At 73.0% G+C, this 112,909-nt stretch carries 108 protein-coding genes and 1 tRNA gene (2 of these 109 running past the window's edge); 51 read left to right on the forward strand and 58 right to left on the reverse strand.

Annotated features, from left to right (window positions below; all coding sequences use genetic code 11):
- The 3 genes from GXB85_RS00545 to GXB85_RS00555 form a co-directional block, all read right to left on the reverse strand.
- Window positions 1-373 carry the beginning of a class II aldolase/adducin family protein gene (locus tag GXB85_RS00545; RefSeq protein WP_237727850.1) on the reverse strand. Its footprint begins 488 nt before the window's first position, so 373 of the gene's 861 nt are visible here — the first part of the coding sequence; it begins with the start codon at window positions 371-373; its stop codon lies beyond the left edge, outside the window.
- 293 nt (window positions 374-666) lie between these two features.
- A complete protein-coding gene (locus GXB85_RS00550) occupies window positions 667-1,785 on the reverse strand; it encodes a sensor histidine kinase (RefSeq protein WP_370523920.1) in 1,119 nt (372 codons plus the stop codon).
- A gap of 2 nt (window positions 1,786-1,787) precedes the next feature.
- Complete coding sequence (locus GXB85_RS00555; RefSeq protein ID WP_370523921.1) at window positions 1,788-2,516, reverse strand: response regulator; 729 nt, start codon at window positions 2,514-2,516, stop codon at window positions 1,788-1,790.
- A gap of 126 nt (window positions 2,517-2,642) precedes the next feature.
- On the opposite strand from GXB85_RS00555, the gene GXB85_RS00560 reads away from it, so the two are divergent.
- The 4 genes from GXB85_RS00560 (at window position 2,643) to GXB85_RS00575 (ending at window position 5,306) form a co-directional block, all read left to right on the forward strand.
- Window positions 2,643-2,939, forward strand: a complete 297-nt coding sequence (locus GXB85_RS00560; protein WP_161915705.1) for a glutaredoxin family protein — start codon at window positions 2,643-2,645, stop codon at window positions 2,937-2,939.
- On the forward strand, window positions 2,939-3,940 hold the full coding sequence (locus tag GXB85_RS00565; protein ID WP_161915706.1) for a cytochrome c biogenesis CcdA family protein: 1,002 nt from the start codon (window positions 2,939-2,941) through the stop codon (window positions 3,938-3,940). The genes GXB85_RS00560 and GXB85_RS00565 overlap by 1 nt, the downstream gene beginning before the upstream one ends.
- On the forward strand, window positions 3,937-4,563 hold the full coding sequence (locus GXB85_RS00570; RefSeq protein WP_161915707.1) for a peroxiredoxin: 627 nt from the start codon (window positions 3,937-3,939) through the stop codon (window positions 4,561-4,563). Before GXB85_RS00565 ends, GXB85_RS00570 begins: the two co-directional genes overlap by 4 nt.
- A gap of 101 nt (window positions 4,564-4,664) precedes the next feature.
- The gene (locus GXB85_RS00575) at window positions 4,665-5,306 is read left to right on the forward strand and encodes a DUF305 domain-containing protein (protein ID WP_161915708.1); all 642 of its coding nucleotides are present in this window, start codon (window positions 4,665-4,667) and stop codon (window positions 5,304-5,306) included.
- Here GXB85_RS00575 and GXB85_RS00580 read toward each other — a convergent pair.
- Entirely contained in the window at window positions 5,272-7,374 is a 2,103-nt protein-coding gene (locus GXB85_RS00580; RefSeq protein ID WP_161915709.1) for a copper-translocating P-type ATPase, read from the reverse strand. The genes GXB85_RS00575 and GXB85_RS00580 overlap by 35 nt on opposite strands.
- A 172-nt stretch (window positions 7,375-7,546) precedes the next feature.
- On the opposite strand from GXB85_RS00580, the gene GXB85_RS00585 reads away from it, so the two are divergent.
- Window positions 7,547-8,179, forward strand: a complete 633-nt coding sequence (locus GXB85_RS00585; RefSeq protein WP_202627397.1) for a DUF305 domain-containing protein — start codon at window positions 7,547-7,549, stop codon at window positions 8,177-8,179.
- 97 nt (window positions 8,180-8,276) lie between these two features.
- Window positions 8,277-9,308, forward strand: coding sequence for a L,D-transpeptidase family protein (locus GXB85_RS00590; RefSeq protein ID WP_161915710.1), 1,032 nt, complete (start codon window positions 8,277-8,279; stop codon window positions 9,306-9,308).
- Between the two features lie 99 nt (window positions 9,309-9,407).
- On the opposite strand, the gene GXB85_RS00595 is transcribed toward GXB85_RS00590, so the two are convergent.
- From GXB85_RS00595 to GXB85_RS00635, 9 genes are all read right to left on the reverse strand, one after another.
- Complete coding sequence (locus GXB85_RS00595) at window positions 9,408-10,364, reverse strand: endo alpha-1,4 polygalactosaminidase (RefSeq protein ID WP_161915711.1); 957 nt, start codon at window positions 10,362-10,364, stop codon at window positions 9,408-9,410.
- Complete coding sequence (locus tag GXB85_RS00600) at window positions 10,361-11,482, reverse strand: Xaa-Pro peptidase family protein (protein ID WP_161915712.1); 1,122 nt, start codon at window positions 11,480-11,482, stop codon at window positions 10,361-10,363. Before GXB85_RS00600 ends, GXB85_RS00595 begins: the two co-directional genes overlap by 4 nt.
- Before the next feature lie 29 nt (window positions 11,483-11,511).
- Window positions 11,512-13,017, reverse strand: a complete 1,506-nt coding sequence (locus GXB85_RS00605) for a peptide MFS transporter (RefSeq protein WP_161915713.1) — start codon at window positions 13,015-13,017, stop codon at window positions 11,512-11,514.
- A 61-nt stretch (window positions 13,018-13,078) separates the two neighbouring features.
- Window positions 13,079-14,095, reverse strand: coding sequence for a glycosyltransferase family 2 protein (locus tag GXB85_RS00610; protein ID WP_161915714.1), 1,017 nt, complete (start codon window positions 14,093-14,095; stop codon window positions 13,079-13,081).
- Window positions 14,092-14,715: a hypothetical protein gene (locus tag GXB85_RS00615; protein WP_161915715.1), complete on the reverse strand. Its 624-nt coding sequence runs from the start codon at window positions 14,713-14,715 to the stop codon at window positions 14,092-14,094. The genes GXB85_RS00610 and GXB85_RS00615 overlap by 4 nt, the downstream gene beginning before the upstream one ends.
- 25 nt (window positions 14,716-14,740) lie before the next feature.
- Entirely contained in the window at window positions 14,741-17,140 is a 2,400-nt protein-coding gene (locus GXB85_RS00620; protein WP_161915716.1) for a glycoside hydrolase family 3 C-terminal domain-containing protein, read from the reverse strand.
- Between the two features lie 123 nt (window positions 17,141-17,263).
- On the reverse strand, window positions 17,264-20,218 hold the full coding sequence (locus GXB85_RS00625) for a glycoside hydrolase family 3 C-terminal domain-containing protein (protein ID WP_161915717.1): 2,955 nt from the start codon (window positions 20,216-20,218) through the stop codon (window positions 17,264-17,266).
- A gap of 124 nt (window positions 20,219-20,342) precedes the next feature.
- Window positions 20,343-20,747, reverse strand: coding sequence for a hypothetical protein (locus tag GXB85_RS00630; RefSeq protein WP_161915718.1), 405 nt, complete (start codon window positions 20,745-20,747; stop codon window positions 20,343-20,345).
- Between the two features lie 136 nt (window positions 20,748-20,883).
- Window positions 20,884-23,292, reverse strand: coding sequence for a glycoside hydrolase family 3 N-terminal domain-containing protein (locus GXB85_RS00635; protein WP_161915719.1), 2,409 nt, complete (start codon window positions 23,290-23,292; stop codon window positions 20,884-20,886).
- Between the two features lie 362 nt (window positions 23,293-23,654).
- Between GXB85_RS00635 and glf the strand changes: the two genes are divergently transcribed.
- The gene (gene glf, locus GXB85_RS00640; protein ID WP_161915720.1) at window positions 23,655-24,815 is read left to right on the forward strand and encodes a UDP-galactopyranose mutase; all 1,161 of its coding nucleotides are present in this window, start codon (window positions 23,655-23,657) and stop codon (window positions 24,813-24,815) included.
- A gap of 4 nt (window positions 24,816-24,819) precedes the next feature.
- Here the strand turns inward: glf and GXB85_RS00645 are convergent, their stop codons facing one another.
- The 6 genes from GXB85_RS00645 to GXB85_RS00670 form a co-directional block, all read right to left on the reverse strand.
- On the reverse strand, window positions 24,820-26,217 hold the full coding sequence (locus GXB85_RS00645; protein ID WP_161915721.1) for an ATP-binding protein: 1,398 nt from the start codon (window positions 26,215-26,217) through the stop codon (window positions 24,820-24,822).
- Window positions 26,218-26,225: 8 nt separating this feature from the next.
- Window positions 26,226-26,945: a LytTR family DNA-binding domain-containing protein gene (locus GXB85_RS18700; protein WP_161915722.1), complete on the reverse strand. Its 720-nt coding sequence runs from the start codon at window positions 26,943-26,945 to the stop codon at window positions 26,226-26,228.
- 92 nt (window positions 26,946-27,037) lie between these two features.
- A complete protein-coding gene (locus GXB85_RS00655) occupies window positions 27,038-27,751 on the reverse strand; it encodes an HAD family phosphatase (protein WP_161915723.1) in 714 nt (237 codons plus the stop codon).
- On the reverse strand, window positions 27,742-28,233 hold the full coding sequence (locus tag GXB85_RS00660) for a glucose PTS transporter subunit IIA (RefSeq protein WP_161915724.1): 492 nt from the start codon (window positions 28,231-28,233) through the stop codon (window positions 27,742-27,744). Before GXB85_RS00660 ends, GXB85_RS00655 begins: the two co-directional genes overlap by 10 nt.
- 26 nt (window positions 28,234-28,259) lie before the next feature.
- Entirely contained in the window at window positions 28,260-28,499 is a 240-nt protein-coding gene (locus GXB85_RS00665; RefSeq protein WP_161915725.1) for a glucose PTS transporter subunit EIIB, read from the reverse strand.
- Window positions 28,496-29,272: a GntR family transcriptional regulator gene (locus tag GXB85_RS00670; protein ID WP_370523922.1), complete on the reverse strand. Its 777-nt coding sequence runs from the start codon at window positions 29,270-29,272 to the stop codon at window positions 28,496-28,498. The genes GXB85_RS00665 and GXB85_RS00670 overlap by 4 nt, the downstream gene beginning before the upstream one ends.
- Before the next feature lie 202 nt (window positions 29,273-29,474).
- Between GXB85_RS00670 and GXB85_RS00675 the strand changes: the two genes are divergently transcribed.
- Complete coding sequence (locus GXB85_RS00675) at window positions 29,475-30,836, forward strand: PTS transporter subunit EIIC (RefSeq protein WP_161915726.1); 1,362 nt, start codon at window positions 29,475-29,477, stop codon at window positions 30,834-30,836.
- Between the two features lie 18 nt (window positions 30,837-30,854).
- On the opposite strand, the gene GXB85_RS00680 is transcribed toward GXB85_RS00675, so the two are convergent.
- Window positions 30,855-31,118, reverse strand: a complete 264-nt coding sequence (locus GXB85_RS00680; protein WP_161915727.1) for an HPr family phosphocarrier protein — start codon at window positions 31,116-31,118, stop codon at window positions 30,855-30,857.
- A gap of 273 nt (window positions 31,119-31,391) precedes the next feature.
- Here GXB85_RS00680 and GXB85_RS00685 point away from each other — a divergent pair, with 273 nt between their 5' ends.
- On the forward strand, window positions 31,392-31,790 hold the full coding sequence (locus tag GXB85_RS00685) for a helix-turn-helix domain-containing protein (RefSeq protein WP_161915728.1): 399 nt from the start codon (window positions 31,392-31,394) through the stop codon (window positions 31,788-31,790).
- Here GXB85_RS00685 and GXB85_RS00690 read toward each other — a convergent pair.
- Both GXB85_RS00690 and GXB85_RS00695 read right to left on the reverse strand, forming a co-directional pair.
- Complete coding sequence (locus tag GXB85_RS00690) at window positions 31,771-32,376, reverse strand: ClpP family protease (protein ID WP_161915729.1); 606 nt, start codon at window positions 32,374-32,376, stop codon at window positions 31,771-31,773. The genes GXB85_RS00685 and GXB85_RS00690 overlap by 20 nt on opposite strands.
- Window positions 32,376-32,999 carry a ClpP family protease gene (locus GXB85_RS00695; protein WP_161915730.1) on the reverse strand — a complete coding sequence of 208 codons (624 nt, stop codon included), beginning with the start codon at window positions 32,997-32,999 and terminating at the stop codon, window positions 32,376-32,378. The genes GXB85_RS00690 and GXB85_RS00695 overlap by 1 nt, the downstream gene beginning before the upstream one ends.
- A 139-nt stretch (window positions 33,000-33,138) precedes the next feature.
- On the opposite strand from GXB85_RS00695, the gene GXB85_RS00700 reads away from it, so the two are divergent.
- Complete coding sequence (locus GXB85_RS00700) at window positions 33,139-34,146, forward strand: epimerase (RefSeq protein WP_161915731.1); 1,008 nt, start codon at window positions 33,139-33,141, stop codon at window positions 34,144-34,146.
- On the opposite strand, the gene GXB85_RS00705 is transcribed toward GXB85_RS00700, so the two are convergent.
- Window positions 34,139-34,531 carry a hypothetical protein gene (locus GXB85_RS00705; RefSeq protein ID WP_161915732.1) on the reverse strand — a complete coding sequence of 131 codons (393 nt, stop codon included), beginning with the start codon at window positions 34,529-34,531 and terminating at the stop codon, window positions 34,139-34,141. The two genes, GXB85_RS00700 and GXB85_RS00705, sit on opposite strands and share 8 nt — an antisense overlap.
- 336 nt (window positions 34,532-34,867) lie before the next feature.
- On the opposite strand from GXB85_RS00705, the gene GXB85_RS00710 reads away from it, so the two are divergent.
- Window positions 34,868-36,136: a tyrosine-type recombinase/integrase gene (locus tag GXB85_RS00710; protein WP_202627398.1), complete on the forward strand. Its 1,269-nt coding sequence runs from the start codon at window positions 34,868-34,870 to the stop codon at window positions 36,134-36,136.
- Between the two features lie 235 nt (window positions 36,137-36,371).
- Here GXB85_RS00710 and cydC read toward each other — a convergent pair whose 3' ends face one another.
- From cydC to GXB85_RS00725, 3 genes are read right to left on the reverse strand one after another with little or no spacing between them, the layout of a single operon-like run.
- On the reverse strand, window positions 36,372-39,665 hold the full coding sequence (gene cydC, locus GXB85_RS00715; RefSeq protein ID WP_161915733.1) for a thiol reductant ABC exporter subunit CydC: 3,294 nt from the start codon (window positions 39,663-39,665) through the stop codon (window positions 36,372-36,374).
- A gap of 35 nt (window positions 39,666-39,700) precedes the next feature.
- On the reverse strand, window positions 39,701-40,699 hold the full coding sequence (gene cydB, locus GXB85_RS00720; RefSeq protein WP_043601935.1) for a cytochrome d ubiquinol oxidase subunit II: 999 nt from the start codon (window positions 40,697-40,699) through the stop codon (window positions 39,701-39,703).
- 8 nt (window positions 40,700-40,707) lie between these two features.
- On the reverse strand, window positions 40,708-42,207 hold the full coding sequence (locus GXB85_RS00725) for a cytochrome ubiquinol oxidase subunit I (protein ID WP_043601936.1): 1,500 nt from the start codon (window positions 42,205-42,207) through the stop codon (window positions 40,708-40,710).
- Window positions 42,208-42,321: 114 nt separating this feature from the next.
- Here GXB85_RS00725 and GXB85_RS00730 point away from each other — a divergent pair, with 114 nt between their 5' ends.
- Both GXB85_RS00730 and GXB85_RS00735 read left to right on the forward strand, forming a co-directional pair.
- Window positions 42,322-42,684: a BlaI/MecI/CopY family transcriptional regulator gene (locus GXB85_RS00730; RefSeq protein WP_043601938.1), complete on the forward strand. Its 363-nt coding sequence runs from the start codon at window positions 42,322-42,324 to the stop codon at window positions 42,682-42,684.
- Between the two features lie 39 nt (window positions 42,685-42,723).
- Complete coding sequence (locus tag GXB85_RS00735; protein ID WP_043601941.1) at window positions 42,724-43,632, forward strand: M56 family metallopeptidase; 909 nt, start codon at window positions 42,724-42,726, stop codon at window positions 43,630-43,632.
- Window positions 43,633-43,785: 153 nt separating this feature from the next.
- Here the strand turns inward: GXB85_RS00735 and GXB85_RS00740 are convergent, their stop codons facing one another.
- Window positions 43,786-43,983, reverse strand: coding sequence for a hypothetical protein (locus tag GXB85_RS00740; protein WP_161784004.1), 198 nt, complete (start codon window positions 43,981-43,983; stop codon window positions 43,786-43,788).
- A 492-nt stretch (window positions 43,984-44,475) separates the two neighbouring features.
- Between GXB85_RS00740 and fliL the strand changes: the two genes are divergently transcribed.
- Window positions 44,476-44,979, forward strand: coding sequence for a flagellar basal body-associated protein FliL (fliL, locus tag GXB85_RS00745; RefSeq protein ID WP_052425742.1), 504 nt, complete (start codon window positions 44,476-44,478; stop codon window positions 44,977-44,979).
- Here fliL and GXB85_RS00750 read toward each other — a convergent pair.
- Complete coding sequence (locus GXB85_RS00750) at window positions 44,957-45,448, reverse strand: hypothetical protein (RefSeq protein ID WP_152605504.1); 492 nt, start codon at window positions 45,446-45,448, stop codon at window positions 44,957-44,959. The two genes, fliL and GXB85_RS00750, sit on opposite strands and share 23 nt — an antisense overlap.
- A 351-nt stretch (window positions 45,449-45,799) precedes the next feature.
- On the opposite strand from GXB85_RS00750, the gene GXB85_RS00755 reads away from it, so the two are divergent.
- Together GXB85_RS00755 and GXB85_RS00760 are read left to right on the forward strand one after the other, a co-directional pair.
- A complete protein-coding gene (locus tag GXB85_RS00755; RefSeq protein WP_052425743.1) occupies window positions 45,800-46,474 on the forward strand; it encodes a copper resistance CopC family protein in 675 nt (224 codons plus the stop codon).
- A gap of 95 nt (window positions 46,475-46,569) precedes the next feature.
- Window positions 46,570-48,579 carry a cytochrome c oxidase assembly protein gene (locus GXB85_RS00760; RefSeq protein WP_229734666.1) on the forward strand — a complete coding sequence of 670 codons (2,010 nt, stop codon included), beginning with the start codon at window positions 46,570-46,572 and terminating at the stop codon, window positions 48,577-48,579.
- A gap of 4 nt (window positions 48,580-48,583) precedes the next feature.
- Here GXB85_RS00760 and GXB85_RS00765 read toward each other — a convergent pair whose 3' ends face one another.
- Together GXB85_RS00765 and GXB85_RS00770 are read right to left on the reverse strand one after the other, a co-directional pair.
- Window positions 48,584-49,498 carry a cation diffusion facilitator family transporter gene (locus GXB85_RS00765; protein WP_161915734.1) on the reverse strand — a complete coding sequence of 305 codons (915 nt, stop codon included), beginning with the start codon at window positions 49,496-49,498 and terminating at the stop codon, window positions 48,584-48,586.
- A complete protein-coding gene (locus GXB85_RS00770; RefSeq protein WP_161915735.1) occupies window positions 49,498-49,875 on the reverse strand; it encodes a helix-turn-helix transcriptional regulator in 378 nt (125 codons plus the stop codon). The genes GXB85_RS00765 and GXB85_RS00770 overlap by 1 nt, the downstream gene beginning before the upstream one ends.
- A 141-nt stretch (window positions 49,876-50,016) precedes the next feature.
- Between GXB85_RS00770 and GXB85_RS00775 the strand changes: the two genes are divergently transcribed.
- The gene (locus tag GXB85_RS00775; protein WP_161915736.1) at window positions 50,017-51,009 is read left to right on the forward strand and encodes a cytochrome c oxidase assembly protein; all 993 of its coding nucleotides are present in this window, start codon (window positions 50,017-50,019) and stop codon (window positions 51,007-51,009) included.
- A gap of 10 nt (window positions 51,010-51,019) precedes the next feature.
- Here GXB85_RS00775 and lnt read toward each other — a convergent pair whose 3' ends face one another.
- From lnt to GXB85_RS00830, 11 genes are all read right to left on the reverse strand, one after another.
- Window positions 51,020-52,810 (reverse strand): apolipoprotein N-acyltransferase, encoded by a 1,791-nt coding sequence (gene lnt / locus GXB85_RS00780; protein ID WP_161915737.1) that lies wholly within the window; start codon window positions 52,808-52,810, stop codon window positions 51,020-51,022.
- Window positions 52,811-53,025: 215 nt separating this feature from the next.
- A complete protein-coding gene (gene ccsB, locus GXB85_RS00785; RefSeq protein ID WP_161915738.1) occupies window positions 53,026-54,012 on the reverse strand; it encodes a c-type cytochrome biogenesis protein CcsB in 987 nt (328 codons plus the stop codon).
- A gap of 2 nt (window positions 54,013-54,014) precedes the next feature.
- The gene (locus GXB85_RS00790) at window positions 54,015-55,520 is read right to left on the reverse strand and encodes a cytochrome c biogenesis protein ResB (RefSeq protein ID WP_237727851.1); all 1,506 of its coding nucleotides are present in this window, start codon (window positions 55,518-55,520) and stop codon (window positions 54,015-54,017) included.
- A 203-nt stretch (window positions 55,521-55,723) separates the two neighbouring features.
- Entirely contained in the window at window positions 55,724-56,407 is a 684-nt protein-coding gene (locus tag GXB85_RS00795; RefSeq protein WP_161915739.1) for a DUF305 domain-containing protein, read from the reverse strand.
- The gene (locus GXB85_RS00800) at window positions 56,407-57,045 is read right to left on the reverse strand and encodes a DUF3105 domain-containing protein (RefSeq protein WP_161915740.1); all 639 of its coding nucleotides are present in this window, start codon (window positions 57,043-57,045) and stop codon (window positions 56,407-56,409) included. Before GXB85_RS00800 ends, GXB85_RS00795 begins: the two co-directional genes overlap by 1 nt.
- A 30-nt stretch (window positions 57,046-57,075) precedes the next feature.
- Window positions 57,076-57,822: a cytochrome c biogenesis protein CcdA gene (locus tag GXB85_RS00805; protein WP_161915741.1), complete on the reverse strand. Its 747-nt coding sequence runs from the start codon at window positions 57,820-57,822 to the stop codon at window positions 57,076-57,078.
- Complete coding sequence (locus GXB85_RS00810) at window positions 57,819-58,370, reverse strand: TlpA disulfide reductase family protein (protein ID WP_013882298.1); 552 nt, start codon at window positions 58,368-58,370, stop codon at window positions 57,819-57,821. Before GXB85_RS00810 ends, GXB85_RS00805 begins: the two co-directional genes overlap by 4 nt.
- A 118-nt stretch (window positions 58,371-58,488) precedes the next feature.
- Window positions 58,489-58,890: a helix-turn-helix transcriptional regulator gene (locus tag GXB85_RS00815; protein ID WP_161915742.1), complete on the reverse strand. Its 402-nt coding sequence runs from the start codon at window positions 58,888-58,890 to the stop codon at window positions 58,489-58,491.
- 86 nt (window positions 58,891-58,976) lie between these two features.
- The gene (locus GXB85_RS00820) at window positions 58,977-59,459 is read right to left on the reverse strand and encodes a signal peptidase II (protein WP_161915743.1); all 483 of its coding nucleotides are present in this window, start codon (window positions 59,457-59,459) and stop codon (window positions 58,977-58,979) included.
- A gap of 44 nt (window positions 59,460-59,503) precedes the next feature.
- On the reverse strand, window positions 59,504-61,471 hold the full coding sequence (locus GXB85_RS00825; protein ID WP_161915744.1) for a cation-translocating P-type ATPase: 1,968 nt from the start codon (window positions 61,469-61,471) through the stop codon (window positions 59,504-59,506).
- Window positions 61,468-61,857 carry a helix-turn-helix transcriptional regulator gene (locus GXB85_RS00830; RefSeq protein ID WP_188484734.1) on the reverse strand — a complete coding sequence of 130 codons (390 nt, stop codon included), beginning with the start codon at window positions 61,855-61,857 and terminating at the stop codon, window positions 61,468-61,470. Before GXB85_RS00830 ends, GXB85_RS00825 begins: the two co-directional genes overlap by 4 nt.
- A gap of 127 nt (window positions 61,858-61,984) precedes the next feature.
- Between GXB85_RS00830 and GXB85_RS00835 the strand changes: the two genes are divergently transcribed.
- Window positions 61,985-62,578, forward strand: a complete 594-nt coding sequence (locus GXB85_RS00835; RefSeq protein WP_043601971.1) for a cadmium resistance transporter — start codon at window positions 61,985-61,987, stop codon at window positions 62,576-62,578.
- Window positions 62,579-62,691: 113 nt separating this feature from the next.
- Here GXB85_RS00835 and GXB85_RS00840 read toward each other — a convergent pair whose 3' ends face one another.
- The gene (locus GXB85_RS00840) at window positions 62,692-63,081 is read right to left on the reverse strand and encodes a heavy metal-responsive transcriptional regulator (RefSeq protein ID WP_043601974.1); all 390 of its coding nucleotides are present in this window, start codon (window positions 63,079-63,081) and stop codon (window positions 62,692-62,694) included.
- Between the two features lie 99 nt (window positions 63,082-63,180).
- On the opposite strand from GXB85_RS00840, the gene merA reads away from it, so the two are divergent.
- The 5 genes from merA to GXB85_RS00865 all read left to right on the forward strand — a co-directional run bounded on the left by merA (window position 63,181) and on the right by GXB85_RS00865 (window position 67,454).
- Window positions 63,181-64,569, forward strand: coding sequence for a mercury(II) reductase (merA, locus tag GXB85_RS00845; RefSeq protein ID WP_161915745.1), 1,389 nt, complete (start codon window positions 63,181-63,183; stop codon window positions 64,567-64,569).
- Window positions 64,570-65,061: 492 nt separating this feature from the next.
- Window positions 65,062-65,631 carry a CueP family metal-binding protein gene (locus GXB85_RS00850; protein WP_225753206.1) on the forward strand — a complete coding sequence of 190 codons (570 nt, stop codon included), beginning with the start codon at window positions 65,062-65,064 and terminating at the stop codon, window positions 65,629-65,631.
- A gap of 449 nt (window positions 65,632-66,080) precedes the next feature.
- Window positions 66,081-66,644, forward strand: a complete 564-nt coding sequence (locus GXB85_RS00855; RefSeq protein WP_188484735.1) for a hypothetical protein — start codon at window positions 66,081-66,083, stop codon at window positions 66,642-66,644.
- Entirely contained in the window at window positions 66,620-66,976 is a 357-nt protein-coding gene (locus tag GXB85_RS00860) for a DsbA family protein (RefSeq protein WP_161784005.1), read from the forward strand. Before GXB85_RS00855 ends, GXB85_RS00860 begins: the two co-directional genes overlap by 25 nt.
- Window positions 66,969-67,454 (forward strand): vitamin K epoxide reductase family protein, encoded by a 486-nt coding sequence (locus GXB85_RS00865; RefSeq protein ID WP_152605505.1) that lies wholly within the window; start codon window positions 66,969-66,971, stop codon window positions 67,452-67,454. Before GXB85_RS00860 ends, GXB85_RS00865 begins: the two co-directional genes overlap by 8 nt.
- 212 nt (window positions 67,455-67,666) lie before the next feature.
- Here GXB85_RS00865 and GXB85_RS00870 read toward each other — a convergent pair whose 3' ends face one another.
- Window positions 67,667-68,944 (reverse strand): Nramp family divalent metal transporter, encoded by a 1,278-nt coding sequence (locus tag GXB85_RS00870; RefSeq protein ID WP_081978400.1) that lies wholly within the window; start codon window positions 68,942-68,944, stop codon window positions 67,667-67,669.
- Window positions 68,945-69,343: 399 nt separating this feature from the next.
- Here GXB85_RS00870 and GXB85_RS00875 point away from each other — a divergent pair, with 399 nt between their 5' ends.
- Genes GXB85_RS00875 through GXB85_RS00890 form a run of 4 tightly spaced genes read left to right on the forward strand, consistent with a single transcriptional unit; the run spans window position 69,344 to window position 72,600 of the window.
- Window positions 69,344-70,321: a metalloregulator ArsR/SmtB family transcription factor gene (locus GXB85_RS00875; protein ID WP_043602112.1), complete on the forward strand. Its 978-nt coding sequence runs from the start codon at window positions 69,344-69,346 to the stop codon at window positions 70,319-70,321.
- 29 nt (window positions 70,322-70,350) lie between these two features.
- Entirely contained in the window at window positions 70,351-70,779 is a 429-nt protein-coding gene (locus GXB85_RS00880) for an arsenate reductase ArsC (RefSeq protein ID WP_043601978.1), read from the forward strand.
- Between the two features lies 1 nt (window position 70,780).
- Window positions 70,781-72,193, forward strand: coding sequence for an FAD-dependent oxidoreductase (locus tag GXB85_RS00885; RefSeq protein ID WP_043601980.1), 1,413 nt, complete (start codon window positions 70,781-70,783; stop codon window positions 72,191-72,193).
- Window positions 72,190-72,600 carry a low molecular weight phosphatase family protein gene (locus tag GXB85_RS00890; RefSeq protein ID WP_043601982.1) on the forward strand — a complete coding sequence of 137 codons (411 nt, stop codon included), beginning with the start codon at window positions 72,190-72,192 and terminating at the stop codon, window positions 72,598-72,600. The genes GXB85_RS00885 and GXB85_RS00890 overlap by 4 nt, the downstream gene beginning before the upstream one ends.
- A gap of 29 nt (window positions 72,601-72,629) precedes the next feature.
- On the opposite strand, the gene GXB85_RS00895 is transcribed toward GXB85_RS00890, so the two are convergent.
- On the reverse strand, window positions 72,630-72,983 hold the full coding sequence (locus tag GXB85_RS00895) for a helix-turn-helix transcriptional regulator (RefSeq protein ID WP_081978401.1): 354 nt from the start codon (window positions 72,981-72,983) through the stop codon (window positions 72,630-72,632).
- Between the two features lie 80 nt (window positions 72,984-73,063).
- Between GXB85_RS00895 and arsD the strand changes: the two genes are divergently transcribed.
- From arsD to GXB85_RS00930, 8 genes are all read left to right on the forward strand, one after another.
- Window positions 73,064-73,450, forward strand: a complete 387-nt coding sequence (gene arsD / locus GXB85_RS00900) for an arsenite efflux transporter metallochaperone ArsD (protein ID WP_043601984.1) — start codon at window positions 73,064-73,066, stop codon at window positions 73,448-73,450.
- Window position 73,451: 1 nt separating this feature from the next.
- Window positions 73,452-75,239 (forward strand): arsenical pump-driving ATPase, encoded by a 1,788-nt coding sequence (arsA, locus tag GXB85_RS00905; protein WP_370523923.1) that lies wholly within the window; start codon window positions 73,452-73,454, stop codon window positions 75,237-75,239.
- A gap of 70 nt (window positions 75,240-75,309) precedes the next feature.
- Window positions 75,310-76,779: an arsenic transporter gene (locus GXB85_RS00910; protein WP_161915746.1), complete on the forward strand. Its 1,470-nt coding sequence runs from the start codon at window positions 75,310-75,312 to the stop codon at window positions 76,777-76,779.
- A 52-nt stretch (window positions 76,780-76,831) separates the two neighbouring features.
- Window positions 76,832-77,602 carry a MerR family transcriptional regulator gene (locus GXB85_RS00915; RefSeq protein ID WP_161915747.1) on the forward strand — a complete coding sequence of 257 codons (771 nt, stop codon included), beginning with the start codon at window positions 76,832-76,834 and terminating at the stop codon, window positions 77,600-77,602.
- 71 nt (window positions 77,603-77,673) lie between these two features.
- Entirely contained in the window at window positions 77,674-77,985 is a 312-nt protein-coding gene (locus GXB85_RS00920) for a hypothetical protein (RefSeq protein WP_161915748.1), read from the forward strand.
- A 48-nt stretch (window positions 77,986-78,033) separates the two neighbouring features.
- The gene (locus GXB85_RS18490; protein ID WP_255465655.1) at window positions 78,034-78,168 is read left to right on the forward strand and encodes a hypothetical protein; all 135 of its coding nucleotides are present in this window, start codon (window positions 78,034-78,036) and stop codon (window positions 78,166-78,168) included.
- Window positions 78,169-78,218: 50 nt separating this feature from the next.
- Window positions 78,219-78,395 carry a rhodanese-like domain-containing protein gene (locus GXB85_RS18705; RefSeq protein WP_370523943.1) on the forward strand — a complete coding sequence of 59 codons (177 nt, stop codon included), beginning with the start codon at window positions 78,219-78,221 and terminating at the stop codon, window positions 78,393-78,395.
- A complete protein-coding gene (locus tag GXB85_RS00930; protein ID WP_161915749.1) occupies window positions 78,392-78,724 on the forward strand; it encodes a YnfA family protein in 333 nt (110 codons plus the stop codon). Before GXB85_RS18705 ends, GXB85_RS00930 begins: the two co-directional genes overlap by 4 nt.
- Window positions 78,725-78,802: 78 nt before the next feature.
- On the opposite strand, the gene GXB85_RS00935 is transcribed toward GXB85_RS00930, so the two are convergent.
- Complete coding sequence (locus GXB85_RS00935) at window positions 78,803-79,066, reverse strand: excisionase family DNA-binding protein (protein ID WP_161915750.1); 264 nt, start codon at window positions 79,064-79,066, stop codon at window positions 78,803-78,805.
- 210 nt (window positions 79,067-79,276) lie between these two features.
- On the opposite strand from GXB85_RS00935, the gene GXB85_RS00940 reads away from it, so the two are divergent.
- Genes GXB85_RS00940 through GXB85_RS00955 form a run of 4 tightly spaced genes read left to right on the forward strand, consistent with a single transcriptional unit; the run spans window position 79,277 to window position 82,489 of the window.
- Window positions 79,277-80,146, forward strand: coding sequence for a hypothetical protein (locus tag GXB85_RS00940; RefSeq protein WP_161915751.1), 870 nt, complete (start codon window positions 79,277-79,279; stop codon window positions 80,144-80,146).
- Window positions 80,147-80,195: 49 nt separating this feature from the next.
- Window positions 80,196-80,660, forward strand: coding sequence for a hypothetical protein (locus GXB85_RS00945; protein ID WP_161915752.1), 465 nt, complete (start codon window positions 80,196-80,198; stop codon window positions 80,658-80,660).
- A gap of 45 nt (window positions 80,661-80,705) precedes the next feature.
- Window positions 80,706-81,128, forward strand: coding sequence for a hypothetical protein (locus GXB85_RS00950; protein ID WP_161915753.1), 423 nt, complete (start codon window positions 80,706-80,708; stop codon window positions 81,126-81,128).
- Window positions 81,125-82,489 (forward strand): hypothetical protein, encoded by a 1,365-nt coding sequence (locus GXB85_RS00955; protein WP_161915754.1) that lies wholly within the window; start codon window positions 81,125-81,127, stop codon window positions 82,487-82,489. Before GXB85_RS00950 ends, GXB85_RS00955 begins: the two co-directional genes overlap by 4 nt.
- Before the next feature lie 59 nt (window positions 82,490-82,548).
- On the opposite strand, the gene GXB85_RS00960 is transcribed toward GXB85_RS00955, so the two are convergent.
- Window positions 82,549-83,535 carry an aldo/keto reductase gene (locus GXB85_RS00960; protein ID WP_161915755.1) on the reverse strand — a complete coding sequence of 329 codons (987 nt, stop codon included), beginning with the start codon at window positions 83,533-83,535 and terminating at the stop codon, window positions 82,549-82,551.
- Window positions 83,535-84,380: an aldo/keto reductase gene (locus GXB85_RS00965; protein WP_161915756.1), complete on the reverse strand. Its 846-nt coding sequence runs from the start codon at window positions 84,378-84,380 to the stop codon at window positions 83,535-83,537. Before GXB85_RS00965 ends, GXB85_RS00960 begins: the two co-directional genes overlap by 1 nt.
- Before the next feature lie 143 nt (window positions 84,381-84,523).
- Between GXB85_RS00965 and GXB85_RS00970 the strand changes: the two genes are divergently transcribed.
- Together GXB85_RS00970 and GXB85_RS00975 are read left to right on the forward strand one after the other, a co-directional pair.
- On the forward strand, window positions 84,524-85,408 hold the full coding sequence (locus GXB85_RS00970) for a helix-turn-helix domain-containing protein (RefSeq protein WP_161915757.1): 885 nt from the start codon (window positions 84,524-84,526) through the stop codon (window positions 85,406-85,408).
- Window positions 85,405-86,094 (forward strand): flavodoxin, encoded by a 690-nt coding sequence (locus GXB85_RS00975; protein ID WP_370523924.1) that lies wholly within the window; start codon window positions 85,405-85,407, stop codon window positions 86,092-86,094. The genes GXB85_RS00970 and GXB85_RS00975 overlap by 4 nt, the downstream gene beginning before the upstream one ends.
- A gap of 289 nt (window positions 86,095-86,383) precedes the next feature.
- Here GXB85_RS00975 and GXB85_RS00980 read toward each other — a convergent pair.
- Window positions 86,384-86,457 (reverse strand) — tRNA-Met (locus tag GXB85_RS00980).
- 212 nt (window positions 86,458-86,669) lie between these two features.
- Window positions 86,670-89,684, reverse strand: coding sequence for a UPF0182 family protein (locus tag GXB85_RS00985; RefSeq protein ID WP_161915758.1), 3,015 nt, complete (start codon window positions 89,682-89,684; stop codon window positions 86,670-86,672).
- Between the two features lie 146 nt (window positions 89,685-89,830).
- On the opposite strand from GXB85_RS00985, the gene GXB85_RS00990 reads away from it, so the two are divergent.
- Window positions 89,831-90,403, forward strand: a complete 573-nt coding sequence (locus GXB85_RS00990) for a PPA1309 family protein (protein WP_161915759.1) — start codon at window positions 89,831-89,833, stop codon at window positions 90,401-90,403.
- A 34-nt stretch (window positions 90,404-90,437) separates the two neighbouring features.
- On the opposite strand, the gene GXB85_RS18710 is transcribed toward GXB85_RS00990, so the two are convergent.
- Window positions 90,438-91,616 carry a PDZ domain-containing protein gene (locus GXB85_RS18710; protein ID WP_370523925.1) on the reverse strand — a complete coding sequence of 393 codons (1,179 nt, stop codon included), beginning with the start codon at window positions 91,614-91,616 and terminating at the stop codon, window positions 90,438-90,440.
- Between the two features lie 111 nt (window positions 91,617-91,727).
- On the opposite strand from GXB85_RS18710, the gene GXB85_RS01000 reads away from it, so the two are divergent.
- On the forward strand, window positions 91,728-93,185 hold the full coding sequence (locus GXB85_RS01000; protein WP_161915760.1) for a zinc-dependent metalloprotease: 1,458 nt from the start codon (window positions 91,728-91,730) through the stop codon (window positions 93,183-93,185).
- Window positions 93,186-93,195: 10 nt separating this feature from the next.
- Here GXB85_RS01000 and GXB85_RS01005 read toward each other — a convergent pair whose 3' ends face one another.
- Window positions 93,196-93,855, reverse strand: a complete 660-nt coding sequence (locus GXB85_RS01005) for a M48 family metallopeptidase (protein WP_370523926.1) — start codon at window positions 93,853-93,855, stop codon at window positions 93,196-93,198.
- A 231-nt stretch (window positions 93,856-94,086) separates the two neighbouring features.
- Between GXB85_RS01005 and GXB85_RS17755 the strand changes: the two genes are divergently transcribed.
- Together GXB85_RS17755 and GXB85_RS01010 are read left to right on the forward strand one after the other, a co-directional pair.
- Window positions 94,087-94,242 carry a DUF5679 domain-containing protein gene (locus tag GXB85_RS17755; protein ID WP_202627402.1) on the forward strand — a complete coding sequence of 52 codons (156 nt, stop codon included), beginning with the start codon at window positions 94,087-94,089 and terminating at the stop codon, window positions 94,240-94,242.
- A 149-nt stretch (window positions 94,243-94,391) separates the two neighbouring features.
- Window positions 94,392-95,507 carry a ThiF family adenylyltransferase gene (locus tag GXB85_RS01010; RefSeq protein ID WP_161915761.1) on the forward strand — a complete coding sequence of 372 codons (1,116 nt, stop codon included), beginning with the start codon at window positions 94,392-94,394 and terminating at the stop codon, window positions 95,505-95,507.
- 92 nt (window positions 95,508-95,599) lie between these two features.
- Here GXB85_RS01010 and GXB85_RS01015 read toward each other — a convergent pair whose 3' ends face one another.
- Both GXB85_RS01015 and GXB85_RS01020 read right to left on the reverse strand, forming a co-directional pair.
- Window positions 95,600-95,953 (reverse strand): WhiB family transcriptional regulator, encoded by a 354-nt coding sequence (locus tag GXB85_RS01015; protein ID WP_161915762.1) that lies wholly within the window; start codon window positions 95,951-95,953, stop codon window positions 95,600-95,602.
- Between the two features lie 522 nt (window positions 95,954-96,475).
- Entirely contained in the window at window positions 96,476-98,443 is a 1,968-nt protein-coding gene (locus GXB85_RS01020) for an ATP-dependent helicase (protein WP_161915763.1), read from the reverse strand.
- Between the two features lie 155 nt (window positions 98,444-98,598).
- On the opposite strand from GXB85_RS01020, the gene GXB85_RS01025 reads away from it, so the two are divergent.
- Window positions 98,599-98,862 carry a mycoredoxin gene (locus tag GXB85_RS01025; protein ID WP_161915764.1) on the forward strand — a complete coding sequence of 88 codons (264 nt, stop codon included), beginning with the start codon at window positions 98,599-98,601 and terminating at the stop codon, window positions 98,860-98,862.
- A 6-nt stretch (window positions 98,863-98,868) separates the two neighbouring features.
- On the opposite strand, the gene nudC is transcribed toward GXB85_RS01025, so the two are convergent.
- Window positions 98,869-99,798, reverse strand: a complete 930-nt coding sequence (gene nudC / locus GXB85_RS01030; RefSeq protein WP_370523927.1) for an NAD(+) diphosphatase — start codon at window positions 99,796-99,798, stop codon at window positions 98,869-98,871.
- Window positions 99,799-99,940: 142 nt separating this feature from the next.
- Between nudC and GXB85_RS01035 the strand changes: the two genes are divergently transcribed.
- Window positions 99,941-101,137, forward strand: a complete 1,197-nt coding sequence (locus tag GXB85_RS01035; protein WP_161915766.1) for a phosphotransferase — start codon at window positions 99,941-99,943, stop codon at window positions 101,135-101,137.
- On the opposite strand, the gene GXB85_RS01040 is transcribed toward GXB85_RS01035, so the two are convergent.
- Genes GXB85_RS01040 through GXB85_RS01050 form a run of 3 tightly spaced genes read right to left on the reverse strand, consistent with a single transcriptional unit; the run spans window position 101,127 to window position 108,817 of the window.
- The gene (locus GXB85_RS01040; protein WP_161915767.1) at window positions 101,127-104,498 is read right to left on the reverse strand and encodes an ATP-dependent DNA helicase; all 3,372 of its coding nucleotides are present in this window, start codon (window positions 104,496-104,498) and stop codon (window positions 101,127-101,129) included. The two genes, GXB85_RS01035 and GXB85_RS01040, sit on opposite strands and share 11 nt — an antisense overlap.
- Window positions 104,495-107,764 (reverse strand): ATP-dependent helicase, encoded by a 3,270-nt coding sequence (locus GXB85_RS01045; protein WP_370523928.1) that lies wholly within the window; start codon window positions 107,762-107,764, stop codon window positions 104,495-104,497. The genes GXB85_RS01040 and GXB85_RS01045 overlap by 4 nt, the downstream gene beginning before the upstream one ends.
- A gap of 60 nt (window positions 107,765-107,824) precedes the next feature.
- Window positions 107,825-108,817 (reverse strand): DUF3152 domain-containing protein, encoded by a 993-nt coding sequence (locus GXB85_RS01050; protein WP_370523929.1) that lies wholly within the window; start codon window positions 108,815-108,817, stop codon window positions 107,825-107,827.
- 70 nt (window positions 108,818-108,887) lie between these two features.
- Between GXB85_RS01050 and GXB85_RS01055 the strand changes: the two genes are divergently transcribed.
- Window positions 108,888-109,541 (forward strand): TetR/AcrR family transcriptional regulator, encoded by a 654-nt coding sequence (locus GXB85_RS01055; protein ID WP_370523930.1) that lies wholly within the window; start codon window positions 108,888-108,890, stop codon window positions 109,539-109,541.
- Between the two features lie 97 nt (window positions 109,542-109,638).
- The gene (locus GXB85_RS01060) at window positions 109,639-109,869 is read left to right on the forward strand and encodes a DUF3107 domain-containing protein (protein ID WP_202627404.1); all 231 of its coding nucleotides are present in this window, start codon (window positions 109,639-109,641) and stop codon (window positions 109,867-109,869) included.
- Window positions 109,870-109,913: 44 nt separating this feature from the next.
- Here GXB85_RS01060 and GXB85_RS01065 read toward each other — a convergent pair whose 3' ends face one another.
- A complete protein-coding gene (locus tag GXB85_RS01065) occupies window positions 109,914-110,642 on the reverse strand; it encodes a ferritin-like fold-containing protein (RefSeq protein ID WP_161915769.1) in 729 nt (242 codons plus the stop codon).
- Between the two features lie 223 nt (window positions 110,643-110,865).
- Between GXB85_RS01065 and GXB85_RS01070 the strand changes: the two genes are divergently transcribed.
- A complete protein-coding gene (locus GXB85_RS01070; RefSeq protein WP_161915770.1) occupies window positions 110,866-112,632 on the forward strand; it encodes a DEAD/DEAH box helicase in 1,767 nt (588 codons plus the stop codon).
- A 40-nt stretch (window positions 112,633-112,672) separates the two neighbouring features.
- A protein-coding gene (locus GXB85_RS01075) for a hypothetical protein (protein WP_161915771.1) crosses the window boundary here: on the forward strand, window positions 112,673-112,909 show its start. It continues 381 nt past the right edge of the window; 237 of the gene's 618 nt are visible here — the first part of the coding sequence; it begins with the start codon at window positions 112,673-112,675; its stop codon lies off the right edge, out of view.

The following is a 112,909-nucleotide window of genomic DNA, read 5'->3' on the forward strand; positions in this document are numbered from 1 at the left end:
ACTGGCGCCGCGGCGAGGTGAACACCGTCGCCGTCAGCCCTCCCTCGTGCACCCGGACGCCGGCGACGGCGGCCTCGGGGTCCTCGTGGATCTGCCGCAGCCGCCGGCCCGAGCCGGTGACCAGCAGCGTGCGCCCCGCGAGGGCCGGGGCCGGGAGGGGCAGGTCGATCTCCGCCTGCTGCGGGAAGCGCCGTCGCAGCTCGAGGTTCCAGCCCACGTACACGGAGATGTTGCCCGCCCCGGCCTCGGACGCGTCGATCTCGCTGATGCGGTGGCCGCCCGCGCCCATCGAGCGCAGCAGCTCGTCCAGCTCGGGGTAGGGCTCGGCGACGGGCATGAGTGCTCTCCAGGTGGACTCGGTGAATCGTTTCATACCAGTGTGCCCCGAAGTCGCCGGGCGACGGTGGGCCCAACGTCCTCGGCGCACGTCACCCGCCCTCGCGCGCTTCATCGAGCCTTCATCCGACGCTGATCGTCCCCGTGGTGCGCCCCCGGCACCTTGGGAGCGGTCGCGCCGGGCGACCGGAGGGGAGGACGGTCGACGTGAGCTGGCTCAGCATCGCCGGAGGAGGCCTCATGACGCTCGTGCTGCTCGTCCTCACGACCGCCGTGTGGGTGGTCACGCGCCTGTTCCCGGCCGCACCGGCCGACGACTGCGCCCCGCCGTCAGGCACCGGGCAGCACGACGACGAACGTCGCACCGCTCCCTCGGCCGTCGCTCTCGGCCGTGATCGCGCCGCCGTGGGCCTCGACGAGGGCCCTGCTGATCGCGAGCCCGATGCCTGAGCCGCCGTGCGCCCGGTCCCGAGCCGAGTCGGCGCGGTAGAACCGCTCGAACACGTGCGGCAGGTGCTCCGGACCGATGCCCTCGCCCGTGTCCGCGACCGAGAGTCGCACGTTCCCGTCGGGGTCACGGGTCGTGGCGACCACGACGACCCCACCCCGCGGGGTGTGCCGCAGCGCGTTGTCGACCAGGTTGTCGAGCACCTGGGCGAGGCTTGTGCGGTCGACCCGGATCAGCGCGCCGTCGGCGAGGACCTCGGTGCGGAGCCGGACGCCCGCGGCCTCGGCCCGCTCCTGCGCCGCCGCGCAGGCGGTGCGACACAGCTCGCCTGCATCGACCGGCTCGAGATCCAGCACGAGGTCGCCCGCCTCCGCGCGGGTCACGGCCGCGAGGTCCTGCGCGAGCCTGGTCAGGCGCGTGGCCTGGTCCCGGAGCACCGCGACGGTGGCCGGATCGAGCGGGCGCACCCCGTCCTCGACGGCCTCGAGGTACCCCGCGAGGGTCGCGACCGGCGTGCGGAGCTCGTGCGCCACGTCGGCGAGGAGGCGGCCGCGCAGGCGCTCGGCGTCCTGGAGCCGTGCCGCCATCGTGTTGAACGAGGCCGCGAGCGCGTCGAACTCCTCACCCAGTCCCGTGCGCGGCACGCGCGCCTCGTACCGCCCCGCGCCGACGCCACCTGCCGCGGCTGCGACGGCACGCAGCGACCGCGCGATGCGCCGGGTCAGCACCACGCTCACCACGGACGACGCGACCGCGGCAGCGCCGAGGGCCAGCGCGAGCACCACGGCCCCCGCGTCCCTGAACGCGCGCTCGGCGTGCAGGACGGCGGCGTCCGTGTCCGCGGCGCCAGCGGCCACCATGTGGTCGTGGAAGACGCCCGGTCCCACGGCCGCCGCCACGAGTGCCGCCGTCGCGACGGCGGTCAGCAGCACGACGACGATCGCGGCGAGCAACCGGGACGCGAGCCCGCTCCCCCGGGCGGACGGGCGACGGCGCGCCACGCTCACCGACCCGTGCCGATCCGGTACCCGACTCCGCGCACGGTCCGCACGAAGCGCTGGGCCTCGGCGGTGTCGCCGAGCTTCTGGCGCACGTGGAGCACGTGCACGTCCACCAGGTGCTCGTCGCCGACCCAGTTCGGCCCCCACACCGTGTCGATCAGCGCGCGCCGGGTGAAGACCCGCGACGGCGTGGCGGCGAGCGTCGCGAGCACGTCGAACTCCGTGCGCGTGAGCGGTACCGGCTCACCGTCGAGGTGGACCTCACGACCGTCGACGTCGATGTGCAGCGGCCCGACCGCGAGCGGCGGGGTGCCGGCGGGCGAGGCAGCCGGGAGCGCCGGCCGACGCGGACGCCTCAGCATGACCTGGACGCGCGCCACGAGCTCACGGGGGCTGAACGGCTTGGTCACGTAGTCGTCGGCCCCCACGGACAGACCGATGAGGGTGTCGACCTCCTCGGCCCGGGCCGTCAGCATCAGCACGTAGCAGTCGGAGAACGTACGCAGCCGTCGGCAGATCTCGACACCGTCCGTGCCGGGCAGCCCCAGGTCCAGCACGACGACGTCGGGATCCACCTCGCGCAGCAGGTCGACCGCCTCGGCGCCGTCATGGCACAGCCGTACCTCGAAGCCGTCGCGTTCGAGGTAGCCGGCCACGAGGCGCGCGAGGGCCTCCTCGTCGTCGACGACGACGGCACGACGGACGGGACGGACGGAGGAGGGCGCGGTCACGCACCCATCTTGCGTGCTCGGGAACGGCAGGGCTGCGAACTTCATCGAACCTTGATCGCGGGACCAGCGGGGCTTCACGCGCCGCACCGCAGGCTGTCGGTACCTCTCCGACCCTCAGGAGCACCCGTGGTCACCTCGTCCCGCCCGCCGGCACGCATCACCGTCGTCCGCACGCCGGACTGCCACCTGTGCCACGACGCCGCCGAGGCCCTCGCACGCCTCGCCTCCGAGCACCCGCTCGAGATCCTCACCCTCGAGGCCGACTCACCCGAGGGGCGTGCGCTCGTGGCCGAGCACCGGCCCGCCATGTCGCCCCTCGTGCTGCTGGAGGGCCGGTACTTCTCCGCGGGTCGCCTCCCCCGCCGCAAGCTCACCCGTGCGCTCGGCCGCGACGCGGCAGCGGCCTCGGCACGGACCGCGTGATGGGTAGCGAGCTCCTCACCACCGGAAGCATCGTCGCCGCGTTCCTCGCAGGCGGCGTCGCGCTCTTCGCGCCGTGCTGCATCGTCTTCCTCGCGCCCTCGTACCTCGCGGGGGCTGTCAAGAACGCGCGGTGGCGCCTGCTTCCGTTGACGTTCGTCTTCACCGCGGGGCTCGCGCTCGTCCTCGTGCCGATCACCCTCGGGATGAGCCTGCTCGCCGGCGCGATCGCCCGCTACCACGCGCCGCTCTACTGGGCGGGCGGCGTGCTCATGGTGGTGCTGGCGGGCCTCGCGCTCTCGGGACGCATGTGGTCGCTGCCGAGCTTCCTGCGCGCCCCGGACACGACGCGCGGGGACTCCGCGTCGTTCTTCGCGCTCGGGGTGTTCTCGGGCGTCGCGTCCTCGTGCTGCGCCCCGGTGCTCGCCGGCGTGATGACGCTCTCGGTCCTCTCGGGCAGCGCCCTCGGCGGCCTCGCTCTCGGCCTCGCCTACGTGTTCGGCATGGTCTTCCCGCTCTTCGTGATGGCGCTCGTGTGGGATCGCGCCCGGCTCGGCGAGCGCGCGCCCCTGCGCGCACGGACGGTGCGGATGCGCCTGGCCGGCCGCGAGCTCGTGACGACGAACGTCAACGTCGCGGTCGCGGCAGGCTTCGTGGTGATGGCGGGCTTCGTCATGGCACTCGCCGGCAGCGACGACATGACGGGCGGCTCGGCCGCTCAGGACGCCGCGTCGCGCACGCTCACGACGGCGTTCCTCGGCCTCCAGGACCTGCTGGCGCCGGTCCCGGAGCCGGTCCAGGGGGCCGCACTGCTCGTGCTGGCCGGCCTCTTCGTCACGGCCACGCTCACCGACCGACGTCGCCCGGCCGGACGGGCGACGCGCCCGGCACCCGCCGCCGCGCGCGATGCGCTCCCGGGTCCGGCCCCGGCTGCCGAGAAGGACGCATCGACCGCTCCGCCGTGCCACGGCCCCGCACCCACCACCCTCGAGGAGACGAGATGACCTCCGGATCAGCGACCCGACGACGCGCCGCTCAGCAGACGGTCGCGCCTGCGGCACACGGCACAGGGCGGGAGCCCGCCCGCCGTCGGCAGCGTCTGAGCCTCGGCGCCTGGGCGGCGGGTCTTCTCGTCGTCGGCGCCCTCGTGACCGCCGCCCTGCTCGGGTCCCGCCCCACGGCCACCGAGGCGGAGCGCGTGGCACCCGACTTCACCCTCCCCGCCTCCGACGGGACGTCGGTGTCGCTCGCCGAGCACCGGGGCGAGCCCGTGATCCTCTACTTCAACGAGGGCGCCGGCTGCGACTCGTGCCTGCTGCAGATGCGCGCGATCGAGGAGGACGCGGCGTTCGCCGCGTCCGGACTCACGGTGCTGCCCATCGTCATGAACTCGGCCGAGCAGATCAACGCCGATCGCGAGCGGCTCGGCGTGAGCGCGCCGTTCCTCCTCGACGACGGGACGGTCTCGGAGGCCTACGGGACCCTCGGGACCGGCATGCACGCGGGCCTGCCCGGGCACGGGTTCGTCCTCGTCGACGCCGACGGCACGCAGCTCTGGCAGGGGGACTACCCGTCGATGTGGCTGGCGCCGGAGGACCTGCTCGAGGAGGTCACCGCGCGTCTGTGACCGCGCGCCTGTGACCGCGCGCCTGTGACCGCATGCCCGTGACGACCCGGCCCCGACAGTCCCGCACCACGCACCCGCTTGACCACCTCTGGAGGACGACCATGACGCACGCCCTGCGCCGACGCCTGGCCACGACCGCGACCGCCGCGGCCCTCGTCACCCTGCTGACCGCCTGTGCCGGCGTCGCGGACCCGGCCGCGCCGGACCCTGCGGCGTCGCAGTCCGGCGAGGGCCCTGCCGGCGTGGCGGAGGAGGACGGGCAGGACGTCACCCCCGCGCAGGCCGACGTCGTGTTCGCCCAGATGATGATCGTGCACCACGAGGGAGCGCTCGAGATGGCGGACCTCATGGTCGAGCGGGCCGCGACCGAACCCGTGCGCGAGCTCGCAGGGCGCATCGCCGCCGCCCAGCAGCCCGAGATCGACCTCATGAGCGGATGGCTCGAGGCATGGGGTGAGGACCACCCGGCGGGGATGGACCACCACGGCATGGATCACACCGGGATGGACATGGAGGGCATGGACCAGGCGCGGGCCATGGACGATCTCGCCGGGCTCGAGGGCGTCGAGCTCGACCGTCGCTTCCTGGAGCTCATGGTCGCCCACCACCGCGGCGCGGTCGAGATGGCCGAGGCACAGCTCGTCGACGGCCAGGACGCGGACGCCCGCGCCCTCGCTCGCACGATCATCGACGACCAGACCCGCGAGATCACCGAGATGGAGAATCTGCTGCGCGACCTGTGACCGTGCCCGGGTCCAGGTCGACGCGTCGCAGCAGCTGGGCGTTGAGCGCGACCACGACGGTGGACGCCGACATCATGACGGCGCCGACGGCCGGCGACAGCACGAACCCGGCCCAGGCGAGCACCCCGGCCGCGAGCGGGACGGCGATGAGGTTGTACCCCGCTGCCCACACGAGGTTCTGCCACATCTTCCGGTAGGACGCCTTCGACAGGACGATGACCGAGACCACCCCGCGTGGGTCGTCCGAGGCGAGGACCACCCCCGCCGACTCGATCGCGACGTCCGTCCCCGCGCCGATCGCGATGCCCACGTCGGCGCGCGTGAGGGCAGGGGCGTCGTTGACGCCGTCGCCGGCCATCGCGACGCGACGGCCTCGCTCGCGGAGCTCGACGACCTTCGCGTCCTTGTCGGCGGGAAGCACCTCGGCGAACACCTCGTCGATGCCGAGCTCGTGTGCCACGGCCTGGGCGACGTGCTGCGCGTCGCCGGTCACCATCGCCACGCGGACGCCGTGGGCGTGCAGGGCGTCGACGGCGGCCCGCGACTCCGGGCGGACGGCGTCGGCGACCGCGAGCACCCCCACCACGGCCCCGTCGCGCACCACGTGGAGCACGCTCGCCGCGTTCTGCTGACCGTGGGTGACGGCCTCGCCCAGCTCGGACGGGACCTCGAGGCCGAGCTCGGCCAGGAGTGCCGGACCGCCCACGTGCACCTCACGGCCGCCGACGACCGCTCGCACGCCCCGCCCCGGGAGGGAACGGAAGTCCGTCGCCGCGGGCGTGTCCCCCGCGTGCGCCGCGACGACCGCACGGGCCACGGGATGCTCGCTGTCGGCCTCCACCGCCGCGGCCAGCGCGAGCAGCTCGTCGTCGTCGAGTCCCGCGACGGCGGCCCGGCCCACGAGGGTCAGACGACCACTCGTCAGGGTCCCGGTCTTGTCGAAGAGGACGGTGTCGACCGTGCGCATGCGCTCGAGCGCCAGTCGGCTCTTCACCAGCACGCCTGCGCGGGCCGCGCGCTCGGTCGAGATCGCGATGACCAACGGGATCGCGAGGCCGAGGGCGTGCGGGCAGGCGATGACCAGCACGGTGACGGTGCGCTCGACGGCGTCCGGCATGTCTCCGAGCGCGGCCCACACGCCGAAGGTGAGGACCCCGGCGACCAGCGCGAACCAGAAGAGGAAGGCTGCGGCCCTGTCGGCGAGCGCCTGCGCACGCGAGCCCGACGCCTGCGCGTCCGCGACGAGCTTCTGGATCCCCGCGAGCGCCGTGTCCGAGCCGACGGCCGTGACGCGTACCCGCAGCGTCGAGTCGGTCGCGACGGTCCCACCCACCACGCGGTCCCCCGCCGCGCGGCGGAGGGGCCGGGACTCGCCCGAGATCATCGACTCGTCGACGTGTGCCGAGCCGTCGACGACGACGCCGTCCGCGGGGACGCGACCGCCCGCGCGCACCAGGACGACGTCGTCGGCCCGGAGCGCGTCGAGCGGCACCTGCTCGGAACCCTCGTCGGTGAGCCTCTCGGCCGTGTCGGGCAGGAGGGCCGCGAGCGCGTCGAGGGCCCCCGAGGCCGCGCCGAGCGCGCGCATCTCGAGCCAGTGGCCCAGCAGCATGATCACGACGAGGAGCGCGAGCTCCCACCAGAAGTCGAGCGTGGCGGTCAGGCCGAGGGTGGTCGCCCACGAGGCCGCGAAGGCCACCGTGATCGCGAGCGCGACCAGCAGCATCATCCCGGGCTTGCGTGCCCGCGCCTCCTGGACCGCTCCCGTCAGGAACGGTCGACCGCCGTAGGCGTACACGACGGAGCCGAGGACGGGCGGCACCCAGCTCGCGCCCGGGAACCTCGGGACGGTGTACCCGAGGAGGTCGGCGAACATCGGGCTGAGCGCGACCACGGGCACCGCGAGCACGAGGCTCACCCAGAAGAGACGCCGGAACACCTCTGCGTGTCCGTCGTGGCCACGGTGTCCGTCGTGCCCACCGTGGCCGTGGCTGCCGGAGTGCTCCTCGTGCGTCTGGCCGCCGCCACGCTCGTGGCCCTGCGAGACGTGTGCCCTGTGGTGTCCCATGATCTCCTCCTCGTACCCCCTGGGGGTATCCAGCAGAACACGGGCGTCTGGAGTGGTGTTCCCGTCGGCCACGGCTTCATCGGATCTTCATGGATCACCGGGGCTCCTCGAGATGCGCGTCATGCCCCCCCCTTCCTAGCGTCGAAGGATCACCGACGAGGAGGCCTCCACCATGTCCGGGACCACGCACGACCACGACGAGAGCCCCGCTCGGGCCGACCGCAGCGACCAGCAGCACGGCGACGGGCAGGGCCGCGGCCACGGCGGCTCGGGCGGCATGTACCTGCGCTTCGCAGCGATGATCGGCACCGGCATGGTCGTCATGTACTGGGTGATGTTCGTGGGGTCGTGGGAGCTGGGCCACGTCCGGTTCAGCGAGAGCCGCGTGTTCATGGCGCTCACCATGGGCGGCGCGATGGGACTCGTGATGCTCGCCTGGATGCTCAACATGTACAAGAACGCCAAGGCGAACGTCGCCGTGCTCACCGCGAGCGTGCTGCTGCTCGCGGGCGGGATCGCGCTGGACCGCAGCCAGGTGACGGTGGACGACACGTCCTACATGCGAGCGATGATCCCGCACCACTCCCTCGCGATCACACGCTCCGAGCGCGCGGGCCTGCAGGACGTGCGCGTGTGCGAGCTCGCGGTCGAGATCAGCGAGGCGCAGCGCCGCGAGATCGACGAGATGGACTGGCTCATCGAGGACATCGAGCGCAACGGCGTCGCGGCCACCGCGGCCGAGGCCGCCGAGCGCGAGGTCCCGCAGTTCGAGGGCACCGCGGCACGCAGCTGCCCAGGCGACTGACGCCGCCGGCCGACACCCCCGTCCTCCCATCCCAACCATCTGGTGCCCTCGGACGTCCTGGATGATGAGGGGACGAACGCACGCGCGAGGGGTGGGCATGCCGCAGGGAACGAGGACGCACGCGAGGGACGGTCGCGGTCCGGGCGGGTGGCGCCGCGAGGCGTGGCGCAGGTGGCGCCCGGCCACCGCCCTGGCGCTCGGCTGCGCCCTCGCGCTCACGGCTTGTGCGGGCGCGGCGCCTGTGCGTCAGCCCGACGAGCTCCCGGCGGCCGTGGACGACGACGTCGTGTCGCCCGGCGCGGATGGGCCCGGAACAGCACAATCCCCGAGCGCGCCCGACCCCACCCCCGGGCCGACGACGACGCCTGGGGCGACCCGGACACCGAGCCCCACCGAGGACCCCGCCACCGAACCGACCGAGCCTGGATCTCCTGAGCCTGAACCGACCGAGCCCGCACCGACCGCGCCCGCACCGCAGGAGCCGTCCCCCACCGCGCCCGACGCGACGCCCGAGGAGCCCGCCGAGCCCGAGCCGCTCGTCTACGGCGACGAGGGCCCCGAGGTGCTCGCGCTCCAGGAACGGCTCACCGAGCTGGGGTACTTCCTGCCCGCGGCCGACGGCGACTTCGGCCCCGCGACCCAGCAGGCGGTGTGGGCCCTGCAGAAGGCGGCGGGCCTGACGCGCGACGGGCTCGTCGGACCGAACACGCTCGCGGCGCTCGAGGCGGGCACGCGGCCCACGCCCCGCACGACGTCGGGCCGGGTGATCGAGGTCGACCTCGCACGCCAGCTGCTGCTCGCCGTCGACGACGGCGTGGTGACGCGCGTGGTCAACGCGTCCTCGGGCAACGGCGAGACCTACACGGCGCTCGGCCGGCGGCAGCGCGCCGTCACACCCACGGGCGACTGGACGATCGTGCGCGAGGTCGACGGCGTGCGTGAGTCCTCGCTCGAGCTCGGCTCGATGTACCGGCCCAAGTACTTCCACAAGGGCTGGGCCGTCCACGGCTCACCGTCGATCCCGCCGTGGCCGGCCTCGCACGGCTGCGTGCGGGTGTCGAACGCCGCGATGAACTGGATCTGGGACGTCTGGGGCGTACCGAAGGGCACGCGCGTCCTCGTCTACTAGCGCCCGCACCGCCCACGCGCCGCACCTGACCGAGCCGCTCGCGGCGTCGCACGGACGACCCGACGAGCGCCGGCGTCGCGACCTCCTCGCCCGGTCGCGTCACCCCTGCGCGCAGGCCGCGTACACGTGGCCCGGAGCGGCCGACGGCACGAGGTCCACGTCACGCAGGATCATCAGCGGGGCGCGGTCACCACGTGCGCACGCGTCGGCGAACGTGAGCCCGGCCTCGGCGAGCGCCTCGGGGTACTCGACCTGGAGCACGTGGTCGCCGTACACGTCGGTGTACGCCGCGCACTCGTCCCAGGCGGCGCACTCCTCGGTCACGGCGAAGTCGAAGCCGAGCTCGTCGTGCGCGATCGCCGAGGCCTCGGCAGCGTTCTTCTGCCCGATCGCCAGCCCCACGCCGTGCGCGAGGTCGACGTACGCCGCGGCGAGCGCGTGCGCCCCGGCCTCGTCCACGCCGTCGAACCTCGTCCAGGTGTCGAGGTTGTCGACCTCGACCGCGTCGAAGCCCGCGTCGGCGCAGCCGGTGAGCACGGGCCCGAGCACCTCGAGGATCCCCGCGCGCTGCCCGGGCGTGGACGGGTCGAGCACGTACTCGTCGGGCCATGCGGGGTCCCGCACGGGCTCACCCTCGGCATCGCGCAGCAGCAGCTCGGGACGCGCGAGCCACAGCTCGTCGTCGCCCGGCTGCGTCTGGAAGCCGTTGACGTAGCAGACGTCGTACGCACCCTCGAGCGGCGAGGCGGTCGCGTCCCGGACGACGACGTCGGGCCGTACCGCCGCGCCGTCGATCTCGACCTCGTCGTACGCGCCCCCGAGCTGGTAGTCGAAGGTCCCCACCACGGGCGGCAGGACGACGGGCTGCGCGGTCGCCGGCGGCTCGGCTGTCTCGGACGGCGCAGCTGTCCCGGACGGCCCGGTTGTCCCGGACGGCCCGGCCGGGCGTGCCACCCCTGCGGACGCCCGGTCCGCCGTCGGGGCGGTCGGCGCGCAGGCGACCGCGAGGAGGCCGACGGCGACCGCGAGCGCCGTCGCGCGCAGCGCGGGCCTCACGCCTCGACCACGACCAGCTCGTGCGTGGTGAGGTTGAGCGGCTCCACGCCGTCCTGCGTGCACACCACGATGTCCTCGATCCGGGCGCCGTGCCGGCCCGGGTGGTAGATGCCGGGCTCGACCGAGAACGCCATGCCGGGCTCGAGCAGGCGCTCGTTGCCCGCCACCACGTACGGGTGCTCGTGGGTCTCGAGGCCGATGCCGTGACCCGTGCGGTGGATGAACCGCTCGCCGAGGCCCGCCGCCGCGATCACCTCGCGCGCCGCGGCGTCCACCGAGGCGCACGTGACGCCCGGGCGCACGGCCTCGACGGCGCGGGCCTGCGCGCGCTGCAGCACCTCGTAGGACGCGAGGACGTCGTCGGCGGGCTCCCCCACCACGTACGTGCGGGTCGAGTCGGAGCAGTAGCCGGCCGCAGTGGTGCCGCCGATGTCCACCACCACGGGGTCGCCCGCCTCGATCACGCGGTCCGAGAGCTCGTGGTGCGGGCTCGCGCCGTTGGGGCCCGAGCCGACGATGACGAAGTCGACGCTCGCGTGCCCCTCGGCCGTGATCGCCGCGGCGATGTCGGCCCCCACCTCGCGCTCGGTCCGGCCGGCGCGCAGCCAGCCCGGCACCTGCGCGTGCACGCGGTCGATGGCCCGCGCGGCCTCGCGCAGCGCGTCGACCTCGGCCGGCGCCTTGCGCATGCGCAGCTCGCCCAGCACCTCCCCCGCCAGGCGCTGCGTCGCGTCCGGCAGCGCGACGCGCAGGGCGAGCACCTTCTCGGCCCACATGTGGTCGTCCAGCCCGACGGCGCGGGCACCGGGCACCAAGGACGCGACGAGGGCGTACGGGTCGTCGGTCTCGTCCCACCCCACCACCTCGATGCCGAGCGCACCCACGGGGGACGCCGTCGCGGCCGCGACCTCGAGCCGCGGTGCGACCAGCACGGGATCGGCGCCGGACCGCACGACGAGGCATGTGAGCCGCTCGAGCGGGAGCGCGCGGTAGCCGGTCAGGTGGTGCAGGTCTGGTCCGGGCGTCACGAGCAGGGCGTCGATGCCCGCCCGCGCCGCGGTGCTCGCTGCCGTCGCGAGCCGCTCGGTCAGCAGCTCGGCCGCCCACGGGTCACGCATGCCGGTCTCCCCTCGTCGGTGGCCGCTGGTCAGCGCACCCCTCGCATCATCCTCGTGATGCGCGGCGCGAGCGCCAGCAGCACCACGCCGATGCCGATCGTGACGGCACCGAGCGTGCCGAAGTACGCCGCCTCGTTCTCCTCGCTGTAGAAGCCCGCGAGGGTGCCCGACAGCGCGGTGCCGAGCGCGAGGGACAGGTAGAACAGCGCGACCATGAGCACGGGGTACGCGCGCGGCGCGAGCTTGGTCGTCAAGGACAGTCCCACGGGTGAGAGCAGCAGCTCGCCCAGGGTCGCGACCAGCAGGATCAGCGCGGCCCACAGCACGGGCACGGCCTGCACGCCCACCATCGGCAGGAACACGAGGAACGCGCTGCCCATGAGCGTGATGCCCAGCCCGAACTTCACGGGGGTCGTGGGCTGACGGTCGCCGAGCCGCGTCCACAGGGCCGCGAACACGGGTGCGAGCAGGATGATGAAGAACGGGTTGAACGACTGGACCCACGGGATCGGCATCGTCCAGTCCCCGATCAGGGGGAGCCCCTCGAGGCGTCGGTCCAGGCGCGTGTCCGAGTAGATCGTGATCACCGTGAACTGCTGCTGGAACAGCGCCCAGAACGCCGTCGAGCCGATGAACATGGGGATGAACGACAGCACGCGCGAACGCTCGTCCGCGTCCACGCGCCTGCTCGTGAGGAGCACCGCGAATAGCCCGATCGCAGCCACCGCGGTGGCCGCGACCACGACGTCGGCGAGGTTGCCCGCGTCGAGCAGCCCGGTGACCACGAGCACCGCGAGCACGACGACGGCGCCCGCCGCGAGCGCCGCGTAGCGGCCGTACTGCTCGCGCGGGAGCGGGTCCGGCACGCGGTGCACGTCGTCGGGCAGGTTCTTGCGGCCCAGCGCGTACTGCGTGAGGCCGATCGCCATGCCGATCGCGGCGAGGCCGAAGCCCAGGTGGAAGCCGTAGCGCTGCTGCGCGAGGCCCGTGAGCAGCGGGCCTACGAGGCCACCGATGTTGATCCCCATGTAGAAGATCGAGAACCCCGCGTCGCGACGCGGGTCGCGGGCCGGGTACAGCGAGCCCACGAGGTTGGTGATCGTCGCCTTGAGCCCGCCCGAACCCACCGCGATGAGCACGAGCCCGACGGCGAGCCCCGCGGCTCCGGGCAGCAGCGCGAGGCTGATGTGGCCGAGCATGATGAGCACCGCGCTGCCGAGCATCGTGCGCTCGGAGCCGAACAACCTGTCGGCCACCCAGCCGCCGAGCACCGAGAACAGGTACACCGAGCCGCCGTAGGCGCCGACGATGCCCGCGGCCACGCCCTGGTCCATGCCGAGGCCGCCGTCGGCGACCTCGAAGTACATGTAGAGCAGGACGATGCCCTGCATGCCGTAGAACGAGAAGCGTTCCCAGAGCTCGACGCTGAAGAGGTTGGCGAGCCCACGGGGCTGCCCCAGGAACGTGGGGCCGCGCCCGTCGTCGGACGGTGCGGGGGCTGCGGCGCCGGTGCGTGCGGGTTCATCCGTGGCCATCCGGCCATGGTTCACCCGCGTCGGTCGACCGACCACTCGACCCGGGTGCGGGCCGGCGTCGTCAGCTGAAGCCGATCGCCCGCTGGGCCACCCGGTACGCGAGCACCGACGCGTGACGTCCGGCGGGGCCCGGCAGGTTCGAGATCTGACCGAGCACCGACCAGCGCACGCGGCGGTAGAGCCACGGGTCCTCGGTCCGCAGCCTGGCCCACAGCAGGTCCTTCTGGTCGAGGGAGGCGGGGGTGCCCGCGCGCAGCAGCAGGATCGAGGAGACCGCGCAGATGATCTCGACGTAGTGCAGCAGGTAGCGCCGCAGGCGTCGGTCGTCCACCTCGGTGCGCGAGACGTGCTGGAGCATGAGCCAGTTGACCCGCAGCTGCTGGTCGAGCCGGCGCAGCATCACGGCCTCGTGGACCGACTGGTCGGCCCGCCCGATGAAGTACCTGTACAGGTCGACGTCGAGGTAGAAGAGCGTGCGCACGCGGTGCAGCGGCACCAGGGCGTAGAGGTTGTCGACGTAGAAGGTGTGCTCGGGCAGCCGCAGGCCGGCGTCACGCAGGACCTGGGTGCGGTAGGTGAGCGCGTGCATCATCAGGTACTGCCGCTTGGCGAACCTGCGCGTGCGCGCCCAGGTGAGCACACGACCCCGGGGCAGGGCACCCGTGTAGCGGACGGCGGTCTTGGTGCGCTTGCCCACCTTCTCGTAGACGAAGTTCGTCACGAGCAGGTCCACCGCGCGCTCCTCACGCACCAGCTCGCGCAGCGTCGCGAGCACACGGCCCAGCGCCTGGCGGTCGAGCCAGTCGTCGGCGTCGACCACCTTCAGGTAGGTGCCGCGTGCGTGGTCGAGGCCCGTGTTGATGGCCGAGCCGTGGCCGCCGTTGGGCTTGCTCAGCACGCGCACCTCGGGGTGCCGCTCGGCGTAGGCGTGCCCGACGGCGGCCGTGGCGTCGGTCGAGCCGTCGTCGACCACCAGCACCTCGACCTCGGCCCCGAACCCGACGACCGAGTCGAGCGCACGGCCCAGGTAGGCCTCGGCCTGGTAGGCCGGGATCACGACGGTGAGCAGCGGGGTCACGGCGCTGCCACCCTGGCGGGCGTGGGCGGTGCCGCGGGCACCTGCTTGAAGATCACCTTGAAGATGGGGAAGAACACCCAGAACGAGATCGCCGCGTTGATGATCATCGTCAGGACGTCGGCCAGGGTCTCCCCCGTGCCGCCCAGCGCCCACGTGTCGATGAAGAGCTCGTAGATCGGCGCCTTGTAGAGACCTTGTGCGGCCGCCGCGAGCAGGGTGATCGCGACGTAGGCGATCGCGTACCACATCGCCGCCTTGCCGACCGACGAGTTCGACTTGAACGTGATGTTCCGCTGGGCGAAGAAGTTGATCACCTGCGCGATCAGCAGGGTGATCTGCACGGCGAGGAAGTATGCCAGCCCCCCGCCGCCGGCCGGCAGCGCGCCCGCGGCGTAGTCGAACACGAAGTACTGCGAGCCGTCGGGGTTGGAGCCGATCGGCCACACCTGGAACGCGGTGTCGACCAGCGGGGTCATGCCGAAGGCCCACTTGATGAGTGGCATGAGGGCCAGCTGGAGCACGGTGATGCCGTTGCTCAGCAGGAAGAAGACGACGAACTGGGCGACGCCCGGTCGCCGCTCGGCGAACGAGCGCCACCAGGCGCGCAGGCGGGTGATCATGATCGGGTTCTCCGGGTCGGTGGGGTCACGCGCCGAGGCGCAGGTCGCGGGACGTGCGGCGGTTGGCGCGCCAGTTGCGTAGGTAGGCGCGCAGCGCCGCGCCCGCGCCGGCGAGGAACCGGCCGTTGACGAGGCGCACGAGGCCGTCGACCGTCGCCGCGTCGACCTGGCCGTTGGTCATCTTCCCGATGGCCCGCAGCGGCATGTTCTGCAGGAACAGCAGGTTCAGGTCCGGGGCGCCCTTGCGCTCGGCCGCAGCGAGGCGCCAGGTGAGCACGCGGGCCGCAAGGCGTGCGAGCGGGGACCGGGCGTCGGCCATGCGCCCCAGGGGGTCGTTGGCGGTGAGCGGGCCCGAGCGCCGGTCCGCCGGCAGCGGGCGGCCGAGCAGCGCCGCGAAGCTCGCGTCGTCGACGTCACGCACGTCGCCGGTGCGGTAGCACGCCGGCACGTCCTCGTCGCGCGCCGGCACCGTGCCCGGCACGTCGACCCGCGCGCTCAGCGGGAGCTCGTCCACGTGGGCGCCCGCGAGCACCTCCCACGTCCCCTGCTCGACCTCCCAGGCCCCGGTGCGCACGTCCCAGTGGCGCACCGCGTCGTCGCCCAGCGGCACGGTGACCGTCGCGGACGCCCCGGGCTCGAGCTCGACACGCGCGAAACCCGCGAGCACCCGGTCGGGACGGTGCACACCGGGCGAGACCCGCCGCACGTACACCTGCACGACGTCGGCGCCCGCGCGGTCACCCGTGTTCGTCACGGTCACGGTCGCGGCCTGCGCCGTCGCCCGCAGGTCGGAGTACGCGAAGCTCGTGTACGACAGGCCGAAGCCGAAGGGGAACGCGACCGGAACGCCGGCCGTCGCGAAGTAGCGGTAGCCCACGTAGAGGCCCTCGCGGTACTCGGCGGTCGCACCCGTCGCGGGGAAGCTTCCGGCGGTGGGGTGGTCCGCGAGGCGCACGGGCAGCGTCTCGGCGAGGCGACCGGACGGGTCGACGACGCCCGTGAGCACGTCGAGCAGCCCACCCGCACCGGCCTGACCTGCGAGGTAGCCGTGCACCAGGGCCCGCGCCGAGCCGAGCCACGGCGTGGCGATCGCCCCACCGCCCGCGAGCACCACGACCACCTGCGGGTTCACCTCGGCGACCGCGGTGAGCACGTCGAGCTGCGCCTGGTGCAGGTCGAGGTGCGCCCGGTCCAGGCCCTCGGACTCGGCGACCTCGTCGAGGCCCAGGAAGAGCAGCACGACGTCGGCGCCGCGTGCAGCCTCGACGGCCTCGGCACGCAGCGCGGCGTCCGGGGTGCCGTCGCGCCGGAACCCCGCAGCGAACGCCGTCATGACCAGCCCGGACGCGTCGACGAGGTCGACCACCGAGTCGAGCCGGGTCGGGTTCACGGCGGACGAGCCGGCGCCCTGGTAGCGCGGGGTGCGCGCGAAGTCGCCGATCACGGCCACCCGCGTGCCGGCCGCGAGCGGGAGCACGCCGTCGTCGTTCTTGAGGAGCACGGCCGAGCGCGCGGCGGCCTCACGGGCCAGCGCGTGGTGCGCGTCGGGGTCCACGGGTGGCGCGGTGCCGGGCTCGCGTGCCTCGGCCGCGAGCCGCAGCACCTCGGCGGCGCGGGCGTCGAGGTCGGCCTCCGCGAGCCGGCCGGCGCGCACCGCGGCGACGAGCTCACGCGTCGAGGCGTGCCCCGCCGCGGGCATCTCGAGCGTGCCGCCCGCGGCCGCGGCCGCGACGACGTCGTTCGACCCGCCCCAGTCCGAGACCACCGCGCCGTCGAAGCCCCACTCCTCGCGCAGCACCTGCGTCAGGAGGAACGGGTTCTCGTGCGCGTAGACGCCGTTGACGAGGTTGTACGACGACATCACCGTGCGCGGTGCGGCCTCCCGGACGACCACCTCGAACGCCGTCAGGTAGATCTCGCGCAGCGTGCGCTCGTCGACCACCGAGTCCGAGACCATCCGGCGCAGCTCCTGGGAGTTCGCCGCGAAGTGCTTGGGGCATGCCGCGACGCCGTGGGACTGGATGCCACGGACGTAGCCCGCGGCCATGCGGCCCGACAGCAGCGGGTCCTCCGAGAAGTACTCGAAGTTGCGACCGCCCACGGGTGAGCGCTTGACGTTGAGGCCCGGGCCCAGCAGCACGTCCACGCCCTGGGCCGCCGCCTCGGCACCGATCGCCGCTCCCACGCGCTCGGCGAGCTGCGGGTCCCAGCTGTTGGCGACCGCGGCCGCCGTCGGGAAGCACGTGGCGGGCTCGGAGGCGTTCAGGCCCAGGTGGTCCGCGGAGCCCACCTGCTTGCGCACGCCGTGGGGCCCGTCGGCGAGCCACAGCGAGCGGACGCCGTGGCGCGGGAGGTCGTGGGTCTCCCAGACGGACTTCCCCGTCAGCAGGGCTGCCTTCTCGAGCAGCGACAGGTTCTCGATCATGGTTCCTCGATCGTGGGGAGGCGGACGCCGGGCCGGTGGGTGGGTGTGCGGGGCCCACCCACCGTCAGGCCGACGGTGGTGGGCGCCGCCGGCCTGACGGTGAGCTCGGTGGGGTGGGGTGGGTCAGCCGCGCCCGGCGAGCACGGGCTCGTCGGCGCCGCTCGACGTCGCGGGGTCGGTCACGCGGCGGTGCCGCACGACCCGGCGGGCGACCAGGAGGCCACCGACCACGACCACGAGGCCCAGCAGGATCGAGACCCCGATCTGGACGTAGACCCAGGTGGGCGGCGTGTAGGTGACCGTCGCACCGGGCGCGAGCCCGTTCATCGCGTTGGAGTTCGCGACCGTGAACAGGATGTTGTGCGTCGCCTCACGGATGTCGGTCACCGCCTTGGCCGACGTCGTGTCCGCGAAGGACTTCGACGGCTGGAAGGTGAGCGTCAGGTCCGTCCCCGCGTGGATCCCCTGGTTCGGGTTCATGTACGGGTAGAGGTTGAAGTCCGAGATCGCGAAGCCCTCGAAGCCCCACTCGTCGCGCAGCACGTCCGTCATGAGCGCCTGCGAGCCGCCGGCCCACGTGGCGCCGACCCGGTTGAACGAGCTCATCACGCCGCCCGCGCCCACGGTGCTCTCGGCGAGGGTGCCCTCGTCGTCGGCCACGTACTCGACGTCCATCGAGACACCCTTGACGGCCATCTCGAACGGCTTGAGGTAGAGCTCGCGGATCGTCTGCTCGGTGGCCCACGTCGCGATGCCGTTGTTGACGCGGTTGGTCTCCTGCTCGTTGAGCGCGAAGTGCTTGAGCATCGTGTAGACGCCCTTGTCCGCGGCGCCGTCGGCCACGGCCGTCATCATCGCGCCCGAGAGGAACGGGTCCTCCGAGTAGTACTCGAAGTTGCGTCCGCCGAACGGCGAGCGGTGCAGGTTCGCCGCCGGGGCGTACCACCCGTTGATGCCCTTGTGCAGCGCCTCGTTGCCGAGCATCTGCCCCATCGCCGTGCCGAGCTCGACGTCCCACGTCTGCGCGATGAGGAACTGCGACGGGTAGGCGACGCCGTTGATCGAGGAGTTGATGAACGACGAGAACCCCGCGGGGCCGTCGGGCTCGACGGTCTGCGGCTTCGCGATCGAGGCGATGGCCGCGGTCTGGTACGCGCCGTTGAGCAGCATGTCCGTCATCTCGCCGACCGTGAGCGAGTCGAGCAGCTCGGCCCACTGCGGGTCGTCCTTGGGCAGGCCGCGCAGGTCGGCGAGCGTCAGGTCGGAGTCGGCGCCGGTGGTCGGCATCTCGCCGTCGAACGCCTCGGCCGCGGCCTCTGCGTCCCACGGCGCGAAGCCCTCGGCCACGGCCTCGTCGGCGACGTACAGGTCGGGCGTCGGCGGGGTGGGGAACGTCCCGGCGAAGTCGGCGCGCGACATCGCGAGGATCTTGCCCTCCTGCGGCTCCGTGCTGAACTCGGCCGAGACGTCGTCGAACCGGTTGGTGACCTCGGCCGCGTCGGTGGAGCGGTGGTCCTCACCCGCGTAGACGACGTCGGAGTCGACCGTGTAGCCGATCGGCTCGGTGCCCGCCGCGACGGTGTGCGAGTCGGTGCGGAGCGTGAGCTCGTACTCCCCCGCCTCGAGCACGTAGGCACGCTCACCCAGGTGGTCGTAGGACGCCATGTCCTCGACGGCGAGCTCGAGCGTCACCGTCTCGCTCTGCCCGGGCTCGATGAGCGCGGTCTTGTCGAACGCCCCGAGCACGACCTCGGCCTTCTCGATGCCGCCCGGCGTGTAGGGCGCCGAGTAGTAGAGCTCGACGACCTCACGGCCCGCGACGTCGCCGGTGTTGGTGACCTCGACGGTCACCGCGACCGTCCCGTCGACCGCGCCGAGCTGCGTGTCGACGACCTCCCACGCGAAGTCGGTGTAGCCCAGGCCGTAGCCGAACGGGTAGACGACGGCCTCGTCGTAGTCGAGGAAGCCCTCGGCGGCCGCGGTCTCGTAGTACCGGTAGCCCACGTAGATGCCCTCGGCGTAGTTCACGAACGGCGCCTGGGTGGTCACGGTCGCGTTGGAGCTCGCGCTCTCGATCGCCGAGACCGGATAGCTCACCTCGAGGTCCTCGTAGACGAACTCGCCGAAGTTCACGAACGTCGGGTCGGCCGTGAAGTCGGCGGCCCAGACGTCGGCCGTGCGTCCGGACGGGTTCACGTCACCCGCGAGGATGCTGCCCAGCGCGCTGAAGCCGGTCGCCCCCGGCGAGCCCGCGAGCAGCACGGCGTCCACGCCCGGGTCGTCCTGGACGGGACCCATCTCGATGGTGGTCGAGGAGTTCACCACGACGACGACGGTCTCGAAGCTGTCGGTCGCGAGGGCGAGCAGGTCGAGCTCGTCCTGGTTGAGCTCGAGCTGGTGCTGGCCCTCCACCGCGTCCTCGTCCCGGCCGGTCATGTCGCGCGCGAGGTCGCCGCCCTCACCGCCGGGGCGGCCCAGGTAGACGACGGCGGCGTCGGCGTAGTCCGCGAACGATGCCTGCTGCGCCTCGTACTGCTCGACGGGGAGCTCACCGATCTGGTAGCTCGACGCCTCGGGGTTGTCCATCTCGATGTGGCCGCGCGGGTTCTCCGCGGTGAAGGCCTCGATGGTCGCGTACACCGTGTCGTTGACCTCGAAGCCGGCCTCCTCGAGGCCTGCGCGCGGGGTCACCGCGGAGTTCGTGTCGACCGAGCCCGAGCCCGAGCCGCCGAACACCGGGTCGGCCGCCGCGCGGCCGAGCATCGTGACGCGGCCTCCGGGCGCGAGCGGCAGCGCCGCACCCTCGTTCTTCGCCAGCACGATCCCGTTGCCCGCGATCTCCTCGACGAGCTCGCGCGCCGCGGCGTCGACCTCGTCCATGTCCGCGTAGTCGGACGTGTAGTACTCCGTGTCCCAGCCCGCGGACTCCTCCGCGTTGGTGAACGTGTACGTCCCGCTGCCGAGCTGGGACGCGACCCAGCCGCCCGCGACGCTGAGCCCGATGTTCGCGACGACCGTGAGCACCGCCACGGTCGTGAGCACCGGCACCCAGATCCACAGGAACTTCTTGTTCGACATCGGCTTCCTCGCGCGCACGGACCTCGCCCTGGCGTTCACAGCATTCCTCCTCGAGTGTGGCCGACGTGCGGGGCCCGTCCGACAGGTCGTGGGACGGGCGCCCGACGTCGCCCGGGGCCGATGGCTACTCGGTCACCTGGGTGATGGCGCCGTCCTGGTCGATCTGCCAGGTCTCGCCGGTCTCGGCGGACTCGGCCTCGATCACGAAGTCGCCCCCGTCGATGTTCACGGTGCCCGTGACGCGCTCGGCCGCCTCCGAGGGGACGAAAGGCATCACCATCAGGCCGTACTTGACCGTGGGGTTGGTGACGTCGCTCGCGAGCATCACCTGCGCCCAGTCCTCCTCGGCGAGCGCGTCCAGGACGGCCTGGCGCGCGGTCTGGAGGTCCTCCGCGACGTCCACGTCGGCCGTCGCGGTCTCGGCCGCCTCGCCCGACGGGGCGTCGTCGCTGCTGCACGCCGTGAGGCCGAGCACGCCGGTGGTGGCGACCAGCAGGCCGAGGCCGGTGGTCAGAACCTTGCGCTTCACATCTGCTCCTTGAGAGGTCTGGCTGCGGGCCCACCCCGCAGCCGGTCGTGCGTCACCGCGCACGCACCGGGAGATGCGGGGCGGTGGGTGCCCGCGGGCGGCCGACGCACGGCCGGCCACCCGCGGGCGCGGGCGATCAGTCCGTGATCGGGCCCGCGTAGCTCAGGCCGAACCCGAAGGCCCAGTCGTTGCCGGCGGCGTCGACGTGCGTGGTCATGTCCTCGCCGACGTCCTCGTTCTGCGCCTCGACGGCGTCCATGCTGGCCGGGAAGCCGATCGGCAGACGGCCCTGCGGCTCGTGCTGGCCGGCGGCCACCGTGAGGGTTGCGAGGTCGCTGACCCCGAAGCCCACCAGCACCGCGTCCGAACGCGCCTCGAACTCGGCGGGGACCACCGGGTTGTTGGCCTTGACGATCGTGACGACCGGGATGTCCTTGCCCGAGGCCTCGACGGCCGCGACCGCGCGCTCGAACGCCTCGATGTCGGCCTGGTTCGAGATCCGCGAGGTCGCACCGAAGTACGAGCGGTTCTCCTTCGAGCCGTCCTCGAGCGTGTCACCGCTGATGGACGTGGTGCGGACGTTCGCGCCGTCGGCCGTGTAGGGCGCCCACTGGAGCGAGAACGGGTACCAGGCGCCGGTCTCGGCGTCCTTGCCCGCCGCCGTGAACGGCTCGCCGTTGTTCGGCGAGCGCAGGCCCACGAGCACCGCGTCGACGTCGGACAGGTCGGGGGCCGTCATCGACGTGACCTGGCCCTCGTCGTCGTACTCGACCGTGTCGGTCACGACCGTGCCGAACAGCTCCTCGGCCGCCTCGACGCTCAGCGTCGCGCCCTCGGTGTACGTCCCCGGACCGAACAGGCCGGCGTGGCCCGTGTCGTAGGTGTGCGGGATGTAGACGGTCTTGTCCGACCAGTCCGCACCCTCGGCGATGGTGCCGTCGTTCTTGACCATCACCACCGAGTCGAGCTGGGCGTCGAAGCCCGCGGCCACGTTCGCCTCGCTGCCGACCGTCTCGAGCGACTGCTCGAGCTCGACGAACGGGCTGTCGAACAGCCCCGGGGCGAAGTACCCGGTGAGGATGCGCGCACCCGACTGCTGCCAGCGCGTGTCCGCGTCGACGTCGAGCTCGCCGGCCTCGAAGCGCTCGGTCCACAGGTCGTAGGCCTCGAGGATCAGCGTCGAGTCGTTGACGCCGCCGAACATGTCCACACCGTTCGCGAGCACCTGCAGGTACCGCTCGACGGGCTCCATGCCCTCGGCGCCCCATGCGGTCGCGATGAACGCGTCCGGGTCGTTCGCGCCGGTCATGACGCCCCAGTCGGTGACGATCGCGCCGTCGAAGCCGATGTCCTCGCGGATCATGCGCAGCGCCTCGGCGTTGTAGGCCGTGCCCACGGCCTGGTCACCCAGCAGCGGGTTGCCGTCGCCGTCAAGCATGATCGAGTAGTTCGTCATCATGCCGAGAGACTCCGAGGCCGCCTCGAACACCGCGGCGTGGTCCTCGAGGTTGTCACCGGGGAACACGGCGTACTTGCCCACCGAGGTGTGCGACTCGCGGCCGCCCTCACCCGCGCCGTCGCCCGGGGCGTGCTTGATCGTGGTGGGCACGGTGTCCTCACCGAAGCCGACGTACGCGCCGTCCTCGTCGTAGGTGCCCTGGAAGCCCTTGACGTAGGCCGCGGCGAGCTCCGCCGCGAGCTCGGGGTTCTCCCCGAGCGTGCCGGACACGCGCAGCCAGCGCGGCTCGGTCGCGAGGTCGATCTGGGGGCTCAGCGCGTTCGAGATGCCGAGACCGCGGTACTCCTCGGACGCGATCCGGGCGAAGTCCTCGACCGTCTCGGGCGAGAACGTCGCCGCGAGGCCCAGGACCGAGGGCCACAGGGACACGCCCGAGCCCGTCGGCACGTAGCTCGAGCCCGACTGCGCCTCCGAGCGCGGGTCCGAGCTGAAGTTCGCCGGCACGTACGGGAGCTCGTCCGAGCCGAGCGACTCGACGTACGCCTGCATCGCGTTGACCCAGGTGACGTTCTCCTCGACGTCCGAGCCGCCCGCGTTGAGCACGTTGCGCAGGTGCGACTCCGACAGGTACGTCTTCTGCGCGTCCGTCAGGCCGTCCGCCGGCGAGCGCTCGTGCGAGCTGAACAGCATGAGTCCCGAGATCTGCTCGATCGTCAGGTCGTCCGCGAGGTCCGCTGCCCGCTCGGCCGGCTCGAGCCGCCAGTCCTCGAACGGGTCGAGCTCGCCGTTGGCGTTCATGTCCTTGAACGCCAGGGTGCTGCCGCCGTCCTCGACCTCGAGCAGCTCCATCGGGCCGTCCTTGGCGAACGTCAGCTTCTGTCCGCCGTCGGGGTTCTCGACGACGACGAAGGTCGTGGTGCCGTCGGACGCCTCACGCGTCGCGAACCCGTTGTCGGGGGTCTCCTCGTCCGGTGACGAGGCCGTGCAACCGGCCAGCGCCACGAGGGCGAACCCCGCGACGACCGCCGCTCCCTTGGCGCCCGGTGACCTGCGGTCGAGCCGTCCCGCCGTTGTCCTAGTCCTCATTGACCTTCCTCTGCCTCAGGCGACCCTGCCCACGTCCGCCGCCGCCCGCCGTCGTCGGGGCCGGTCGACGGGACGCACGCGGCAACAGCGCTGTGTGCGAACCGATCGCGGACCGGGGACGGGGTGGTCCTCCGGGCCGCAGCGTCAACGTAGGAACGGCCGCACGACCGCCGGGGCGCGCGTGCACGAACGGTCGTTTTCGGCGCACGAACAGTCCACGAGGTCACGACGGGGTCACGACGAGGTCACGCCGTCGGGCCCGGGTCGTGACCTGGTCCGGGCCCTTCGTCCCGCGGCCGCACGCCGCCCTAGACTCGTCGCGCCCCGGGCGACGGGGCCCCGACCGGACCGGAGGCCGCAGCATGGACCTGCTCGTCGTGGGTGCCGGGCTGTTCGGCCTCACGGTCGCCGAGCGTGCCGCGAGCGCGGGGCTGCAGGTGACCGTGGTCGAGCGCCGCGACCACCTGGGCGGCAACGCGTTCAGCAGCGTCGACGACGCCACGGGCATCGAGGTGCACCGCTACGGCTCGCACATCTTCCACACGTCGAACGAGCGCGTGTGGGAGTACGTCCGACGCTTCACGTCGTTCACCGCGTACCGGCACCGCGTGATGACCACGCACGCCGGCACGGTGTACCCGCTGCCGATCAACCTGGGCACCCTCAACCAGTTCTTCTCGGCCGCGATGGACCCGGCCCAGGCGCGCGCCCTCGTCGCGCAGCAGGCCGCCGAGGTGGACCCCGCGACGGCGACGAACCTCGAGGACAAGGCGATCTCGTTGATCGGGCGCCCGCTGTACGAGGCCTTCATCCGCGACTACACGGCCAAGCAGTGGCAGACCGACCCGCGTGAGCTCCCGGCCTCGGTGATCGCCCGCCTGCCGGTGCGCTACACCTACGACACGCGGTACTTCTCCGACCCGTACGAGGGGCTGCCGACCCACGGCTACGCGGCCTGGTTCGAGGCCATGGCGTCGCACCCCCGCATCGACGTGCGCCTCGGAACCGACTTCCTCGACCCTGCGCAGCCCTTGTCGAAGGCGGCGGCGCGCGGCCAGGTGCCGATCGTCTACACCGGTCCGGTCGACAGGTACTTCGACCACCACGCGGGGCCGCTCGGCTGGCGCACGCTCGACCTCGAGACGCGGACCGTCCCGGTCCGGGACTTCCAGGGCACCAGCGTCATGAACTACGCCGACCTCGACGTCCCCTGGACCCGCATCCACGAGTTCCGCCACTTCCACCCCGAGCGCGAGGACCGCCACGCGCAGGACGCGACGGTCATCATGCGTGAGCGCTCACGCTTCGCCACGGCCGACGACGAGCCGTACTACCCCGTCGCGACACCCCAGGACCGCGAGCGCCTGCGCGTCTACCGCGAGCTCGCGGCCGACGAGCCCGGCGTGCACCTGGGCGGGCGCCTCGGCTCGTACCTGTACCTCGACATGCACATGGCGATCGCGTCGGCCCTGTCGCTGTGGGACTCGGGCGTGGTGACGGCCGGGGGCCGGGCGCAGGCCTGAGCGGTCACCGGGGCCGTGCGTCGCGTGCCGCACCGCGCACCGCCGTGACGCGCGGCGCCCCGCCGACGGCGCCGTCCTGCGGCAGCGGCAGCAGCACGCGGAGCACGAACCAGTGCTCCTCGACGTTGACCGTCATCGAGCCGCCGTACTTCTCGGCGGTGTAGCGGATCGACTTGAGGCCGTACCCGTGCCGCGTCCTGTCCTGGCGGCGCGTGACGATGTCGCCGTCCTCGGTGCGCAGCTCGCCCGTGAACCAGTTCTCGAAGGTGAGCAGCGCGAACCGGTCCCGCGTGTAGACGGCCACCTTGATGAGCCGCTTCTCGGGCTCGGGCACCGCCATGACACCGTCGATCGCGTTGTCGAGCGCGTTGCCGAAGACGGCGGCGACGTCCATCGCGGACATGAAGTCGAGCACCCCGCCGTCGACCACCGACGTCAGGTCGATCCCGCGCTCCGCGCACTCCATGCTCTTGGTCGTCAGGATGACGTCGAGCACGCCGTTACCCGTGTCGGCCTGGGCCGCGTAGTCCGCGACGCTCGCCTCGAGGTCGTCGAGGTAGGACGCGCGTCTGGCCGGGTCGCCCTCGGCACGGATCACGCCGATCTGGTGCTTGAGGTCGTGGTACTTGCGGTTGACGATCTCGATGCTGCGCTTGGACTGCAGGTACTGCTCGTGCTGACGGCGCAGCATCTCGTCGATCGCGCGCACCTCCGCACGCGCCCGGTGCTGGAGGCGCTGCCCCTGCTGGGCGTAGAGCGCGACGAACCCGCAGAGGTCCACGAGCGTGCGGATGTAGAAGATCTCGAGGCCGAGCCGCCCGCTGAAGGGGGTGTTCGCGTTGAGGAAGCTGATGTTGCTCATGAAGAAGGTCACGAGCGCGATGGCGACGGCCGAGGCGAGCTCGACGTGGGTCACGTCGAGGGCCTGCGTGGGCCGGAAGTGGCGCGCCTCGACGACGAACGCACCGACGAACGAGGCCGCGTAGACCAGGACGAAGAAGGCGACCTGCCAGCTCAGCCCGGGGCGCCCGTCGGGCAGGAAGAAGAAGCAGTGCATCTGCCAGTGCAGGGCCGCGACCAGCTCCGCGAGCACCAGGGCGCGGGCCGCGAAGTACCCGGCGTCGCGCACCGACACCCTGGCCGCCGCGATGATGAAGCCGTACATCGAGGCGACCGCGGCCGCCATCCCGAGGGTCCACAGCTGGAGCGGCAGCTGACCCGCGAGCTGCTGGACCCCCACCTGCACGCCGAGCGCGCCGACGGCGAGCAGCGCGAGCCGCGCCCGCGGCAGCCGGGGACGCCGCAGCAGCACGTAGACCACGCACGCCAGCCACTCCGCGAGCCCCGTGAGCGGGCGCGGGATGTCGGGGAGCGTCGCGAGGATCGACGCGTCGGGCAGCACGTCGCCGATCATGTGTGCCGCGCCCCGAGGTAGTCGGTGAGCGCGGCGAGGAACGCCTTCTTGCGCGAGCGGCTGACGAGCAGGTCGTGCCCGCCGACGAGCAGCGAGCTGTTCCCGTGCACGCCGAGCACGTGCCGCAGGTTGACGAGGTAGCCGCTGTTGCTGCGGAAGAAGTGCTTGCCCTCGAGCTGCGCCTCGAGCGCCTTGAGCGGCGCCACCACCGAGTGCCTGCCGTCGACCGTGTGGACCGTGGTGCGGTGCTTGGCGGACTCGAGGAACACGATGTCGTCGGTGGGCACCCGCACCAGGCCGCCCTCGACCTGGAGCAGCAGGTAGTCGGCCGACTGGCGCCGCAGCCGCGCCACCGAGCGCTTGATCTCCTGCGCGAACGCGAAGTACGGCACGGGCTTGACCACGTAGCTGAGCGCGTCCACCTCGTAGCCCTTGATCGCGTACTGCGTCATGTTGGTGATGAAGATGATCACCACCGTCGGGTCCACGAGGCGGATGCGCTCGGCCGCGCTGAAGCCGTCGAGCCGCGGCATCTCGATGTCGAGCAGCAGGATGTCGAAGTCGGGTCGGTAGCCCGCCACGACGTCCTCGCCGTCGGGGAAGGTCGTCACGGCGAACTGCTCGTCGTGCTCGCGCTCATAGCGGCGCAGGTAGTCGACGAGGAGCGCGGCGCTGGCCGGGTCGTCCTCGGCGATGCCGATCCTGATCACTGTCACGGTTCCTCGGGGCTCGCGCGCACGGGTGCGCGTACGGCCGGGCTGGCTCCCGCGTGGCCCCCACCACCCGGGCCCGGCGTGTCGCGCAGATGCTAGGTGAGCCCCGCACGCGGTGTCATGCCGGTGCCCCCTGCGGCCGCCCGCACAGCCGCCGAGAGATCCCGCAGGTCGGTGGCCACGTCGTCGGCGCCCGCCTCGAGCAGCGCCTCTCCCGGGTAGGTCGTGGCCATGCCGATCACGTGCGCCACCCCCGCGGCCCGCGCCGCGTCGATGCCCGCGGGCGTGTCCTCGGCGACGACGGCGGCCGCGACCGTCACGTCGAGCACCTGCGCACCGCGCAGGTACGGCTCGGGATGCGGCTTCCCTCGCGTGCAGTCCTCGGCCGTCACCGTCGCGACGGGCCACCCGCCGAGCCCGCGCAGCACCTGCTCGGCCCACGAGCGCCGGGCGGACGTGACCACGGCGGTCGGCACCGCGAGCTCGCGGCACGCGGTCAGCAGCGACGCGGCCCCCGGGACCGGGAGCGGGCGCGTCGTGGTGCGCAGCAGCGCGTCGACCACGCCCTGGGTCAGCTCTGCCGGGTCCTCGCCTGCCCACGGCCCGTCCACCTGGGCGAACGCCTCGTGGCCGCGCCTGCCCGCGAACTGCCGCACGACGTCGTCGGGCACGTCCCAGCCGCGCAGCGCGAAGTAGGCCGCAAAGGCCGCGCGGTGCATCGGCTCGCTGTCGACCAGGGTCCCGTCGAGGTCGAGCAGCAGGGCACCGCCCGCGCGCACGAGCTCGGTGACGCGGCCGCTCACTCCCACGCGAACAGCGGGTCGCCCGCGGTCACGGCAGCCCCGGGCGCCACTCGGCCCGCGACCTCGGTGGGCCCGTCGAGTGCGACCACCGGGCACACCGGCGAGCGTCCGCCCGCCTCGACCGCGGCGGGGTCCCACCGCACGACGACGTCGCCCACGTCCACGCGGTCCCCCTCGGCGACGACGAGCTCGAAGCCCTCACCGGCGAGCTGCACGGTGTCGAGGCCGAGGTGGACCAGCACCGCACGGCCGTCCGCCGCGACGACGAAGGCGTGCGGGTGGAGCTTGGCGATCGTGCCGGCCACGGGGGCGACCGCCGCCACCGCACCGCCGTCGACCCGCGGGGCGATCGCGAGCCCCGGACCCACCATCGCGCCGGCGAACACCGGGTCGGGCACGTCGGCGAGCGCGAGGACCGTCCCGTCCACGGGCGCATGCACGACGAGCGGTGTGGTGGGCGCAGCCGCCTCGGGTCGGGTCTCGCTCACGGTTCCTCCGTCGTGGGGTCCAGGTGTCACATCAGCTCCTCGAGGTCGGAGGCGAGCACGTCGACCGTCGGACCGACGACCACCTGCACCACGTGGCCGGCGATCATCACGCCGTGCGCGCCGGCGGCACGCAGCGCGGCGGCGTCGACCAGTGCCGGATCGCGCACCTCTGAGCGCAGCCGCGTGGTGCACGGCTCGATCTCGACGATGTTGGTGACCCCGCCGAGCCCGGCGAGGATCCGGGTCGCCTGGTCCTGGTACGTCATCCGTCCACCTTCCCGAGGGGTCCCGCGGCGGAGGCGGCGGCGACGGCGCCCCCGCGGGGTGTGAGCGCCGGTCTGGGCTGGCGCAGCGGGACCCAGAGCACGTACCGGTCCGCCCGGTAGGCGGACCGGGAGTACACGAGGGCGACGTCGCCCGTGAAGGTCCGTCGCTCGACACGCAGCACGGCCGCGCCGGGACGCAGGCCCAGGTGCTCGGCGTCCTCGGCGTCCGCCTCCGAGGCAGCGACGGTGTCCTCGCCCCAGTCGGGCTCGAGGCCGCGGCGGCGCAGGTCGCCGTAGACGCTCTCGGGCACGCCGTCGGCCAGGAGGTTGGGCACCAGCGCCACCGGGAGCCAGGCCTGCTCGATCGCCATGGGGGTGCCGTCGGCGTAGCGCACGCGGTGCAGGTGGTGCACGGGCTCACCGGGCTGCAGGTCGAGCGCGTCGGCGACGTCGGGGGCCGCCGGCGCCTGCTCGGCGACGAGCACGTGCGACGAGGGCTCCATGCCGCGGCGGCGCATCTCCTCGCCGAACGAGGTGAGGCGCACCTCCATGTCCATCTTCGTCGGGGCGACGAACGTGCCACGTCCCTGCTCACGCACCAGCAGCCCCTCGACCACCAACGCGTCGACCGCCTGGCGCACCGTCATGCGCGAGATCCCGAAGCGCTCGCACAGCACGCGCTCCGAGGGGATCACGTCCCCGGGCTCGAGCTCGTGGGTCACGAGCGAGCGCAGGTAGTCGCGCACACGCACGTACTTGAGCGAGTGACCCACGTCCGTCGCAACCCCTTCGTCGCACCCTCGGCACCGACCCCTTGACACTGCGGGGCCATCCCATCATGGTGGGGCCGACTGGTCCAGACATCTAGCACAGCATGTCCCCAGCACGGTCCTGCGGGCAGTGACGCCCGCCCCAGGACGCGCAGCGCGCCGGCGCCCGCCGTCGCGCACCGCACACGACGAGGAGTGCACGCGCATGACCGCCACGACAGCCCCCGAGGTCCGCGAGAAGCGACCGATCCCCGGCTTCGCCCAGCTGCAACGCATGGGGCGTTCCCTCATGCTCCCGATCGCGTCGCTGCCCGCGGCGGCCCTGCTCCTCCGGCTCGGGCAGCCGGACATGCTGGGTGCCGACGGCCTCGCGGGCGCCTGGGGCGACTGGCTGCTGCCCGTGGCGTCGGTGCTCGGATCGGCCGGCAACGCGCTCTTCGCCAACCTGCCGCTGCTGTTCGCCGTCGGCATCGCGGTCGGATACGCACGCAAGTCGGACGGCTCGACCGGCCTGGCCGCCGTCATCGGCTACCTCGTGTTCAAGGGCGTCACCGACGCGCTGTCCCCGTTCGCGCTGGGCGAGGCGGCCGAGGGCGAGACGCAGGAGCTCATCAACTACGGCGTGCTGGGCGGCATCGTCATCGGCGTGGTCACCGCGCTGCTGTACCAGCGCTTCTACCGGATCAAGCTGCCCCCGTACCTCGCGTTCTTCGGCGGGCGCCGGTTCGTGCCGATCGTCACCGCGGGCTCGGCCGTGCTCATCGCCGTCATCGGGACGCTCGTCTACCCCGTGTTCGACGCGGGCCTCACCGCGGTCGGGCAGTTCGTGACCGGCAGCACGATCCTCGGCGGGTTCGTCTACGGCACGGCCAACCGCCTGCTCGTGCCCATCGGCCTGCACCACCTGCTCAACTCGCTCCCGTGGTTCCAGTTCGGCGAGTTCGAGGCCGACGGCGAGATCTGGCAGGGCGACATCAACCGGTTCCTGCACGGCGACCCGACGGCGGGCACGTTCATGACGGGCTTCTTCCCGATCATGATGTTCGCGCTGCCGGCCGCGGCGCTCGCGATCGTCCACACGGCCAAGCCCGCCAAGCGCAAGATCGTCGCGGGCATCATGGGATCGGCGGCGCTCGTCTCGTTCGTCACCGGCGTCACCGAGCCCCTCGAGTTCGCGTTCGTCTACGTGGCCTACCCGCTCTACGCGATCCACGCCGTGCTCACCGGGACGTCGCTCGCCCTGGTCAACGCACTCGACATCCGCAGCGGGTTCGGCTTCAGCGCGGGCGCGATCGACTACCTGCTCAACTTCCGGATCGCCGAGCAGCCGCTGCTGCTCATCCCGATCGGGCTCGCCTACGGCGCGCTGTACTACGTGCTGTTCCGGTTCGTCATCACGCGCTGGAACCTGCGGACGCCGGGCCGCGAGGACGACGACACCGTCGCCGACAACAACGTGCTCGTGGACCAGCCGGTCGACGCCTCCGCGGCGGGGGCGAGCGCGACCGCCGGCGCCGGCACGGTGCGGACGGGCGACGAGCCCGCGCCCGGCCGGACGTCGGGCTGACGACGCGCGGCGCGCGGGCTACGGCTCGGACGTCGTGAGGAACGCCTCGAGGGCGTCGAGCGCCGCACCGGCCTCGGCGCCCTCGGCCGCGAGCACCACCTCGTCGCCCTGCTTCGCGCCCAACGCCATGACGGACAGGATGCTCGACGCGGGCTGCGCCGCGGCGCCGTCCTTGGCGATCGTCACCGGGACCGGCTGGGAGCCCGCGAGCTTGACGAAGAGCGCCGCGGGGCGGGCGTGCAGCCCCTCGGCGAAGGCGACGGTGACGCGACGTTCGGGCACGGGGGCCTCCGGACGGACGGGGACGACAAGTGGTCTGGACCACCGTAGCGCCGTCGAGAGCCCGCCGCCACGGGACCGGGGAGGGTGCGTGCCGTCGCCCGGCACGCAGCCTCCCCGTCGTCCAAGGTGTCGGCCGACGGTCCCGCCCCCTGTACGCCCAGGGCAGACACCCCGACGGCGTGCCGCGCCGCGTGCGCGGCTAGCGTCCGAAGGAGCCGCCGGGCCCTCGGGGCACCGACGGGCCACGACCCACCCGGGCCCACAGGAGACGTCATGAGCCGCACCGCCGCGAGGCCGCTCGCACTCACCCGCCCCGCGCCGCCCCCGCTGCTGCGCCACGTCGTCGGGCGGATCCTGCGAGACCGGCGGACCGACGCCGACCGCACGCTGCGCGACGTCGCGCACGAGGCACGCGTGTCGGTCGCCTACCTGTCCGAGATCGAACGAGGCCGCAAGGAGGCGTCGTCGGAGGTGCTCGTCGCCGTATGCGGAGCGCTCGGCCTGTCGCTCGCGGACCTGCTCGCACGCGCCCACGACCAGCTCGTCGGGCCCGGCGCACGCGTCCTGAGCCTCACCTCCCGCGCCGCCGGACCCGCGACCGCCGGTGCCCCGTCCGCACCGTCCGCTGGGACCGTGCAGGTCGGGGCGCGCGTCATGGCGCTGGCCGCTTGAGGGAGGTCACGACGGCGTCCACCACCCCGTACTCGACCGCGCGCGGAGCGGTGAGCACGAGGTCCCTGTCGGTGTCGGCGCGCAGGCGCTCGACCGGCTGACCCGTGTGACGCGCGAGGACCTCCTCGACCTCGGCGCGCATCCGCAGCACCTCACGGGCCTGGATCTCGAGGGCCGCCGCGGTGCCCTGGGCACCGCCCGAGGGCTGGTGCAGGAGCACGCGCGCGTGCTCGAGCGCGAACCGCTTGCCCGGCGCCCCGGCCGCGAGCAGCACGGCCGCCGCCGACGCCGCCTGCCCCAGGCAGAAGGTCGCGACGTCGGGACGCACGTACTGCATCGTGTCGTAGATCGCCATGAGCGCCGTGAGCGAGCCGCCCGGGGAGTTCAGGTACAGGTGGATGTCCGCGTCCGGGTTCTCGGACTGCAGGTGCAGCAGCTGCGCCACCACCACGTTCGCGACGCCGTCGTCGATCTCGGTCCCGAGCACGATGATGCGGTCGGAGAGCAGGCGACTGAAGACGTCGGCCGCGCGCTCCCCGCGCGGCAGGCGCTCGACGACCGTGGGGATCGTGTACTGGCCGGCCATCAGAGCCCCACCGTCCGCGCGTCGCCCTCGGGCCGGATGTCGTCGAGGCTCGCGACCACGCGGTCGACGAACCCGTAGTCGCGGGCCTCGTCGGCCGTGAACCACCGGTCCCGGTCGGCATCCGCCTCGATCCGCTCGACGGGGTGGCCCGTGTGCTCGGCGATGAGCCCGAGCATCGTGCGCTTGGTGTGGCTGAGGTTCTCGGCCTGGATCGCGATGTCGACTGCGGTGCCCTGGAAGCCACCCGAGGGCTGGTGCATGAGCACCCGGGCGTGCGGGAGGGCGAAGCGTTTGCCCGGGGTGCCGGCGCTCAGCAGGAACTGCCCCGCGCTCGCCGCGAGCCCCATCGCGAGGGTCGCGACGTCGTTGGGCACCAGGCGCATCGTGTCGTAGATCGCGAGCGCCGCACTGATCGAGCCCCCGGGCGAGTTCACGTACAGCGCGATGTCGCGCCTCGGGTCCTCGGCGGAGAGCAGCAGCAGGCCCGCGCACAGCCGGTTCGCGACCGCGTCGTCCACCTGCTGCCCCAGCACCAGGATGCGCTGGTGGAGCAGGCGGGTCGCGAGCTGGTCGTCGAAGCCGCCGACGGCGGGTGGGGCGGTCGCCAGGGTGGCGGCGGTCATGGTCGTCCTCCGGTGGTCGGTGCGTGCGACCGGCGCGTCCGGTGGCACGAGCCCATGCGACCACCGGCTCCCACGCCCGGGGTGCGACGTCTGCCGTCGGCGGATCCGCCCGCGGCAGACGCCGCCCTAGGGTGGGGCGATGAAGATCGTCATCCCCGGCGGCACGGGACAGGTCGGTGGGCAGCTGCGCCGTGCGCTCAGCGCGCAGGGACACGAGGTCACCGTGCTGAGCCGGCGCCGCGAGCAGCTCGAGGACGGCGTGCGGCACGCGGTCTGGGACGGCCGCACCCTCGGCCCGTGGGCTGCCGAGATCGACGGCGCAGACGCCGTGATCAACCTCGCGGGACGCAGCGTGAGCTGTCGGTACACGGACGCGAACCTGCGGGCGATGATGTCGTCCCGGGTCGACTCGACGCGCGTGGTGGGCGAGGCGATCGCCCGCGCCGAGCGGCCGCCGTCCGTCTGGCTCCAGATGAGCACGGCCACGATCTACGCCGACTCCCGCAGCCGCGGCGACGACCGTCCGCACAACGAGGCAACCGGTGTGATCGGCGGCGACGAGCCCGACGTCCCCCTGTCCTGGGAGTACAGCGTGCGGATCGCGCGGCGGTGGGAGGCCGCGCTCGCCGAGGCGGACCTCCCGGCCACCCGGCGCGTCGCCCTGCGCACCGCGATGGTGATGACGCCCGATCGCGGCGGCGTGTTCGACTACCTGTCCTGGATGGCCCGCCTGGGGCTCGGCGGGCCGGTCGCGGGCGGAGGCCAGTACGTGTCCTGGGTCCACGGTGACGACCTGGTGCGGACCGTGACGTTCCTGCTCGCACGCGAGGACCTCGACGGCCCCGTGATCGTGGCGGCTCCCGAGCCCCTCCCCCAGCGGGTGTTCATGCGATCCCTCCGCCGCGCCTGGGGTGTGCCGGTCGGCCTGCCTGCGACCCGGTTGATGGCCGAGCTCGGCGCGCTCGTGCTGCGCACCGACACCGAGCTGCTGCTCAAGAGCCGGCGCGTGGTGCCGGGTCGCCTGCTCGACGCCGGCTTCGCGTTCGAGCACCCCGCGTGGGAGCGTGCCGCGCTCGATCTCGTGGGCCGAAGGCGCCGCGGCGACCTCGGCGGTGTGGCGGCGGCGTCCCGTCCGTCGATCACGTGACCAGCCGTCGCACCCCGAGACGCGCGAGCAGGAGCACCGCGATCAGCGCGGTGACCGCCCAGAACCCGCCGAGGCGCACCGCGTCGCCGAAGACGAGGTCCACCACCCAGAGCACCAGGAGCTTCGATCCCGGCAGGACGAGCACGAGCATCCCGCCGGCAACGAGGCGTCCTGCGGCCGAACCCGCTGCACGCAGGTGCCCGACGACGGCGGCCTTGACGCGCACCACCACCTCGAGGACCGCCTTGAGCAGGACGGCGGTGAGGAGGGACAGGCTGAACGTCTCGCTGAGCACCGCCGGCACGTACTCGACGGCGAGGTTCAGCACCGTCACGTAGACGAACACGTCGACGACGTGCACCGCCGGCGGGCGCGTCGTGCTCATCCGCCGACGGCCGAGACCGTCACGGCTGCGCCGGGGAGCCCCGGTCCGGCTGGACACGCGCACCACGCGAAACCCTTCTCCGGTCCTGCGGCGAGCGTAGACCCCACGGCGCGCGCTGCATCACCCGAGGACACGCCGGTTCGCGCATCGGTTCGAGGATGTGCGTCGTGGGACACCCGCCTGGGCAAAGGAGTCCGGGCAGCCGGCGCCCGCCGCGACCCGAGGTGAGCGCCTTGAGGTCGAGGGACACCACACACGACGAAGGCCCGGACCATCAGGTCCGGGCCTTCGTCTTCTTGTAGCGGGGGCAGGATTTGAACCTGCGACCTCTGGGTTATGAGCGACGCAACCTTGCCCGAAACCGTGGCCACAGCTAGCGTCGATACCAGCATCTTCACAGGTCAGGAGGCACATCACTGTCCGCCGGTGTCCGGCCACGTACGTGCCCGTACGGGTACGGCTGCTGACCATCTGCTCACCAGAGGAGGTTCGATGGGCTGGGTGGTCGAGCGGCCGAGGCAACGCGGACGGCGGTACACCGGGGTCTACCGCGACACCCACGGGCGCCTTCGCTCCGCCGGCACGTTCGACTCCCGCCGAGAGGCGGAGCGGGCAGCGATGCGCGCGGAGGAAAGGATCACAGACGGCACGTGGGTCGATCGACGCGCAGGCCGGGTGACGTTCCGGGCGTATGCAGAGGACGTCTGGCTGCCGTCCCGCCACCTTGAGGTCTCGACGCTCGCTGCGTACCGCTCCTATCTGCGCCGGCACTTCATCCCGTTCTTCGGCGAGATGCGGCTGGCGCAGATCACCGCGTCGAACGTGCAGACCTGGGTCCGGTCTGCCCTCGACCAGGGCTTGTCCCCTCGGTCGATCGCCAAATACCACGTGATGCTGCACTCGGTCTTCGCCCGGGCGGTCCGGGACCGGCTCATCGCCTTCAACCCCTGCGAGAGCACGGAGTTGCCCAAGGTGGTCACCAAGAAGGCTCGGACCTTGACACCTGAGGAGTACTCCGCCGTCCTGGCCGAGATCCCGCCGAGGTTCAAGCCGATGGTGATGACGGCGATCGAGACCGGGCTGCGGTGGGGCGAGCTCGTCGCGCTGCGACCGCGGCACGTCGACTTCCTGCGCCGCACGATCACCGTCGAGGAGACGATCGTCGAGGTCTCGCGCAAGGACTCCCCGACCGGCGAGCGCCTCATCGTCAAGCCCTACCCGAAAGACGACGAGCCCCGAACACTCCGCGTGTCGCAGGGCCTGCTCGACGTCCTTGCTGGCCGCATTGCCGAGCTCGGCCTGACTCGTGACGATCTACTCTTCCCGTCGCGCGAGACCGCCGGAGGACAGCCGCTGTCGCGTGCGACGTTCAACACACGGCACTGGAGGCCCGCAGTCGAGCGCTCCGAGGTGGACTTCACGGTGCGCATGCACGACCTTCGGCACGCGCACGCCTCGTGGCTGCTCGCAGGTGGCGCAGACCTGAAGACGGTCATGGAGCGCATGGGGCACTCGCAGATCATGACGACGCAGCGGTACCTTCACACCCTTCCGGAGGCGCAGGACGAGGCGCTCGCCGCATTCGAGAGGATTCGGACCCGGTAGCTCGCCAGCCGGCGAATCCCCGGCCGCCGCGAGACGTCTTCCGGTCCCCGACGTCACTCGGGCCGAGGGCGATCTGAGTCTGCTGTCGTTGACGGTGAATGCCGCCAACGGCGTCCCCCTGCGGCCAACCGCACTTGCCGCATGCGCATACCGGTGGCCTCATCCACATGGCCCAACTCCGTTCCCTTTCCTTGCTCGGATCCCGAGGCGGCCGCTCAAGGCGCGGGGCGACCGGTCAGTCGTGGGCCGCCGGGCGGGGCGCGACCGCGTGGTGCATCACCAGAAGGGCACGCGGCGGTCGTCGATCGTGCGCACGGTCCCGCAGTGCCTCAAGGAGTGCGTCGGCGTCAGCGGCAGCGAGCCCGGCGGTCGGTTCGTCCAGGACCAGTACGGCCGGGTCACGCAGCAGCGCGCGCGCAAGGACGAGCCGTCGCCGCTCCCCCCCGGAGATCGTCGCCCCGCTCAGCCACGTGTCGAGCCCGTCCTCCAGGCCGGCGAACCACCCGCCCAGATGGGCGTCGTGCAGCGCCCGCACCAGGGCGTCGTCTGGGGCGTCCGGGCACGCGAGGCGAAGGTTCTCGCGCAGAGTCGTCGCGAAGACGTGGTCGGCGTCGCCGGCGAGCGCCACGAGGCCCTCCCGACGGGCGTCCGCCGGCTCCCGTCCGCACACCACGACCCGGCCGGCTGCGGGAGCCCTCAGCCCCACGAGCACCGCGGCCAGGGTCGACTTGCCGCCGCCGGAGGGCCAGGTGATCTCGCGCACCTGGGCAGGTGCGACAGTGAGGTCGACGCCATCCAGGACAGGTCGGCCGCCCCACCCCGCGTGCAGGCCCGCGACGACGACGCCCTCGCAGGCGTCGCTCTGCTGGGTCCGGCGGGCGCCGGCATCGGAGGCGACGGCGGGGGCGCCGGCTACCGCACCGAGTGCGGCGAGCCGGTTCGCGGCGGAGGCGCCGCGATGACGGGCCCGGGCCGCTGGCAGGAGCTCCAGGAGCACCTCCCCGGTCGCGACCGCACCGAGCAGGAGCACCGCTACCTCCTCCGGTCCGAGGTCGCTGCGCGGGGCGAGCGCGGCGGCGAGTGCCGCGCCCACGACCGCCACCGCGCCACCGACCTCTGCGACCGCGCGCCCGAGGCCGTCGGTCCGCGCGTCCTGCGCGCGGGCCGCCTCCGCCGCCTGCTCGCGGGCGGCGAGCTCGCGGCGTACCGCCCGGTCGAGCCCGTCAGCGCCCTCGACCGCGGCCACGACGGCGTCGTGCAGCGCCTCGCCGGTCGACTCCAGGACCGGACCGTGCTGCCGGTCGGCACGGAGGACGGTCCAGGGTGCGAGGATACCCGCGGTCACCACCGCGAGCGCCCACGGCAGGAGGGTCGCTGGATGCAGCCACGCGAGGCCCGCCGTCGCGACGGCGAGCGCTGTCAGTGCGGCCGCGATCGGCACAGCCCCGCGGACGCGCCCGTCGAGCCTGGTGTCGACGTCCTCCACGACGCGGAGCAGGAGCGTCCCCCGGCGGGCGGTGAGACGACCGGGCACCTGCGGGATCAGCGCCGCGACCACGTCCCCGCGCCACCCCGCCAGAAGGGACAACCCGGCGTCGTGGGAGGCGAGTCGCTCGAGGTAGCGGAAGAGGGGCCGCGCGATGGCGAAGCTGCGCACGGCGACCACCGCGAGCGACAGGGTGAGGATCGGCGGCTGGGCGGAGGCGCGCACGATCATCCAGCTGGCGGCCACCGTCAGGCCGATCCCTGAGAGCAGGGACGCTGCCCCCGCGACGGCCGCGACCGCGAACCGGGCGCGCGCGTCCATCGCGGACCACTGCCGCCGGACCCCCACGAGGAGGCCGGTGTCCTCCGTGGTGCCGTCGGAGGCGACCGGCAGCTCACGGCCCGTCACGTCGTCGTGCGGCGCCGCGGCCCCACCCGACCCTGCGCGCTCGGGCGTCGCACCGGGCGCCCGCTCGGTCAGACGGGCCTGCTCGACGCGAACCACCCGGTCCGCGGCCCGGGACACCGGTTCGCGGTGGGTGGCGACCAGCACCGCGACCCCGCGCGCCGCCGCATCGCGCAGGCGCCGGAGGACGGCCTGCTCAGCGCCCGCGTCGAGGTGCGCAGTGGGCTCGTCCAGCAGCAGCGCGACGTCCTCCCCCGCCGCCCCGGCGTCCTCGGCCAGCACGAGCGCCCGTGCGAGCGCGAGGCGGTGCCTCTGCCCGGTCGAGAGACCGCCGCCGTCGTCCCCGAGCGGCGTGCCGAGGGCCACCTCGCCCAGCCCGAGCGCCGCGAGCACCTCCGCAGCACGCTCGTCGCCGGTGTCGAGCGCCTCACGGACCGTACGAGCCGGCGGCAGCTGGGGCCGTTGGGGCACGTGCAGGGCGCCACGCGCCCAGACCCGGCCGCGGTCGGGCGTGCCGTGCCCGGCCATCAGCCGCAGGAGCGTCGTCTTGCCGCTGCCGGACCGCCCGACGATGGCGACCAGTTCCCCGGCTCGCACCGTCACGTCCGGGAGGACCACCGGCCGCCGGCGCCCCGCGAACCGAACGGAGGCGCCCTGTGCCCCCGCGGCCGACCCCTCCTCCCCCTCGCCGTCCTCACGTGCGGTGCCCCCGCCTGCCCCTGCCATCGCGTCGAGGCGGTCCATCACGGCGCTCGCCTGCGCGGACTCGTGGAACTGCGCCCCGGCTTCCCGCAGCGGGCGGTATGCCTCGGGCGCGAGCATGATCGCCGCGAGGGCCGGCCAGAGAGCCATCTCGCCGCCCGCCAGCCGCACCCCGGCGCCCACGGCGACGATCCCGACGGACACGGTCGCCACGAGGTCGAGCGCGGTCGAGGACAGGAAGGCCACGCCCAGCACCCGGGTCGTGGCTCGGGCGTACGCCCGACTGGACCGCCTGACCTGCTCGACCTGGCGCTCGGCGCGGTCGTAGAGCCTCAGCGTCACCAGCCCGCGGACCACGTCGAGGAAGTGCCCGGCGAGCCGGCCGCCGTGCGCGTACTGCTGGTCGGCGCCGCGTCGGGTGGCCCACCCGACGAGCGCCGCGAATAGGGGCACCAGCGGCAGGGTGAGCAGCACGGTCATGGCGGACGGCCAGTCGACCAGCACGAGCAGCGCGAGCACGACCGGAGGCAGCACGCCAGCGACCACGAGCGCGGGCAGGTAGGCCGCGAACCAGGGCCGGAGTGGGTCGAGTCCCGTGGACAGGACCGCGGCCGGGTCACCGCCCGCCCGGACCGCGGCGCCAGGATCGCGCGTGAGCGACTTGAGGCCGACCGCGCGTGCGCCCGCGACCGCAGCGCCGCTGACGCGTTGGGCGACCGTCGGCTGCGCGTGGGCGAGCCCCGTGCGCACGACGAGCGCCGCGGACAGGACGAGCAGGGCCTGCTCCCACCGCGCACCCTCGACCAGAGCCACCACCAGCCACGTCAGCGTGAGCGCCACCGCGACCGTCGTCAGGGCCTGCGCGACGGCCACCGCGACGAGCGCCGCGAGGGCACCGCGGACGGGCGCGGCGAGGCGGAGCAGCCGCAGGTCCACCGGGCCGGGACCACTACCGCGAGACGGGGCCGCGCTCATGTGGGCACGGGGTCGCTCGCCACGCGCCGCCGGAACACCCAGTACGCCAGCCCCTGGTACGCGAGGACGCCGGGCAGGAGGACCAGAGCCGCCCAGCTGATGGTGCTGAGCGCGTACGCGCTCGCCCGCGCAGACTCGATCGTCACCGACCACGCCGGGTCGAGCGTGCTGGACAGCAGCACCGGGGCGTCCTGCACAAGCAGGGCGACGACGACGACAGCCTGGACGGCTACGGAGAGGGCAAACGCCCAGCCCTCCCTGCCGGCACGGGCCGCGAGGGCCGCAGCGCCGAGGACGGCGACGCACGCGCCGACGACGGTGCCCGGGAGCCCTCCCCCGATGCCGGCGACCAGCACCACGGCGGCGAGGACACCGGCGGACGGGCCGACCCACGCCCGGGCCCGGTCCCGGACGCCACCCGTCGTGCGGAGGCCGAGGTACGTCGCGCCGAGCAGGGTCGCGGCGGCAAGGCCGCCGAGGGCGCCCAGGAGGGCACCGGGCTGGGCGAGCGTCCCTGCGGTCCGGGCGAGCGCGCCGCCGTCCGCCGCGACCTCCCCGTCCGGGCCGAGCGCGAGCCCGCCCGCGAGCACGCCGACCACCGCGCCGAGCAGCGAGGCCGTGGCGGCCGAGCTGACGGCGAGGGCCGCGTCGCAGCGCGCGCGCCACCGCTCGTCGTCGCGCTTGCCCCGGAACTCCAGGGCCACACCCCGCACTGCGAGGCACAGCAGCAGGGCCGCCATGGGCAGGTAGAGACCGGACAGCGCGGAGGCGTACCAGTCGGGGAACGCGGCGAACATCGCCCCGATCGCCGCGACGAGCCACACCTCGTTGCCGTCCCACACCGGCGCGATGGTCCGCAGCGCTGCGCCGCGCTGCGCGCCGCCGCGGCCGAGGACGGGGGCGAGCATCCCGACACCGAAGTCGAAGCCCTCGAGCACCAGGAAGAGCGCCCAGCACAGGACCACGAGGCCGAACCACAGCAGGGCAAGATCCACGGGACTCCTCAGTAGGTGGGGACGGGCGCGCGGTCGCCGTCGTCGGCGTCGGCCCCGTTGGTGCGGACGGGGCGCGAGGTGAGGTCCTCTGCGACGAGGTGCCGGACAGCCCGGTACCAGACGAGCGCGAGGACGCCGTAGACCAGTCCGAAGCCGACGAGGGAAGTGAGCACCTCGGCGCTGGTGAGGCCCGAGCCCACGCCGTCCTCCGTGCGGAACAGCCCGAAGACGAGCCACGGCTGACGGGCGGTCTCGGTGAAGACCCACCCGAAGGTGTTGGCGAGCACCGGCAGCGCGGGCAGCAGCGGCAGGCAGGCGAGCACGCCGGTGCCGAGGAGGGTCCGCAGGCTGCCCCGGCCGGCGAGCACGCCCCGGGTGGCGCCCGCGAGGCCGCCTCCGTGCCGCACGAGGCCCTGGCCGCGACGCGTGACCCACAAGAACAGGACGGCGAGGGTGGCCGCCAGCATGCCGGTGCCGATCATCAGCCGGAAGGTCCAGTAGGCGACGGGGACCCACGGCACGTAGTCGCCGGGGCCGTGCTCCTGCACGTACTGCGCCTGGAGGTCGTCGATGCCCTGGACGGTCGCGCCGGGGTCGCCGTGCGCGAGGAGCGAGAGCAAGTACGGGACGTCGAGGGAGAGCAAGGGCTCTCCGCCGCTACGTGGGTCCCCGATCGCGAAGACGGAGAACGGCGCGCCGGCCTGCGTGACGTACAGGGCCTCCGCCGCGGCCATCTTCATCGGCTGGACGGCCGTCATGACCTTGCCGAGCAGGTCCCCCGTGATCGCGACGGCAAGCCCGGCGACCGCCGTGACCCATCCGCCGAGGCGGGCGAGGGTGCGCCATGCCAGGTGGTCTTGCTCCCCCCGCGCGGTGGGACCGCGGCCCCATGCACGCCAGGCGCCGACGGCCATGAGCAGCGCGCCGCCGGTCATGGCGGCGCCGGCGATGGTGTGCGGGTACGCCACGAGGTTGACCTCGTTGACCATGAGGGCCCAGAAGCTGTCCAGCTGCGCCCGGCCCGTCCGCGGGTCGACCTGGTACGCGACGGGGTTCTGCATGAACGAATTGGCGGCGAGGATGATGAAGGCGGACAGCAGCGTCCCGATGGCGACCACCCAGATGGTCGCGAGGTGCGCGAGCCGGGGCAGGCGGTCCCAGCCGAAGAACCACAGGCCCAGGAATGTGGCCTCCAGGAAGAAGGCAAGCATGCCCTCGATCGCGAGGGTGGGGCCGAAGACGTCCCCGTAGAAGCGGGCGAAGTCGCTCCAGGACAGGCCGAACTGGAACTCCTGCACCAGGCCGGTCACGACGCCCACGGCGAAGGTGACCATGAGAAGCTTGCCCACAAGCAACGTGAGCTCTCTGTAGTGCGGGCGCCCCGTGCGGTGCCACGCCGTCTGGAGGCCCGCAGTCAGGGCCGCCAGGGAGATCGACAGGGGGACGAAGAAGTAGTGGTAGATCGTCACGACCGCGAACTGCAGGCGTGCGAGCTCCAGGGTGTCCACCGGGGCGATCTCCTGACGTTCGTGTTGTCTACTACAGAACGTCGTAGATGTTACACGGCCTAGTACGTGTCAAGTAGTACGACAAGGTCCAAAGGTCCCGGTAGGATCTGCGCCATGGCGATGGGTGAGCTCGAGAGCGCCGTCATGGCGCATCTGTGGGACGCCGAGCAGCCGTGCACCGTCCGCGAGGTGCACGAGGCGCTCCAGGCGGACCGGCCGCTCGCCTACACCACTGTGATGACCGTCATGGACCGCCTCGCCAAGAAGGGCGCGGTCACGCAGCTCCGGGAGGGCCGCGCCTATCGCTATGCCCCGCTGCGCAGCCGCGAGCAGACCACGGCCGAGCTCATGCTGGATGCCCTCGGCCTGAGCGACGGGACCGACGCCCGCGTCGCCGCCCTCCAGCACTTCATCGGGCGGGTCAGCTCCGCCGAGGCCGATGCGCTCCGCGCCGCCCTCGGGCGTCCCGCGCTCTGACCGGCAGCCCGCGACCGTGACCGCCCCGCGCGGAGCACCGTGACGGCACTGTCCCTCGCAGCCCTCGCCGTCCTGCTGTCGGTCGCTGCGCCTGTCGCGCTCGCGCGGCTCCGACCGCTGCACCGGGCGCCCCGGGCGGCCGTGGTGCTCTGGCAGGCTGGGGCGCTTGCCGCGGTGCTCGCCGCCGTCGGCGCCGCCCTCGCCGCGCCGGAGGAGATCTGGCGGGCGGTGCGGAGCGAGCAGGGCGCGCGCGACGCCTGGCTGCTGGTCGCGGCCTCCGTCGCCGCGCTCACCGCGGGCACCATCGTCCTGCGGCTGACCGTCACCACCCTGCGGCTCGGCGTCGTACTGCGACGCCGTCGCCGTCGGCAGCGGGACGCCCTTGATCTCCTGGGCGCGTTCGACGACGACGCCGCCCGGCTCCACGTTCTGAGCGGCACCGTCCCGCTGGCGTACTGCGTCCCCGGTCGGCCCGCGCGCGTCGTCGTGACCGAGAGGGTGCTCCAGGTGCTCGACGAGGCCGAGACGCGCGCCGTCGTCGAGCACGAGCGGGCCCATCTGCGCGCCCGCCACGACCTCGTCCTGGAGGCGTTCACCGCCCTGCACGTCGCCTTCCCCCGCGTGGTCCGCAGTCGCCTCGCCCTGGACGCCGTCAGCACCCTGCTGGAGATGCTCGCCGACGACGTCGCGGCACAGCGCACCGGGCCCGGGCCCCTGCGCCGTGCCCTCTGTGCCCTTGAGCCGAAGGCCGCAGGGCACGAGGTCGCGCTGCGCCGCGCGCGCCTGGAAGACGTCTACCCCGACGACGGGCCTCGGGGGCACGCCCGGGCAGTTGCCGCCGGCGCCTACCTCGCCGGCGCCGCCGTGCTCGCGGTCCCCACCGTTGCCCTCGTCACGCCCTGGCTCCGCGCGGCGGTGAGCGCCCTTACCGGTGCGCCGTCCGAATGACACCGACGAGAGATCCTCGATCCATGCGGGCCAGAGCGGCCACGGCACTCACTCGCGGCACGCCAGACCGCTCGACCGGATCTACCCGGTAGTCTCCCTGCACGCGGTCACCTGCGCGGCCCGCTCTCTCCGTGGGTGCCCAGCGCCGGCTCGTCATACCGATTGAAGAGAAGCGCCGGCCGAAGGACGGGGCAGGCGGTCCTTAATCAGGGAGGGATGCACGTGCTGGAGATCCTCGGTGCCCTCGCCCCGAGTGCAGGCGTCGGCCTGATCTTCTGGCTCGCGATGCGCAAGATCGTTCATGCGGACCGCAACGAGCGGGCAGCCCTGGCGGCGCTCGATCGACAGCACCTGCTCCAGTCCGAGCGGGAGCTAGATGCGGGACGTCAAGCGAGCGTCCTTGCCGGCGATACCCAACGAGTTGGGGCACCGGATGCGGAGGAGTGGCCAGGCGGTAGGCCTGCGCGTGCCGAACACGTGTCAACGTCGTCTGAATGGCAGACTCCCGAATCGTCCGATGTGGCACGTGCAGGAGGGGAAGATGACTAAGCCGCGCAAGCGGCCTTCCCGGCTCGGATTGGTGCTGCCGCTGGTCGCATTCGGGCTGGTCATCGCGGTTTACGCGGTCTCCCTCGTCATCGAGCTGACCTAGCCCCCCGGGGCGCCCGCCACGGCGAGTTCCCGTCCGACGATCCCGCCACGTCTCGCGGTCCGCCCACCGGTCGGACGGGGACAGATGGCATCTCGCCCGTTGCTCATGCTTCTTTCGTGCGGTGACCGGCCGATCTCTTCGGTGGCTCACGATGCTCCGCGGGGCCGTCCAACGAGAGATGTGGCCACGATGTGACTGAGCAGCGCGTTATCGCCAACAAGCCGAAGATCGGCGCCCAGAGCGGCGCCGCGCCAGCCAAGCCGTCGGATGCGGAGGCCCCGCGGACGCGGCGCAGCATGAAGATGGTCGTCATCCTGGCGGTCCTCGCCCTCCTCGGCGCGGCGGCGGGCTACTGGTTCCTCATGGGTCCAGGGGCAGACGCTGAGGAGGGCGTGGTGCAGGAAGCGCCGGAGGCTGGTGTGGTGCAGGAGCTCGAGCCGATCAGCCTCAACCTGGCCGGCGGCCGGTACCTCCTGATCGGCTTGGGGCTGCAGCTCACGGCAGAGGTCGAGGAGGAAGTCGAACCATCAATCGCGCTGGACCGCACGATCGCCCTGTTCTCGGGGCGGACCATCGAGGAGGTCAGCAGTGCGGACGGGCGCGCGGCGCTGAAGGCGGAGCTCGCTGCTGTGCTGGCGAAGGACTACCACGGCGAGGTGATGGGCGTGTTCATCACGACCTTCGTGACGCAGTAGTGGCAGAACGCTTGCCGTGCGCCTGGGTCCTCAGCGCTGTGTCTGCCAGGGCTGACTGCCGGAGGAAGTCGTCGGAACGCTGTGCATCGAGGGCGGCGGACAGAGCCGACTCAGCCATGTCTCCCTTGCACGTGTCGCGCGCTATCTGCCCGACGGCCGCGCGGATGTCCTCGGCGCGGTCGGTGTCTGCATCGACCTGCGCGGTGATGTTCTCCTCCTCCGCCCGTGCGGCCTCGAGCCATTGGGCGATGAGGTCGGCCTCACGCTGGAGCCGTGTGAGCTCTGCCTCAGCGGCGACGGTTTCCGCCTCGGCAACCGGGATCGCCGCGTCCAGGGCCTGGCGCTCGGGGTAGGCCCGCACCAGGTGCGGCGTCGGTGTGGGCGAACTCCTCCTCAGCGTGGACTGCGCCAGGATCCCGTGGACGAGGCGATGTCGACTCGTCCTCGCTGCGGCGGTCGTCGTACTCATCGGCATGAGCCGGCTCGAGAGGCGCCCCAACCGTGAGCACCGAACCGACGACGAGCGCGCTCAGCCCTGCGCGAAGTCGAGTCCTTCATGTGAGGGTCTCATCGCTCACCGACGGTGGTGACGTCAGGTCGAGCGGCGCGCCGGTCCATCCGACTGGGACGCCGCTCGGTGTGCGCTGCTCGGCGCCGGTGGTGCCAGGCCCGACTCGGGCCTTGACGTCGGGCGAGCCGGGGGGAAGTGCCTACACGCGGTCGGTGCACAGTCGGCGTCGGGCAGGATGGCGGGAAGTTCGCGCTCAGGACTTCGCGCGCCGGACGGGTACCAGAAGACGACGAAAGAGGGTTCGAACCCATGGCCTCGACAGCCCATCCGCAAGTGTTGCCCCACGCCCGGGCGGGAGTGTGCCTTGCCCGTGCCGGCGCGGTGTTGGTTGCCTCGCTGCTGCTCCTGGGCTGGGCCCCGGGCCAGGCGGTGGCCCACGACGCCCTGGTGAGCACCGCGCCTGGTGACGGGACGACGGTCGAGGAACCCGACGCGGTGGTGCTGACGTTCTCCGCTGACCAGCTCGCCGTGGGGGCCGTCGTCGCGGTGACCGGACCCGATGGGCAGGAGTGGGGCGACGGTGCCGCGACGGTGTCCGGCGTCACCGTGGCCCAGCCGCTTCGCGAAGGCCTCCCGTCCGGGGAGTACCAAGTGAACTGGCGCTCCGTGTCCGGTGACGGACATCCTGTTGACGGGACCTTCCGCTTCACCGCCGAGGCGCCGGAAAGCCTGAGCGCACCTGAGCCGTCACCGAGCGGGCCTGCGACGTCGCCTCCGCCGGAGCCCTCGGCGGCGTCGGAGCAGGCCGGCCCCGGCGCCGGGGAGCCGCAACCGGATCAGGGTGAGCCGGAGGACAGGAGCGGCCGCGGCATTGGTGCGCCGACGGCTGTGGGGCTTGCGATCGCCGCCGCCGCGATCGTGGCGGTTGGTGGAGCGGTCTTCCTGCGGCGGCGCAGCGGCGGTGAGCGGCGCACTGAGCCGTGAGCAGGGTGCTTCCACCTCGAGCCGGGGCAGCGCCCGACGCGGACCCGGGAGAGGCACGCGCTCGGCGCCGTCGCCTCGGCGTGATCGTGGGTGCCGTGGTTGCAGTGGTCGTGGTGCTGGCCAGCGGCGGGTGGTCTGGTGCATGGCAGGCGACGGCGCTGGCCGACCCCGGTGCACTGGTCCGCTGGTCCTCGCCGATCGTCACCGTGCTGTCGGAGCTGGCAGCGGCGGTGACTGTAGGGGCGTTGTTCCTTGTGGTGGCGATCCTTCCCAGTGGATCTTCCCGCGAAGCCGTGGGGGCCAAGGCCTGGCCTGCCGCGGGGGTGGTGGCCGGGGCGGGCGCCGGTATGTGGACGGTGCTGAGCATCGTTGACGCGGTACTGACGTACGCCAGGATCACCGGGACGTCGCCGCAGGCCGAAGGGTTCGGCAGCCAGCTCGCGCTGTACGTGGGGTCGGTCTCCGGTGGGCGCACCCTGCTGGGCGTTACCGTGCTGGCGGCGATCACCACGGTCCTCGCGCTGCTGGTCACAGGACCACGCAGTGCGGTTGTCGCGGCCGTGCCTGCGTTGACGGCGTTCGCGCTGTGGTCCCAGACGGGGCACGCGTCGGGTGACGCAAACCATGAGCTCGCAGTGGGCGCGATGTTCTTGCACCTGGTCGGTGCCGCGCTGTGGATCGGGGGGCTCGCGGCGATCGCGCTCGTGGCTCGTCATCTCGGCGGCGCCCTGGGCACCACCGTCGCGCGCTGGTCGCCGGTAGCGGCGTGGTCGCTGGCCGCTGTCGTGGTCTCAGGGCTGGTCAACGTAGTCCTGCGCACCGACGGGCCCGAGGATCTGACGACGCCCTACGGAACGCTGATCGTCGCCAAGGTGCTGCTGACCGGAGGCCTGGCGCTCCTGGGCCTGGTGCATCGCCGGTCCGTGATACCCCGCCTCGGGCCGACAGCGTCGGGCCGAGCACCCGCGCTGTTCTGGCGCCTCGTGGCCGTCGAGCTCGCGGTCATGGGCGCTGTGTCCGGTGTCGCGGTCGGGCTCGGCAGCACCGAACCACCCGGCGCCGTGACGGCCAGCGGTGACCTCACCCCGGCCGAGGTCATCACCGGCCATCCGCTGCCGCCGGCCCCGACCGTCGAGCTGTGGCTGACGTCCTTCCGGTGGGACCTGATCATCGCGGCCGGCTGCGCCAGCGCCCTGGTCGTCTACCTGCGGTGGGTGCGCCGCCTACGTGCTCGCGGGGACCGGTGGCCGCTCACCCGGACGGCGTGTGCCGTCACGGGGCTCGTGCTGCTGGGATGGGTGACCTCCGGTGGCCCGGCGGTGTACGGGCACGTGCTGTTCAGCGCGCACATGATCCAGCACATGGTCCTGATCATGGTCGTGCCGATCTTCCTGGCCCTGTCGGCGCCGGTGACGCTCGCCGCACGTGCTCTGCCGGTGCGGCACGACGCCTCCTGGGGGCCACGGGAGTGGCTGCTGGGACTCGTCCACTCGCGCTGGGCGCGGTTCTGGTCGCACCCGGTCGTGGCTGCGGTGAACTTCGCCGGGTCGCTGGTGATCTTCTACTACACGCCGGCGTTCGAGTACGCCCTTCGGTGGCAGATCGGAACCGTGCTGATGGTGGCGCACTTCACGCTCGCCGGTTACCTGTTCGTCAACGCCCTGGTCGGCATCGACCCGGGCCCACGGCGGCCCGCGTTCCCGATCCGACTCCTGCTGCTCTTCGCGACCATGGTGTTCCACGCGTTCTTCGGCGTCGCCTTGGTCATGCAGGAGACCCTCCTTGTCCCTGAGTGGTTCGGGATGCTGGGTCGACCGTGGGGGCCGTCCGCGCTGGAGGACCAGCGGGACGGTGGCGCGATCGCGTGGGGCATCAGCGAGGTGCCGATGCTCGCCCTGGCCATCGGTATCGCCCTGGCGTGGACCAAGGACGACGAGCGCACCGCGAAACGTCTGGACCGCGCCGCGGACCGCAGCGGCCACGCCGATCTGGCCGCCTACAACGCGATGCTCACTCGCATGGCCGAGCGCGCCGACGCCAATGACCCCGGGGGCACGGAGCAACCTGGGTCCCCCAAGCGCTCGGCGGGGACGCCGGTCGATTGAGCGGCTACCAGGTCAGGTCCGAGCACTCGTGCTGCTGCTGAGCCGTTTCCACCTGGAGCGTGGCATGGGCGATGCCGAAGCCATCGCGCAGGACGTCCCGGGCACCGGCCAGGACCGCGGCGTGATCGGCGCCGCTGCTCGCGACGAGGTGAGCGGTGGCGACGTTCATCCCGGAGGTCAGCACCCACAGGTGAAGGTCGTGGATGGCGCTCACGCCCGGCACGGCGCCCAGCTCTCGGCTGACGGCCTCCGGGTCGATGCCGACGGGTGCGTGCTGGCCCAGTACCGCGAGGACCTGCCGCCCCAGCGTGACGGCACGGACGATGACGAAGACGGCGATCGCCAGCGCGACGACGAGGTCCCAGACCGGCCGCCCGGTGGCGATGATCAGAACACCGGCGACCATGACGCCGACCGAACCGGCAGCGTCGGCCACCACCTCGAAGTAGGCGCCCCGGACATTGAGGCTGTCCTTGGACCCGCTGCGCAGCAGCAGCATGGAGACAACGTTGATCACCAGGCCCACGAAACCGACCACGAGCATCACGCCCGAGGGCAGGGACGGGTCCTCGCCGATCCGACTGATCGCCTCGACCACCACGTACACCCCGACACCGAGCATGATCAGCACCGTCAGGCCGGAAGCGAACACTTCCGCGCGGTACGAGCCGTAGGTTCGCCGCCCCGTCGGATCAGGGCGGGTTGCGATCCGGGTGGCGAGCAGGGATGCGCCGAGGGCCACGACGTCGGCGGCCATGTGCCCGGCGTCGGAGATCAGTGCGAGCGAGCCGGAGACCAACCCCGCTGCCAGCTCGACCGCGAAGAACGTCGCGGTCAGGAGGAACGCTCCGGCTAGGCGGCGGCGGTAGCGCCCACCCGCGTGTTCAGCGACGGGGCCGTGACCGTGCCCGGCGCCCATCAGCGGCTGCCCTCGTGTCCGGTGTGCTCCCGGCACACGTCCAGCAGCATCCGCACGTGGGCATCGGCCAACCGGTAGTACACCCGGCGGCCCTCACGCCGGTTGTCCACCACCCCCGAGGCCCGCAGCAGACGCATCGTCTGGGACACCGACGCCTCGGGGACCTGCACCGCCGCGGAGATGTCGCAGACGCACAGCTCACCGGCCTCCAGCAGCGCGTAGAGGATCTTGGTACGCCGTACGTCACCGAGCAGTCGGAACAGCGCGGCCAGCGTCCCTGCCTCGGCGTCGTCCGGGACGCTGGCGCGGACCAGTGCCACGCGTTGGGACTGCGGATCACCACCGATGCAGCCGTCCAGCGGCAAGACCCGACCCATGGTCATCTCCTCATCTGCGCGGATCTTCAGATAACGTCACCCTAGCGCGCTGTGGTGACCCAGCCCTCGCGGCCCGGACGATGGCCTGCAAACCCGTGTGGCCGTCGGAAGGGCAGCGCGCAGACACGGAGGAGGAGCGGGGTGCAGGACGACCCGGGCGTCACGGGGCCGGTGTGGCTGCCGACCGCACCACCGTCCCTGGAGACGATGCTGGCCCCGACGCTGCAGCCGGTGCCGGTCCTTCCGGTGCTGGCCGTGGTGCTGCTGGTGCTGTACCTGGCGGGCGCGTGCCGGCTGTGGCTGCGAGGGCGGCGCTGGTCGATCGGCGCGACCATCTCGTTCACGGTGGGTTGTGTGGTGCTGGCGGTCGTGACGGGCGCGGGCATCGAGGGGTACGGGCTGCGGCTGTTCTCGGCGTTCATGTTCCAGCAGCTGACGTTGATGATGCTCGTCCCGCCGCTGCTGGTGCTGGGGCGCCCCGGCACGTTGCTGCTGCGCGCGACCCCGCACCGGGGGGTGGGCCTGTTGGTGCTGGTCACGGCGCGGCGGGCCCTGCGCAGCCGGGTCAGTCGGGTGGTGCTGCACCCGGCGGTGATGGTGCCGTTGTTCTTGCTGGCGTTCTACGGGTTGTACCTGGCCGAGCTCGCCGACCCGTTGCTGCGGACGTGGACCGGGCACCTGGGTCTGGAGGTGGGGTTCTTGGTGGCCGGGTTGCTGTTCACGGTGCCGGTGCTGTCCACCGACCCCTTGCCGATCCGGCAGACGCATCATGGGCGGGCACTGGACCTGGTGCTGGAGATGCCCCTGCACGCGTTCTTCGGGGTGATCGTGATGATGGCCACCGCGCCGATGGTCCCCTTGTTCGCTGCGCCGCCGGTCGGCTGGGAGATCGATCCCGTGCGGGACCAGCAGCTGGCCGGCGGGCTGGCCTGGTCCTACGGGGAGGCACCGGGACTGCTGATGCTCCTGCTGATCGCCAGCAGGTGGCAGCGCAACGACACCCAGCGGTCCAGGGCGCGGGACCGGCAGATCGACCGCGACGGCGGCGCCGACGCCGAGCTCGAGGAGTACAACGCCTACCTCGCGCGCTTGAACGCCTCGGGGCCCTCGGGGGCGCCACCGGGGCAACCGTGATGGTCGAGCTTCACGGGGCCGCGGCATCGGACGTTGTCGACACCGTGGTGGTGGTCTTCTCGACGATGTCCTGGCCGAGCCGCACCCCGGTGTAGACCGCGAGGGCCATCAGCACGAGGAGCCCGACGATCAGGCGCCACTCCAGCCACGGGGGCCACACGCGGGTGACCCATTCCCGGCCCGGCACCCGCAGGGCCCGCACGCGAAGCGTCGGGGCCCGGTCGCCCAGCACGCGGAGCCGCCGCCGGAAGGGACCCCGGCTGCGGTCGCGGCCGCGTCGTCGGCTGCCTGCCAGCGCACCGCTGACGATGGCGGCCGCCGCCACAAGGTAGACGGCGGTCTGCGGCGTGCTGCCCAGTCGCGCCGCCGGGGTAAGCGCGGTGCGCAGCGGCAGCGAGGCGATGAGCTCCTGGTCGGTGAACAGACCGGTGCGCGCGAGGACCGTTCCGTCCGGCGTGATCATGGCGCTGACGCCCACGGTGGAGACCTGGACGGTCGACCTGCCGTGCTCCACCGCGCGGAAGCGGGACATCGCCAGCTGCTGGGTCGACTCCGGGGTGCGCCCGAACGAGGCGTTGTTGGTCGGGATGAGAATCAGCTCCGCCCCGTCGAGGACTCCCTCGCGGATGAGGCCCGCGTAGGCGACCTCGAAGCAGATCCCGGTGGCGAGGCGCACGTCACGTCCGAGCGCGGCGATCCGCACATCGATGACCGCGGGGGCGCCGCCGGCGGCCATGTCCGTGGCGACCCGGTCGACGAGCGGAGTCAGCTGCCGGAAGAAGGCGCGGAAGGGGACATACTCTCCGAAGGGCACCGGGTGCTGCTTGGCGTACGTGTCGCCGGCCCCCGCACCGGCGGTCCAGGTGATGATCTCGTTGTAGCGGATGTCCTGCCCTTGGGGGAACCGCTGGGTGCCGAGCAGCAGTGGGGCGCCGACCGCTGCGGCGGCGCGATCCACGGTCGACGCCTGTGCCGGGTCGGTTCGGGGGTCGATGTCGGCGGCACTCTCCGGCCACACCACCAGGTCCAGCTGGCGTCTTCCGGCGGTCGCCGCGAGCCGCTCGGTACCTTCGGCGTGGTTGGCCGTGACGTCGCGGGCCTGCTCGGCCCAGTCGGCGCCCTGCTGCGGGACGTTGCCCTGGACCGCTCCTACCAGGAGTGAGCCGCTCTCCTGGCCGGTGTTCAGGGGAAGCAGGCCCGGGGCGCCGGCCAGGAGCACTCCGGCGAGCAGGGTCCGAGCCGCGGCCGTCACCGCTGTGCGGCGCAGGTACTGCAGTGCCAGTGCCATCAGCGCCCCAGTCGCGGCGACGAACGCGGAGACCAGGACCTCCCCACCGTAGGGCGCGAGTCGCAGCAGGGGCGCCTCGGTCTGGGAGAAGGCCAGGAAGCCCCACGGGAAGCCCCCGAACGGCCAGGAGCCGCGGACCTGCTCGATGGCGACCCACAGCACGGCTGCGGTGACCGCCTGGGCCAGCGGGCGGCCGGTGATCCAGACGGCTCTGCGCGCGTGGGCCCACAGCGCGCCGAAGCCGGCGACGTACAGCGCCTGGAACGCGCTGAGCGCGACCCACGGCAGCACCGATCCGGTGGCCTGCAGCGCCCAGTGCACCAGCGGCAGGAAGAAGGTCAGGCCCCAGACCAGGCCGATACCGGCGGCGCGGACCGGTGACGCGCCGCGCATCGCCAGCAGCAGGCACGCCATGCCGGCGTAGGCCAGCGGCCACCATCCCCGGTCAGGAAACGCCAGGCTCGTCGCCCAGCCACCCACCCCTGCTCCGACGAGCGCCAGCCCGGGCGGCATTGGGCCACGCGATGAGGCGCCACCGGTGCGGCGTCGCGCGTCGCCGCGCTCGACCTCCTGGGCGGGGGTGGCGTGGACACGAGGATCCCCACCGGCCGCAGCGGCTGGACCAGGCCGCGTGGCCGACGAGGGGGGGGCCGTCGGATCGCGTACTCACCCGGCGCGTCCCCGTTGGGTCGTCCCGCACCCTTCGGGTGCGCAGCGGCATCGGCGGGTCAGACGCCGGCATAGGAGTGCAGGCCGGTGATGAACAGGTTGACGCCGACGAAGTTGAACAGGAACGCGGCGTATCCGGCCAGGGCGAGCCACCCGGCCTTCCTGCCCCGCCATCCGGCGGTGGACTGGGCGTGCAGGTAGGCGGCGTACAGCACCCAGGTGATGAAGGCCCAGGTCTCCTTGGGGTCCCAGCCCCAGTACCGGCCCCAGGAGTCCTCGGCCCAGATCGCGCCGGCCAGGACGGCGAAGGTCCAGACTGGGAAGGCGAACAGGTGGGCGGTGTGGGCGACGCGTTCCAGGGTGGTGGCGGCCGGCAGCCGGCCGGCGTAGCCGCGGGTCGCCTGGCCGCCAGGGTCGCGCGCGTCGGCGCGGCGGCGCAGGAGGTACAGGCCGGTTGCGGCGGCGCCGACGGTGAAGACGCCACCGGCGATGATGGCCGCCGCGACGTGGATGACCAACCAGTAGGAGTTCAGCGCCGGGACCAGGTCCCCCGCGGGGGTGTACAGCACCGTCACGGCCAGCCCCAGGCACAAGGTGACCAGCGCGAGGATCCACACACCCAGGTCCCGTACCGGCTGGCGGCGCAGGAACACCAGGTAGGCGGCCGTGGCGGCCAGTGTGGCGGCGGCCGTGAACTCGTACATGTTGCCCCACGGTGCGCGGCCCGTCGCCAGACCCCGGGCCACGACCCCGGCCAGGTGCAGCACGAACGCGAGCGTGGTCAGGGACGCAGCGATCCGTTCCAGGCGACCAGTCAGCGCGCCGACGCTGGTGGGTGGGCTCACGGGCGCTACAGCGGTCGAGGAAGGGGTTGGTGTCGTCCGAGCGCCCACGGCTACCGGTTGGGCCGGCTGCGCCTCGCTGTCCAGGTGCTGGGCGCGTCTGGCGGCGTGGTAGGCGTAGGTGAGCATCGCCAGGGCGTAGACGGCGATGGCGCTGTAGATCAGTCGGTCGCTGAGCTCGGCCAGGAGGGTGGGGTCGGGCACGGTCAGTCCTCTCGGTCGTGCGGGGAAGCATCGGGGCGGGTCAGCTCGGCGCCCGGCAGGTCCCGAAGCAGCGATGTGAGCTCGTCGGGGACCGGTCCGCGGCGGGTCAGGGTGTAGGTGGCGGCCTCGACCGTGGCCGCGCCACCGTCGGGCGCGGGGGTGACGCGGACCCAGATCCGGCGCCGGCGGACGTACAGCGACACCGTCAGGCCGAGCAGGAGGGCGACGGCTGCCGCGAGGGAGATCTCCTTGCCCGGGTCGTGGGCGATCTGGAAGTTCGCGAACCGCGACACTGATTCGAACGTCAAGGTGCCTTGGCCGTCGGGCAGGGTCATGGACTCTCCCGGACGCAGGGCCTGGGCGAACGGCTGGTCCCCGTCCATCACCTGGGTGAGGTCGCTCTTGTCCAGGCGGAACACCGACTGCGGTGCGCCGTCGCCCAGGCCGAGATCTCCGGTGTAGGCGGTCAGCAGCAGCTGGGGGTCGCCCAGGTCCGGGTAGAGCGATCGAGGCCCGGCCTCGGGATCGACGGATGCGGTGGGGAGGAAGAACCCTTCGAAACCGAGCTGGGTTGGTTGCCCGTCCGGGACCTTGATCACCCCTTCGGAGGACAGGTTGCCGTCGAAGGGCACGAACACCACCGGTCCGGTGAACACCGGTCGCCCGCGGCCATCGGTGACGCTGACCACCGGAGCGTAACCGTGGCCGGTGAGGAACACCTTGGTCCCGTCGACCTGCAGCGGGTGGTTGACCTCAACTGTGACGTCCTCAGGGACGCCGCTGGGTGTGCGCAGCACGGCCAGGTCGGCCTGGAAGTCCCGGGCGCTGCCGCGTTGGGGGCCGGACGTCTCGAATCTGGCGGTGAAGTCGTTCAGCGTGATCGAGAACGGGGTCAGGGCCTCGGTGTCGGTCAGCGGCCCGGGGGTGAACTCGTCGTACTGCAGGCGGGTGTTGGTGAAGGTACCCCCTTCCACGACGATGACCCGTCCCTCGAAGCCGAGCAGTGACCCGATGGCGACTCCGACGAGCAGGACCAGCAGGGACAGGTGGAATACCAGGTTGCCGACCTCGCGCAGGTATCCCTTCTCCGCGCGGACCGAGTCGGCGTCGACCACGACCCGGAACCTCCTGGCGCGCAGGTGCGCCGCTGCGGCCTGAAGGACCTGAGCCGGTTCAGCGGTCGTCGTGGTGCGGCGGTATTCGTCCAGGCGTGCCAGGTTGGTCGGGGCGCGAGGTGGTTCGGCGCGCACCGACCGCCACAGGCGTGCCACGCGTGGTAGCACGCAGCCCGTCATGGACACCATGAGCAGCAGGTAGATCGCGGCGAACCAGGGTGAGGAGTACACCTCGAAGAACCCCAGCCGGTCCAGCCACGGGCCTACCACCGGGTTGTCAGCCACGAACCGGGTCACGGCGCCGGGGTCGAACGCGACACCTCGTTGGGGTAGCAGCGACCCCGGCACGGCAGCCAGGGCCAACGCCAGCAGCAGCAGCACCGCGGTCCGCATGGACGTCAGCGTCCGCCACGCCCACCGGGCCCATGCCAGCAGCCCCTGCCCCGCCGGGCGCGGCGGAATGGCCATCAGCCCAGGTCGCGCGTCCCTCTCCCCGAGGCGCTCCGTGACCGCTGCGCCCTCCAGTGCGTCTTCGCTTGGCGAGGGTGCAGCGGCCCCGGGGGCGGCGTCGGGTCGCAGGGCACCGGTCGGTTTCGTCATTGGCCCGCCGACGCGGATTCCCGCTCGTCGAGCATGTCGTTGAGGACGGTGAGCTCTGCGGTCTGGGAGCTGACGATCGCCTGCGCCAGGCGGCGCACATCGTCGTCCTGGACCAGGTCCAGGGCGGCCTGCGCCATCGCGACGCCGCCTTGGTGGTGGGCCACCATGAGCCGCAGGTAGCGGATCTCCGCGTCCACGTCGACGGCCTCGTCCAGCTGTTCCAGGTCCTCTTGGGTTGCCATGCCGGGCATCACCGCATCGGAGGCGGGCCTCGTCGTGGTGTCGTCGCCGTGGTCCATGGTGCCCGCGCCGGGGTCGGTCATCCACTGCATCGGCGCGGCCAGGCTGGCCTGCGGCAGGTCCCACTGCTCCAGCCAGCCGTACATCTGCCCAGCCTGCTGCTGCTGGGTCAGCATGATGTCCAGCGCCAGGGACCGGACCTCGGGATCCTCCGTGGCGTCACGGACCATCGTGGACATCTGCACCGCCTGGGCGTGATGGGCTTGCATGTCGCGGGCGAACCCAGCCTCGGCTGACCCCTCCACCGGCCGTGAGACAGGGTCGCCACCGTTCGTCAGGGCAGAGCCCGCGACCAGGCCGGCGACCCCGACCGCGGCGGCCACCAGGATCACCACCGCAGCGGTCGGCACCCTGCGCGGCGCGGCAGCGATCTTGCTCATCAGGCGTCCACCCCACCGGTGCACGGCGCACCCGGCTCCGGGGTCTGCTCACCCTGCTGGTACTTGACCACGAACTGCTCCAGGCGCGGGTCATCCGCCGTCTCCAGCGCCAGCTGGGTACCCCAGGCGCTGGCCACCACGGGCTCCTCGGGCAGCCCATCGAAGGGGCTGAGCAGCACGTACGCGTTGCCCTCGGCCAGGTCGGCCAGCTGCTGCACCTGGGCAGCCGGCAGGTCCGGGCTGTAGGTGAGCCACACGGCACCGTGCTCCAGGGAGTGCACCGCCAGCTCGCTGGTGATCGGCTCGGTGTACGTGCCGCAGTTGGCCCACACGCCCGCGTGGTCGCCACCGACCGGCGGTGTCTGCTCGTACTGCACCGGCTGCTGGACGTGGCCGGCCGTCAGGTCGCTGAAGGTCGCAACACCGTCGATGTCTCCGGCGGCTGCCTCAGCGACTTCGGCGGTGCGCCGCTGCTCGCCGACGAGCACGATAGCCGTCGCCGCGATGAGGGCCCCCGCCACGAAGACGCTCGTGCCGGTGATGACCGCGGTGCGGCGACGCTCGGCGCGCCGCTGCTGCTCGCGGATCTCGGCCAGACGGGCGGCGCGTTCGGCCGCTTCGTGCTTACGGTTCGCCATCAGTAGGGGCCTTTCGCTCGTCGACGTCGTTCACAGGACAGTGGTGTAGCCAGAGATCGTGGACTGCATGGCGCGCATGAGGTGGTCCCACACCCCGGTGGCCAGCAGCAGACCGGTGGTCATGAGCATGACCGCGCCAGCGCGCTTGATCCCGACGGTGTGCCGACGCGCCCATGTGGTCGCGGTCAGTGCCCGCCGCATGCCCAGCCCGACCGCGATGAACGGAAGGCCCAGACCGGCGGCGTAGACGCCGGCCAGCGCCGCGCCGCGCCCGGCGCTGGCCTCGGTGAACGCCAAGGTCTGCACGGTCGCCAGGGTCGGTCCCAGGCACGGGGTCCAGCCCAGCCCGAAGGTGACTCCCATCAGCGGGGCGCCCACCAGACCGGACGTCGGGCGCAGCCGGGGCAGCAGCTGGCGCTGGGACCGGGGCAGCCAGCCGGCGAAGACCAGACCCATGACCACGACCACGACGCCCAGGACACGGGTGAGCACCGCTTGCGAGGACTGCAGCGTCGCGCCCAGACCGCCGAAGAGGGCCCCGTAGGCGACGAAGACCGAGGCGAACCCCAGGATGAACAAGGCCGTACCCGCCACCACCGGACGTCGCCGCGTCGCGACACCCTCATCGAGCAAGGGGCCGCCAGCGACGTAGGACACGTACCCGGGCACCACGGGCAACACGCAGGGGGACACGAAGGAGACCAGCCCCGCCACGGCCGCGACGACCGCGGCCGCAAGCAACGGGCCGGTCGCGACCAGATCCTGGACCGCGCTCACGACGACCCAGCGATCGGCGCGGCCAGGACCGTGTCCACCAGCGCGGTCAGGGTCGACTCCTGCACCGCGCCCAGGACGCGCGCCGCCGGCCTCCCGTCACGGTCCAGGAGCAGGGTCACCGGGACCCCGGCTCCGGGGAGGTGCTCGGCCAGGCTCAGCAGGGCCTTTCCATTGCTGTCGTCGATGCTCGGGTAGTTGATCCCGTAGCTCTCCTCGAACGCGATCGCCGCGGCCGAATTGTCGCGCACGTTGATTCCGACGAACCGCACCCCCTGGTCCGCGTACGCAGCCGACGTGGCGGCCAGGATCGGTGCCTCCTCACGGCACGGCGCACACCACGAACCCCACACGTTGATCACCACGACATCGCCGCGCCATGCGGCGATGTCGATCGCCTCACCAGTCAGCCCGGTTCCCGACAGGGCCACCGGTTCGCCTCGGTCCTCGGGTGCGTATTCCGTCACCGTCCTGTTGCCCGCAGCCACCGGGGACCGTTCTGCCGCCGGGCCTTGGCCTGCCGACAGGAAGCCGGCCAGCTGGACCGCCACCACAGCTCCGGTGACGACGACCAGGGCCAGGAGGATTGCCCGCGGGCCGGTCAGTGGCCGGCCCGACCGTGCCGGGGCGGCCGAGCCTTGAGCCGGAGGTCCGCCGGCTGCGGTCGGCTCATCCACTGACGGACGCCTTCATCAGCTCAGACTCTGCCGCCCACAGACTCTCATCCGGTGCGGCGACGCCCAGGGCGTCCAGTAGCGCCGCGCCCAGGGATGTCAGCCGGCACATGACCAGCTTGCCTTGTCGGCGGGAGGTCACCAGGCCAGCGCGGCGCAAGACGCGCAGGTGGTGCGAGACCAGGTTCGGCGCGGCCCCGACGACCCACGCCAAATCGCAGACACACAACTCGGCCCCCAGGGCCAGGGCCATCGCCGTGCGAAGGCGCACCGGGTCCGCCAGTGCCTTGGCGGTGATCGCCATCGCCTGGGAGCGGTGCGCCTTTGGCAGTGCTGCACGGACTGCCTCGGCGCGCGACACGTCCAGGCACAGCAGGTCGCACCCCTCGGTCGCCATACGGTCATCGTAACGAACGTTGATGTGAGCATCGGCCGCCGATCGCACTCGTGGCGGTGCTCAACGCGAGGCCTGCTCGGGTTCCCTCACCGGGCACCGATCGTGCCGTTCTCGCTCGGTGTTGCGGGTGCGGGCTGTTGCAGGGTGGACAGCACCAGCAGGGCGGCGCCGGTGACGATGGCGGTGTCGGCGAGGTTGAAGGTCGGGAACCACCCGCTGTGCAGGTAGTCGGTGACGACGCCGTCTGCGGCGCGGTCGGCGAGGTTGGCGGTGGCGCCGCCGAGGACCAGGGCCAAGGCAGCCAGCCGCACGTTGGTGCTGGCAGCGGCGGTGCGCCAGGCGACCACGCCGACCGCAGCGGTGACGATCGCGGTCACGGTCAGCACCAGCCATGCCGGTGCACCGGCACCGACGGAGAAGGCGACCCCGGGATTGTACGCCAGGCGCAGGTCGACCACGCCCAGGCTGATCACCCGATCCTGCAGCCCGTTCACCGCCCACGCCTTCACACCGAGGTCGGTGGCCGCGACCAGGACGACACCCACGCCTGCCGCCAGGCGTCGCCTCACCGGTGAGACCGCCGGCCGGACCGGCCTGTCAGTGGTCGGGGCGGTCAACGCTCGGCCATCGCTGCACGCTCGGCCTTCGCGGTCGTGTCTGGGATCGTGTCGTGGGGAAGGGGCCGCGTCCGGCCGGCGCGGACGCCGTTGGCGATGACGAAGACCTCGGCGACCTCGTGAACGAGGACCACGGCGGCCAAGCCGAGGACACCGGTCAGGGCCAGGGGCATGAGCACGATGATGATCGCCAGGGACAGGCCGACGTTCTGGAGCATGATGCGCCTGGCCCTGCGGGCGTGGGCGAACGCCTGGGGCAGGTGACGCAGGTCCTCGCCCATGAGCGCGACGTCGGCGGTCTCGATCGCGACGTCGGTGCCCATCGCGCCCATCGCGATGCCGAGGTCGGCGGTCGCGAGGGCGGGGGCGTCGTTGACGCCGTCGCCGACCATCGCGGTGCGGCGCTGGGTGCGCAGCTGGGCGACCAGTGCGGCCTTGTCCTCGGGTCGCAGATCTGCGTAGACGTCCTGGATGCCGACCTCGCGGGCCAGGGCGGTCGCGGTCAGTGTGTTGTCGCCGGTGAGCATGGTGACGTGGTATCCGTCGCGGCGCAGCTGGGCCACGACCTGCGCGGCCTCGGGCCGCAGCTCGTCGCGCACCGCGACGGCACCGAGCAGCGTGCCGTCCTCCTCGATCAGGACGGCGGTCGCGCCGGCCTGCTGCATCCGCTCCACCTCACCGGCCAGGGACCTGGCGTGGACCCAGCCCGGTCGCCCGAGACGGACCGGCCGACCCTCGAACGTCCCGATGAGACCCGCCCCCGGTACGGCCTCCACGTCGCTCGCGGGGCTGAGTGCGGGTACGGCGGCCAGGATGGCGCGCGCCAGGGGGTGCTCGCTGCGCGCTTCGAGGGCGGCCGCGACCTGCAGGACGCGCGCCTCGGTCCGGCCGGGCGCGGCGACGACGGCCACGACGGCCGGGGCGTTGCGGGTCAACGTCCCGGTCTTGTCCAGGGCGACCCCGCGGATCGCGCCGAGGGCCTCCACGGCCGCGCCGCCCTTGATGAGCACACCCTGCTTGGAGGCGGCCCCGACGGCGGCGACCACGGACACCGGGACGGAGATCGCCAGGGCGCACGGGGACGCTGCGACGAGCACGACCAGGGCCCGCTCGATCCACGTGCCCGGGTCGCCCAGGAGGCTCCCGGCGACGGCGATGAGCGCGGCGGCGATCATCACACCGGGCACCAGCGGCTTGGCGATGCGGTCGGCCAGGCGCTGCGCTTCGCCCTTGCGGGACTGCTCGGCCTCGACGATCCGCACGATCCGCGCCAGGGAGTTGTCCTGCGCGGTGGTGGTCACCTCTACCTCGAGGACCCCGGATCCGTTGATCGACCCCGCGTAGACGTCCTGCCCGGCTCCGGCCTCCACGGGCACCGACTCACCGGTGATGGCCGAGACGTCCAGGGCGGTGCGACCGGTGCGGATGATCCCGTCCGTGGCGACCCGCTCCCCGGGCTTGACCACCATCAAGTCCCCGACGCGCAGCTCAGCGGGAGCCACCGTGGTCTCTGCACCGTCGCGCAGAACCGTCGCGGTAGCGGGCACGAGGCTCAGCAGTGCACGCAAGCCGCGGCGGGTGCGGGCAAGGGAGTACTCCTCCAGGCCCTCGCTGATGGAGAACAAGAACGCCAGCGCGGCCGCCTCAGCGACCTCACCCAGCAGCACCGCGCCGATCGCGGCGATCGTCATCAGTGTCCCGACGCCGATCTTGCCCTTGACCAGTCGCCGGATCGTGCTGGGGACGAACGTCCACGCACCGACCAGCAGCGCCACCCAGTTCAGCACCGTCCCAACTGCGGACTGATCCCTGGACCCTGCGACCAGGCCCGCCAGGAGCAGCACGCCGGCGACGGCGGCGAAGCGGAGCTCGCTGACCTCCCACAGCCGCTCGGCCTCGTGCTCCTCGGCTTCCTTGCCGCTGGGGGTGGTCTCGTCGTCGCTGCAGCCGCAGGCGTCGCTCATCGTGCGCTCTCCTTGGTGATCGGGTCAGAGGTGGTGGGACGTGCGTAGGTGGGGCACAAGGCCACCGCGTTGCCGGTCGCGGCCAGCAGGCCCTCGGCCACAGCCAGCAGGTCCAGCAGCTCCGGGCGGGTCAGGTGGTAGACCGACGCGCGTCCCTGCGCGCGGTAGTCGACCAACCCGCACTCCCGCAGACAGGCCAGGTGTGAGGACACGGTGGACTGGCTCAGGCCCAGCTCGGTGCACAGGTCCACGACCCGCGCCTCGCCTGTCGCCAGGCGGCGCACCAGCGCCAGGCGCGTCGGATCGCCCAGCCCTCGGAACAACGCCCCCGCAGGCGCCAGCTCGACCCGGCCACTCACATCAGGACTTGCGATAATCATCGGCATGGATCGATGCTAGCGCCCCTCGGGTGTGGATTCGACCCCGGTCGTCCTCTCTATCGGCCGCCCCCGCCACAGCCGCGAAGTAGCGCGCCGGCGCCTCGCACCGCAACCAACCGAAAGGGCCCCCTCGATGGACCTGGCCGTAGCCGCCCTGCAAGCCGTCGGCCTGTTCCTGGTGACCAACATCGACGACATCATCGTGCTCTCACTGTTCTTCGCCCGCGGCGCCGGCGCCCCAGGCGCCACCGCCAAGATCATCGCCGGGCAGTACCTCGGCTTTGGCGCCATCCTCATCGCCTCCGTCCTGGTCGCACTCGGCGCCAACGCCTTCCTGCCCGAAGACGCCATCGCCTACTTCGGACTCATCCCCCTGCTCCTCGGCCTCTACGCCGCCTTGCGGGGCTGGCGTGGCCGCGACGACGACGATGACGACCCGGGCAAGGCCGCCGCCGTCTGGACCGTCGCAGCGGTCACCTTCGCCAACGGCGGCGACAACATCGGCGTCTACGTGCCGGTCTTCCTCACCGTCGGCCCCGCCGCGACCGCCGCGTACGCCGTCGTGTTCCTCGCCCTGGTCGCCGTGCTTGTCCTGGCCGCCAGGTACGTCGCCACCCGACGACCCATCGCCGAAGTCCTCGAACGCTGGGAACACGTCCTGTTCCCCCTCGTCCTGATCGGCCTGGGCATCGTCATCCTCATCGAGGGCGGCGCCTTCGGGCTGTAGAGCCGTTGTCCGTTGCCGGTAGCGGCGAGAAGGTCGTCGTCGGCGGGCGATTGCCGGTCACGGTTCTCCGCCGCCCCCTGACCTGCCGCCGATGCGCGAATGACGGTCGCGGCTCAGAGGTACCGACACACCGCGGTCGGGTCGCAGGCCCCTGGGTCAGGTTCGGCGGCGGCGTCCCGCAGCTCGGTGACGGTCTCGCGCAACGCCTGAAGGTGCGCGATCTGGCGGTCGAGCTGGTGGACGCGGCTGTCGAGCAGCTCGCGGACGTGGTGGCAGGGCGCCCCGCCGGCGTCTCGTACGTGCAGGACCTCTCGGATCTGCGCCAGGGTCAGGCCGGCGGCCTGACCACGGCGGATGAAGTTCAGTCGCTGGAGGGTCGCGGGCTCGTAGTCGCGGTAGCCGGTGATGGTGCGCTCGGGCGCCGGGAGGAGCCCCGCCTGTTCGTAGTAGCGCAGCGTCTTGGTCGTGGTGCCGCTCGCCTGGGCCAGCTCTCCGATACGCACATCGCCTCCAGCTGCCGAGCCTACCGGCCTTGACCTTCCAGTGCGGTGGAAGGTCAAGGCTGATGCCTGGAGCAAGGACCGGCGACGAAGGGATCTGGCATGAGCGCGGGCCATGACGTGGACCTGGCGGTGGTCGGCTCCGGTGGTGCGGCGATGGCGGCTGCGATCACCGCGCGGCAGGCTGGGCACAGTGTCGTGCTGATCGAACGCGGCGTTCTCGGTGGGACCTGCGTGAACATCGGCTGCGTGCCGTCCAAGACGCTCCTGGCGGCCGCCGGCGCCCGTCACTCCGCTCTGACCAATCCCTTCGACGGCGCTCCCACCTCCGCAGGTGGAGTGGACCTACGGGCGTTGGTTCAGCAGAAGGACGAGCTGATCGAGCAGCTGCGCGGTGCGAAGTACGCCGACGTCGCTGCCGCCAATGGGTTCGAGGTCGTGCCTGGGCACGCCGGGTTCCTTGATCGCGACACGCTCGCGGTCGAGGGCACGCCTCTGCGCGCCCAGGCGTACGTGGTGGCCACCGGGGCCGAGCCGGCGGTGCCCGAGCTGGCGGGTCTGGACGGCGTGGACTGGTTGACGTCGACGACGGCCATGGAGCTCGATCAGGTGCCGAGGTCTCTGGTGCTGATCGGTGGCGGCTACGTCGGACTCGAACAGGCACAGCTCTTCGCCCACCTCGGTGCGAGGGTGTCCCTGGTCGGGCGCGTGGCTCCACGGGCCGAGCCGGAGCTGGCCGAACGCCTGCGCGCGGTCTTCGCCGACGACGGCATCGGCGTCCTCGAAGAGCACGCCGTCGCCGTCTCGGTCGACGGAGGCGAGGTCGTCGTAAGGACTGCGTCCGGTGTTGTGGTCCGCGGAGAGCGGCTGCTGATCGCCACCGGTCGCGCGGCCCGCACCGACGGGCTGGGACTCGCCGCAGCAGGCGTCGACGTCGACGAGCGGGGTTTCGTCGTCACGGATGAGTTCCAGCGCACGACCAACCCGCGCGTCTACGCCGCAGGCGACGTGTCCGGTGCCCCGCAGTACGTCTACGTCGCCGCCGCCGCAGGCCGCGCTGCCGCCGCCAACGCACTGGCCGGCCCGGACGGTCCTGGGGCGCGGGTCGACTACACCGGCCTGCCCACCGTGGTCTTCACCAACCCCCAGCTCGCCTCGGCCGGGCTGAGCGAGAAGGAGGCCCTCGAGCGCGGCCACGACTGCACGTCCCGAGTGCTGAACCTCTCAGAGGTCCCGCGCGCCTTGGTCAACCGCGACACCCGAGGGACCGTGAAGATCGTCGCCGACGCCGCAACAGGCAAGGTCCTGGGGGTGCACGCCCTCGCCGACAGCGCCGGCGAGATCATGCTCGCCGCGACCTACGCCATCAGAGCCGGCATGACGGTCGACGACATCGCAGACACCTGGGCGCCCTACCTGACCATGGCCGAGAGCCTGCGGATCGCCGCAGGCCTGTTCCGCAACCAGATGCCGACGTCGTGCTGCGCCTGATCGCAGTGCCCGGCTGCGCCATCGGCGCCGAATCGGCCATCATGGATCATGACCGCGCCGCGCAGTGTCGCCCGCGACTCGGACCTGTGGTTGTTGCGGCCGACCTCGGCCCCATGCCGCGGAGCTGGGCAGCACCCCCAGCGTCTACATCTGCGTCGGATGCGCGCTCTGGGCAGCCCGCCGCTTGCTGATGAGCCGGTTCAGGGCCTCAGCCGCTGACGCAGAGCTGGCGCACTCGGGCAGCGCGGCGGCTGACGGCGCACTCGGCGGCCACGGCCACTGTTCCGGGCCATCGGGCTACTGGCTCCCGAAGGTGGAGAGGCCGCATCATGTGCCTCGGGTGACCGGAAGATGACCGCAGAACCTGTGGTGAGCCGCCCGACTACAACACCGCCGCCGTCCCCCTCGTCGCCGGTGTTCTCGCTCAGTTGGGCTTCGTCCTGCCAATGGAGATCGGCGAGATGCTCGTGTCCCTGTCCACGATGCACGACTGTGAGCGAGGATGTGCACATGCGTTCTCGGTTCCACGTCGCGACCGTTGTCCTCGCCAGCGCCGCTCTGCTTGCCGGCTGCTCCGCCACCACGTCAGAGGATGACGTGCTCGCCGATCTCGGTCTCGACGGCCTGACCGGTCAGGAGATCGTCGCGCAGCTCGACGCCTCCACCGAGAACCGGCCACTGGACTTCACGGCTTCCGTGCGCGAGGGCGAGGTGCTCCTCGGCGACGGCTCCACAGAGATCGGCCTCCCCTTCGCCAAGGGTCAGTTCTACGTGTCGATCGCGCCCTACATCCAGACCACGCACGAGTGCTTCTTCCACAGCCTCGCCACCTGCCAGGGCGAACTTGTCGACGAGCCGGTGGAGGTGACAATCACCGACTCCGACGGTGCGGTCCTCGTCGACGAGAGCGCCACGACGCACTCCAACGGCTTCGTCGGTTACTGGCTTCCCGAAGGCGTCGAGGGCACGATCGAGATCACCCAGGGCGACCTGAGCGGCAGCGTTCCGTTCAGCACGACCGAGGGCAGCCCGACCTGTGTGACCACCCTCCAGCTCACCTGATCCACCGCCCCTCCGGGCCGGCCTCGGCCGCTCCGGTCGCCATCGACGCACTGCCCGTGCAGTGGGCGCAGAGGCTGGGGCCCAGCGGGCTTGGCACTCACAGGTCATGACAGCACACGAGCACCTGCACCTGCCCACGCCTAAACCCTCGCGCGAGAACTGGATGACCGACAGGACCGAGCGAGGGTCGCCCGAGGCCAAGACGACCCCGCCGGCGCGATCGCCACGTCCGTGCCGGCGCCGATCGCCACACCGATGTCGGCTGCGAGAGGCGTAAACGAACGTTTCCGCTACACCCGCCACAAGTCAGCCGACGCGGGTCTTCCAGCGGAAGGTGGCGGGAGTCTGCCGAAGCCGAGTGGCGGTCCGGCCGCTCTCTGACGTCGCCGAGCCACGCGGTCGCAGCAGCGCCGCTGGCGCGGGCTCGGGTCCCGGCGGAGGGTGGGGTGATGACGTCGTACTGGCTCGTGCTCGGTCTGGCGGCGCTGCCCGCGCTGGGCAACTTCGCCGGTGGGGCACTTGCCGAGTTCTTCCGGGTCTCGGACCGCACGCTGAGCCTGGCGCTGCACCTGGCCGCTGGCATCGTGCTCGCGGTGGTGGGGCTGGAGCTGATGCCTGAGGCGCTGGCGGGTAGCCCCGCGTGGGTCCCCATGCTGGCCTTCGTCGCCGGCGGTGCGGCGTTCATCGGACTCGACCGGGTGGCCGTCTTCGTCCAGGCCAGGCTCGGCCGACCCGACGAGGACGCCACCGGCAGCAGGACACGCGCCGTGGGGATCTTCTCCGGGGTCTCCATGGACTTGTTCAGCGACGGCGTCATGATCGGTACCGGTGCCGTCATCAACCGCCCGGACTCGCCGCGGCTGACGACCGGCGCGGAGGTCGAGCTCGTGGAGTTCCTCGACTTCGAGTGCGAGGCGTGCGGCGCGATCTACGCGGTGGTCGAGGACCTCAAGGAGCGGTACGGCGCGTCGCGGTGGTCGTCCGCTACATGCCGCTGCACGCCAGCTCGGTGAACGCGGCCCTGGCGGCCGAGGCCGCAGGCGAGCAGGGGCGGCACGAGGAGATATCCGACCTGCTCTTCACCAGACAGGCGGAGTGCGGACACCAGCAGACCGCTGAGCGTGACCTGTTCTTCGACTACGCGGAAGAGCTGGGCCTGGACGCAGCTCAGTTCGAGGAGGACTTCGACGACCCGGCGACACTGGCGCGCATCGAGCGCGATCAGGTGGACGGGCAGGCCGCTGGAGTCACCGGGACGCCGACGTTCTTCCTCGACGGCGCGCCGTTGCCCGTGGACAGCATCGATGACCTCGAGCGGGCGCTGACCGCGGCCCTCGATGGCTAGGCAGGCCGCCACCGGCACGGCCGGAACGCCCACGGGCCGCCCGGCCGAGGCCGCGCCCGCGCGCACGGCGACGGGGTGGCGCGCAGCTGTGGCGGCATCGCGCAGGCTCGGCCGGTCTGGTCATCATGGGCGGGATGGGGCTCGCCGCGCGGTCGCCCTCCTGCTGGAGCGGATCGCGATCCTGCTCGACTGGACCACATTCCCCAGCTGCACGCTCAACCCGGTGCTCTCCTGCGGCTCGGTGATGACGTCTCCGCAGGCGTCGGTGTTCGGCTTCCCCAACCCGGTCATCGGCGTCGTCGGCTTCACCGTGGTCCTGACGACGGGCGTGGCGATCCTCGCCGGCGCCCGGCTCGCCCGCTGGTACTGGGCAGGGCTGCAGGTCGGGGCGACGGCCGCGTCCGTCTTCGTGCACTGGCTCGTCTTCCAGAGCCTGTACCGCATCGGCGCCCTGTGCCCGGACTGCCTCGTCGTGTGATCGTGACCATCCCGCTGTTCGTGGTCATGACCGCGCGCAACCTCCGCGCGATCCCGTCGCCACGGCTCCCGGGAGCGCAGAAGGCGGTCGACGTCGTGCAGGAGTACCAGCTGCCGATCGTGGTCGCCTGGTACCTGGTCATCACCGCGTCGGCGGCGCAGCGGTTCTGGGACGTATTGGATCACGCCCCTGCCCTGAGGAGGGGGCGCCTCTCAGGTGGCCAGGTCCCACAGGAGGAAGACGTTGAGGGCGACGATGAGCGCCGCCACGACCCCGGCAGCCGCGGTCGTGACCGGGCGGTTGACCAGCGAGCCCATCAGGGAGCGCCGCGCCGTGAAGATCAGCAGCGGCACAAGGGCGAAGGGGATACCGAAGCTCAGCACCACCTGGGACCAGACCAGGGCCGCTGTCGGGTCGATACCCAGGGAGAGGACCACCAGGGCCGGCGCAAGGGTCAGCGCCCGGCGCAGCCACAACGGGATCTGGCGCTGCAGGAACCCCGCCATGACCACCTGGCCTGCGTAGGTCCCCACAGACGACGCCGCGAAACCCGAGGCCAGCAGGGCGAGCGCGAAGGCCAACGCCGCGCCCTCGCCCGCAGCTGCAGCGAGGCTGGCGTGGGCACCCTCCAGGGTGGCGGCGCCCGGGTCGCCAGCGAAGAGCTGGGCGGCGACGATCAGCATCGTGGCGTTGATCAGGCCCGCCCCTCCCATCGCCAGCAGGACGTCCAACCGCTGGCTGCGCAGGACACGGCGCAGCGCCGCCGGCGCGACCGTGGCCCCGGCCGGACCGGCGAGCCCGTACCGGCCAGGCATCAGCGCCGAGTGCACGTAGATCACGTGCGGCATGACGGTCGCCCCGAGGATGCCGGTGGCCAGCAGGACGCTGTCGGAGTCGACGAACCCGGGCACGAGCCCGCCGGCCAGGGCCGCCGGCTCCGCGCCCGCGACCACCAACGTGTAGGCGAATCCGAGCGCGATCACAGCCAGCAGACCGGTGATCACCAGCTCGAAGGGCCGGTGGCCACGCGACTGCGCAGCGAGGAGGCCGAACGCGACGACAGCGGTGATGAGTCCGCCGACGGGCAGCGGGACACCGAACAGCAGGTACAGGGCAACCGCACCACCGACCACCTCCGCAAGATCGGTCGCGATCGCCACGGCCTCGGCCTGCACCCACAGCAACCTCGTGACCGGGCGAGGTAGGTGCGCCCGGCACAGCGAGGCGAGGTCCTGGCCGGTGGCCAGGCCGAGCTTGGCCGTGAGCGCCTGGATCAGCATGGCCATGAGATTGGCGGCGACGATCACCCACAGCAGCCGGTACTCGTAGCCGGCGCCACCCGCGAAGTTCGTCGCGAAGTTGCCGGGGTCGACGTAGGCAACCGCGGCCACGAACGCGGGCCCGAGCAGCACCCACGTGCCCCCGGACCGTCGCGACGCGTGAGCCCCCGCGGCACGCGCACGTGCCGACCGGTTATCGAGAACGCGCACAGGTGCTCCTCCGGCGGCGGGGTGATGGGACCGAAACTAGCGTCGCGCAGCGGTGCGTCGCAGCCGCCGCGGGGTCCGTCCGTCGCGGTTCTGGTGGCGACCGGTGAGGAGGTGCGGCCGGCGTGACTTGCTCCCGTGCCTACGGCTCCTGCCGGGCGGACGGTGCCGAAGCCGGTCGACGGAACGGACTCACTCTGCGCGAGCCTCGCGAGCATGGCGTTGTTCAGCGAGCACTGAACCTCGGTGCCGGGTCGCGTCCAGGTAACGGCGCTTTCGTGGTTGCCCCACAGATCGATGCGACTCGCGGTGTGACTGACGTTCACCTTCCCGCCACTCGCCGGAACCTTGTTTCAAGCCTCGTCTACCTAGATGATGGTCAAAACAAGGAGATGGGTGACGATGACAGTCGCACAGAACACCGCTGTGCACGCGATGCCGCGTGACGTCGCGGACTCGGTGGTGCCGGTCGTCCGCGCGCTCGCGGACCCGCTGCGGCTGCAGATCGTCTCCGCGCTCGCCGCCGCGCCGGGTGGTCGGCTCGCCGCAGGCGAGATCGCCTCGTTCACCGAGCTCGCCGGTCCGACGGTCTCGCACCACCTCAAGTCCCTGCGCGAAGCAGGCGTAGTGCGGGCCGAGCGGCGCGGCACATGGATCTTCTACACGCTCGCGCCGGGGATGGGGCGAGTCGCCTCCGCGCTGCTCGACGGCCTCGCACAGGCGGCCACCGGTCCCCGGCAGGACGAGGACCTCGAGGAGGGGCCGCGCCCGGACGCCGAGGCAGTCCTGGAGCGCGCGGTGGCGCGGCTTGGCGACCGCTTCCCGCAGATCTCAGGAGACGTGGTGTGGCTGGTTGTACGCGAGTCCTACGCCGCGCTGGCACGGACCGCCACGGTGACGACGCACCTGTCCGTCCTCGCCGAGCGCTTCGCTCGGCAGCGGCTCGAGGACCAGGTTCGCACCGCCACGGGCGCGGACAGCCGACCCCAGGTGCTGTTCGTCTGCACGGCGAACGCGGGCCGCTCCCAGCTCGCCGCCGCACTGCTGCGCAAGATCGCCGGTGACCGGGTCGTGGTCCGCTCGGCCGGCTCGCTGCCCGCCGCGCACGTCCACGCCACCGTCGCCCCGCTGCTGAGCGAGCTCCTCGCCGACCAGCCGGACGCCGAGGACCCGTTCCCCAAGCCGCTGACCGACGACGCCGTCCGCGCCGCCGACGTGGTCGTCACCATGGGCTGCGGCGACTCGTGCCCGGTACTGCCGGGCAAGCGGTACGAGGACTGGCCGATCGGCGACCCCGCCATGGCCTCTCCCGAAGGCGTGCGAGCGATCTACGACGATCTCGCTGCGCGCGTCGGGGCGCTCGCGGCAACCCTCAGCTGACCCGCCCCCACCCACATCCGAGGAGAGCCATGACCGAGACCACCCGCCCGTCTGCCCTGTTCGTGTGCGTGCACAACGCCGGCCGCTCGCAGATGGCGGCCGGGTTCCTGCAGCACCTGTCCGGCGGCGCCGTCGAGGTCCGCTCCGCCGGGTCGATGCCGGCGGACCAGATCAACCCGGTCGCCGTCGAGGCGATGCTCGAGGTCGGCGTCGACATCCGCGACCAGCAGCCCAAGGTCCTGACCACCGACGCGGTCCGGGCGTCCGACGTCGTCATCACGATGGGCTGCGGCGACGTCTGCCCGATCTTCCCCGGCAAGCGCTACGAGGACTGGCAGCTCGACGACCCGGCGGGCCAGGGCATCGAGTCCGTCCGTCCGATCCGGGACGAGATCCGCACCCGTGTGCTCACCCTCCTCGACGAGCTCGGCGTCGAGCCCGCCGCGGCGACCGCCTGACATGCGCCTGATCGCCGTCGGCGGGAGCGACGCCGGCATCAGCGCCGCTCTGCGCGCCCGCGAGCTCGACCCCACCGCCGAGGTGACGGTCGTGCTCGCCGACGAGTACCCGAACTTCTCCATCTGCGGGATCCCGTACTACGTGTCCGGCGAGGTCGGTCACTGGCGCAACCTCGCCCACCGCACCCTGGACGACCTCTGTGACGCCGGTCTGGACGTCCGGGTCAACACGCGGGCCGTCGGCATCGACGTCTCGGGACGGCGCCTGCTCGTCGACGCACCGGACGGTAGAAGCGAGCTGCCGTACGACGCCCTGGTGGTGGGGACAGGCGCAGTCCCCGTCCGCCCGCCCGTCACCGGGTTGGACGCCCTTGGGCCCACCGACGGGGTGCACCTGCTGCACACGATCGGCGACACGCTCGCCCTGACCGCGGACCTGGACTCCCACCGCCCGTCCCGCGCGCTCATTGTCGGCGCCGGCTACGTCGGCCTGGAGATGGCCGAAGGGCTGACCGCCCGCGGCATCGACGTCGTCCAGGTCGAGGCCCTGCCCGAGGTGCTCCCCACCGTCGACCCGACGCTGGGAGCGGTGGTGCGCGAGGAGCTCACCCGGCACGGCGTCGAGGTGCACACCGCCACGACCGTCACCGAGGTGACCGCCTCCGACGGTCCGACCCGGCTGAGCGTGCACGCCACGGGGGCGAACGGGCAGGCGCGCTGGGACGTGGACCTGGTGCTCGTGGTGGTCGGTGTGCGGCCGGACACCGAGCTGCTCGTCGCTGCCGGGGCGACCACCGGTCCGCGCGGGGCTGTCAGCGTGGAGCGCGACATGTCCACCGGGCTGCCGGGCGTGTGGGCGGCCGGGGACTGCGTGACGACGCACCATCGCCTGCTCGGGCTGACGTATCTGCCGCTGGGCACGACCGCGCACAAGCAGGGCCGAGTCGCGGGCGAGAACGCACTCGGCGGATCGGCCGTCTACCCCGGCAGCCTCGGCACCCAGGTGGTCAAGGTCTTCGACCTGGTCATCGCCCGGACCGGCCTGCGCGACAGCGAGGCGGCCGAGGCCGGGTTCGCCCCTGCCACCGTCCAGTCCACCGGAGACGACCACAAGGCCTACTACCCGGGCGCCAAGCCGGTCACGATCCGCGTCATCGGGGACACCGCGACCGGCCGCCTGCTCGGCGCCCAGCTGGTCGGCACGCTCGGCGCGGAGATCGCCAAGCGGGTGGACGTCTACGCCACCGCCCTCACCCACGAGATGCGCGTCGCCGACGTCGACGGACTGGACCTGTCCTACACCCCACCGCTCGGCTCCCCCTGGGACGTCGTCCAGACGGCGACCATGGCCTGGGTACGGGAGCACGACCTGGACCGCCAGCGCGCGGCCCTGACCTCGAGGAGAACTGAGTGACCACCCCGCCCGAGTCCGTGCTGTTCGTGTGCGTCCACAACTCCGGCAAGTCGCAGATCGCCGCCGCCATCGCGCGCCACGACTTCCCCGACGTGCGCGTCACCTCCGCCGGCACCGCACCCAGCCCGACGGTGCACCCCGGCTCGGCCGACACCCTGGCCGAGGTGGGCATCGACATCACCGGCGAGCAGCCCAAGCCGATCACCGACGAGCTGATTACCGACGCGGACCTGGTCGTGGTCCTCGGCACCGAGGCCCAGGTCGCCACCGCCGACGGCACGCCCGTCGTCCGTTGGGACGTCGACGAGCCCTCCTCACGGGGCATCGAAGGGACCGAGCGCATGCGGCTGGTGCGCGAGGACGTCCGGCGCCGGGTGCATGAGCTGCTCGGCGCAACAGCCCCGTGACGACCGTCGGCGGTGAGCTGACGAGAGGGTCAGCCGACCGGCGTGGCGCACGCAGGCCGCAGACGCGCGGCGTCGGGGCCGTCGTGCGCGAAGCCGGCGAGCGCGCGCAGCGCCTGCGTGAACGCGCCCGGAGCGAGGCGGTACCAGGTGTAGCGCCCCTCGGGCTCGCTCACCACCACGCCCGCCTCGCGGAGCAGCCTCAGGTGGTTGCTGATGGTGGTCTGGCGCGCGCCGGTGATGTCAACCAAGTGGCAGGTGCACAGCTGCTCGCGGGACAGCGACTCCACGATCTTCAGGCGCAGCGGGTCGGCCAGGAGCGCGAACTGGCTCGCCACCTCCGCGCGCACCGGAACGGTGGGCGTCGGGACGCTGACGGGACTCATGTCCCCACGGTACTACCCATCAGTGTGGTGTGATGTCAGCAAGCGCTGATGAATCAGCGGACGACTGCGGAGGAGGACCGATGTCCCGCGTGGAGATCTTCGACCCGGCGATGTGCTGCTCGACCGGCGTGTGCGGGACGGACGTCGACCCGACGCTGTCGCGGTTCGCGGCCGACGTCGCGTGGCTCGCCGACCGGGGCGTGCAGGTGGACCGCGCCACGCTCTCCCAGGAGCCGGCGAAGTTCATCGCGAGCGACGCCGTGCGCCAGGCGCTCGAGGCGGACGGCACGTCCGCGCTGCCCATGGTGCTCGTCGACGGCGCGGTGAAGGCGAAGGGGCACTACCCCAGCCGGACCGAGCTGGCGACGTGGGCCGACGTGCCGCGCCCGGCGCTCCCGCTCAGCGCCGCGGTCCAGGCCGCGACCGCGAGCACGCAGTCCTGCTGCGGCGGATCCGGAAGCTGCTGACGTGTCCGCGCCGGCGCTCAGCGGGACCACCTTCCTGCCCGGGGTGCTCAGCTCCCCCACCCCGTTCCTCTTCTTCACGGGCAAGGGCGGGGTCGGCAAGACGTCCTGCGCAGCGGCGACCGCCGTCGCCCTCGCCGACGCCGGCCGCCGCGTCCTCATCGTCTCGACCGACCCCGCGAGCAACCTCGCCGAGGTGTTCGGCATGCCCGACCCCGGGACCTCGGGCGCCGTCCCGGTGCCCGGCGTGCCCGGCCTCGACGTGGTCAACATCGACCCGTCCGCCGCCGCCGCGGCGTACCGCGAGCGCGTCGTCGGGCCCTACCGCTCCCTCCTGCCCGCGGACGCGGTCGCCTCGATCGAGGAGGAGCTCTCCGGGTCCTGCACCGTGGAGGTCGCGGCGTTCAACGAGTTCGTCACCCTGCTGACCGACCACGAGATCGCCGACACCTACGACCACGTCGTCTTCGACACCGCCCCGACCGGGCACACGCTGCGTCTGCTCGGGCTGCCCGGCGCGTGGACCGGCTTCCTCGAGACGAACACCGCGGGCGTCACCTGCGTCGGCCCGGTCTCGGCCCTGGGTCACGCCCAGGAGGCCTACGCCGACAGCCTCGACGCCCTGCGCGACGGCGACCGAACCACCGTCGTGCTCGTGGCCCGGGCCGAGTCCTCCTCGCTCGCGGAGGCGGGGCGCGCCAGCGCCGAGCTCGCCGACCTCGGGATGACGGCCCAGCACGTCGTCATCAACGGCGTGCTCGTCGACCCGGCAGCCGACGACGCCGTCGCCGTCGCTCGCCGCGATCGCGAGACCGCCGCGCTCGGCTCCGCTCCGGCGCTCCTCTCCCAGGCCACGACGATGGACACCGTGCCGCTCTTCGCCCGCGCGCCGATCGGCGTCGACGCGCTGCGCGCGGCCCTGTCCGGCGAGCCGGCGCCCAGCGCGGACGAAGGCGTCGAGCCGCCCGAGCTGGACACGCTCGGCGACCTCGTCGCGGAGCTCGCGGCCCGCGAGCCGTGCATCGTCATGACGATGGGTAAGGGTGGCGTCGGCAAGACGACCATCGCCGCTGCCCTCGCCCTCGCCCTAGCCGATCGCGGCCTGCCGGTCACCCTGACGACCACGGACCCCGCCGCCCACGTCGACGACGTCCTGCCCGACCCGCCGGCCAACCTCGAGGTCACGCGTATCGACCCGGTCGCGGAGACAGCGGCGTGGACCGAGCACGTGCTGGCCACGGCAGGCGCCGGCATGGGCGCCTCGGCACGCGACCTGCTGACTGAGGACCTGCGCTCCCCGTGCACCGAGGAGGTCGCCGTCTTCCAGGCGTTCGCGCGCACCGTGGCCGACGCGGCGGACCGCTTCGTCGTCATCGACACCGCACCGACCGGCCACACGCTCCTGCTGCTGGAGTCCTCGCAGAGCTTCGCCCGCCAGGCCGCTGCGCGCGAGGGCCGCGCCGACGACGCGGCGACGTCGCTCTTCGCGTCGCTCGCCGACCTCGAGCGCACCCGCATCGTCCTGGTGGCGCTGCCCGAAGCAACGCCCGTGCACGAGGCGGCCGCACTGCAGAGCGACCTTGCTCGCGCAGGTCTGCGCCCGTGGGTCTGGGTAGCCAACGCGTCCCTCGCCGCGACGGGCACGACCGACCCCGTCCTGCGCGCCCGCGCGGCTGACGAGACCCGCTGGCTCGAGGAGATCGCTGCGGCCAGCCCGCGGCGTGCCGCTGTCGTGCCGTGGCTGCCCGACGTCCCTGCCGGGGCCCGAGCGCTGCGCCGCCTGACCAGCTGACCCCACCCGCACGACCGTTCCGGTCCGCGGCACCGCGCCGCGGCTCACCCCCACGCCTGGAGGCCCTTCCGTGCTGCTCGCCGTCGTCATCTTCGTGCTCACCCTGACGCTGGTGATCTGGCAACCTCGCGGGCTCGGCATCGGGTGGAGCGCTTTGGGCGGCGCGGCGCTCGCTCTCGTCACGGGCGTCGTCCAGCTCGGCGACGTCCCGGACGTCTGGGTGATCGTCTGGAACGCGACGCTGACCTTCGTCGCGGTGATCATCATCTCGCTGGTGCTGGACGAGGCCGGGACCTTCGAGTGGGCAGCACTCCACGTCGCCCGCTGGGGCCGCGGGAACGGCCGCATGCTCTTCAACCTCATCGTCGTGCTGGGCGCCGCGATCGCCGCCGTCTTCGCCAACGACGGCGCAGCGCTGATCCTCACCCCGATCGTCTACCAGATGCTCCTGGCCCTGCGGTTCGACCCCAAGGCCGCGTTCGCGTTCGTCATGGCCACCGGATTCGTCGCGGACACCACCAGCCTGCCGCTGGTCGTGTCCAACCTCGTCAACATCGTCTCGGCCGACTTCTTCGGCATCGGCTTCGGCCGCTACGCCCTCGTGATGATCCCCGTGAGCCTCGCCTCGCTCGCAGCCAGCCTCCTCGTGCTGCGCCTGTTCTTCCGCAAGGCCATCCCCGCCCGGTACCACGTCGCCGACCTCGCCCGACCCGCCGACGTCGTGCACGACCACGTGACGTTCCGTGCCGGCTGGGTCGTCCTGAGCCTGCTGCTGGTCGGCTACTTCGTCGCCGACCCGCTCGGCGTGCCCATCGCCGCCGTCGCCGGCCTCGGCGCGATCGCCATCGTCCTGACCGCCGCACGAAAGCCGGCGTGGGCCTTCACGCGGCTGGACGCCCGCCTGCCGGCAGTCGAAACGGTCGGCGCCGTCCCCGCGGTGCACGACCACAGCCGCAGCGGGGTCGTGCACGACGACATCCACAACCACGCGCTGGGCACCGCGGTCCTCGACGAGGACAGCACCCCGCCGCGACCGACCTCCGGCGGCCGGATCCCCATCGCACCCGTGCTCCGGTCAGCGCCGTGGCAGGTCGTGCTGTTCAGCCTCGGGATGTACCTGGTGGTCTACGGCCTGCGGAACCAGGGCCTCACCGACTCCCTCGGCGAGGTCTTCGCCTGGTTCGGCGAGCAGGGCCCCATGGCAGCAGCGGGCGGCACCGGCTTCCTCGTCGCCGGCATGTCCTCCGTGATGAACAACATGCCCACCGTGCTCGTCGCCGCCCTCGGCATCGATGCCGCCGGCGCCACCGGCCTCACCCACGAGCTCATGGTCTACGCCAACGTCATCGGCGCCGACCTCGGCCCGAAGATCACCCCGATCGGCAGCCTCGCCACCCTCCTGTGGCTCCACGTCCTGGACCGCAAGGGAATGCACATCGGATGGGGCACCTACTTCAAGATCGGCATCGTCCTGACGATCCCGGTGCTCGCCGTGACGCTCCTCGCCCTCGTCGCGTGGCTGACCGTCATCGGGGTGTAGACACCCACCGCGCTTGACCTTCGACCCGACTCGAAGGTCTACGGTCGTGGACATGAGCTACCGGATCGCCGAAGCCGCGAAGCTGGTCGGGGTGCCGACCACGACGCTGCGGTACTACGAGGACATCGGTCTGGTCGAAGCGCCGGCGCGCGGCAGGAGCGGGTACCGGACCTACGACGACGCCGACATCGCCCGGCTGAGGTTCATCAACGCCACCAAGAACCTCGGCATCCCGTTGTCCGACGTCGCCGAGCCGGCACGGGCATACGACGTCGAGGACTGCTCGAGCGTCGCGCACCAGGTCGTCGAGATGGTCGCCGAGCGCCTGACCGAGACACAGGCCCGCATCGGCGAGCTGGTCGCCCTCGCCGCGCAGCTGCAGACGGTCTCCGCCCGGCTGGCCGGAGCGCCGACCGCAGGAGCGTGTGGCGCTGACTGCCCGTGCGCCACTGCGGCTCCGGCCCCCCTGGCCGACCGCCGAACGTTCGTGCCCCTCACCCGGTCCCCGGCGCTGCAGGACCAGTCGGCCACACCGATAGCGTGCTCGCTCGACGCCGGCGCCGTCACCGACCGGGTCTCGGAATGGCAGTCGCTCGTCCAGCGGGCATCCTCTCGCGAGCCCATCTCAGGCGGCATGGCCCTGACCTTCGCCGTCTCTGCAGGCCTGGCCGCGGAGATCACCCTTCTCGCCGCCGCAGAGCAGGACTGCTGCTCCTTCTTCACCTTCACCGTTCGCCTGACCACCGGCGAGATCCGCCTGGAGGTCCAGGCACCTGCCGACGCGGCCGACGTGGTCGCCGCGATGTTCGGCACTGCCGCCTGAACCCACGCAGCTCGCTCCCCAGGCACCCTGCCTTGGGGCGCCATCACGCCTGCCTACTTCCGGGAGAACCGATGACCACCCCCACGACGGAGCACCACCAGGACCACACGACCACCGGGAGCACGGTGACCAAGAAGGGCGCGATCGCCGGGATCGGCGTCGTGCTCGCGTGCGCCATCGCGTGCTCCGTGCCGCTGATCGCGGCGGGCGGTCTGGCCGCTGGCGTCGGAGCGTTCCTGGCCGGCGGTGAGGTCGTCGGCCTCGGCGTGGTGGCCGTCGTCGGCGCGCTCGTGACCACCGCGATCTGGGTGCGCCGACGGCGCGCCGCCGCTGCTGCCGCGGCAGCAGGGACCTCCGCGTGCGGCTGCGGCGGCGGCTGCTGAGCGGCCCGGCCATGCCGCATTTCCCGGTACCTGACGCTAGGAGAACCCATGCCGACGCCGATCAGCCGCGACGAACTCGTCGCCCTGCTAGAGCACGACGAGGTCATCCTCATCGAGGCGTTGCCAGTGGCGCACTACACCGCCGACCACCTACCCGGGGCGTCAACATCCCCGGTGCCCTGACCGCTGCGTACGCGGCCCGCGTCGCGCCCGACCGCGGCCGCACCGTGGTCGTGTACTGCTCGGGCCCTGCCTGCGGCCGCTCCACGAGCACCGCCACCGCGTTCTCGGCTCTGGGCTACACCGACGTCCGCGTGTACACCGGCGGCAAGGCCGACTGGTTCGCCGCCGGCCTGCCTCTTGAGCGTTCCCAAGCAGCGGGCGGACGACCGGCACACTGGCGCCCATGACGACGCTGCGCTCTCTGCTCCTGTTCGCCGTCGCTGCGGTAGCCGAGATCGGCGGCGCCTGGCTGGTCTGGCAGGGGGTACGCGAGCACCGCGGCGTGCTGTGGATCGGCGCCGGCGTCATCGCGCTCGGCCTCTACGGATTGGTCGCGACGCTGCAGCCCGACGCCAACTTCGGCCGCATCCTCGCCGCCTACGGCGGCATCTTCGTGGCCGGCTCGCTCGCCTGGGGCGTTGTGGTGGACAGGTTTCGACCCGACCGGTGGGACATCACGGGCGCGATCATCTGCCTGTTCGGCGTTGCCGTGATCATGTACGCCCCACGTAGCTGAGCTAATCCACGACAACCCGCTCAAGCGGCCGGCGAACGGGCTCTCGGCCGCGTACGCCTGGTCCCCGCCGGGCCGGCGTCACGGGTGATCCGCACCTGTGAGCCGAGCGACGTAGGCGTCGAGCGCCCCTACCGGAATCTTGTGCAGCCGTCCGACGTGGACCGACGTAATCTCGCCGGTGGCCAGCAGGTCGTACATGAGGGTGCGGCCGATGCCGAGCCGCCGTGCAGCCTCGACGACGGTCAAGAGCAGCCTGTCGTCGTTCTCGACCACGACGTTGAGGACGCGGTCCTCACGGACGCCGCGGTCGGTGGTGATGTGCACCTGAGCTGTCGCGGACATGGCCACCTCCGAGTGGATGTTGGGCACCACTCTCCGGGCATCCACTAGTCGCACCGATGACGGGGCCGAGGTCCCAGGCGTCGCGATCGATGACGCCCCGTCCACAGCTCGCGCGTCATCGATGACGTCCACAACCCGGCCTCCGCGTCATCGCCACGTGCATAGGCCCTGAGCAGCGTCGTCTCCGACCGGCACACGGAGGAGGCAACGATGGACGACCGCCGCACGCGTACCACCGCACTCGCTCGGGGAACGGCGCCGGCTGAGATCCGGCGGGACCGCGACGGCCTCCTCGGCCACCTCGCCGTCATCGACGTCGAAGGGTGGGACAGCCCTTCCGCGACGGCCCTCCTGACCTACCTGCGCAGCCACGTCGTCCGTCCGCTCGCCGTGGACGTCGGACTCAGGGGAGCCTGCGCCGCTCACGCCGAGGCGACGGCCTGGGAGGCGGTCTGGCTACAGCTCCTCGAGCCGTCGCTGCGCAGTGCCCACTCGCCCTGGGGCGTCCTGTGGCAGACGGCGCGCCGGGCGATGCTCGGTGAGATCCTCGCCGACCGCTGGGGCGTGTCGCCGCGGCGGGCCTGGGAGCTCGACGCCGCCGAACGGGCCGGCGGCATCCGACGACCGCTGTCCCTCGAGCCGCTCCTCACGAACGGCTGGGAACCCCCTGCCGAGGGCTCGGCTGGGATGCACGACGGCCCACTCACCACGGCCGTCCACCTCGCCGCCCAGGCACTCGGCGAGGCTGGATGGCCCGCAGAGCTCGCGGCGCGGATCGTGCAGGAGACAGCCGAGATGGACGGCCCCGTTGGTGCAGGCACGACCGCCGTCGGCTGGCGCCCGCTGGCCATCCGTCTGGAGCTCCCACCCTGGCAGGCTCGCCGGCTGGTCCTGGTCCTCCGCGGTTCGGGCGGCACCGCGGGCCTCCTCGCCCGGCTGCTCGCCGACGGCCCGTCCGTCATCGATGACACCGAGACCCGGCGTGCTCTCCAGGCGACGCGGAGAAGGCGGCTGCGCTCGCCGATGCCGAAGGACGCAAGCGCAGTTCGCCCGGTCACCGAGGTCCGAGTGGCCTCGTGACCGCGACGCGCAGATCGTCGGAGTGCGATGGCTTGCACAGGAGACGGTCATGCACAACGTCGACACGAGGACGAGCACGCGCCTTCGGCAGTGGGCGGCAGGCCTGCTTCCCCTTGAGGCGGCGGTCGAGCTGCTGCTGCGCGCCTTCGGCGGCCGGTTCGCGGACCCGGCGCTCCCATGGGTTCGGGTGGACGGCGATGTCACCTGGCTGGACCCCGACGCCCTGCGCGAGCACGCCGCCGTCCTGTCGGGCGGTGAACGCCGCCTGCTGTTCGTGGTGGCGTCGCTGCTCGACGAGCGCCCACTCGGCGTCGTCGACGTCGTCACCGGCCTCGACAGAGAGAACCTCCACCTGGTCCTGGCGGCCTTCGCCCACGCCGGCGGGTCGCACACCGCGACCGTGCTCGAGCGCGTCGATGGCACGGTGCGCTTCTCCACCCCCGGTGCCCTTGTCCCCTGGTCTCACAGCCCGGCCGGGGGACGGTCATCTTCGGCGCCCGCCGTGCACACCTGAGAGCGAAGGCGGCAGGACGACGTCGCCCGCGACGAGGAGGACCCGATGACGACGACGTGGGGCGACCCCGCCGAGGTCCTGCTGCGCGACGCCGACACCGGGTGGTCGGGCATCTGGGCGCTCACGCACACCGCGGCGATGGGGGCCTTGAACCTGGCCATGACCGTGCCGCTCGGCGTCGGGGTCTCGGTCTCCTACGCCGCCATGGACTTCCGTGAGGCCCAGGACGAGCTCGAGTGGGCTCGCCCCGATGTCCGAACCACCGCCACCCCGGTGCGGCTCGGCACCGTCCGCCCCGAGGATGCCAACGAAGCCCGGGCGATCCTCGATCGCCTCGCCGCGGCAGCCCTCGACCGCGCAGCCGCCCTGGCGGAAGTCGAGACCGACCTCCTCTCGCAGGCAGCGCTCTCCCGCGTGATGGCGCGGCTGATCACCGGGCGGGCCAAGGTCACCGGACGTTGGTCATGACCACCTACGCCGACCTCCTGGCCCAGACGTCGGCACACGTGCGCGACGCCGCCACCGCCCTCCGTGCGGACCGCTTCTGGACCCCGCGGGAGGCCCTCGATGCGATCGGCGACTACCACGGACTCCTCGACGCCGTCGCTTCCCACACCCGACGCCTGCTGTGGCCGGCGCAACTCGGACGGATAGGCCTGGCCCGCCGCCGCGACGGCATACCACCGGTCGAGCGAGCCGCTATCAAGCTGGCCGCCGGTATCGAGGCCCTCACCGGCGAGGCGAGGCCTCACCCGTCGCAGATCGGCGGGGCAGGAACACCGTGGGCGCGCGCTTCGCTGTCGCTGCGCGCGGCCGCCGACCTCGTCGCGACGCACTACACAGGCGAAGGACGACCTCGAACACCAGACGCCGCCCACACCACGACGGCGACCTTCGACGCCGGTCTCGCCGACCTCGGCTATCTTGCCCAGGCCGTTCTCGCTCACGAGATCCCCTTGGCTCTTCGCGCGATCCAAGCCGGCGTGCCTCGCGGCGTCGTCGCGCGACAGCTGCCCGGGCTTGAGCACCTCGCCGACGTCGCCCGCGAGCTCATGGCCGAGATGCCTCAACGACGCGAGGCTCCACTCGACGCTCTCGGTCAGGTCCGGACGCAGCCCCGCACGGACGACCCTGCGACCGAGTTGACGGACCGGATGGTCCGGCTCCGGCAGGCCACCTGGGAGCTCATGGGCGACCAGTCCGACGCGCTGGCCTCATTGCGGACGATGGCCGGCCTCGGCATCGCCATCCATGCCTACGCCGCCGCCTTCCACGGGGCGGACCTCTCCGCACCCGACCCAGTGGCAGCAGATCGGGGCGTCGGCGCACTCGTCCGGCACGCGCGTGCGTGGCAGCGCCTCCACCACGCCCTCTCAGATTTCGCGATCCTCGCCCCGCCCATGACCAGCATTCGTGATGACGCCACGGCGGCTGTCCGCCTGCTGCAGGAGCTCGCTCCGATGCAACACCCACCGACACCCGCGCCGTTCGCCCCGACCGAGCGGCACGTCGCCGCCGTTCTCAACGGGGCCGTACAGGTCATTGCCGATATCGCCGTCCACGAGGGAACGACGTTCGATCGGCTCGCACGGACCGGCCTCCTGTTCATGCCGGCTCGGTCGTTGCCTCGCGATCTGGTGAGCGAACGGCCCGACCTGGCCACAGCGCACCTGGAACGCCGCATCGTCCACGCCCCCGAGACCGTCACCGGGATCACCGCTCGGCTGTACGCCGAAGTCGCTGCTCACCCGATCGGCGTCTCGACCGCAGCCCCGGCCCGCCGCTCTGCCACCGCTTCGACAGAGGCACGCGCGATCTCAATGGCGTAGGCAACGCGGTCCTGAACGCACGGACATAGCCGATGACCAGACGGGCCGAGCGGCGCCCGTCAGCGGTCGATCCACTTCTGCATGTGCTCGGGGTATCGGGCCCCCTGGATGTCCGCCCGGTCGGACGCGTCGGTGAGTTCGGCGATGCCCTCTGCCTTCAGCTCGAGCTCGACAGCTCCGTTGTTCTCCGTGAGGCGGTGCTGCTTCGTGGTGCCCGGGATGGGCACGATGGACGGGTGCTGGGCGAGCAGCCAGGCCAGGGCGACCTGGCCGGGAGTGGCGCCGCGCCGTGCGGCGACGCTCGCGACGACGTCGACCAGTGCCTGGTTCGCGGCGCGGGCGTCCTCCGTGAAGCGCGGCAGGGAGTTGCGCAGGTCACCGTCGGCGAACGTCGTGGTCGTGGTGATCGAGCCGGTGAGGAAGCCCTTGCCGAGTGGGCTGAACGGGACGAAGCCGATGCCCAGCTCGACGAGCGTGGGCAGAATCTCGGCCTCCGGCTCACGCCAGAACAGGGAGTACTCGCTCTGCAGGGCGGTGACCGGCTGAACGGCGTGCGCGCGGCGGATGGTGGAGACGCCGGCCTCGGAGAGGCCGAAGTGCTTGACCTTGCCCTCGGCGATCAGGTCCTTCACCGTGCCCGCCACTTCCTCGATCGGGACCACGGGATCGACGCGGTGCTGGTAGAGCAGGTCGATGGACTCAATGCCCAAGCGGCGCAGGGAGTCCTCCACGGTGGCGCGGATGTGCTCGGGGCGACTGTCGAGCCCGGTGGACGTCGAGCCGTCGAAGGAGAACCCGAACTTGGTGGCAATGACCACCTGGTCCCGCACGGGTGCCAGGGCCTCCCCGACCAGCTGCTCATTCGTGAAGGGCCCGTAGACCTGGGCGGTGTCGAACAAGGTGACGCCCTGGTCCACGGCGGCACGGATGAGCGCGATGCCGTCCTGGTCGTCGACGGCGGCCCCGTAGCCGTGGCTCAGGCCCATGCATCCCAGCCCGAGCGCGGAGACCTGCAGGCCGCTGCGGCCGAGGTTGCGCGTGATCATCAGCCGGCCCGGCGGCTGTTGAGCCAGCTGACCATCGCGGGGTCGCGGTGGTCGAAGGCGACGCTGACACCGGTCTCCAGGGCGGCGATAGCCGCCATCTCGTCCCCGGTGAGCTCGAAGTCGAAGACGTCGAAGTTCTCCGCCATCCGCTCAGGGCGGGAGGACTTGGGAATGACAACCACGCCGCGCTGGACGAGCCAGCGCAGGGTCACCTGGGCGACTGACTTGCCGTGGGCCTGGCCGATGGCGGTAAGGACCGGGTCGCTGAAGATGCCGTTCTTGCCCTCGGCGAGCGGGCCCCAGGACTCGATCTGCACCCCGTGCTCGGTCATGACCCGCTGGTCGGTCGTGCGCTGGTGGTACGGGTGGGTCTCGATCTGGTTCACCGCCGGGGTGATCTCGTTGTGCTCGAGAAGGTCCACCAGCCGGTCAGGGTGGAAGTTGGAGACCCCGATCGCACGGATCGCGCCCTGACGGTGCAGGTCCTGCATCGCGCGCCAGGAGCTGTAGTAGTCCCCGAACGGCTGGTGGATCAGATACAGGTCCAGGTGATCCAGGCCGAGGGCCTGCAGGGAGGCGTCGAACGCGCGCTTGGTGCCGTCCTCGCCGCCGGAGTGGATCCACAGCTTGGTGGTGACGAACAGCTCGTCGCGGGCGATCCCGCTGGCCCTGATGGCCCGGCCCACGGCGGCCTCGTTGCCGTAGGAGGCGGCGGTGTCCAGGTGCCGGTAGCCGGCGGCGAGGGCGTCGGTGACGACGCGCTCGGTCTCGTCCTCGGGGACCTGGAAGACGCCGAAGCCGAGGATCGGCATCTCGACGCCGTTGTTCAGGGTCACTGTCTGCATGGGCGGTGTCCTTCGTGGGCTCGTGAGGCTGTCGGGTGGTGTGCTCCCACCAGATCACCTAGGACCACCGCGAGGAACGTCCTGGCTATGGGTGCACTGGCAGTGCATGGCTAGCCGGCACGCGCGCTCGTACCGTCGAGGGCATGGACCAACGTGATGAGGTGCGCGACTTCCTCAGCTCCCGTCGCGCCCGGCTGAACCCGACCGACGTCGGCCTGCCCGCCGGCACCGGGCGACGGCGCGTTGCGGGCCTGCGCCGTGACGAGGTCGCCGTCCTGGCAGGTGTCTCCTCCGAGTACTACGCCCGCCTGGAGCGGGGAAACCTCGCCGGCGCCTCCGACGCCGTCCTGGACGCGATCGCTGCCGCGCTGCGACTGGATGAGGCCGAGCTGCTGCACCTGCGCAACCTTGCCCACGCCGCCAACCAGCCCGCGCGTCGGCGCCGCACCCCGACGCCGCGCAACCAGGTCCAGCCCTCGCTGCAGCGGGTCCTGGACGCGATGGCCACCGTCCCGGCCTACGTCCGCGACTCCCGCATGGACGTCGTCGCGGACAACGCGATGGCCCGTGAACTGCTCAGCCCCGTCTACCGCTTCGCACAGCACACCGGCACCCCACCGAACAGCGCGCGGTACGCCTTCCTCGACTCCTCGGCCCGCGACTACTACCCCGACTGGGAGCAGGTCACCCACGACTGCGTCGCCGCTCTGCACGGCGCCGCCGGCCACAACCCCTACGACAAGCCGCTCTCCGACCTCGTCGGCGAGCTGTCCACCCGCTCGGAGACCTTCCGCACCCTGTGGGCCACCCACGACGTCCGTCTGCACCGGACCGGCATCAAGCGACTGCGCCACCCTGAGGTCGGCGTCCTCGCGCTCGAGTACGACGTCATGGACCTCACGCAGCAGCCCGGGCTCGTCTTCATCGCCTACAGCTCCGCCCCCGGCACACCCGCCGCCGACGGACTGGCCCTCCTCGCGTCCCTGGCCGCGAGCCGCACCGACGCGCTGACCGCGCCGGACGCGTGACACCGCAGATCACCCGGCGAACCTTCCTGCGCGCGGTCCTCGCCGGCAGCGGCGGGGCAACCCTGCTCGCCATGGCCGGCTGCGCCGCCCCCGACACCGCACAGGGCCCCACCCAGAGCCAGGAGCCCACGTCGATGCCGCCGACAGCCTCGCCCTCACCGGGAACCAGCACGCTGCTCGTGTACTTCTCCCGGCCCGGGGAGAACTACTGGTACGGCGAACGGCGGACCCTCGAGGTGGGCAACACCGAGGTCCTGGCGGCCATGATCGCTGACCGCGTCGAGCTCGACACCTACCGGATCGAGGCAGCCGAGCCCTACCCGGCCGACTACGAGGAGACCGTCGCGCGCAACGTCCGCGAGCAGGACCAGGACGCCAGGCCCGCAATCGCCTCACCCCTTCCCGACCTCACCGGGTACGACACGGTGATCCTCGCCAGTCCGATCTGGAACGTGCGGCCCCCGATGATCATGTCCACCTTCGTCGAGTCCGTCTCCTTCGAAGGCAAGCGCGTGCTGCCCGTCACGACTCACGCGATGAGCGGTCTCGGGCGCTCCGTCGCCGTGTACACCGAGCTCGCCGCAGGCGCCACGATCGGCGCCGGCCTCGCCATCCAGGGCGAGGAAGTCACCGATGCCGGCCCGGACGTCGAGCGGTGGCTGCGCGAGGTCGCGCTGGTGGCGTGAGCTGATCGCCCGGTCATGCCGCTGCACGCGCGTGCGGACCCGGCGTGTTGAAGATCGCGGGACGGCAACGGACTTCCGCGCTGCTTTGCCCGCTAACGAAGCCGTGGCGTGGGCCTCGGGGGCATCGCGCGGGGGGTCCAGAGTCGGCGAGCAAGGACTTGAGTCCCGCTGCGGGCGCACACGTCCGCGAGTATCCGGGGGCGTCCGCCGCTGACCAAGTGCTTACCAGAACGCCAGAGGCCTTCTCGATCCTGAGATCGAGAAGGCCTCTGACGTGCCACTTCACAAGTAGCGGGGGCAGGATTTGAACCTGCGACCTCTGGGTTATGAGCCCAGCGAGCTACCGAGCTGCTCCACCCCGCGTCGGCTCTGCAACCATACGTGCCCGGTGAACGCGGGGCAAATCCGTTCCGACGGGGACCCGCGCCCGTCCACCGGCTCCCGCGCCGCCGGCTCCCGCGCTTCCGGCGCCGACGGCGCCCCGACGCACGAGAACGGGGAAGGTCCGTGCCGGTGGGGGGCACGGACCTTCCCCGTTCGCTCGTGGCCGCCGGGGCACCACCTCCGGCGGCGGGTCAGCCGCCCAGCTCGGCCTCGGCTGCGATGGCGTCCTCGATGGCTGCCTCGAGCCTCGCCTGCGCCTCGCCGTACGCCGCGAAGTCGTTCTCCGCGAGCGCCGCCTGACCGTCCAGGAGCGCGTCACGCGCCTCGGTCAGGGCCGCGTCGAGCCGGGCCTGCGCGTCGCCCGTGGGAGCCGCCGGCGTGGTCGGCTCCGTCGTGGGCTCGGTGGTCGGCTCGGTCGTGGGTTCGGTGGTGGGCTCCTCGGTCCCCGGGTCCACGGGCTCGCCGTCGACCGGGGCATCGGGCACGTCCTCGACGTCCTCGCCCGGCTGGACGCCCTCGACCCCCGCATCGCCCTCGAACACCTGGTCCAGGGCCTCGTCGAGGGTCTCGGCGAAGCCGATCTCCTCACCGAAGGACACGAGCACGCGCTGGAGCAGCGGGAACTGCGTGCCCGACGACGACTGCACGTAGACCGGCTGCACGTACAGCAGACCGCCGGCCACGGGCAGGGTCAGCAGGTTGCCGCTGCGCACGGTCGAGTTGCCGAGCTGGAGCACGTTGAGGCTCTGCGACACCTCGGGGTTCGAGCGGAAGTTGTTCTGCACCTGCCCGGGGCCGGGCACGGTCGTGTTGCGTGGCAGCTCGAGCAGCCTCAGCTGTCCGTAGCCCTCCCGCGGTTGCCCTGCCTGGTCCCCGGGCTCGGCGTCGACCGCGAGGAACCCGGTGAGCACGTTGCGGTCCGTGTTTCCGCCCGGGATGAACGTCGACGTGAGCGAGAACGTGGGCTCGTCCTGCGTCGGCATCTGCAGCGTCAGGTAGTACGGCGGCTGCTTGACGTTGCCGTTGTCACCGACCGGGTCGTTCGGGTTGGCCCAGAAGTCCTGACCCGAGTAGAACTCCGACGCCGTGTCCACGTGGTACGTCGCGAGCAGGTCGCGCTGCACCTTGAACATGTCCTCGGGGTAGCGCAGGTGGCTCATCAGGTCACCGCTGATCTCGGACATCGGCTCGAGCGACGTCGGGAAGATCCCGCTCCAGGCCTTGAGCACCGGGTCCTCGTCGTCCCACGCGTAGAGGGTGACCTCACCCGAGTACGCGTCCACGGTCGCCTTGACCGAGTTGCGCAGGTAGTTGACCTCCTGCGGCGGCACGGCCGCGATCGTGTCCGAGCGCAGCGTGAGCGTGTCCTGCGTGACGTCCTCGAGCGGACGCGACGCCGAGTACGGGTACTGGTCGGACGTGGTGTACCCGTCGACGATCCACACGACCTTCTCGTCGACGACGGCCGGGTAGGCCTTGGAGTCGAGGGTCAGGTACGGCGCGACCTTGCCGATCCGCACGTGCGGGTCGCGGTCGTAGAGGATCTGCGACTCCGAGGTCACGCGGTCGGAGAACAGGATCTGCTCGGAACCGAACTTGAGTGCGTACAGCGTCTTGTTGAGCAGGCTGTCGATCGGCACGCCCGCCGAGACCTCGTCGGTCGGGAAGGTCGTGTTGACCTGGCCGCCCGCCGAGTCGTCCGGGTAGTCGAGCTCCCACGGGTCGGTGCCCTCGGGCGCGCCGACGATCGAGTAGGCCGGCAGGCTCTGGCCGAAGTAGATGCGCGGCTCGTAGTCGCCGAGCGACCCCTCCGACGGGATCCCGCCCTGGTAGAACGCGGGTCGGCCGTCGGGCTGCGTCGTGTTGCCGTACGCGGCCACCACCCCGAAGCCGTGCGTGAACACGGTGTGGTCGTTGACCCAGGTGCGCTGGTCGGCGCCCAGACCCTGGAGGTTGAGCTCGCGTACCGCGATGACGGTGTCGCGGCTCTCGCCGTCGATGTTGTAGCGGTCCACCGCGAGGGTGTTCGGGAAGTTGTAGTACTGCTTGTTCTGCTGGAGCTGGCGGAACGAAGGGCTCACGATCGCCGGGTCGAGCAGGCGGATGCTCGCGGCGGTCTCGGCGTCCTCGCGCAGCCCGCCCTCCTCGGCGACCAGGCGCGCGTTGTACGGCGTGACCTCGACGTCCTCGAGGTCGAACGCCCTCTTGGTCGCGTCGATGTTGCGCTGGATGTACTCGGCCTCGGCCGTCTGCTCGTTCGGCGCCACCTGGAAGCGCTGCACGACGGCCGGGTAGATGCCGCCGATCGCGACGGCCGAGAGCACCATGAGCCCGACGCCGATCGCGGGAAGCCGCCACGTGCCGCGCCACGCGGCCACGAGGAACAGGATCGCGACGAGCACCGCGACGCCCGTGAGGATGGCCTTGGACGGCAGCACCGCGTTGACGTCGGAGAACGACGCGCCCTGGAACCGGTCACCCGACTTCATCAGGAGCGAGTACCTGTCGAGCCAGTAGTTGGCCGCGATGAGCAGCATCACGAGCGCGGCGACCACGCCCAGCTGCACGCGTGCGGCACGCGTGGTGCGCTCGCCCTGCCCGCCGATGCGCAGCCCGCCGTAGAGGTACTGCGTCGCCACGCCCGCGATCCCCGCGATCACGACGACGGCCATGAGGAAGCTCACGAGGAACCGGATGGCGGGCAGCGTGAAGATGAAGAACGACAGGTCGAGCCCGTACTGCGGGTCGACCTCGCCGAACGGCGTCCGGTTGAAGAACAGCAGCACGGTCTCCCACTGCGCCGAGGCGGCGGCCCCCGCGAAGAAGCCGAGCACCGCGGGTGCCGCGTACATGACCAGGCGCCGCAGGGGCTCGATCATCTCGCGGTACTGGTCGAGCGACGCCTGCTCCGGGGTCGACGGCGCGTAGACGGGCCTCGTCCGGTACCCGATCGACAGGCTCGCGAACACGGCGCCGGCCATGACGAGGAACCCGAGCACGAAGAGCAGCCCGCGGGCGAGCCACTCGGTGCGCAGCACCTCGATGAACCCGACCTGCTGGAACCACAGCACCTCGGTCCAGACGTTCGCGAAGATCATGAGCAGCACGCCCAGGACCACGAGGACGACGACCGTGGGGCCCAGGGCTCCGCGGCGTCGTCGGGCCGGGGGCCGGGGCCCGGGGCGGGGGGTGGAGGCGAACGTCACAGGTTGTCCCTCGTCGGAATCGGCATGCGGTGGTCCGGGTGCCCGCAGGGGTTGCCCGGTCACCGTGGCAACGCCCGCGCGGGGCCCCAGGTTCCCACACCCGATCGACGCGCGTGCCCGTCGGGGTCACCTGACACGATGGGCGCATGGACGACAAGCCCGCCGAGCCCGCCCGCCCCGCCCTCACCCCGGCCGAGGTCTCCCTCGCGACGGCGGTCCAGGAGGTCGAGCGGCACGTCGCGACGGGCGGCTGGGACGGACCCGTCCGCGTCTTCGCGCTCGTCGCGACGGCGCGTGCGCTCGCCACCGAGCCCGGGCTCGAGCGCCAGCTGCCGCCCGCCGTCGTCGCCGCGGCGGGGCAGGACCCGACGCACCTCACCTCGATCGAGCAGGAGGACCTCCCACCGGCGGAGTCGCTCGAGGAGCTCCTCGCGGTGCTCTCGTGGCCCGACACCGTGGACGGCGCGGCGGTGGTCGTCGAGCGCGTGGTACTCCCGCCCGAGGCCGAGGACGCGATGCCGGCCGAGCCCGACGAGGCGATGGCCTACCTCATGGCCCACCCGGACCGGCAGGACGTCCGGCTCGCCGTCGGCGTCCTGCGCTCGGGGCATGCGTGGTGCGCGGTGCGCACGCGCGCGGCCGACGACGACGCGGCCGTCGCCGGCGGGCCCGACGTCGTGCCGGGCCTCGTGGAGGCCGTGCGCGCGACCCTCGCCTGACCACCGCGCCCCGCCTCGTCGGCGCCGCGGCACGTCAGCAGGTGGGCAGGCCCTCGGTCTCGCCGCGACCGATCGCCTCGACGGCCGCGCGCGCCTGCGCGAGCGTCCCGACCGACGTCACGCTCAGGCCGTCCGGCACGTGACCCACGACCTCCCCGCAGTTGTCCTCGGGCGCGAGGAACCACGTCGCGCCGTCCTCGCGCGCGCCGTAGAGCTTCTGCCGGATCCCACCGATCGGCCCCACCGCACCCGTGAGGTCCATGGTCCCGGTGCCTGCGATCGTGACGCCGCCGGTCTCGTCCGCCTCGGTCAGCACGTCGACGATGCCGAGCGCGAACATCAGGCCGGCGCTCGGCCCGCCCACGTTCTCGATCTGGATCCGCACGTCCACCGGGAGCTCGAACTCGGGGTCGATGAACACCCCGAGCAGCGCCTTGCCGTCCTGCTCGGTCGTCGTGACCTCGAGCTCGACGGGCTCGCCTTCGCGCTCGACCGCGAGCTCGACCTCTGCCCCGGGGCTCACCTCGTCGAGCACGGCGCTGAGGTCCGAGAAGCTCGTCACGTCCTCGCCGTCGACCGCGGTGATCACATCACCCTCCTCGACCACCCCGGCGGAGCCCGTGCCCTCGATCGCGCTCTCGACCAGCAGCGTGGTGGGGACCTCGTAGCCGAGCTCCTCGAGCGCGGCGACGGTCGCGTGCTCCTGCGACGAGATCATCGCCGCCTGGTTGCGCTCCTCGATCACCTCACGGTCCTCGTCGGGCGAGAACACCGTCTCGACCGGCGCGACCGACCGCTGCGGGTCCACCCAGGCCGCGATCGCCGAGGCCAGGCTCACCGGGTAGCCGGGGCCGCCGCCCACCTCCACGGTGGTCAGCCGCAGCTCACCGGTCGGCTCGAAGGTCGGGGCACCCTCGACGCGGATCAGCGGGACGCCGTCGTCCTCGCCGAGCGTGTCCCAGGTGGGACCGGGCGAGTGCACCGCGTACGGCACGGGAAGCACACCCGCGACCGCGACGAGGAGGGCCGTGGCGACGGTCGCGACCGAGAGCGTCACGGCACGTGCGGTCACGGGCGGGGCGTCCGGCTCCTGAGGATCGGGCGCACCGATCCCTCCGGGCACGCCCGGGGCGGCACCGCCGCCCACCGGCTCGTGCGCACCCGGCCCGGGGGCCGACGGGGCGGTCGGGGGCTGAGGGTCCGCTGACGTCACCGGGCCATTCTGCGCCCACAGCGAACGAGAGCGCGCACGCGTCCGCCCCCGGGCACGTCGTGACGGGTCCCGCCGTTACCGTGAGGAACCCGGCACCAGCGAGGAGCACCCATGACCACCGGTGACGACCGACCCGACCTGCCGCCCGAGTGGGAGCAGCTGCTGCGCTCGGTGCTGGGCGACGACGCCGACGCCGTGCTGCGCGAGCTCCGTGAGCGCGGCGAGCTGGGCAGCCTCGGGCTGACCGACGCCGAGGGGCGCCCCGTGGACCTCCAGGCGATGGCGGCCGCCGCCGGGCTGCCGTCCGACCCCGCGGCGCTCGGCCAGGTCCTCGACCAGGTGCGACGCATGCTGACGGCCACGGGCGACGGGCCCGTGAACTGGGATCTCGCGCACGACCTCGCACGCCAGGTCGCCGTCGCGGAGGGCGACCCGTCGGTCAACGCGGTGCAGCGCCGCGAGAGCACCGAGGCGTTCTCGGTGGCCGAGCTGTGGCTCGACACCGCGACGGACCTGCCGCCCTCCTCGGGGCCGGTGCGGGTGTGGAGCCGTTCGGAGTGGGTCGAGAGCACCCTCGGCACGTGGCGTGCGCTCGCCGAGCCCGTGGCGGGCTCGGTGGCCGACGCGCTCGCCCAGGCGCTGTCCAGCCAGCTGCCCGAGTCGTTCGACCCGGCCGAGGCCATCCCCGGGCTGCCGGCCGCCGACCTCGCCGGCGGCGTCGCCCCGATGCTGCGCCAGCTCGGCGGCGCGGTGTTCGGCATGCAGGTGGGCCAGGCCGCGGGCACGCTCTCGCGCGAGGTCTTCGGCGCGACCGACATCGGCATCCCCCTGCTCGACGGCCCGGGCGTGGCCCTCGTCCCGCGGAACGTGGCCGGCTTCGCCGAGGGCCTCGACGTGCCCGCCGAGGAGGTGCGCATCTTCCTCGCGCTGCGCGAGGCGGCGCACGCCCGGCTGTTCACGCACGTCACCTGGTTGCGCGGGCACCTGCTCGCGGCGGTCGACGCCTACGCCCGCGGCATCGCGATCGACACCGACAGCCTCGAGGAGGCCGTGCGCTCGGTCGACCCGACCGATCCGCAGGCCCTCCAGCAGGCGCTGTCGGGCGGGGTCTTCGCACTCGGCACCACGCCCGCGCAGGAGGCCGCGCTGATGCGGCTCGAGACCGCCCTCGCGCTCGTCGAGGGATGGGTCGACGAGGTCACCGCGGCCGCCGCGCTCGCGCACCTGCCGCACACGGTGGCCCTGCGGGAGATGCTGCGCCGACGCCGCGCCGCGGGCGGCCCGGCCGAGGACACCTTCAAGACCCTCGTGGGCCTCGAGCTGCGGCCGCGCCGCTCCCGCGAGGCCGCGCGGCTGTGGGCCCTCATCGCGCAGGAGTCCGGCACCGCGGCGCGTGACGCGGTGTGGGACCACCCCGACCTCATGCCGACCGCCGAGGACCTCGACGACCCGGCCGGCTACGCGGCCCGGCGCGCCGCGGCGGGCGCCGAGCACGCCGACGTGGACCGCGCCCTCGCCGAGCTCTTCGCGGACGGACCGGAGGACGAGGCGCCGGGCCCCCAGGGCTGATCCCGCGCGCTCAGGCGTCCGCGTCGGTCGTCGACGTGACCGGGGTGGCGGCCTCGACGCCGCGCGACCCTCCCCCGGCGTCCTCGGTACGCGGCCCGACGTCGTCCTCGTCGTCCTCGTCCGGCGCGGGCGCGTCCGTCGCGTGCGCGACGCCCTCGAGGAAGCCGCGCGCCCGCTCGGTACGGGGGTAGGCGCCCAGCGCGGCCCAGAACTCAGGGCCGTGGCCCGCGTGGAGCAGGTGCGTGAGCTCGTGCAGCAGCACGTAGTCGAGCACCCACGTCGGCATGCCCTGCACACGGGTGGAGATGCGGATCGTCCCGTCCGCAGGGGTGCACGAGCCCCAACGACGACCCTGGTTGGAGACCCAGGCGACGGACGTGGGCCTGGCGCGCCCGTCCAGGTAGCGCTCGGACAGGGTCTGCGCCCGGGCGGCGAGCTTCTCGTCCGAGGGCCGACGACGGCGCTCCTGGGCCACGAGCTTGGTGACCATGCGCACCACCCACTCGCGCTCCTGCGTGCGCGTGAACCGGGCCGGGATCGCGACCACCGTGCGGCCGTCCTCGCGGAACGCCGTCACGGTGCGGACCCGTCGACGGCTGCGCCGCACGACGACCTCGTCGAGAGCGCGCGCGACCGCGGCGTCGACGTGCTCGGCTCCCTGCGGGGACACGTGAGCACCGTAGCCCGCCCTCCCCACCCGGTGAGGGCGACGCGCACGGGTCGGTGCTGCACGCGAGCTCCGGCCGCGGTCACGGCGCGCCGTGGCGCGCCCGTGCGGCGCCCACGCGCACGCACCACTACTGTGTGGGTGCACGGTGACGCCTGGCCCCACGGCCCGGGCGCACGAAGCCGGCCGGGTCGAACGCGTCCGGTGCGCAAGCCTTCTGAACGGAGATACCTCATGGCCGAGACCTACAAGGGTGAGTTCTACTGCGTGAAGTGCAAGGAGAAGCGCGAGGCCGAGGGTGACGTCGTCGTCGCCAACGGTCGCAAGATGGCGAAGGGCACCTGCCCCGTCTGCGGTACCAAGCTGAACCGGATCCTCGGCAAGGCCTGAGTCTCCCCCTGCTCGACCACGAGAGGGCGGTCCCCGGTGGGGACCGCCCTCTCGCGTCGTCCGGCCTGTGCACAACCCCCTTCACGTGACGCCGGTGCGGCAGGCTGGCTCCGCGATGACCACATCCGCGGAGGGGCGGTGCAGGACGGATGCGAGCCACACCGGCCACCGAGCCGGGCACGACGAGCCGGTCGCGGGCGCGGACGGCGGGACGATCCCGCACGCGCGACGACGCACGGCGGCTGCGTCCGGGCCTCGCGGTGCTCTGGCGGTCCCTCACGGAGGTGCAGATCGGGACGGACCCGCGGTGGGCGACCGCGTTCACCGACCTGTCCCCCTCGGCGACCCGCGCGTTGCACTCCCTGTCCCCCGGCGCCGACGTGCGGACGGTGCGTGCCGCCCTCGCGGCCGAGCGCGTCGCAGCCGACGAGGCCGAGGAGCTGGTCACCGGGTTCGGCCGTGCAGGCCTCCTGACGGACCCGCCGACGACGTCGGTCACGGGGGCCCTCGTCGCCGACGCGACGGCGTGGGGCCTGGCCTCCACGCCACGTGTGGTGCTGGACCGCCGACGCCACGCCGTCGTCGTCCGCGGCCTGGGCAGGACCGGCGCGGTGGTCGCGACCACGCTCGCGTCGGCAGGCGTGCGCCGCATCGCGCTCGAGGACGACGCCCTCGTCGCTGCGCACGACACAGGGGTGGGTGGGCTCACGGCTCGCGACGTCGGCACGGACCGCAGCGGCGCCGTCGCGCGCCTGCTGCACGACGCCGCCCCGGGCGTGCGCACCTCGCCGCTGGGTGACGGCCGCGCAGACCTCGTCGTGCTGGTCGAGGCCGGGACCCCGGACCCGGTCCTCTACCGCACCCTGCTCACCGACGGGGTTCCCCACCTGTCGGTCGTGCTCCGCGAGGCGTCGGTGCTCGTGGGTCCGCTCGTGGTGCCGGGGCGGACGGCGTGCCTGGGCTGCGCCGACCTCCACCGGAGCGACGAGGACCCGGCATGGCCCGCCGTCGCGGCCCAGCTGGTCGCCCGGGGCGCGCGTACGGGTGACGCCGTCGAGAGCACGCTCGCGGCCGTCGCTGGTGGGCTCGCGACCGCTCAGGCGCTCGCGCACCTCGACGGACGGGCCGCATCGACCGAGGACGCAGCGCTCGAGGTCCGCCTTCCCGACGCCGTCCCGCGGCTCGTGCGGCTGCCGCCCCACCCGGAGTGCGGCTGCCTGGACCTGCGCGACCCGACCGCGGCGGACCCGTCCGGGCACGACTGAGGGCGGGGGTGCGCCGGTGCCCTCAGGCACGGCACACCCCCGCCCTCGGACGGGTCAGGACGTCGTGCGGCCACCGCGGCCGCCCGGCCACCTCAGGCGGCCGTCTCGTCCTTGCGCGGACGGCCGCGGCCCCGCTTGCGCGGGACCACGACACCGTCCACGAACACTTCTCCGCCCCACACGCCCCATGGCTCGTTGCGTGCGACCGCCCCGGCGAGGCAGCCCTCGCGGATCGGGCACTCGCGGCACAACGACTTGGCGCGTTCGACCTCGGCGGTGCGTTCGGCGAACCACAGCTCCGAGTCGTGCTCGCGGCACGGGATGAGCGTCGCGACCAGCTGGTCGAAGGTCTCCGCCTCGGTGGTGGGGTGGGTGGGTGCGGACGGCGTGGGCCAGGGGCCGGATCCGCCCTGGTTCAGCGTGTCGAGCAGCGTCGTGAGCCGCACGATGTCCTCCTGGTGTCCGGATGATCAGCTGGTCGTTCTGTGCCGGGATCGGCAGACCTTCGCTGGACGTCCGGGAGGACGAGAAGACGAAGGCCGCGGGTCCCGAGGTGGACTCCGCGGCCTGAGGATCAGGGTCGGTCAGACCCGAGGAGTCCTTGGTACGGAGTCGAGCTCGAAGGGGAGTGCGCGTCCACGCCGATCGCGGACGGCGATCCCGGTGGCGACGGACACACCGGTCCCCTGGGACGGGGCGCCGATGGGCGCGACGGGGCGCAGCGCGAAGCCGGCGACGAGTGCCGTGAGGTTCTTCTTCATCGAGCTCGCACCCCCTCTCCGTTCAGGCCCTGCCTCTTCGGCACGACCTCCTACAAGGACGGGAAGAACCCTAGGACGGCCCGCGGAGGCGGCACAACGGAATTAGCGAAGTTCTTCGAACTTTTCTTCGGGGTCTCCTCGCCAGGGCGTTCCGGGCGCCCTCCGCCGCCGTCGCGCGTTCCGTCGTGAGGGGCTCGGCCCGGACGCTCAGACCCGGCCGGCGACGACGGCGAGGACCGACGCGGCGTAGCGGTCGATCTTCGCGGGCCCCATGCCGCGCACCCGCGCGAGCTCGGCCACCGTACGCGGCCGCTGCGTCGCGATCCCGGTGAGGGCAGCGTCGCTCAGCACGGTCCAGACCGGCCGGTCCACCTCGGCCGCGACGCCCTCGCGCCAGGTCCGCAGCCGCTCGAGGAGCTCCGGGTCGGCGTCACCACCGGGCGCGGCACCCCGCCGCTCCACGACGTCGGTGGGCCACAGGCGCTCGAGGAACCGGCTGCGGCGTCGGCTCGCACGGCCCCCGGGGTTGCGCGAGCGTGCCCAGCTCAGCTCGAGGTGCTCGCGCGCACGGGTGATGCCGACGTAGAGCAGGCGCCGCTCCTCGGCCACCGCGGCGTCCGTCTCGGCGAGGGAGATCGGCATGAGTCCCTCGCTCAGCCCGACGAGGAAGACGGCGTCCCACTCGAGGCCCTTGGCCGCGTGGAGCGAGGCCAGGGTCACGCCGTCGACCGCCGGGGCGTGCTGCGCGGCGGCACGCTCGTCGAGCTCGGCCACGAGGTCCACCAGCGTCGCGGACGGGCTCACCGCTGCCAGGTCGTCGGCGAGGCCGACGAGCGCCCGCAGCGAGTCCCAGCGCTCACGGGTCGCGCCGCGCGCCGCGGGCGGTTCCTCGCTCCAGCCCACCGACGAGAGCACCCCCCGCACCGCCTCGGGCATCGGGGCGTCGGCGACCGCGCGCGCCGCGCCGCGCAGCAGCACGAGGGCGTCGCGCACCTCTGCACGCGCGAAGAAGCGCTCGCCGCCGCGCACCTGGTAGCCGACGCCGGCCTCGGCGAACGCCTGCTCGAAAGCCTCGGACTGCGCGTTGGTCCGGTAGAGCACCGCGATCTCGCGCGCCGGGGTCCCCCCGGCCACGAGCCGTGCGGCGCGCACGGCGACGGCCGCCGCCTCGGACTCGTCGTCGTCGTGCACGGACCAGCGGACGGCGGGCCCCGAAGGGCGCTGCGCGACGAGCTCGAGCGCGGGGGTGCGACCCTGCCGCGGCGCGGTGGTGAGCAGGCGGTTCGCGAGGTCGACCACCTGGGGTGTCGAGCGGTAGTCACGCACGAGCCGGATCACCTGGGCGCCCGGGTGCTTCTGCGCGAACGAGAGCAGGTGGTACGGCGTGGCGCCGGTGAACGAGTAGATCGTCTGGCTCGGGTCGCCCACGACGCACAGCTCGTGGCGACCGCCGAGCCACTGGTCGAGCAGGAACTGCTGCGCCGGGGAGACGTCCTGGTACTCGTCGACGACGAGGTGGCGGTACTGGCGTCGCACGGTCTCGGCGACGTCGGACCGGCTCTCGAGCATGTGGCCGAGCATCACCAGCACGTCCTCGAAGTCGACGACGCCACGCGCGTCCTTGGCCTCCTCGTAGGCCGTGATGAGCCGCGCGACGCCGGCGCGGTCGTACCCCGCGGGCGGGGGGCGGTCGGTCGCCGTCGCCGCACGCACGTAGTCGTCGGCCGTCACCAGGCTCACCTTCGACCACTCGATCTCGGAGGCGAGGTCCCGGATGCCCAGGCGGTCGACCTCGAGGCCGAGCCGGTGGGCCGCCTCGGCGACGACGGGTGCCTTGTGGCCGAGCACGCGCGGCGGCGGGCCACCCACCACCTTCGGCCAGAAGAAGCTCAGCTGACGCAGGGCCGCAGCGTGGAAGGTGCGTGCCTGCACCCCCGTCACGCCGAGCTCGCGCAGACGGGTGCGCATCTCCCCCGCGGCACGCGCCGTGAACGTCACCGCGAGGACGTTCGTGGGCGCGTACGTCCCGGTGCTCACGCCGTAGGCGATGCGGTGCGTGATCGCGCGCGTCTTGCCCGTGCCCGCGCCCGCGAGGACGCAGACGGGGCCTGTGAGCGCGCGGGCGACCTCACGCTGGTCGGGGTCGAGGGCCTCGAGGAGCTGGTCGGCGGACATCACCCGGAAGTCTCGCACCGGTCGGCGACAGCCGAGCCATCGCGACCGTCCCAGGGCCGGTCCGGGAAGCGATCGGGCACGTGCGTGGTTACCGTGCTCGACACGCCCCGCGCACGACGAGCCCGGGCGCAGCTGCCGACGACCCGGAGGACCGCATGACCACGCCGACACTGCCCGCCGCCGGAACCGTGACCATGTTCACCACCACGTGGTGCGGGTACTGCCGTCGCCTCAAGTCGCAGATGGAGTCGGCCGGCGTGTCGTACACCGAGGTCGACGTCGAGCAGGTGCCCGAGGCCGCGGCCCTCGTCGAGCAGGTCAACGGCGGCAACCGCACGGTGCCCACGCTGCTCTTCCCGGACGGCAGCGCGGCGACCAACCCCTCCCTCGCCGAGGTCCAGCGGCGCCTCGGCGCCTGACGCCGGTCACGCCCCCGGCAGCGAGCCTCCGAACCAGTCCTCGATCAGGGCGCGGGCGACCGAGGAGCGCATCGGCAGGAGCACCTCGCCGTCGGCGACCGCCCGCTCGAGCCCGGCGCGCGTGAACCAGCGCGCATCGGTCACCTCGACTCCGTCCACGCGCACGGCCGTGGTGAGCGCGCGTGCGGTGAAGGCGAGCATGAGCGAGGCCGGGAACGGCCACGGCTGGCTGCCGCGGTAGACCACCTCACCCACGACGACGGCGGTCTCCTCGACCACCTCGCGGCGCACCGCCGCCTCGAGCGACTCCCCCGGCTCGACGTAGCCCGCGAGCGTCGAGAAGCGGCGCTCGGGCCAGTGGGCGGCGTGGCCGAGCAGCAGGCGGTCCTCGTCGTCGGTCACGGCCATGATCACGGCCGGGTCCGTCCGCGGGTAGTGGTCGGACCCGTCGAGCGTGCAGCGTCGCACCCACCCGCCCTGGGTCGGCTCGGTGGGGCCGCCGCAGCGTGGGCAGCGCGGATGGCGCTCGTGCCACGCCGCCAGGCCGACGGCAGCCGTGGCGAGCCCGGCGTCCCGGTCCCCGAGCCGGTGACCCACCTCGCGCAGCGTGGCCCAGTCGAGTGCGGCCGGGTCGAGCGGACCGGCCGCGACACCCTCGATGTCGACCTCGACCGCCGCGTCGTCGAGCACCAGGGCGAGGAGGCGCTCGCCGTCCTCCCCGAGGAACAGCCGCAGACCGTCGACGTCCGCGAGCTCGACGGCCGGGCGCAGGTCGAGCCGGACCTCGTCGTCGTCCCGGAGCACCGCGAGCTCGGAGCCGCGCACCAGCACCACGCGGGCCGGGCCTGCGGCCGGGTCCAGCACGTCGTGCTCGGCGCGACGGTGCGCGGCACGGTCGACGGCTGCGCGGGCGAGCGGGAGCTGCTCGGTGTGCACGGGGCCTCCAGGGACGCGCGGGTCGGGGCGCGGCCCCACGCTACGGCCGGCCGCGCGCCGGCGCTCCCGCGCGGCCGGCCGCGGACGCAACACGCCCGTCCGCTCGGGTGCCGCGACGCCCTTGTGCGCCTACGGTGAGCGAGTGGCACGTTCCCCCCTGGCCCTCGCCGCACTCGCGACCGTCGCGGTGCCGGGTCTCGACGCGTACGACGTGCACCGGGGACCGTCGTCGGGCGGCAGCCTCGACACCGCCGTCGTGATCGACGCGCAGCACCACCGCTGGGTGGTGCGTGCGCCCCGGACGGCCGCCGCCGGCGCGGCGCTCGAGGCCGAGGTCGCCCTGCTGGCGCGCCTCGCCGAGCACGTGGATGGCGGTCGACTGCCGTTCGAGGTGCCTCGACCCGCGGGGTTCGCCCCGTTGCCCGAGGGCGGGCGCGCCGTGGTGCACCCCGATCTCGCCGGCCACCCGCTCCAGCTCGAGCTGCTCGGCCCGGGCCCCGGCCTGGCCGCAGGCCTCGGGCGCGCGATCGCCGCGCTGCACGAGCTGCCGCCGTCGACCGTCGAGGACGCGGGCTTCCCGGTCTACGAGGCGGACGCCTACCGGCGCCGCCGCCTGGCGGAGGTCGACGAGGCCGCGCGCACCGGCAAGGTCCCGGCCGCCCTGCTGCGGCGGTGGGAGCGCGCGCTCGAGGACGTCGCGATGTGGCGCTTCCGTCCCACCGTGGTGCACGGAGACCTGTCGGCGGACCACGTGCTGTGCACCGGCGACGAGCCGACGGCCCTGCTCGAGTGGACCGAGGCCAAGGTCGCCGATCCCGCCGACGACCTCGCGTGGCTGCTCGTCGCGGCGCCGCAGGAGGCCGTGGACCCGATCCTCGAGGCCTACGCGCTGCGTCGCACCGAGCTCACCGACCACCACCTCGCCGAGCGCGCCCTGCTGGCGGGGGAGCTCGCACTGGCCCGCTGGCTGCTGCACGGAGTCCGCAACGACGACGCCGAGGTGGTCGACGACGCGACCGCGATGCTGGTCGAGCTCGACGAGCACACCGCCGACGACGAGCCGCCACCCGCGTACGTGGGCGGGTACGAGCCCGCGGGCACCACCCGGTACGACGACGACCGCTGGCACGAGGACGACGTGGACGACGACGCCGTGACGCAGGACGTGCCGGTGCGCGAGGACGGCGCAGAGGGCACGGCGCCCGACGAGGCCACGACGCCTGACGAGGGCTCGACGACCGACCAGGTCGTCGAGCCGGGCGAGGACGCGGCGCTCGACGACGAGCGGGACCAGGGCACGCCGAGGGAGGACCACGGCTCCTCGGCCGTCAGGGGCTGAGCAGCTCCTCGAGCTCGGCCACGCCGGGAAGGGAGCGCGGGCGGACCGTGACGTCGTCGGCCACGTAGACGAAGGCTGCGGCGACGTCGTCGAGGTCGACGCCGGCCCAGCGTGACCACGCGATGCGGTAGACCGCGAGCTGGAGCTCACGCGACCGCTCGGTCTCGTCGTCGACCGGCCGCCGCCCCGTCTTCCAGTCGACGACCACGACGGCGCGCGGGTCGGCCGGGCGCTCCGGGTCGGGGAAGACCGCGTCGATGCGCGAGCGCACGACCACGCCACCGATCGGCGTCTCCACGTCGACCTCGACGGCCACCGGGGTGCGGTGGGCCCACGGCGAGGCGAGGAACCGGGCCCTGAGCTCGTCGAGGTCGCCGTCCGCCTCGACCGAGTCGTCGTCCGCACCCGGCAGCAGGTCGACGTCGAGCAGGGCGGCCCTGCCGTACCACTGCTCGACCCAGGTGTGGAAGGCGGTGCCGCGCCGCGCGTGCGCCGAGGGCTCGAGCGGGACGGGCCGGCGGAGCTGACGGGCGAACCCCTCCGCGTCCTGGCCGAGCCGCACCAGACCCGAGGCCGACACGTGCGCGGGGAGCTCACGGCCGTACGTGCCCGAGCGCCGCTCGCGTTCGTCGAGCAGGAGCGCGGTGACCGCCAGGAGGTCCTCGTGGTCGGCCTCACGGGCCGACGACCCGTCGACGTCGGGCCCGACGTGCTCCTGACCCGGTTCGCGCACCGGGAGGGAGCCTTGCCCGGCGACCCGGTCGAGCTCGACGGGCACCGCGGCGCGGACGGCCTCGGCGGCGGCCGTCACCACGCGCTGCCGCTCACCCAGCGGCGCAGCCGGTGGCCATGACGGGTCCGGACGCTCCGGACCCTCGGGCCGCCGCGGCGTGGTCCCGGCCGCCTCTGCCTCGACCGCCGGGTCGGGGCTCCACCCGAGGACGTGCACGTCACCGGTGCGGACGAGGTCGCTCGTCGCGACCTCGGTGAGGAAGAGCGAGGGCGAGCGCGGGCGCGTGCCCTCGCGCCACCACGAACCCGTGAGGAGCAGGTCGCGGCGCGCACGCGTGACGGCGACGTAGGCGAGCCTTCGCTCCTCGGCGATCTGGTGGGCCCCCGCGGCGCGCCGGTAGGCACCGACCCGGTCGGAGAGCTCGGTCGCGTCGCGCGCCCCGGTCAGGTCGAGCGCGGGCAGGCTCTCGCGGTCGCCCCGCAAGGACGCCGGGAGCTTGCCGCGGTCGGTGAGCCAGCCCTGGTCGACGACCACCCCGTCCGCCGGCGTGCGCAGCGACGGGAAGCCCCCGTCCACGAGCCCGGGCACGGCGACGACGTCCCATTCGAGCCCCTTGGCCGCGTGCACCGTGAGCAGCTGGACCGCCTCCGGGTCGACGTCGGCCACCGGTGCCTCGAGGCCCCGCTCCTCGCGCTCGGCCGCCTCGAGCCAGGCGAGGAAGGCGCCGAGGGTGGCCTGCTCGGCCGCGTCGAACGCGGCGGCCACGGAACGGAACGCGTCCAGGTTGGCCCGGGCGGCCCCGGGTGACGTGCCGGCGACGGCCGCGACCTCGATGTCGAGGCCCAGGAGGCGCTCTGCCTCCGCGACCACCTCGACCACCGGCAGGTGCGTGTGCGCGCGCAGGGCTCGGAGCACCTCCCCGAGCTCGGTGAGACGCCCGTGACCGGCGGACGACAGGCCGCGGCCGTTCCGGCTCGTCCAGCCGGGGGCGGGAAGGGCGTCGATCGCGTCGACGATGCTGCGCTCGTCCACCACATCGGCCACCTGGTCGGCACCGCGTGCGCCGCGCGGTCCGGCGAGCTCGCCCGACCAGTCGGCGAGCGCGTGCAGGTCGGCCAGGCCGAGCCGGGCGCGCGGCCCCGTGAGCAGGCGCATGAGAGCGTCGCCGCGCGAGGGGTCGTGGGCGGCCTGGAGGGCCGCGACCAGGTCGACCACCTCGGGTGTCCCCAGCAGGCCCCCGAGACCGACCACCTCGACCGGGAGCCCGCGGGCCACGAGCGCGGCCTGGAGCAGCGGGAACTGCGCGCGCTTGCGGCACAGCACCGCGGCGGTCACGCCGGCCGTGCGACCGTCGGTCCATGCCCGGGCGATCCACTCCGCGACACGCGTGGCCTCGGCCTCGGCGGTCTCGAGCATCTCGGCCTCGACGCACCCCTCGCCCGCATCCGGCCGAGCACCGAGCACCGGCAGCTCGACGGCCGCGGTCTCACGCAGCGGCGCGGCGAGGAGGTTCGCGACGTCGAGCACCCTGTGGTCGTTGCGCCACGAGGTCGCGAGCGCGGCCTGGTGCGCCGGGCGGCCGTCGGTGCGCGGGAACTGCGTCGGGAACCTGGCGAGCCCGCCCGCGCTCGCACCCCGCCAGCCGTAGATGGACTGGTGCGGGTCGCCGACGGCGGTCACCGGGTGACCTGCGCCGGGTCCCTCGCGCTCTCCCGCGCCGAAGAGGTGCCGGAGCAGCTCCATCTGCGCCACGGAGGTGTCCTGGTACTCGTCGAGCAGCACCACGCGGAAGCGCGCCCGCTCGCCCGCACCGACCTCGGGGACCTCGCGTGCGAGCCTCGCCGCGAGGGCGACCTGATCGGCGAAGTCGATCACGTCGGCGGCGCGCTTACGCTCGGTCAGCTCCGCGACGAGGTCCGCGAGGACCGACCGCAGACGCAGCGAGCGCGCCACGTCCCGCAGCAGCGTGCGTCGGGCTGCGGGCAACGCCCCGAGCGTCTCCTCGTGCCGCTCGACGGCCTCGGCGAGCCGCTCGGCCTCGCTGCGCAGGTCCGCGACGTCCCGCAGGTGCTCGGCGAGCTCCCCCGCGAGATCGAGGACGGCCTCGGTCACCGTGCTCGACGCGAGGTCGGTGCCCAGGTCCGCCGCCCAGTGCTCCACCACGTCGTTCGCGAGCTGCCACCGCGCGGCCTCGCCCAGCAGGCGCGACGTGGGCTCGACGCCCAGTCGCAGGGCGTGCTCGCCCACCAGCCCGGCCGCGTAGGAGTTGTACGTCGCGACGGTCGGCGCGACCAACGCATCGGTGCGGGCTGGTCCGGCAACGCCACCGGCGCCCGCGCGCGTGTCGGGGGGCAGCACGCGCCGGAGGGTCCGGAGCCGCTGGCGCACCCGGTCGGACAGCTCACCGGCCGCCTTGCGGGTGAACGTGAGGCCCAGCACGGCGTCCGGCTCCACGAGCCCGTTCGCGATCAGGTGGACCACGCGGGCGGACATGGTCTCGGTCTTCCCCGACCCTGCTCCGGCGACCACGAGGAGAGGTTCGAGGGGCGCCTCGATCACGGCGACCTGCTCGGCCGTGGGCCGGGGACGTCCGAGGAGCTCGGCGATCTCGACGGCGCTGAACCTCATGCCTCACCGTCCGCACGTGCCCCGGCGTCGTCGCCGGATCGGTTCTCCCACGCCCCGACCACCCCGCCCTCGGGCTGCGCGGGGCACGACCTGCGCACCGGGCAACGTCGGCACAGGTCGTTGCGGGTCGCACGCAGGACCGCGTCGCTCACGGTGCGTGCGACACCGTCGACCAGGTCCTCGGCCCAGCGCGGGTCGGCGTCGGAGCTCAGCGCGGGCTGGTCGCGCGTGGTCGGTGTGCGGGTGCCCGTCCCCACGTAGACGAGGGCCGCCCCCGCGGACGCCACAGATGACGCGCCTTCGGGGGCGTCCGGGGCGAACGCGCCCGCCTCGACCGCGAGCTGGTACGCGCCGAGCTGCGGGTGGCGCTCGGCCTGCACCTTGCTCACGGCTGAACGACCCGTCTTGAGGTCGACCACACGCAGGAGCGTGCGCCCCTCGGGGTCGGTCGTCGCCTCGAGCCGGTCGACGGTCCCCCGCAGGCGCACGCGGCCCACGTCGACCGTGAACGGCGCCTCGACCGCGACGGCGCCGTCCGCGCGGCGGAGATAGGCCGCGAGCAGGTCGATCATCGCGTCCGCGCGACGGCGCCGGGACTCGGCGACCCAGCCCGTGCCGAGCCCGAGCCGGGGCCAGCGCTCCTCGAGGGCCGCGGCGAGCTCGTCACGGGTGCCGTCGGGCAGGGCCGCCGCGATCTCGTGCACGAGCGTGCCGAGGCTCTGCTCCCCCGTGTCGGCGGGCGTGCCGCCGGCGGCCTCGAGCGCCCACCTCAGCGCGCAGGTGGAGGCGAGCTCGAGCTTCGACGGCGAGAGCGGGACCACCTCGTCCGGCGCCCACAGCGGGGCGTCCGTCGAGGTGGGTCGCATGCCGTACCACTCGTCCGGGGACGCCCCGGACACGCCCTCCGCGGCGAGCCGCGCGAGGAGCCGGGCCGCCGGGTGGTCGGCGCCTCCGCCGTCCCGCTCGAGCTCGGCGCGGCACCGCGCGACCACGCCGCGCAGGTCGAGGCTCGCGGGTACGTGCAGCACCCGGGGGTCGGGGCCGTCGTCGGCCGGGCCGGGCTCGACGAGGTCGACGAAGGGCGACGGACGCTGCTCGGTGTCGCTCACCGCGGTCACCACGAGCGATCGCCGGGCACGAGAGACGGCGACCGCGAACGCGCGGAGCTCGTCGTCGAGCACGGCGACGCGGGCCTCCACCACGTCGGCGGCGTCCCGGCCCGCGCGCGGGACGGGACGCCCCGCGAGCGCGTCCACGAGCGCCTGGGCGCCCAGCACCGAGTCGCGGAGCCGCAGGTCGGGCCACGTACCCTCCTGCACGCCGGCGACCACGACGACGTCCCACTCGCCCCCGGCGGCGCCTGCGGCCGTCACGAGCGTCACGGCCTCGCCGTGCCCGTGCGCCGCCAGCGAGTCCCCGGGAAGGTCCTGCGCGTCGAGGTGATCGGCGAAGGCGAGCACCGAGGCCTGGGGAAGCCGGTCGACGAACTGCTCGGCGGCCGTGAACAGCGCGAGCACCGCGTCGAGGTCCCTGTCCGCGCGCGCGCCGCCGGGGCCTCCGGCGAGGGCCGAGCGACGCCACGTCTCGGCGAGCCCTGCCGTCGACCAGAGCGCCCACAGCGCGTCGAGCGTCGTGGCGCCGGGCCGCTCGAGGGCGGCGCGCCCCGACTCGAGCACACGGGCCACGCGGGCCACCGGCCCACGTACGGCTGCCGGGAGCGTCTGCGCACGCTCGGGCGCGGCCAGCACCTCGGCCAGGAGGTCGTCGCTGGCCCGCCCGCCGCCGCCCGCGAGCTCCTCGGCGCGCAGCGCCCTGCGCAGACGCCGCAGCCCGACCGCGTCGAGACCCCCGAGCGGCGAGGTCAGGAGCGCAGCCGCGGCCTCGGCGTCGAGCGCGGTGGGCTCGACGGAGCAGCGCAGCGCGACGAGCATCGGACGCACCGCCGGCTCGGCCCGCAACGGCAGGTCGCGCCCGACGACCTCGACCGGCACCTGCGCGCCCAGCAGGGCGCGGCGCAGCTCGACCAGGCGCGAGCCGGAGCGCACCACGACCGCCATGCGTCCCCACGGGACGCCGTCGCGCAGGTGCGCCGAGCGCAGCCGGTACGCCACGTAGGCGGCCTCCTGCGCGCTCGAGCGGAGCAGCGCGACCTCGGCCGGTGCGCCCGCCCGTGCACGCCCTGGCACATCGGCGCCCGCGCCCGCCGCCTCGGCCTCGGCGGTGCGGTGTCCGCGCACCGGACCGCGGATCTCGGCCGTGACCGCGCGCACCACACGGCGCAGCCCCGCACCGTGCCGCCGCACCGCCGCGAGCGTGCGTTCGTCGGCGCCGAACGCACCGAGCTCGCTGCCCGCGGGGGCGGTCGCCCGCTCGACCAGTGCCGGGCTCGCACCGCGAAAGGTCTGCACGGCGGCGTCCGGGTCCGCGAGCAGCACCAGGCGCGTGCCCGCACCGGCGAGCACGTGCAGCAGGCGTGCAGTCGCGGCCGTCGCCTCCTGGTAGTCGTCGACCACCACCAGGTCCCACGCAGGCTCCTGCGTGCCCGGGAGCTCCGTCCGCCACGCCGCGAGGGCCTCAGCGGCCTCGTCCACCACCGCGGCAGGGTCGAACCGCCGGCCCGCGTCGGGCGTGGCGCTGCGCAGCCGGGTGACGTCGAGGTACTCGCGGTAGACCGCCGCGGCCGCCGCCCAGACCGGACGGTGGTGACGCGCGCCCAGCGCGGCGAGCTCGTCCGGCCCCAGCCCGCGCTCCGCGGCCCGCATGAGCAGGTCGCGCAGCTCGTCCCGGAACGCGCGGAGCCGGAGGGCCGGCACCACGTCGGCCGGCCAGGCCACGTGAGCGCCGTCACCCTCCGCGTGCCCCGCGAGGAGCTCGGCGAGCACGTGGTCCTGCTCCGGGCCGGTGATGAGCACCGGTGCGGGCTCGCCGAGCTGTGCCGCCCGGGCGCGCAGCACGGAGAACGCGAGCGAGGACGCCGTCCGCACGAGCGGGCCGCCCGTCGTACGGACCACGCCCGTCGCGAGCTCGTCGCGCAGGCGGGCCGCCGCGCGTCGGGTCGGCGCGAGCAGGAGGACCCGGCCCGGGTCGCGGCCCGCATCGAGGTGGTCGCGGACGAGCGCGAGCGCGACGGTCGTCTTGCCGCTCCCGGGCGCACCGCGGACGAGCAGCGTGGGAGTGCGCAGCGTCAGCACCTCGCGCTGGTCGGCCCCCAGGACGGACGACGACGCCGTCGGGCGTGCGGTCGTGAGGGCGGGAGCAGGCAGCACGCGCACACCCCATCACACCGGACCGACACGCACCGTCCCCGTGCGGCCGCGCGGCCCGACTCAGCCCGCGTCGGGGAACGGCCACCCGTTCGGGACGCACGGGGCGACGACGACGGTCTGCTGCTGCATGAGCGGCGCGACCTCGCCCTCGCCCGGACAGTCCTCGTGACCGTGGCCCAGCAGGTGACCCACCTCGTGGTTCACGAGGTACTCGCGGTACTGCGTGCGGTCGGCGAACTCCTCGGTCGCGGTCGACCACCGCAGGAAGTTGAGCACCGCGTACCCGTACGCCCCGCACGAGTACAGGCCCACGGTCTCGAGCGGGGCGCACATCTGGTCCGTGAGCGCGGGGCTCGCGAGCGCGACGCGCAGGTCGGCGTCCTCGGCGTCGGTCCGGGCGAAGCTCACGGAACCGTCCGCACCCCAGCCGCGCGGGTCGTTGAGGATCTCCAGGACGGTCCGGGCGAACACCTCACCGTCGACGGGCAGCCCTTCCTCGACCTCGACGCGGACGGTCTGCACGGGGCGTTCGGGCACGGGGGCCTCACTCGCGCCCGGGACGACCACGAGCGTCCCCGTCGCGGACGCGGGGACCTCGGCCGAGAGCAGACCGGCAGCCCTGTCCGAGGCCATCAGGCCGTCGTCCACCGGGGGTGTGACCGGCTCGAGCGGCGCCGGCAACCGGGGCAGGTCCTCCCCCTCGGGCAGCCGCAGCGCGCCGGGAGCGGTCGACGCCGTGTCGCTCGACGGGCTCAGCCCTGCGCCGTCCACGACGTCGGGGGACGACGACGAGGTGGGACGAGGGTCGGCGGCCGCCGAGACCGGCGACTCGACCGTCTCGCTCGTGCGCACCGCGGCGACCGGTCCCGCAGCGGGCAGCCCTCCGGGCCCGAGCGCGACCGCGGTGCCCATCCCGGCCCCTGTCCCCACCACCGAGGCCAGCACGAGCGCGAAGGGCCCGAAGCGCAGGGCAGCGAGCCCGCCGCGGCGCACGGGGCGGCCGTGACGCGGGACGACGGCGGCGCTGCGGCGCGCGCTCCGGGGCTCGGGCACCGAGCCATGGTGTCATCCCCGCGGGGGTCACCGCAGCCCACGCCCGGCCCACGTGGCTAGCATCGACGGCGTGACGCCTCCTTCGCCCAGGGCACGCGCGGCGCGGATGCCCCGCGACGCGCGCCGGGCCCAGGTGCTGCAGATCGCCCAGGAGCTGTTCGCGCGAGAAGGCTTCCACCACGTCTCCATGGACGACATCGCCGACCGGGCACAGGTCAGCAAGCCCGTCCTCTACCGCCACTTCCCGTCGAAGCTCGACCTCTACCTCGCCGTCGTCGACCACCGGGGGCGTGCGCTCGTCGAGGCGGTCGACGAGGCGCTCGCAGCCGTGGCCGAGCGGGACGCGGGCGCGCAGGGCAAGGACGCCCCGCACGGCAAGGCCGTGGTGCGCGCGATCGTGCGGGCCTACGTCGAGTTCGTCGAGGACGCGGGCGACTCGTTCTCGCTGCTCTTCGAGTCGGACGTGACGCGCGACCAGGAGGTGCGCGCCCACGTCGAGCAGGCCTCGGCCGACGCCGCCGCCGCGATCTGCCGGGGCCTGCACGAGCTCACGGGCCTCGCGACGGAGCACGCCCGGCTGCTGAGCACCGCTCTCGTCGGGATGGCCACGACCGCCGCGACGTCGCGCTACCGGTCGCGCGAGGTCTCGGTCGAGGACGCCGTCGAGCTGGTCACAGGCCTCGCGTGGCGCGGCGTCGCGGGCCTCGTCCCCGCCCAGCCATGACGCCCTGAGCGGAATCGGGCCCCGTCGGCCGCCGCGCGTGCGCCCAGCCCCGCGCGGCCTGCCTAGGATGACGGCGCAAGCACCGCAGACGGAGGGGATGGACGTGGAGATCACGATCGGCGTGCAGAACGTCGCACGGGAGCTGGTCGTCGAGACCGACCAGCCCGCCGACAAGGTCGCCAAGGACGTCCTCGCGGCCGTCGAGAAGGGCGCACCGCTCGACCTGACCGACGCACGCGGACGGCGCGTCATCGTGCCGGCGGGGACGCTCGGCTACGTCGAGTTCGGCGGCGACGAGACGCGCCGGGTGGGCTTCCACAACATCTGAGTCCCGGCGCACGACAAACCCGGGGCCGGGGAGGGCGGGCGCGCTCAGGGCGTGAGGCCCAGGCGCTCCATGCGCCGCGTGTGCTCGGCCGTCAGGAGCGCGAACAGGCGCTGCTGGGCCTCCCCCGCGGCGTCGTCGCCGAGGGCCTGCACCAGCAGGTCACGCATGCGCGGGTTGTCGGCCAGCACCTGCTGGACCACCGACAGGGCCTCGCCGACGAGGCGGCGCCCCCACAGCGCGAGCCGCGAGTCCAGCGTCGCGTCCTCGGCACCGGCCGCAGCGAGCGTGCCGATCACGTGCCCCGCCTGGCCCTCGTCGCTGAGGACCTCCTCGACGAGGGCGCGCGTGGTCGCGTCCAGGGGCTGGGCCAGCAGCCGGCAGAAGTCGTCCGCGACGCCGTACCCCACGTAGGCCTTGAGCATGCGCTCCCACCACGTGCTCGGCTCCGTGCGCAGGTCGAACTCCTTGAGCACGCCCGCGAACGGGTCCATGACCTCGGCGAGGGCAGCGTCGCCCGCGTCGCCCCGCAGCTCGGCGACCCGGCCCGCGACGCGGTCGAGGCGCGCGAGGGCGACGCCCGCGGTCCGGCTGAGCTCGAGCCGCTCCGGCAGGCCCGGGGCGAGCGCGGCGTCGGCCGCCAGGCGCGAGAAGGCACCGAGCTCGCTGTAGGCGATCATCCCGAGGACCGCGAGGGCGTTGTCGACATCGTGCTCCCCCGGCTGGTCCGCGGACGTGCCGTCGGTGGTGGGCCGGAGCGGTTCGGTCGTCGCCATCCGGCCAGGCTAACGCCGGTGGGCGGGGACCCGTCCGCTACCCTGGGCACGTACATCGGTTGACCGGTCGTCCCGACATCCGCCGTCCGACCCGCTGCGCGCAGCGGGGCCCGGAGCACGGCACCCTCCACGATCGGCTGCCGGCCCCGCGCGCGGCGCGGCCCGTCCCCGGTCCTGAGGCCGGCCCGGCGTGTGGCCCCGCGCACCGACCACCGAGGACGACATGAGCACCACCACCGGTTCCAGCCCCGCGCCCGAGACCGCCTCCGGCCTGCCGACCATCACCGACGACGCCGCGCACGCGGCGGGCGACCCCCGCGCGACGAGCGTCCAGCTCACCGACGCGTCGTTCGCCGACTTCGACGTGCGCCCCGAGATCGTCGGCGCGCTCGCCGACGCCGGCATCACCCATCCGTTCCCCATCCAGGCGATGACCCTGCCCGTCGCGCTCTCGGGCCACGACATCATCGGCCAGGCGAAGACGGGCACCGGCAAGACCCTCGGCTTCGGCATCCCGCTGCTGCAGCGGGTCGTCGCACCGGACGAGGACGGGTTCGACGCACTGCCCGCACCGGGCAAGCCGCAGGCGCTCGTCGTCGTGCCGACGCGTGAGCTCGCCGTCCAGGTGGCGGGTGACCTCGAGACCGCGTCGCGGCGACGCTCGGTGCGCATCGTCCAGGTCTACGGCGGTCGGGCCTACGAGCCCCAGATCGAGACCCTCGGCCGTGGCGTCGAGGTGGTCGTGGGCACGCCCGGGCGCATGATCGACCTGATGAACCAGGGTCACCTGGACCTGTCACGCGCACGCACGGTGGTGCTCGACGAGGCCGACGAGATGCTCGACCTCGGGTTCCTTCCGGACGTCGAGAAGCTGCTCTCCCGCACACCGGCCTCGCGGCACACCATGCTCTTCTCGGCCACCATGCCCGGCGCCGTCGTCGCGATGGCACGCCGCTACATGACCCAGCCCACGCACATCCGCGCGAGCGACCCGAACGACGAGGGCCACACGCTCAAGGCGATCAAGCAGGTCGTCTACCGCGCCCACGCACTCGACAAGGTCGAGGTCCTCGCGCGTCTGCTCCAGGCTCGCGGCCGCGGCCTCACGATCGTCTTCGCACGCACCAAGCGCACGGCCGCCAAGGTCGCCGACGAGCTCACCGACCGCGGGTTCGCCGCGGGTGCGATCCACGGAGACCTGGGCCAGGGCGCCCGCGAGCAGGCGCTCCGCGCGTTCCGCTCGGGCAAGATCGACGTGCTCGTCGCGACGGACGTCGCGGCGCGAGGCATCGACGTCGACGACGTGACGCACGTGGTCAACTACCAGTGCCCCGAGGACGAGAAGACCTACCTGCACCGCACGGGCCGGACGGGCCGTGCCGGTCGTACGGGCACCGCGGTCACGTTCGTCGACTGGGACGACCTGCCGCGCTGGGGTCTGATCGACCGCGCGCTGGACCTCGGCTTCCCGGACCCGGTGGAGACCTACTCGAGCTCGCCGCACCTGTACACCGAGCTCGACATCCCCGAGGGCACCAAGGGCCGCCTGCCGCGTGAGGCGCGCACGCGCGCCGGCCTCGAGGCCGAGGAGCTCGAGGACCTGGGTGAGACGGGCAAGCGCCACACGCCCGCGGGCGGCCAGGGCCGCGGTCGCGGGCAGGGCGGGGCCCGCCGCGACGACCGGGGTGGACGCGGCAGCCGACGTGACGAGGGCCGCGAGGCCGGCGAGGGCGGTCGGTCCCGCCGCCGCACCAGGGGCGGGGCAGGCCAGGGTGCCTCGGACCAGCCCGAGGGTCGCACCGGTCCCGCCGACGGCGGCGCGTCCGGCGAGCAGGGCGGGGAGGCGACGCCGCGACGCCGCCGCAACCGTCGTCGCACGCGCCGCGGTGGTGCGGGCCAGGACGGCAGCGCTGGTCAGAACGGCAACGCTGGTCAGAACAGCAGTGCCGGGCAGAACAGCAGCGCCGGCGGGGCGGACGCGGGCGCCTGACCCGTTCCGCGCGCAGACGGCGGCACGGCAGGATGCCGGGATGAAGCTCTACGCGGACCACCCCGCCCGCCGTGCACGCCAGCTCGTCGGAGACCTGGGGGTGGTCGCGTGGGTCGTGGCCTGGGTCCTCGTGGGTCGGGCCGTCCACGCCGCCATCAGCCGGCTCGCGGCACCGGGTCGCACGCTCGAGGACGCGGGGGCGTCGCTCGAGGCGGGCCTCGGCGACGCCGCCGGCGGCGTGGCCGACGTCCCCCTGGTGGGCGAACGCCTCCGCAGC

The sequence above is a fragment of the Cellulomonas sp. APG4 genome (assembly GCF_009996735.1).
GTDB lineage: Bacteria > Actinomycetota > Actinomycetes > Actinomycetales > Cellulomonadaceae > Actinotalea.

Excerpts from the sequence above, each read along its gene's own strand:
- GXB85_RS00950 (WP_161915753.1), top strand. The coding sequence starts at position 80,706 with ATGACGACGACGTGGGGCGACCCCGCCGAGGTCCTGCTGCGCGACGCC.
- lnt (WP_161915737.1), bottom strand. The coding sequence starts at position 52,810 with ATGCCGCCCGGGCTGGCGCTCGTCGGAGCAGGGGTGGGTGGCTGGGCG.
- GXB85_RS00705 (WP_161915732.1), bottom strand. The coding sequence starts at position 34,531 with ATGAGCACGACGCGCCCGCCGGCGGTGCACGTCGTCGACGTGTTCGTC.
- GXB85_RS00695 (WP_161915730.1), bottom strand. The coding sequence starts at position 32,999 with ATGACCGCCGCCACCCTGGCGACCGCCCCACCCGCCGTCGGCGGCTTC.
- GXB85_RS00585 (WP_202627397.1), top strand. The coding sequence starts at position 7,547 with ATGTCCGGGACCACGCACGACCACGACGAGAGCCCCGCTCGGGCCGAC.
- GXB85_RS00700 (WP_161915731.1), top strand. The coding sequence starts at position 33,139 with ATGAAGATCGTCATCCCCGGCGGCACGGGACAGGTCGGTGGGCAGCTG.
- GXB85_RS00970 (WP_161915757.1), top strand. The coding sequence starts at position 84,524 with ATGGACCAACGTGATGAGGTGCGCGACTTCCTCAGCTCCCGTCGCGCC.
- GXB85_RS18490 (WP_255465655.1), top strand. The coding sequence starts at position 78,034 with ATGCCGACGCCGATCAGCCGCGACGAACTCGTCGCCCTGCTAGAGCAC.
- GXB85_RS00945 (WP_161915752.1), top strand. The coding sequence starts at position 80,196 with ATGCACAACGTCGACACGAGGACGAGCACGCGCCTTCGGCAGTGGGCG.
- GXB85_RS01010 (WP_161915761.1), top strand. The coding sequence starts at position 94,392 with ATGCGAGCCACACCGGCCACCGAGCCGGGCACGACGAGCCGGTCGCGG.
- GXB85_RS00690 (WP_161915729.1), bottom strand. The coding sequence starts at position 32,376 with ATGGCCGGCCAGTACACGATCCCCACGGTCGTCGAGCGCCTGCCGCGC.
- GXB85_RS00955 (WP_161915754.1), top strand. The coding sequence starts at position 81,125 with ATGACCACCTACGCCGACCTCCTGGCCCAGACGTCGGCACACGTGCGC.
- GXB85_RS00590 (WP_161915710.1), top strand. The coding sequence starts at position 8,277 with ATGCCGCAGGGAACGAGGACGCACGCGAGGGACGGTCGCGGTCCGGGC.
- GXB85_RS00830 (WP_188484734.1), bottom strand. The coding sequence starts at position 61,857 with ATGCCGATGATTATCGCAAGTCCTGATGTGAGTGGCCGGGTCGAGCTG.
- GXB85_RS01040 (WP_161915767.1), bottom strand. The coding sequence starts at position 104,498 with ATGAGGTTCAGCGCCGTCGAGATCGCCGAGCTCCTCGGACGTCCCCGG.
- GXB85_RS00625 (WP_161915717.1), bottom strand. The coding sequence starts at position 20,218 with ATGTCGAACAAGAAGTTCCTGTGGATCTGGGTGCCGGTGCTCACGACC.
- GXB85_RS01065 (WP_161915769.1), bottom strand. The coding sequence starts at position 110,642 with ATGGCGACGACCGAACCGCTCCGGCCCACCACCGACGGCACGTCCGCG.
- GXB85_RS00875 (WP_043602112.1), top strand. The coding sequence starts at position 69,344 with ATGACAGTCGCACAGAACACCGCTGTGCACGCGATGCCGCGTGACGTC.
- GXB85_RS00600 (WP_161915712.1), bottom strand. The coding sequence starts at position 11,482 with ATGCGTGACCCGTGGGCGGCCGAGCTGCTGACCGAGCGGCTCGCGACG.
- GXB85_RS00765 (WP_161915734.1), bottom strand. The coding sequence starts at position 49,498 with ATGGGCGCCGGGCACGGTCACGGCCCCGTCGCTGAACACGCGGGTGGG.
- GXB85_RS00885 (WP_043601980.1), top strand. The coding sequence starts at position 70,781 with ATGCGCCTGATCGCCGTCGGCGGGAGCGACGCCGGCATCAGCGCCGCT.
- merA (WP_161915745.1), top strand. The coding sequence starts at position 63,181 with ATGAGCGCGGGCCATGACGTGGACCTGGCGGTGGTCGGCTCCGGTGGT.
- GXB85_RS00940 (WP_161915751.1), top strand. The coding sequence starts at position 79,277 with ATGGACGACCGCCGCACGCGTACCACCGCACTCGCTCGGGGAACGGCG.
- GXB85_RS00580 (WP_161915709.1), bottom strand. The coding sequence starts at position 7,374 with ATGGGACACCACAGGGCACACGTCTCGCAGGGCCACGAGCGTGGCGGC.
- GXB85_RS00815 (WP_161915742.1), bottom strand. The coding sequence starts at position 58,890 with ATGGCGACCGAGGGGTGCGACCTGCTGTGCCTGGACGTGTCGCGCGCC.
- GXB85_RS00855 (WP_188484735.1), top strand. The coding sequence starts at position 66,081 with ATGACGTCGTACTGGCTCGTGCTCGGTCTGGCGGCGCTGCCCGCGCTG.
- GXB85_RS00665 (WP_161915725.1), bottom strand. The coding sequence starts at position 28,499 with ATGACGTACCAGGACCAGGCGACCCGGATCCTCGCCGGGCTCGGCGGG.
- GXB85_RS01025 (WP_161915764.1), top strand. The coding sequence starts at position 98,599 with ATGACCACGCCGACACTGCCCGCCGCCGGAACCGTGACCATGTTCACC.
- GXB85_RS00935 (WP_161915750.1), bottom strand. The coding sequence starts at position 79,066 with ATGTCCGCGACAGCTCAGGTGCACATCACCACCGACCGCGGCGTCCGT.
- GXB85_RS01060 (WP_202627404.1), top strand. The coding sequence starts at position 109,639 with ATGGACGTGGAGATCACGATCGGCGTGCAGAACGTCGCACGGGAGCTG.
- GXB85_RS00800 (WP_161915740.1), bottom strand. The coding sequence starts at position 57,045 with ATGGCGAACCGTAAGCACGAAGCGGCCGAACGCGCCGCCCGTCTGGCC.
- GXB85_RS00565 (WP_161915706.1), top strand. The coding sequence starts at position 2,939 with ATGGGTAGCGAGCTCCTCACCACCGGAAGCATCGTCGCCGCGTTCCTC.
- GXB85_RS00990 (WP_161915759.1), top strand. The coding sequence starts at position 89,831 with ATGGACGACAAGCCCGCCGAGCCCGCCCGCCCCGCCCTCACCCCGGCC.
- GXB85_RS00960 (WP_161915755.1), bottom strand. The coding sequence starts at position 83,535 with ATGATCACGCGCAACCTCGGCCGCAGCGGCCTGCAGGTCTCCGCGCTC.
- GXB85_RS00930 (WP_161915749.1), top strand. The coding sequence starts at position 78,392 with ATGACGACGCTGCGCTCTCTGCTCCTGTTCGCCGTCGCTGCGGTAGCC.
- GXB85_RS00880 (WP_043601978.1), top strand. The coding sequence starts at position 70,351 with ATGACCGAGACCACCCGCCCGTCTGCCCTGTTCGTGTGCGTGCACAAC.
- GXB85_RS01020 (WP_161915763.1), bottom strand. The coding sequence starts at position 98,443 with ATGTCCGCCGACCAGCTCCTCGAGGCCCTCGACCCCGACCAGCGTGAG.
- GXB85_RS00620 (WP_161915716.1), bottom strand. The coding sequence starts at position 17,140 with ATGATCGAGAACCTGTCGCTGCTCGAGAAGGCAGCCCTGCTGACGGGG.
- GXB85_RS00915 (WP_161915747.1), top strand. The coding sequence starts at position 76,832 with ATGAGCTACCGGATCGCCGAAGCCGCGAAGCTGGTCGGGGTGCCGACC.
- GXB85_RS00750 (WP_152605504.1), bottom strand. The coding sequence starts at position 45,448 with ATGAGTACGACGACCGCCGCAGCGAGGACGAGTCGACATCGCCTCGTC.
- GXB85_RS17755 (WP_202627402.1), top strand. The coding sequence starts at position 94,087 with ATGGCCGAGACCTACAAGGGTGAGTTCTACTGCGTGAAGTGCAAGGAG.
- GXB85_RS00685 (WP_161915728.1), top strand. The coding sequence starts at position 31,392 with ATGAGCCGCACCGCCGCGAGGCCGCTCGCACTCACCCGCCCCGCGCCG.
- arsD (WP_043601984.1), top strand. The coding sequence starts at position 73,064 with ATGTCCCGCGTGGAGATCTTCGACCCGGCGATGTGCTGCTCGACCGGC.
- GXB85_RS00755 (WP_052425743.1), top strand. The coding sequence starts at position 45,800 with ATGGCCTCGACAGCCCATCCGCAAGTGTTGCCCCACGCCCGGGCGGGA.
- GXB85_RS00710 (WP_202627398.1), top strand. The coding sequence starts at position 34,868 with ATGAGCGACGCAACCTTGCCCGAAACCGTGGCCACAGCTAGCGTCGAT.
- GXB85_RS00795 (WP_161915739.1), bottom strand. The coding sequence starts at position 56,407 with ATGAGCAAGATCGCTGCCGCGCCGCGCAGGGTGCCGACCGCTGCGGTG.
- GXB85_RS00570 (WP_161915707.1), top strand. The coding sequence starts at position 3,937 with ATGACCTCCGGATCAGCGACCCGACGACGCGCCGCTCAGCAGACGGTC.
- GXB85_RS00770 (WP_161915735.1), bottom strand. The coding sequence starts at position 49,875 with ATGGGTCGGGTCTTGCCGCTGGACGGCTGCATCGGTGGTGATCCGCAG.
- glf (WP_161915720.1), top strand. The coding sequence starts at position 23,655 with ATGGACCTGCTCGTCGTGGGTGCCGGGCTGTTCGGCCTCACGGTCGCC.
- GXB85_RS00825 (WP_161915744.1), bottom strand. The coding sequence starts at position 61,471 with ATGAGCGACGCCTGCGGCTGCAGCGACGACGAGACCACCCCCAGCGGC.
- GXB85_RS00895 (WP_081978401.1), bottom strand. The coding sequence starts at position 72,983 with ATGAGTCCCGTCAGCGTCCCGACGCCCACCGTTCCGGTGCGCGCGGAG.
- GXB85_RS01070 (WP_161915770.1), top strand. The coding sequence starts at position 110,866 with ATGAGCACCACCACCGGTTCCAGCCCCGCGCCCGAGACCGCCTCCGGC.
- GXB85_RS00920 (WP_161915748.1), top strand. The coding sequence starts at position 77,674 with ATGACCACCCCCACGACGGAGCACCACCAGGACCACACGACCACCGGG.
- GXB85_RS00575 (WP_161915708.1), top strand. The coding sequence starts at position 4,665 with ATGACGCACGCCCTGCGCCGACGCCTGGCCACGACCGCGACCGCCGCG.
- GXB85_RS00865 (WP_152605505.1), top strand. The coding sequence starts at position 66,969 with ATGGCTAGGCAGGCCGCCACCGGCACGGCCGGAACGCCCACGGGCCGC.
- GXB85_RS00965 (WP_161915756.1), bottom strand. The coding sequence starts at position 84,380 with ATGCAGACAGTGACCCTGAACAACGGCGTCGAGATGCCGATCCTCGGC.
- GXB85_RS00635 (WP_161915719.1), bottom strand. The coding sequence starts at position 23,292 with ATGAGGACTAGGACAACGGCGGGACGGCTCGACCGCAGGTCACCGGGC.
- GXB85_RS00605 (WP_161915713.1), bottom strand. The coding sequence starts at position 13,017 with ATGGCCACGGATGAACCCGCACGCACCGGCGCCGCAGCCCCCGCACCG.
- GXB85_RS00790 (WP_237727851.1), bottom strand. The coding sequence starts at position 55,520 with ATGCGGACCGCGGTGCTGCTGCTGCTGGCGTTGGCCCTGGCTGCCGTG.
- GXB85_RS00675 (WP_161915726.1), top strand. The coding sequence starts at position 29,475 with ATGACCGCCACGACAGCCCCCGAGGTCCGCGAGAAGCGACCGATCCCC.
- GXB85_RS00860 (WP_161784005.1), top strand. The coding sequence starts at position 66,620 with ATGCCGCTGCACGCCAGCTCGGTGAACGCGGCCCTGGCGGCCGAGGCC.
- GXB85_RS00615 (WP_161915715.1), bottom strand. The coding sequence starts at position 14,715 with ATGATCACCCGCCTGCGCGCCTGGTGGCGCTCGTTCGCCGAGCGGCGA.
- GXB85_RS00730 (WP_043601938.1), top strand. The coding sequence starts at position 42,322 with ATGGCGATGGGTGAGCTCGAGAGCGCCGTCATGGCGCATCTGTGGGAC.
- GXB85_RS00835 (WP_043601971.1), top strand. The coding sequence starts at position 61,985 with ATGGACCTGGCCGTAGCCGCCCTGCAAGCCGTCGGCCTGTTCCTGGTG.
- GXB85_RS01000 (WP_161915760.1), top strand. The coding sequence starts at position 91,728 with ATGACCACCGGTGACGACCGACCCGACCTGCCGCCCGAGTGGGAGCAG.